The 114,892-nt window shown below is 36.4% G+C and carries 128 protein-coding genes, 1 pseudogene, 2 riboswitches and 1 other annotated feature (2 of these 132 running past the window's edge); of the genes and pseudogenes, 34 read left to right on the forward strand and 95 right to left on the reverse strand.

Features of this window, described 5'->3' with window-relative positions; all coding sequences use genetic code 11:
• On the reverse strand, window positions 1–241 hold the 5' end (the start) of the coding sequence (dacF, locus tag FOT98_RS03835) for a serine-type D-Ala-D-Ala carboxypeptidase DacF (protein WP_000831998.1). Its footprint begins 950 nt before the window's first position; 241 of the gene's 1,191 nt are visible here — the first part of the coding sequence; it begins with the start codon at window positions 239–241; its stop codon lies beyond the left edge, outside the window.
• Between the two features lie 166 nt (window positions 242–407).
• Here dacF and FOT98_RS03845 point away from each other — a divergent pair, with 166 nt between their 5' ends.
• From FOT98_RS03845 to FOT98_RS03860, 4 genes are read left to right on the forward strand one after another with little or no spacing between them, the layout of a single operon-like run.
• Complete coding sequence (locus FOT98_RS03845) at window positions 408–827, forward strand: GntR family transcriptional regulator (protein WP_063260891.1); 420 nt, start codon at window positions 408–410, stop codon at window positions 825–827.
• Window positions 793–1,674 carry an ABC transporter ATP-binding protein gene (locus FOT98_RS03850; RefSeq protein WP_063260890.1) on the forward strand — a complete coding sequence of 294 codons (882 nt, stop codon included), beginning with the start codon at window positions 793–795 and terminating at the stop codon, window positions 1,672–1,674. Before FOT98_RS03845 ends, FOT98_RS03850 begins: the two co-directional genes overlap by 35 nt.
• Entirely contained in the window at window positions 1,664–2,728 is a 1,065-nt protein-coding gene (locus tag FOT98_RS03855) for an ABC transporter permease subunit (RefSeq protein WP_063260889.1), read from the forward strand. The genes FOT98_RS03850 and FOT98_RS03855 overlap by 11 nt, the downstream gene beginning before the upstream one ends.
• Before the next feature lie 12 nt (window positions 2,729–2,740).
• Window positions 2,741–3,805 carry an ABC transporter permease subunit gene (locus FOT98_RS03860; RefSeq protein WP_063260888.1) on the forward strand — a complete coding sequence of 355 codons (1,065 nt, stop codon included), beginning with the start codon at window positions 2,741–2,743 and terminating at the stop codon, window positions 3,803–3,805.
• A gap of 24 nt (window positions 3,806–3,829) precedes the next feature.
• Here FOT98_RS03860 and FOT98_RS03865 read toward each other — a convergent pair whose 3' ends face one another.
• Complete coding sequence (locus FOT98_RS03865; RefSeq protein WP_063260887.1) at window positions 3,830–4,375, reverse strand: hypothetical protein; 546 nt, start codon at window positions 4,373–4,375, stop codon at window positions 3,830–3,832.
• Window positions 4,376–4,477: 102 nt separating this feature from the next.
• Window positions 4,478–4,897 carry a MarR family winged helix-turn-helix transcriptional regulator gene (locus tag FOT98_RS03870; protein WP_061679124.1) on the reverse strand — a complete coding sequence of 140 codons (420 nt, stop codon included), beginning with the start codon at window positions 4,895–4,897 and terminating at the stop codon, window positions 4,478–4,480.
• A gap of 313 nt (window positions 4,898–5,210) precedes the next feature.
• Here FOT98_RS03870 and FOT98_RS03875 point away from each other — a divergent pair, with 313 nt between their 5' ends.
• Both FOT98_RS03875 and FOT98_RS03880 read left to right on the forward strand, forming a co-directional pair.
• A complete protein-coding gene (locus tag FOT98_RS03875; RefSeq protein WP_063260886.1) occupies window positions 5,211–5,882 on the forward strand; it encodes an SIMPL domain-containing protein in 672 nt (223 codons plus the stop codon).
• 134 nt (window positions 5,883–6,016) lie between these two features.
• A complete protein-coding gene (locus tag FOT98_RS03880) occupies window positions 6,017–7,306 on the forward strand; it encodes an NCS2 family permease (protein ID WP_061679096.1) in 1,290 nt (429 codons plus the stop codon).
• A gap of 35 nt (window positions 7,307–7,341) precedes the next feature.
• Here the strand turns inward: FOT98_RS03880 and corA are convergent, their stop codons facing one another.
• From corA to spoIIM, 9 genes are all read right to left on the reverse strand, one after another.
• Window positions 7,342–8,304 carry a magnesium/cobalt transporter CorA gene (corA, locus tag FOT98_RS03885; protein WP_061679123.1) on the reverse strand — a complete coding sequence of 321 codons (963 nt, stop codon included), beginning with the start codon at window positions 8,302–8,304 and terminating at the stop codon, window positions 7,342–7,344.
• Between the two features lie 62 nt (window positions 8,305–8,366).
• Window positions 8,367–9,671 carry a pyrimidine-nucleoside phosphorylase gene (locus tag FOT98_RS03890; protein ID WP_061679095.1) on the reverse strand — a complete coding sequence of 435 codons (1,305 nt, stop codon included), beginning with the start codon at window positions 9,669–9,671 and terminating at the stop codon, window positions 8,367–8,369.
• 7 nt (window positions 9,672–9,678) lie between these two features.
• Complete coding sequence (locus FOT98_RS03895) at window positions 9,679–10,500, reverse strand: purine-nucleoside phosphorylase (RefSeq protein WP_001078444.1); 822 nt, start codon at window positions 10,498–10,500, stop codon at window positions 9,679–9,681.
• Window positions 10,501–10,512: 12 nt separating this feature from the next.
• Window positions 10,513–11,697, reverse strand: a complete 1,185-nt coding sequence (gene deoB / locus FOT98_RS03900) for a phosphopentomutase (RefSeq protein ID WP_061679094.1) — start codon at window positions 11,695–11,697, stop codon at window positions 10,513–10,515.
• A gap of 554 nt (window positions 11,698–12,251) precedes the next feature.
• Window positions 12,252–12,992: a FixH family protein gene (locus tag FOT98_RS03905; RefSeq protein WP_000733664.1), complete on the reverse strand. Its 741-nt coding sequence runs from the start codon at window positions 12,990–12,992 to the stop codon at window positions 12,252–12,254.
• Between the two features lie 147 nt (window positions 12,993–13,139).
• Window positions 13,140–14,030 (reverse strand): site-specific tyrosine recombinase XerD, encoded by an 891-nt coding sequence (gene xerD, locus FOT98_RS03910; RefSeq protein ID WP_000390083.1) that lies wholly within the window; start codon window positions 14,028–14,030, stop codon window positions 13,140–13,142.
• A gap of 6 nt (window positions 14,031–14,036) precedes the next feature.
• Window positions 14,037–14,267 (reverse strand): YqzK family protein, encoded by a 231-nt coding sequence (locus FOT98_RS03915; protein WP_001250433.1) that lies wholly within the window; start codon window positions 14,265–14,267, stop codon window positions 14,037–14,039.
• Between the two features lie 103 nt (window positions 14,268–14,370).
• The gene (fur, locus tag FOT98_RS03920) at window positions 14,371–14,826 is read right to left on the reverse strand and encodes a ferric iron uptake transcriptional regulator (RefSeq protein WP_000392657.1); all 456 of its coding nucleotides are present in this window, start codon (window positions 14,824–14,826) and stop codon (window positions 14,371–14,373) included.
• A gap of 106 nt (window positions 14,827–14,932) precedes the next feature.
• A complete protein-coding gene (gene spoIIM, locus FOT98_RS03925; RefSeq protein WP_226544967.1) occupies window positions 14,933–15,550 on the reverse strand; it encodes a stage II sporulation protein M in 618 nt (205 codons plus the stop codon).
• 155 nt (window positions 15,551–15,705) lie between these two features.
• Here spoIIM and FOT98_RS03930 point away from each other — a divergent pair, with 155 nt between their 5' ends.
• Window positions 15,706–16,257: a GNAT family N-acetyltransferase gene (locus FOT98_RS03930; RefSeq protein WP_061678131.1), complete on the forward strand. Its 552-nt coding sequence runs from the start codon at window positions 15,706–15,708 to the stop codon at window positions 16,255–16,257.
• Window positions 16,258–16,281: 24 nt separating this feature from the next.
• Here FOT98_RS03930 and FOT98_RS03935 read toward each other — a convergent pair whose 3' ends face one another.
• Entirely contained in the window at window positions 16,282–16,821 is a 540-nt protein-coding gene (locus FOT98_RS03935; protein ID WP_061678130.1) for an NUDIX hydrolase, read from the reverse strand.
• A 74-nt stretch (window positions 16,822–16,895) separates the two neighbouring features.
• On the opposite strand from FOT98_RS03935, the gene mciZ reads away from it, so the two are divergent.
• Window positions 16,896–17,030 carry a Z-ring formation inhibitor MciZ gene (gene mciZ / locus FOT98_RS03940; RefSeq protein WP_000870297.1) on the forward strand — a complete coding sequence of 45 codons (135 nt, stop codon included), beginning with the start codon at window positions 16,896–16,898 and terminating at the stop codon, window positions 17,028–17,030.
• Window positions 17,031–17,216: 186 nt separating this feature from the next.
• A complete protein-coding gene (gene lolS, locus FOT98_RS03945; RefSeq protein WP_063260885.1) occupies window positions 17,217–18,131 on the forward strand; it encodes an aldo/keto reductase in 915 nt (304 codons plus the stop codon).
• Between the two features lie 29 nt (window positions 18,132–18,160).
• Here the strand turns inward: lolS and FOT98_RS03950 are convergent, their stop codons facing one another.
• The 3 genes from FOT98_RS03950 to FOT98_RS03960 form a co-directional block, all read right to left on the reverse strand.
• On the reverse strand, window positions 18,161–18,988 hold the full coding sequence (locus FOT98_RS03950; protein ID WP_063260884.1) for an aldo/keto reductase: 828 nt from the start codon (window positions 18,986–18,988) through the stop codon (window positions 18,161–18,163).
• A gap of 121 nt (window positions 18,989–19,109) precedes the next feature.
• The gene (locus tag FOT98_RS03955; protein WP_063260883.1) at window positions 19,110–19,634 is read right to left on the reverse strand and encodes a GrpB family protein; all 525 of its coding nucleotides are present in this window, start codon (window positions 19,632–19,634) and stop codon (window positions 19,110–19,112) included.
• 70 nt (window positions 19,635–19,704) lie between these two features.
• The gene (locus tag FOT98_RS03960) at window positions 19,705–19,968 is read right to left on the reverse strand and encodes a YqkE family protein (protein ID WP_000727552.1); all 264 of its coding nucleotides are present in this window, start codon (window positions 19,966–19,968) and stop codon (window positions 19,705–19,707) included.
• Window positions 19,969–20,169: 201 nt separating this feature from the next.
• Between FOT98_RS03960 and FOT98_RS03965 the strand changes: the two genes are divergently transcribed.
• The gene (locus FOT98_RS03965; protein ID WP_061678127.1) at window positions 20,170–21,759 is read left to right on the forward strand and encodes a bifunctional metallophosphatase/5'-nucleotidase; all 1,590 of its coding nucleotides are present in this window, start codon (window positions 20,170–20,172) and stop codon (window positions 21,757–21,759) included.
• 124 nt (window positions 21,760–21,883) lie between these two features.
• Here FOT98_RS03965 and FOT98_RS03970 read toward each other — a convergent pair whose 3' ends face one another.
• Entirely contained in the window at window positions 21,884–22,360 is a 477-nt protein-coding gene (locus FOT98_RS03970; protein WP_061678126.1) for a ribbon-helix-helix domain-containing protein, read from the reverse strand.
• Between the two features lie 121 nt (window positions 22,361–22,481).
• On the opposite strand from FOT98_RS03970, the gene FOT98_RS03975 reads away from it, so the two are divergent.
• Together FOT98_RS03975 and FOT98_RS03980 are read left to right on the forward strand one after the other, a co-directional pair.
• Window positions 22,482–23,480 carry an alpha/beta fold hydrolase gene (locus FOT98_RS03975; protein WP_063260882.1) on the forward strand — a complete coding sequence of 333 codons (999 nt, stop codon included), beginning with the start codon at window positions 22,482–22,484 and terminating at the stop codon, window positions 23,478–23,480.
• A gap of 130 nt (window positions 23,481–23,610) precedes the next feature.
• On the forward strand, window positions 23,611–24,930 hold the full coding sequence (locus FOT98_RS03980) for a Na+/H+ antiporter family protein (RefSeq protein WP_061678124.1): 1,320 nt from the start codon (window positions 23,611–23,613) through the stop codon (window positions 24,928–24,930).
• 23 nt (window positions 24,931–24,953) lie between these two features.
• Here the strand turns inward: FOT98_RS03980 and FOT98_RS03985 are convergent, their stop codons facing one another.
• Complete coding sequence (locus FOT98_RS03985) at window positions 24,954–25,817, reverse strand: LacI family DNA-binding transcriptional regulator (protein WP_063260881.1); 864 nt, start codon at window positions 25,815–25,817, stop codon at window positions 24,954–24,956.
• 102 nt (window positions 25,818–25,919) lie between these two features.
• The gene (locus FOT98_RS03990; RefSeq protein WP_063260880.1) at window positions 25,920–26,399 is read right to left on the reverse strand and encodes a GNAT family N-acetyltransferase; all 480 of its coding nucleotides are present in this window, start codon (window positions 26,397–26,399) and stop codon (window positions 25,920–25,922) included.
• Between the two features lie 81 nt (window positions 26,400–26,480).
• Between FOT98_RS03990 and FOT98_RS03995 the strand changes: the two genes are divergently transcribed.
• On the forward strand, window positions 26,481–27,404 hold the full coding sequence (locus tag FOT98_RS03995) for an alpha/beta hydrolase (RefSeq protein ID WP_063260879.1): 924 nt from the start codon (window positions 26,481–26,483) through the stop codon (window positions 27,402–27,404).
• A gap of 10 nt (window positions 27,405–27,414) precedes the next feature.
• Here FOT98_RS03995 and FOT98_RS04000 read toward each other — a convergent pair whose 3' ends face one another.
• Window positions 27,415–27,660, reverse strand: coding sequence for a DUF2552 family protein (locus tag FOT98_RS04000; RefSeq protein ID WP_000360810.1), 246 nt, complete (start codon window positions 27,658–27,660; stop codon window positions 27,415–27,417).
• A gap of 139 nt (window positions 27,661–27,799) precedes the next feature.
• On the opposite strand from FOT98_RS04000, the gene FOT98_RS04005 reads away from it, so the two are divergent.
• From FOT98_RS04005 to ribH, 5 genes are all read left to right on the forward strand, one after another.
• A complete protein-coding gene (locus FOT98_RS04005; protein ID WP_001151580.1) occupies window positions 27,800–28,006 on the forward strand; it encodes a CDGSH iron-sulfur domain-containing protein in 207 nt (68 codons plus the stop codon).
• A 189-nt stretch (window positions 28,007–28,195) separates the two neighbouring features.
• A riboswitch (FMN riboswitch) is annotated at window positions 28,196–28,339 on the forward strand.
• Between the two features lie 309 nt (window positions 28,340–28,648).
• Window positions 28,649–29,761, forward strand: a complete 1,113-nt coding sequence (gene ribD, locus FOT98_RS04010; protein ID WP_063260878.1) for a bifunctional diaminohydroxyphosphoribosylaminopyrimidine deaminase/5-amino-6-(5-phosphoribosylamino)uracil reductase RibD — start codon at window positions 28,649–28,651, stop codon at window positions 29,759–29,761.
• Window positions 29,743–30,387, forward strand: a complete 645-nt coding sequence (ribE, locus tag FOT98_RS04015; RefSeq protein ID WP_063260877.1) for a riboflavin synthase — start codon at window positions 29,743–29,745, stop codon at window positions 30,385–30,387. The genes ribD and ribE overlap by 19 nt, the downstream gene beginning before the upstream one ends.
• Before the next feature lie 12 nt (window positions 30,388–30,399).
• On the forward strand, window positions 30,400–31,593 hold the full coding sequence (gene ribBA / locus FOT98_RS04020; RefSeq protein WP_063260876.1) for a bifunctional 3,4-dihydroxy-2-butanone 4-phosphate synthase/GTP cyclohydrolase II: 1,194 nt from the start codon (window positions 30,400–30,402) through the stop codon (window positions 31,591–31,593).
• 18 nt (window positions 31,594–31,611) lie between these two features.
• Window positions 31,612–32,073, forward strand: coding sequence for a 6,7-dimethyl-8-ribityllumazine synthase (gene ribH / locus FOT98_RS04025; protein ID WP_000230901.1), 462 nt, complete (start codon window positions 31,612–31,614; stop codon window positions 32,071–32,073).
• Window positions 32,074–32,103: 30 nt separating this feature from the next.
• Here the strand turns inward: ribH and FOT98_RS04030 are convergent, their stop codons facing one another.
• The 8 genes from FOT98_RS04030 to FOT98_RS04065 form a co-directional block, all read right to left on the reverse strand.
• Window positions 32,104–32,424, reverse strand: coding sequence for a hypothetical protein (locus FOT98_RS04030; protein WP_000549787.1), 321 nt, complete (start codon window positions 32,422–32,424; stop codon window positions 32,104–32,106).
• Window positions 32,425–32,605: 181 nt separating this feature from the next.
• Window positions 32,606–33,604: a biotin synthase gene (gene bioB / locus FOT98_RS04035; RefSeq protein WP_063260875.1), complete on the reverse strand. Its 999-nt coding sequence runs from the start codon at window positions 33,602–33,604 to the stop codon at window positions 32,606–32,608.
• 1 nt (window position 33,605) lies between these two features.
• Window positions 33,606–34,415 (reverse strand): malonyl-ACP O-methyltransferase BioC, encoded by an 810-nt coding sequence (gene bioC / locus FOT98_RS04040; protein ID WP_063260874.1) that lies wholly within the window; start codon window positions 34,413–34,415, stop codon window positions 33,606–33,608.
• Window positions 34,381–35,121 carry an alpha/beta fold hydrolase gene (locus FOT98_RS04045; protein ID WP_063260873.1) on the reverse strand — a complete coding sequence of 247 codons (741 nt, stop codon included), beginning with the start codon at window positions 35,119–35,121 and terminating at the stop codon, window positions 34,381–34,383. The genes bioC and FOT98_RS04045 overlap by 35 nt, the downstream gene beginning before the upstream one ends.
• The gene (bioF, locus tag FOT98_RS04050) at window positions 35,118–36,305 is read right to left on the reverse strand and encodes an 8-amino-7-oxononanoate synthase (RefSeq protein ID WP_063260872.1); all 1,188 of its coding nucleotides are present in this window, start codon (window positions 36,303–36,305) and stop codon (window positions 35,118–35,120) included. The genes FOT98_RS04045 and bioF overlap by 4 nt, the downstream gene beginning before the upstream one ends.
• Window positions 36,271–36,999 carry an ATP-dependent dethiobiotin synthetase BioD gene (gene bioD, locus FOT98_RS04055; RefSeq protein WP_063260871.1) on the reverse strand — a complete coding sequence of 243 codons (729 nt, stop codon included), beginning with the start codon at window positions 36,997–36,999 and terminating at the stop codon, window positions 36,271–36,273. The genes bioF and bioD overlap by 35 nt, the downstream gene beginning before the upstream one ends.
• Window positions 36,999–38,387 (reverse strand): adenosylmethionine--8-amino-7-oxononanoate transaminase, encoded by a 1,389-nt coding sequence (gene bioA, locus FOT98_RS04060; protein ID WP_063260870.1) that lies wholly within the window; start codon window positions 38,385–38,387, stop codon window positions 36,999–37,001. The genes bioD and bioA overlap by 1 nt, the downstream gene beginning before the upstream one ends.
• 122 nt (window positions 38,388–38,509) lie before the next feature.
• Window positions 38,510–38,866, reverse strand: a complete 357-nt coding sequence (locus FOT98_RS04065; RefSeq protein ID WP_063260869.1) for a hypothetical protein — start codon at window positions 38,864–38,866, stop codon at window positions 38,510–38,512.
• Between the two features lie 142 nt (window positions 38,867–39,008).
• Window positions 39,009–39,229 (forward strand) — a binding site (T-box leader).
• Between the two features lie 277 nt (window positions 39,230–39,506).
• On the opposite strand from FOT98_RS04065, the gene nhaC reads away from it, so the two are divergent.
• Window positions 39,507–40,880, forward strand: coding sequence for a Na+/H+ antiporter NhaC (nhaC, locus tag FOT98_RS04070; protein WP_063260867.1), 1,374 nt, complete (start codon window positions 39,507–39,509; stop codon window positions 40,878–40,880).
• A 49-nt stretch (window positions 40,881–40,929) separates the two neighbouring features.
• Here the strand turns inward: nhaC and cpdB are convergent, their stop codons facing one another.
• Window positions 40,930–43,314 carry a bifunctional 2',3'-cyclic-nucleotide 2'-phosphodiesterase/3'-nucleotidase gene (cpdB, locus tag FOT98_RS04075; RefSeq protein WP_144290968.1) on the reverse strand — a complete coding sequence of 795 codons (2,385 nt, stop codon included), beginning with the start codon at window positions 43,312–43,314 and terminating at the stop codon, window positions 40,930–40,932.
• 364 nt (window positions 43,315–43,678) lie between these two features.
• Here cpdB and FOT98_RS04080 point away from each other — a divergent pair, with 364 nt between their 5' ends.
• Both FOT98_RS04080 and FOT98_RS04085 read left to right on the forward strand, forming a co-directional pair.
• Window positions 43,679–44,458, forward strand: a complete 780-nt coding sequence (locus FOT98_RS04080) for a GDSL-type esterase/lipase family protein (RefSeq protein WP_063260865.1) — start codon at window positions 43,679–43,681, stop codon at window positions 44,456–44,458.
• A 74-nt stretch (window positions 44,459–44,532) separates the two neighbouring features.
• Window positions 44,533–44,979 (forward strand): MarR family winged helix-turn-helix transcriptional regulator, encoded by a 447-nt coding sequence (locus FOT98_RS04085; RefSeq protein WP_000445817.1) that lies wholly within the window; start codon window positions 44,533–44,535, stop codon window positions 44,977–44,979.
• Window positions 44,980–45,003: 24 nt separating this feature from the next.
• Here the strand turns inward: FOT98_RS04085 and FOT98_RS04090 are convergent, their stop codons facing one another.
• The 7 genes from FOT98_RS04090 to argC all read right to left on the reverse strand — a co-directional run bounded on the left by FOT98_RS04090 (window position 45,004) and on the right by argC (window position 51,198).
• Complete coding sequence (locus FOT98_RS04090; RefSeq protein ID WP_063260864.1) at window positions 45,004–45,210, reverse strand: hypothetical protein; 207 nt, start codon at window positions 45,208–45,210, stop codon at window positions 45,004–45,006.
• A gap of 58 nt (window positions 45,211–45,268) precedes the next feature.
• Complete coding sequence (locus FOT98_RS04095; RefSeq protein ID WP_061678133.1) at window positions 45,269–45,829, reverse strand: DUF2062 domain-containing protein; 561 nt, start codon at window positions 45,827–45,829, stop codon at window positions 45,269–45,271.
• A gap of 180 nt (window positions 45,830–46,009) precedes the next feature.
• Complete coding sequence (gene argF, locus FOT98_RS04100; RefSeq protein WP_063260863.1) at window positions 46,010–46,960, reverse strand: ornithine carbamoyltransferase; 951 nt, start codon at window positions 46,958–46,960, stop codon at window positions 46,010–46,012.
• A 12-nt stretch (window positions 46,961–46,972) separates the two neighbouring features.
• Window positions 46,973–48,133, reverse strand: a complete 1,161-nt coding sequence (locus FOT98_RS04105) for an acetylornithine transaminase (RefSeq protein ID WP_063260862.1) — start codon at window positions 48,131–48,133, stop codon at window positions 46,973–46,975.
• Entirely contained in the window at window positions 48,130–48,897 is a 768-nt protein-coding gene (argB, locus tag FOT98_RS04110; RefSeq protein ID WP_063260861.1) for an acetylglutamate kinase, read from the reverse strand. The genes FOT98_RS04105 and argB overlap by 4 nt, the downstream gene beginning before the upstream one ends.
• An 11-nt stretch (window positions 48,898–48,908) precedes the next feature.
• Window positions 48,909–50,132, reverse strand: a complete 1,224-nt coding sequence (argJ, locus tag FOT98_RS04115; RefSeq protein ID WP_063260860.1) for a bifunctional glutamate N-acetyltransferase/amino-acid acetyltransferase ArgJ — start codon at window positions 50,130–50,132, stop codon at window positions 48,909–48,911.
• A gap of 10 nt (window positions 50,133–50,142) precedes the next feature.
• Window positions 50,143–51,198 (reverse strand): N-acetyl-gamma-glutamyl-phosphate reductase, encoded by a 1,056-nt coding sequence (argC, locus tag FOT98_RS04120; protein WP_063260859.1) that lies wholly within the window; start codon window positions 51,196–51,198, stop codon window positions 50,143–50,145.
• A gap of 224 nt (window positions 51,199–51,422) precedes the next feature.
• On the opposite strand from argC, the gene FOT98_RS04125 reads away from it, so the two are divergent.
• Entirely contained in the window at window positions 51,423–51,608 is a 186-nt protein-coding gene (locus FOT98_RS04125) for a YqzH family protein (protein WP_063260858.1), read from the forward strand.
• 30 nt (window positions 51,609–51,638) lie between these two features.
• On the opposite strand, the gene FOT98_RS04130 is transcribed toward FOT98_RS04125, so the two are convergent.
• Together FOT98_RS04130 and FOT98_RS04135 are read right to left on the reverse strand one after the other, a co-directional pair.
• Window positions 51,639–52,433, reverse strand: a complete 795-nt coding sequence (locus FOT98_RS04130; protein ID WP_063260857.1) for an SDR family NAD(P)-dependent oxidoreductase — start codon at window positions 52,431–52,433, stop codon at window positions 51,639–51,641.
• 9 nt (window positions 52,434–52,442) lie between these two features.
• Window positions 52,443–53,396: an MBL fold metallo-hydrolase gene (locus FOT98_RS04135; RefSeq protein ID WP_001976451.1), complete on the reverse strand. Its 954-nt coding sequence runs from the start codon at window positions 53,394–53,396 to the stop codon at window positions 52,443–52,445.
• Window positions 53,397–53,561: 165 nt separating this feature from the next.
• On the opposite strand from FOT98_RS04135, the gene proI reads away from it, so the two are divergent.
• A complete protein-coding gene (gene proI / locus FOT98_RS04140; protein ID WP_000027261.1) occupies window positions 53,562–54,401 on the forward strand; it encodes a pyrroline-5-carboxylate reductase ProI in 840 nt (279 codons plus the stop codon).
• Window positions 54,402–54,454: 53 nt separating this feature from the next.
• On the opposite strand, the gene sdaAA is transcribed toward proI, so the two are convergent.
• The 4 genes and pseudogenes from sdaAA to rnz form a co-directional block, all read right to left on the reverse strand.
• Complete coding sequence (sdaAA, locus tag FOT98_RS04145) at window positions 54,455–55,333, reverse strand: L-serine ammonia-lyase, iron-sulfur-dependent, subunit alpha (RefSeq protein ID WP_063260856.1); 879 nt, start codon at window positions 55,331–55,333, stop codon at window positions 54,455–54,457.
• Between the two features lie 19 nt (window positions 55,334–55,352).
• Window positions 55,353–56,012, reverse strand: coding sequence for an L-serine ammonia-lyase, iron-sulfur-dependent subunit beta (sdaAB, locus tag FOT98_RS04150; protein WP_061678097.1), 660 nt, complete (start codon window positions 56,010–56,012; stop codon window positions 55,353–55,355).
• Window positions 56,013–56,091: 79 nt separating this feature from the next.
• Window positions 56,092–56,328 (reverse strand): annotated as a pseudogene (locus tag FOT98_RS33390) (hypothetical protein).
• A gap of 319 nt (window positions 56,329–56,647) precedes the next feature.
• On the reverse strand, window positions 56,648–57,571 hold the full coding sequence (gene rnz, locus FOT98_RS04155) for a ribonuclease Z (RefSeq protein WP_063260855.1): 924 nt from the start codon (window positions 57,569–57,571) through the stop codon (window positions 56,648–56,650).
• 189 nt (window positions 57,572–57,760) lie between these two features.
• On the opposite strand from rnz, the gene FOT98_RS04160 reads away from it, so the two are divergent.
• The 3 genes from FOT98_RS04160 to FOT98_RS04170 all read left to right on the forward strand — a co-directional run bounded on the left by FOT98_RS04160 (window position 57,761) and on the right by FOT98_RS04170 (window position 62,214).
• Window positions 57,761–58,012: a DUF3932 family protein gene (locus tag FOT98_RS04160; RefSeq protein WP_000656495.1), complete on the forward strand. Its 252-nt coding sequence runs from the start codon at window positions 57,761–57,763 to the stop codon at window positions 58,010–58,012.
• Window positions 58,013–58,200: 188 nt separating this feature from the next.
• Window positions 58,201–58,368: riboswitch (M-box (ykoK) riboswitch) on the forward strand.
• A gap of 328 nt (window positions 58,369–58,696) precedes the next feature.
• Window positions 58,697–61,402 (forward strand): magnesium-translocating P-type ATPase, encoded by a 2,706-nt coding sequence (mgtA, locus tag FOT98_RS04165; RefSeq protein WP_063260854.1) that lies wholly within the window; start codon window positions 58,697–58,699, stop codon window positions 61,400–61,402.
• 110 nt (window positions 61,403–61,512) lie between these two features.
• Window positions 61,513–62,214 carry an MgtC/SapB family protein gene (locus FOT98_RS04170; protein WP_061678092.1) on the forward strand — a complete coding sequence of 234 codons (702 nt, stop codon included), beginning with the start codon at window positions 61,513–61,515 and terminating at the stop codon, window positions 62,212–62,214.
• Window positions 62,215–62,255: 41 nt separating this feature from the next.
• On the opposite strand, the gene FOT98_RS04175 is transcribed toward FOT98_RS04170, so the two are convergent.
• Window positions 62,256–63,494, reverse strand: a complete 1,239-nt coding sequence (locus FOT98_RS04175) for a DNA polymerase IV (RefSeq protein ID WP_061678091.1) — start codon at window positions 63,492–63,494, stop codon at window positions 62,256–62,258.
• 141 nt (window positions 63,495–63,635) lie between these two features.
• Here FOT98_RS04175 and FOT98_RS04180 point away from each other — a divergent pair, with 141 nt between their 5' ends.
• Window positions 63,636–63,836: a hypothetical protein gene (locus tag FOT98_RS04180; RefSeq protein ID WP_061678090.1), complete on the forward strand. Its 201-nt coding sequence runs from the start codon at window positions 63,636–63,638 to the stop codon at window positions 63,834–63,836.
• A 44-nt stretch (window positions 63,837–63,880) separates the two neighbouring features.
• On the opposite strand, the gene FOT98_RS04185 is transcribed toward FOT98_RS04180, so the two are convergent.
• Complete coding sequence (locus FOT98_RS04185; protein WP_000609805.1) at window positions 63,881–64,999, reverse strand: tripeptidase T; 1,119 nt, start codon at window positions 64,997–64,999, stop codon at window positions 63,881–63,883.
• Between the two features lie 127 nt (window positions 65,000–65,126).
• The gene (locus FOT98_RS04190; RefSeq protein WP_033657628.1) at window positions 65,127–65,672 is read right to left on the reverse strand and encodes a GNAT family N-acetyltransferase; all 546 of its coding nucleotides are present in this window, start codon (window positions 65,670–65,672) and stop codon (window positions 65,127–65,129) included.
• A 189-nt stretch (window positions 65,673–65,861) separates the two neighbouring features.
• Between FOT98_RS04190 and prli42 the strand changes: the two genes are divergently transcribed.
• Window positions 65,862–65,954, forward strand: coding sequence for a stressosome-associated protein Prli42 (gene prli42, locus FOT98_RS32240; protein WP_000549040.1), 93 nt, complete (start codon window positions 65,862–65,864; stop codon window positions 65,952–65,954).
• A 72-nt stretch (window positions 65,955–66,026) separates the two neighbouring features.
• Here the strand turns inward: prli42 and FOT98_RS04195 are convergent, their stop codons facing one another.
• The 19 genes from FOT98_RS04195 to FOT98_RS04295 form a co-directional block, all read right to left on the reverse strand.
• On the reverse strand, window positions 66,027–66,266 hold the full coding sequence (locus FOT98_RS04195; protein WP_061678088.1) for a DUF3894 domain-containing protein: 240 nt from the start codon (window positions 66,264–66,266) through the stop codon (window positions 66,027–66,029).
• A gap of 131 nt (window positions 66,267–66,397) precedes the next feature.
• Entirely contained in the window at window positions 66,398–66,958 is a 561-nt protein-coding gene (locus FOT98_RS04200; RefSeq protein ID WP_063260853.1) for a L,D-transpeptidase, read from the reverse strand.
• Between the two features lie 16 nt (window positions 66,959–66,974).
• Window positions 66,975–67,943 (reverse strand): aromatic acid exporter family protein, encoded by a 969-nt coding sequence (locus FOT98_RS04205; RefSeq protein ID WP_000472675.1) that lies wholly within the window; start codon window positions 67,941–67,943, stop codon window positions 66,975–66,977.
• A 100-nt stretch (window positions 67,944–68,043) separates the two neighbouring features.
• Complete coding sequence (locus tag FOT98_RS04210) at window positions 68,044–68,766, reverse strand: amino acid ABC transporter ATP-binding protein (protein ID WP_063260852.1); 723 nt, start codon at window positions 68,764–68,766, stop codon at window positions 68,044–68,046.
• Complete coding sequence (locus FOT98_RS04215) at window positions 68,759–69,418, reverse strand: amino acid ABC transporter permease (RefSeq protein ID WP_063260851.1); 660 nt, start codon at window positions 69,416–69,418, stop codon at window positions 68,759–68,761. Before FOT98_RS04215 ends, FOT98_RS04210 begins: the two co-directional genes overlap by 8 nt.
• 36 nt (window positions 69,419–69,454) lie before the next feature.
• A complete protein-coding gene (locus FOT98_RS04220; RefSeq protein ID WP_063260850.1) occupies window positions 69,455–70,234 on the reverse strand; it encodes a transporter substrate-binding domain-containing protein in 780 nt (259 codons plus the stop codon).
• Between the two features lie 355 nt (window positions 70,235–70,589).
• A complete protein-coding gene (locus FOT98_RS04225; RefSeq protein ID WP_002008492.1) occupies window positions 70,590–71,003 on the reverse strand; it encodes a BrxA/BrxB family bacilliredoxin in 414 nt (137 codons plus the stop codon).
• Between the two features lie 143 nt (window positions 71,004–71,146).
• Window positions 71,147–71,554, reverse strand: a complete 408-nt coding sequence (locus FOT98_RS04230) for a YjdF family protein (protein ID WP_063260848.1) — start codon at window positions 71,552–71,554, stop codon at window positions 71,147–71,149.
• Window positions 71,555–71,675: 121 nt separating this feature from the next.
• Entirely contained in the window at window positions 71,676–72,140 is a 465-nt protein-coding gene (locus tag FOT98_RS04235) for an NUDIX hydrolase (RefSeq protein WP_063260847.1), read from the reverse strand.
• Between the two features lie 69 nt (window positions 72,141–72,209).
• On the reverse strand, window positions 72,210–72,914 hold the full coding sequence (locus FOT98_RS04240; RefSeq protein ID WP_061678081.1) for a DUF421 domain-containing protein: 705 nt from the start codon (window positions 72,912–72,914) through the stop codon (window positions 72,210–72,212).
• Window positions 72,915–73,019: 105 nt separating this feature from the next.
• Window positions 73,020–74,198, reverse strand: a complete 1,179-nt coding sequence (locus tag FOT98_RS04245) for an FtsW/RodA/SpoVE family cell cycle protein (RefSeq protein ID WP_061677489.1) — start codon at window positions 74,196–74,198, stop codon at window positions 73,020–73,022.
• Window positions 74,199–74,538: 340 nt separating this feature from the next.
• A complete protein-coding gene (locus FOT98_RS04255; protein ID WP_061677488.1) occupies window positions 74,539–75,855 on the reverse strand; it encodes a dihydrolipoamide acetyltransferase family protein in 1,317 nt (438 codons plus the stop codon).
• A gap of 15 nt (window positions 75,856–75,870) precedes the next feature.
• Complete coding sequence (bfmBAB, locus tag FOT98_RS04260; RefSeq protein ID WP_000290073.1) at window positions 75,871–76,854, reverse strand: 3-methyl-2-oxobutanoate dehydrogenase subunit beta; 984 nt, start codon at window positions 76,852–76,854, stop codon at window positions 75,871–75,873.
• A gap of 13 nt (window positions 76,855–76,867) precedes the next feature.
• Window positions 76,868–77,869 (reverse strand): 3-methyl-2-oxobutanoate dehydrogenase subunit alpha, encoded by a 1,002-nt coding sequence (gene bfmBAA, locus FOT98_RS04265; protein ID WP_000852551.1) that lies wholly within the window; start codon window positions 77,867–77,869, stop codon window positions 76,868–76,870.
• 27 nt (window positions 77,870–77,896) lie between these two features.
• On the reverse strand, window positions 77,897–79,318 hold the full coding sequence (gene lpdA / locus FOT98_RS04270; RefSeq protein ID WP_000090438.1) for a dihydrolipoyl dehydrogenase: 1,422 nt from the start codon (window positions 79,316–79,318) through the stop codon (window positions 77,897–77,899).
• 4 nt (window positions 79,319–79,322) lie between these two features.
• Window positions 79,323–80,426 (reverse strand): butyrate kinase, encoded by a 1,104-nt coding sequence (gene buk / locus FOT98_RS04275; protein ID WP_000056195.1) that lies wholly within the window; start codon window positions 80,424–80,426, stop codon window positions 79,323–79,325.
• A gap of 87 nt (window positions 80,427–80,513) precedes the next feature.
• Window positions 80,514–81,614, reverse strand: coding sequence for a leucine dehydrogenase (locus FOT98_RS04280; RefSeq protein ID WP_000171356.1), 1,101 nt, complete (start codon window positions 81,612–81,614; stop codon window positions 80,514–80,516).
• Between the two features lie 34 nt (window positions 81,615–81,648).
• Complete coding sequence (yqiS, locus tag FOT98_RS04285) at window positions 81,649–82,548, reverse strand: phosphate butyryltransferase (protein WP_063260846.1); 900 nt, start codon at window positions 82,546–82,548, stop codon at window positions 81,649–81,651.
• Window positions 82,549–82,743: 195 nt separating this feature from the next.
• Window positions 82,744–84,816 (reverse strand): sigma-54 interaction domain-containing protein, encoded by a 2,073-nt coding sequence (locus FOT98_RS04295; protein WP_063260845.1) that lies wholly within the window; start codon window positions 84,814–84,816, stop codon window positions 82,744–82,746.
• Window positions 84,817–84,952: 136 nt separating this feature from the next.
• Between FOT98_RS04295 and FOT98_RS04300 the strand changes: the two genes are divergently transcribed.
• A complete protein-coding gene (locus tag FOT98_RS04300; RefSeq protein WP_001190187.1) occupies window positions 84,953–85,186 on the forward strand; it encodes a DUF2627 domain-containing protein in 234 nt (77 codons plus the stop codon).
• A 154-nt stretch (window positions 85,187–85,340) separates the two neighbouring features.
• On the opposite strand, the gene FOT98_RS04305 is transcribed toward FOT98_RS04300, so the two are convergent.
• On the reverse strand, window positions 85,341–86,069 hold the full coding sequence (locus FOT98_RS04305; RefSeq protein WP_063260844.1) for a glycerophosphodiester phosphodiesterase: 729 nt from the start codon (window positions 86,067–86,069) through the stop codon (window positions 85,341–85,343).
• A gap of 50 nt (window positions 86,070–86,119) precedes the next feature.
• Here FOT98_RS04305 and FOT98_RS04310 point away from each other — a divergent pair, with 50 nt between their 5' ends.
• Entirely contained in the window at window positions 86,120–86,266 is a 147-nt protein-coding gene (locus FOT98_RS04310) for a YycC family protein (RefSeq protein WP_001247671.1), read from the forward strand.
• 186 nt (window positions 86,267–86,452) lie between these two features.
• On the opposite strand, the gene FOT98_RS04315 is transcribed toward FOT98_RS04310, so the two are convergent.
• The 15 genes from FOT98_RS04315 to accB all read right to left on the reverse strand — a co-directional run bounded on the left by FOT98_RS04315 (window position 86,453) and on the right by accB (window position 102,793).
• Window positions 86,453–87,979 (reverse strand): glycosyltransferase family protein, encoded by a 1,527-nt coding sequence (locus FOT98_RS04315; protein ID WP_061677476.1) that lies wholly within the window; start codon window positions 87,977–87,979, stop codon window positions 86,453–86,455.
• Between the two features lie 287 nt (window positions 87,980–88,266).
• On the reverse strand, window positions 88,267–89,061 hold the full coding sequence (gene spo0A / locus FOT98_RS04320; RefSeq protein ID WP_000411416.1) for a sporulation transcription factor Spo0A: 795 nt from the start codon (window positions 89,059–89,061) through the stop codon (window positions 88,267–88,269).
• 287 nt (window positions 89,062–89,348) lie between these two features.
• Entirely contained in the window at window positions 89,349–90,647 is a 1,299-nt protein-coding gene (gene spoIVB / locus FOT98_RS04330; protein ID WP_063260843.1) for a SpoIVB peptidase, read from the reverse strand.
• A 118-nt stretch (window positions 90,648–90,765) separates the two neighbouring features.
• Window positions 90,766–92,505 carry a DNA repair protein RecN gene (gene recN / locus FOT98_RS04335; protein ID WP_063260842.1) on the reverse strand — a complete coding sequence of 580 codons (1,740 nt, stop codon included), beginning with the start codon at window positions 92,503–92,505 and terminating at the stop codon, window positions 90,766–90,768.
• A gap of 267 nt (window positions 92,506–92,772) precedes the next feature.
• On the reverse strand, window positions 92,773–93,222 hold the full coding sequence (argR, locus tag FOT98_RS04340; protein WP_001032581.1) for an arginine repressor ArgR: 450 nt from the start codon (window positions 93,220–93,222) through the stop codon (window positions 92,773–92,775).
• A 142-nt stretch (window positions 93,223–93,364) separates the two neighbouring features.
• Entirely contained in the window at window positions 93,365–94,204 is an 840-nt protein-coding gene (locus tag FOT98_RS04345; protein ID WP_063260841.1) for a TlyA family RNA methyltransferase, read from the reverse strand.
• Between the two features lie 3 nt (window positions 94,205–94,207).
• Window positions 94,208–96,100: a 1-deoxy-D-xylulose-5-phosphate synthase gene (gene dxs, locus FOT98_RS04350; protein ID WP_063260840.1), complete on the reverse strand. Its 1,893-nt coding sequence runs from the start codon at window positions 96,098–96,100 to the stop codon at window positions 94,208–94,210.
• Window positions 96,101–96,401: 301 nt separating this feature from the next.
• Window positions 96,402–97,292, reverse strand: a complete 891-nt coding sequence (gene ispA / locus FOT98_RS04355; RefSeq protein WP_063260839.1) for a (2E,6E)-farnesyl diphosphate synthase — start codon at window positions 97,290–97,292, stop codon at window positions 96,402–96,404.
• Complete coding sequence (xseB, locus tag FOT98_RS04360; RefSeq protein ID WP_000428423.1) at window positions 97,292–97,522, reverse strand: exodeoxyribonuclease VII small subunit; 231 nt, start codon at window positions 97,520–97,522, stop codon at window positions 97,292–97,294. The genes ispA and xseB overlap by 1 nt, the downstream gene beginning before the upstream one ends.
• On the reverse strand, window positions 97,512–98,870 hold the full coding sequence (gene xseA / locus FOT98_RS04365) for an exodeoxyribonuclease VII large subunit (RefSeq protein WP_063260838.1): 1,359 nt from the start codon (window positions 98,868–98,870) through the stop codon (window positions 97,512–97,514). The genes xseB and xseA overlap by 11 nt, the downstream gene beginning before the upstream one ends.
• Before the next feature lie 26 nt (window positions 98,871–98,896).
• The gene (gene folD / locus FOT98_RS04370) at window positions 98,897–99,757 is read right to left on the reverse strand and encodes a bifunctional methylenetetrahydrofolate dehydrogenase/methenyltetrahydrofolate cyclohydrolase FolD (RefSeq protein ID WP_063260837.1); all 861 of its coding nucleotides are present in this window, start codon (window positions 99,755–99,757) and stop codon (window positions 98,897–98,899) included.
• Window positions 99,758–99,780: 23 nt separating this feature from the next.
• Window positions 99,781–100,173 (reverse strand): N utilization substance protein NusB, encoded by a 393-nt coding sequence (gene nusB / locus FOT98_RS04375; RefSeq protein WP_000830249.1) that lies wholly within the window; start codon window positions 100,171–100,173, stop codon window positions 99,781–99,783.
• Between the two features lie 347 nt (window positions 100,174–100,520).
• Complete coding sequence (locus FOT98_RS04380) at window positions 100,521–100,913, reverse strand: Asp23/Gls24 family envelope stress response protein (protein ID WP_000807630.1); 393 nt, start codon at window positions 100,911–100,913, stop codon at window positions 100,521–100,523.
• A 22-nt stretch (window positions 100,914–100,935) separates the two neighbouring features.
• Window positions 100,936–102,288 carry an acetyl-CoA carboxylase biotin carboxylase subunit gene (accC, locus tag FOT98_RS04385; RefSeq protein WP_061677463.1) on the reverse strand — a complete coding sequence of 451 codons (1,353 nt, stop codon included), beginning with the start codon at window positions 102,286–102,288 and terminating at the stop codon, window positions 100,936–100,938.
• A 16-nt stretch (window positions 102,289–102,304) separates the two neighbouring features.
• Entirely contained in the window at window positions 102,305–102,793 is a 489-nt protein-coding gene (accB, locus tag FOT98_RS04390) for an acetyl-CoA carboxylase biotin carboxyl carrier protein (protein WP_000472874.1), read from the reverse strand.
• A gap of 469 nt (window positions 102,794–103,262) precedes the next feature.
• Here accB and FOT98_RS04395 point away from each other — a divergent pair, with 469 nt between their 5' ends.
• Window positions 103,263–103,457 carry a hypothetical protein gene (locus FOT98_RS04395; RefSeq protein ID WP_033678013.1) on the forward strand — a complete coding sequence of 65 codons (195 nt, stop codon included), beginning with the start codon at window positions 103,263–103,265 and terminating at the stop codon, window positions 103,455–103,457.
• A 99-nt stretch (window positions 103,458–103,556) separates the two neighbouring features.
• On the opposite strand, the gene FOT98_RS04400 is transcribed toward FOT98_RS04395, so the two are convergent.
• The 9 genes from FOT98_RS04400 to FOT98_RS04440 are packed head-to-tail and all read right to left on the reverse strand — an operon-like array spanning window position 103,557 to window position 109,079.
• Window positions 103,557–104,213: a SpoIIIAH-like family protein gene (locus FOT98_RS04400; protein WP_061677457.1), complete on the reverse strand. Its 657-nt coding sequence runs from the start codon at window positions 104,211–104,213 to the stop codon at window positions 103,557–103,559.
• A gap of 15 nt (window positions 104,214–104,228) precedes the next feature.
• On the reverse strand, window positions 104,229–104,891 hold the full coding sequence (gene spoIIIAG / locus FOT98_RS04405; protein ID WP_063260836.1) for a stage III sporulation protein AG: 663 nt from the start codon (window positions 104,889–104,891) through the stop codon (window positions 104,229–104,231).
• Entirely contained in the window at window positions 104,881–105,513 is a 633-nt protein-coding gene (gene spoIIIAF, locus FOT98_RS04410; protein WP_001161039.1) for a stage III sporulation protein AF, read from the reverse strand. Before spoIIIAF ends, spoIIIAG begins: the two co-directional genes overlap by 11 nt.
• A gap of 12 nt (window positions 105,514–105,525) precedes the next feature.
• The gene (gene spoIIIAE / locus FOT98_RS04415) at window positions 105,526–106,698 is read right to left on the reverse strand and encodes a stage III sporulation protein AE (protein WP_000943696.1); all 1,173 of its coding nucleotides are present in this window, start codon (window positions 106,696–106,698) and stop codon (window positions 105,526–105,528) included.
• 10 nt (window positions 106,699–106,708) lie between these two features.
• A complete protein-coding gene (gene spoIIIAD, locus FOT98_RS04420) occupies window positions 106,709–107,092 on the reverse strand; it encodes a stage III sporulation protein AD (RefSeq protein WP_077393170.1) in 384 nt (127 codons plus the stop codon).
• Window positions 107,093–107,115: 23 nt separating this feature from the next.
• Window positions 107,116–107,319, reverse strand: coding sequence for a stage III sporulation protein AC (spoIIIAC, locus tag FOT98_RS04425; protein WP_000020914.1), 204 nt, complete (start codon window positions 107,317–107,319; stop codon window positions 107,116–107,118).
• A gap of 14 nt (window positions 107,320–107,333) precedes the next feature.
• Window positions 107,334–107,849, reverse strand: a complete 516-nt coding sequence (gene spoIIIAB, locus FOT98_RS04430) for a stage III sporulation protein SpoIIIAB (protein WP_063260835.1) — start codon at window positions 107,847–107,849, stop codon at window positions 107,334–107,336.
• Window positions 107,843–108,769: a stage III sporulation protein AA gene (gene spoIIIAA, locus FOT98_RS04435; protein ID WP_063260834.1), complete on the reverse strand. Its 927-nt coding sequence runs from the start codon at window positions 108,767–108,769 to the stop codon at window positions 107,843–107,845. Before spoIIIAA ends, spoIIIAB begins: the two co-directional genes overlap by 7 nt.
• A 28-nt stretch (window positions 108,770–108,797) precedes the next feature.
• Window positions 108,798–109,079: a YqhV family protein gene (locus FOT98_RS04440; RefSeq protein ID WP_000816054.1), complete on the reverse strand. Its 282-nt coding sequence runs from the start codon at window positions 109,077–109,079 to the stop codon at window positions 108,798–108,800.
• Between the two features lie 286 nt (window positions 109,080–109,365).
• Here FOT98_RS04440 and FOT98_RS04445 point away from each other — a divergent pair, with 286 nt between their 5' ends.
• The gene (locus tag FOT98_RS04445; protein ID WP_063260914.1) at window positions 109,366–109,686 is read left to right on the forward strand and encodes a hypothetical protein; all 321 of its coding nucleotides are present in this window, start codon (window positions 109,366–109,368) and stop codon (window positions 109,684–109,686) included.
• A gap of 35 nt (window positions 109,687–109,721) precedes the next feature.
• Here FOT98_RS04445 and efp read toward each other — a convergent pair whose 3' ends face one another.
• Genes efp through FOT98_RS04465 form a run of 4 tightly spaced genes read right to left on the reverse strand, consistent with a single transcriptional unit; the run spans window position 109,722 to window position 112,348 of the window.
• Window positions 109,722–110,279, reverse strand: a complete 558-nt coding sequence (gene efp, locus FOT98_RS04450) for an elongation factor P (protein ID WP_000626520.1) — start codon at window positions 110,277–110,279, stop codon at window positions 109,722–109,724.
• Between the two features lie 21 nt (window positions 110,280–110,300).
• Window positions 110,301–111,362 carry a Xaa-Pro dipeptidase gene (gene pepQ / locus FOT98_RS04455; RefSeq protein WP_061677445.1) on the reverse strand — a complete coding sequence of 354 codons (1,062 nt, stop codon included), beginning with the start codon at window positions 111,360–111,362 and terminating at the stop codon, window positions 110,301–110,303.
• 4 nt (window positions 111,363–111,366) lie between these two features.
• A complete protein-coding gene (gene aroQ, locus FOT98_RS04460) occupies window positions 111,367–111,807 on the reverse strand; it encodes a type II 3-dehydroquinate dehydratase (RefSeq protein ID WP_061677443.1) in 441 nt (146 codons plus the stop codon).
• A 52-nt stretch (window positions 111,808–111,859) separates the two neighbouring features.
• Window positions 111,860–112,348, reverse strand: coding sequence for a YqhR family membrane protein (locus FOT98_RS04465; RefSeq protein ID WP_061677441.1), 489 nt, complete (start codon window positions 112,346–112,348; stop codon window positions 111,860–111,862).
• A 244-nt stretch (window positions 112,349–112,592) separates the two neighbouring features.
• Between FOT98_RS04465 and FOT98_RS04470 the strand changes: the two genes are divergently transcribed.
• Both FOT98_RS04470 and FOT98_RS04475 read left to right on the forward strand, forming a co-directional pair.
• Window positions 112,593–113,513 carry a DUF1385 domain-containing protein gene (locus FOT98_RS04470; RefSeq protein WP_000807118.1) on the forward strand — a complete coding sequence of 307 codons (921 nt, stop codon included), beginning with the start codon at window positions 112,593–112,595 and terminating at the stop codon, window positions 113,511–113,513.
• A gap of 79 nt (window positions 113,514–113,592) precedes the next feature.
• Entirely contained in the window at window positions 113,593–113,994 is a 402-nt protein-coding gene (locus tag FOT98_RS04475; RefSeq protein WP_061677439.1) for an SA1362 family protein, read from the forward strand.
• On the opposite strand, the gene FOT98_RS04480 is transcribed toward FOT98_RS04475, so the two are convergent.
• Together FOT98_RS04480 and mntR are read right to left on the reverse strand one after the other, a co-directional pair.
• Window positions 113,991–114,653, reverse strand: coding sequence for an HAD family hydrolase (locus FOT98_RS04480; protein WP_063260833.1), 663 nt, complete (start codon window positions 114,651–114,653; stop codon window positions 113,991–113,993). The two genes, FOT98_RS04475 and FOT98_RS04480, sit on opposite strands and share 4 nt — an antisense overlap.
• A 53-nt stretch (window positions 114,654–114,706) precedes the next feature.
• On the reverse strand, window positions 114,707–114,892 hold the 3' end of the coding sequence (mntR, locus tag FOT98_RS04485) for a transcriptional regulator MntR (protein ID WP_001143071.1). The gene runs 243 nt beyond the window's last position; the window shows 186 of its 429 coding nt (coding positions 244–429); the start codon falls outside the window, past its right edge — the gene reads right to left on this strand; the stop codon is at window positions 114,707–114,709.

The following is a 114,892-nucleotide window of genomic DNA, read 5'->3' on the forward strand; positions in this document are numbered from 1 at the left end:
TTAATAGCATTGTCATAATCTTCGTCATACTAGCAGGTGGTAACTTCTCATTTGGATTTTTATCAAACAAAACTTTACCTGTATCTTGTTCAATTACAATTGCTGACGACGCTTGTTCCGCTAACTTCGGTGTTGTTTCTTCTGTTTTCTCCTGCTTCGTTTTCTCAGATTGTGCGAAACTAACTGAAGTACCAGAAAGCAATAACATGAAACAAACAAGTATTCCAAAAACTCGCTTCATGACTAACCCTCCATTCTATATCAGACCTATTTTTTCCAATTCCTCATTTTTTAATACCATATTTTTCTAACATTTTCAGTTGACAAATACATTCATCGCCTATATTGTATTAAGTGTATTACATGAAGTAGTACACTTAATACAAGTCAGAAAGGAGACATTGCTCTTGCATATTCAACTTGATCCAAGAAGCAACACTCCGATATGGGAACAAATTGTTCAAAATATAAAAGAACTCGTATTAAAGAACATGTTAGCTCCAAGTGACAAACTACCTTCTGTACGCGAACTCGCTTCTTTACTCGTTATAAATCCAAATACAGTAAGTAAAGCGTACCAAGAGTTAGAGCGACAAGGGATTATTGAAACATTACGAGGAAAAGGAACATTTGTATCCCAATCGATTACCCCAACATTAGACGAAAGGAAAATCGCTATGGTTGAAAAGCAATTTCATCAATTACTATTAGAAGCCTCTTATCTTGGTGTTACGAAAGATAAAATTCATGATTGGATAGATTCATACTATAAAGAGATTGGAGGAAATGCGGATGCTGAAAGTGACGAACGTGAAGAAAACAATTGATAATCAAACGATTTTAGATGATGTTTCTTTCACATTACAAAGAGGAAGTATCATCGGATTACTCGGAAGAAACGGCGCAGGGAAAACAACTTTATTACGAACGATGGTCGGCATTTTAGACCCTGATGCAGGGACTGTTACATATGAAGATACAAACATTCATCAGTGTCCTGAAATAAAGCAAAAAATCGTATATGTTCCGGATTCTACTAACATATTGAACGGATATACGGTAAAAGAAATTGTAAAGTTTTACAAGCAAGTTTATACCGCATTTGATGAAGCATATTTCTATGAACTGTTAGAACGTTTTAACTTACCAAACAAACGAATTCGTAGTTATTCAAAAGGAATGAAAGCACTGCTTGCCATCATTTTAGCCGTTTCTACAAAGGCAGAATATATCATTTTAGATGAACCGACAAACGGACTTGACCCTATTGTGAAAAGGCAAATTTTACAGTTTCTCGTTGGAGAAGTTGCAGAAAAAGAGATTACCATTTTTATCTCAACCCACCATTTAGATGAAGTGGAACAAATTGCAGATACAATTATTATATTAAAAGGCCATACTATCTCGTCTATTACATCACTAGACGATGCCAAATCACGATTTGCAAAAATACAAGTAGCTTATGAGCGGTCATTACCTCAAAAACTAGAAAACTTAAGCAATATTAAAATATTAAATCAAACAGGAAAAGTATTTACAATCTTAATTGAGGGAAATGTAGCTACAACACTGGAGAAGTTTTATAAAGAACAACCTATACTCATTGAAGAATTAACAATGTCACTTGAAGATGTCTTCGTTACGACACTGGAGGAGGATGGGTATGTTTCATAAGGCGTTGTGGATGTGGAATTGGAAACGCGGGAAATATGCTGTGTTACTATTCTTCTTTAGTTCGCTTTATCTTTTATCTTTCGAATACTATAGAAGTGCTCAGATGGAACTCGATAAATATTACGAATTACAAGAAAAAGGGAAACAGTATTATTATTTTTATACCTTTACTTCAGGAGAAGGTAATAGTTTTTGGTTAACTCTTCTTATCATTGCTTTAGCTTGCTTATTGATAGGTTGGGAACGTAGTAACCAATCTAATACACTACTTATGACGATGCCGTTTAAAAGAAAAGATGTTTTCTTATCGAAATGGGCTTTCGGTTCCTTTTGTATTGTAAGCTCATTACTTGTAAATTGGATTCTTATGTATGTTATTTATAGAACAACTATTCATTTTGATTATCAATCATTTAGTCCGTTTCATCGATACTTTCTTTATGCAATTGTTTCTTATGTTGCAGTATATACAGCTGCACTATGCATCGGTACTTTTACTGGAAGCGTTGTTTCGCAGGTTGTTTTTTGTATTCCGTGGTTACTAGCAGGGGTTACATTTATTACATTACTATACACTTTTACAACAAACCATTTATACGCTGCAAATATTAAAAATGAAAACTTATATCGACAACTTTATGAAATCAATCAAAAAACAAATACAGCTGCACCAATTAATCATTTTTCTATCAATTATTACTATGATCCGGAATCCCGTAAGATTGAGAACAATCCAACTGCTTTAAGAGATCCAGCATCTCATATATATTATTCAGCCAAATCAATGTTAGTCCCGATTTTTTATACAATATTTTACTTACTACTTGGAACATATTTATATACACGATCGCCAAATGAAAACACTCAGAAGATATTTATGTTCCAAAAGAGTTTACGAATATGGATATGGGGCTCAACCATTTACTTTGCATTACTAGGCGGCTATAAAATAAACCATTTTAATTTCTTACCTATTTACTATATCGGTTTGTTTCTAACTGGAATTATTACTTATGTTATATTATCACGCCTAACAAATTATAAAGTTTTTTAAAGGAGAGATCCTATGTTTCAAAAAGCACTATGGCTAAGAACGTATCACCAAAGTAAATATGTTGTATGGTTATTTTGGCTCGTCAGCTTCTATACTTTGTCATATAACTACTACATGACTTCTATTCAAGAGCAACAATTTCTAAATGACAATAAAAAGTGGCACTATATATATCATTACTCCTTTGATTTTACACTACTAGATCCTGTCATGATGTTAGGTAGTGTACTTATCGTGCTAGCTTGTACGTTAATTGGATGGGAAAGACAAGATAACTCTAGCGACTTGCTATGGTCTATGCCCTTTAAACGTTCGCACCTCTATATAACAAAGTGGTTGTTTGGAATCTGTAATATCGCCGCTGTTGTCGTTCTAAACTGGGGACTATTTGCTATTATGAAAAAGTTAACTTTTCATAATAAATATCAAGTATTCTCCCCCTTTCATAGTTACTTTATATACATGTTAATTGTATTAATTGCTATTTATACACTTGCCTTATGTATAGGAACAATCGCTGGAAATGTGATATCGCAAGGATTTCTTACTGCAGCTATATTAATCTTCCCAGCGTTACTTCCATCTCTAATATCAGGAGTCATTGCTGTTCACTCGAATGCCGACTTTCATGAGAACAATGGCATTATACATGATGTTATGGAAAACATACGTATTTCTAGTCCAGCAGAAGATTTTCATATTCGCTTTGATTACAATCCTCAAAATGCTTATACTGATGAAGCTGGAGTACGTCATAATGAACCAAACTTTACAAAGATTCCACCAGCAAAAACATTGCTTGGCCCTATCGCACATATCATTATTTTATTACCACTCGGTATATATTTATATGCCCGTTCAGTCAATGAGCGAAATGGTAACTACTTATTATATCCAAAACTACAAAAAGTAGTTTTAGCTTGTGCGATTTTCTTTGGCGGGATCGTTGGAGGTTTAATGCTAAGTCGAGCGCACTCATTGTCCAGCTTTTACATCGGATTTTTAGTAACTAGTTTCATTACGTATTTCCTCCTACCTAAAATATTAAAATGGAAAGTCTCTTGGAATTTTAAATAAAATAACCTCCTCTCGATGAGGAGGTTATTTCACATTCTCTCTTCTTTTCCCATACTCTTTTTCTTGCTTCGTTCCAAATCCATCACCATTTGCCACGATTTGATCTGTTGGAGCAACTATGCTCTCAGCAATTCGCCATTCCCCCCCTTGTTGAATAAACACTTGCATAAAATAATTCATTCCATTTAACTGATACGGATTTTCTTTTTTCACTTCATAACGAGCTGCAACATAATATACTTGCACATTCTCAGCCTCAAACTTAGAAATATATTGTGATAATCTCGGGATGTACTGCGATGCTTTTTGAAGTGGCAGTTGTTTTACTTTTACAAGAGAAGACTTTGTTACATTACTGATCGTGTCTTCATGCCGAATGTTATCACTATGATGAAATAAAATAGCATTCTGCATTGAACGAATCCATAGTTTTGAATATAAAACAGGTTGCTTATTTGAAATATGTTGTAATTCTTTTTGAACGACTTGAAGAGGCGTTGCGGCATCCGCGAATTGATAAAAGCAGAAAAAACTTCCAATCATAATAAGAAGCATAGAAAAATGTTTCATAATTTTTCACTCCGATTCTTTTTAATTAAAGTATTGGAGTTTCAAAATGTTTTTATTCAAAAGAAAAAGGATAGGAAAGCTTTCGCTTCCTATCCTCATTTATTATAATACGCGGCCAAATAGCTCTAATACCATTTCTATTTCTTGGTCGCTCCAACCTTTAAATCTATCTTTATAATATTCTTTACGCACAGCTTCAAGTTTTTCAGTTACTTCTCTTCCGTGTTCTGTAATTTCTAAGTACACGATACGACGGTCTGAATTTGAACGCTTTCTTTCTACAAACCCTTTTCGTACGAGACGATCAGTAACAGCTGTAATATGACTGGAGGTTACGTTTACTTCACTCGCAATTTGCGAAGCCATCTGTGGACTGTTTAAAAATAACGCGCGTAATACAGAAAATTCGTTGTATGGCATATGTTCTGCAAAACGTGTATTAATATCATTTTGTAATAAACGTATCATCTTTCGAAATGATCCGGATAATTCTAAAATCAGTGTTTCTCTTTTTTCGTTCACTAGCCTCGTCCCTTTTTTATCATATTTACACATATTATAATCTATAAATACCCTCGTTGTATATGCTTTCTTTCTGTAACATTCCCATTTATGTAACTTTTTCATACAAATTTCTTTTTTGTTCACACATATACATATAAAGTGAAACTTTAATCAGTGGGGGTTTTGTTCATCCCCTACTGATTATTAGTTGAACCAATCGGGCTTTTACAAGCAGTTGATCCCCCAACCTAACCTCTTTGCTTCCGCTGAATTTTAAGGTGGGGGGCTTACTGCCCGCAAATAGCGGGATAAATAAGGATGGTGATGGAAAATGCAAGGTGGAATGAACCCTTATTTACACAATGTACGTACAGCTAATACTGGAAAAGAAGCTACCATTACAGTGCAAGGTGAAGGTGTTGTAAAAGCAAAACCAAATGTTGTTATATTAACGATTGGTATTCGTACAGATCATAAAAATGTAAAGCAGGCACAAGAAGAGAATGCAGTGCAATCACAACAATTATTAGATGCACTAAAACAACTAGGTATTGCCGACAAAAATATAGAAACCATTTCATATACGATTACGCCCCAGTACGAATATGTAAATGATAAAGCATTACTACAAGGATACCGTGTGGAACATTTGTATGAAATTACCGTTTTAAATGTACAAAAAGCAGGGGAAGTATATGATATAGCCGTTTCAAATGGAGCAAACTTAGCAAAAGGTTTACGTTTTCGAATATCTCACCCAAATAAATATTATGAGCAAGCTCTCATTCAAGCTCTGCAACAAGCGGTAGAAAAAGCTCGTGCTATTGCGAGTACATACAATTTAAACATTAATCCTGTTCCCCTCTCATTCGTTGAAGAATCTGTCCAATTACCACGGGAAGTGACGTCCTTTGCTACTTTACATGCGCAAGCAGCTCCGCCCATTCAATCGGGAGAATTAGAAATCATTTCAACAATACGGGCGATTTTTACGTATTTATAAATAATTTCATTTATAAGTAAACGTTATCATTTTCCTTGTTGTAAAAACATGATGTTCTGATATAATAAAGGACGGTGAGCTCTTACAAAAGAGATATCACGGGTGGGAGAGGGATATGAAAAAGAAGGTTTAACATGAAAGGAATACTTGAAAGAACATTTAAATTAGGTTTACACGAAACATCACCAAAACAAGAAGTTTTAGCTGGAGTTACGTCATTCTTCACGATCGTATATATTATGATTGTAAATGCATCAATTTTATCCGATGCTGGCATTCCTCTTGAAGCTGGAATTTTAGCAACTGTTTTCAGTTCATTTGTCGGATGTCTGCTCATGGCATTTTGGGCAAATGCACCTGCTATTCTTGTCCCTGGTATGGGTGTAAATGCATTCTTCACGTACACTGCTGTGCATACGCTTGGATTAACTTGGCAGGAAGCATTAGCGGCTGTCTTCATCTCTGGTATTATTTTTGCAATTGCTGCGTTTACACCAATCGCTCGCGTGCTTTCAGTATCGATTCCAAAGTCATTAAAGGAAGCTATTACTGTCGGCATCGGATTATTTTTAGCATTTATCGGATTGCAAAAAGGTGGTTTAGTCGTTTCGAATCCAAATACTGCTGTTGCAATGGGTAAATTAAGTAGCCCTGTCGTTCTTGCGACAATACTTACTCTTATCATTGCACTTGTACTATTTATTCGTAACGTACGTGGAAGCTTTTTATGGACGATTGCAATAGGAACTGGTATTGCATGGCTATTTGGTCTTGTTGATACAAGTCAAATCGGAAATAGTTCATTCTCATTCGCGAGTTACGGCGATGTGTTTGGAGCTATGTCATTTGGCAAACTTTCTTCCTTACCGTTTTGGATTGCAACATTCTCCTTAAGCATGGTGCTTATTTTTGAGAACATGGGACTTCTGCACGGTTTATTAGAAGATGACCGTAAATTCCCACGTGCTTACCAAGCCAATGCAATTTCAGCAATGACATGTGGTCTATTTGGCACAAGCCCTACCGTATCAACAGTAGAGAGTGCCGCAGGTATTACTGCAGGCGGAAAGACAGGTCTGACGTCTATCGTTACAGGGTTGTTATTCTTTGCATCATTGTTTGCACTTCCGTTTGTCAAACTAATTCCTGATAGTGCCATTGCACCAATCTTAATTATTATTGGCGGCCTGATGATTACAAGCATTCAGCAAATTCCTCTGAACGATTTTTCAGAAGGATTTCCAGCGTTCTTAATTATCGTCATGATCCCGCTCACATATAGTATCGCTGATGGCATTGCGTTCGGATTTATTGCTTATCCTATCTTAAAAGTTGCTCTTGGAAAGCGTAAAGAAGTCGCACCGTCTATGTATATCGTTACATGCTTATTCTTAGCCATGTTTATATTACATGCTATTGGTTAAGTAAAAAACACCGAGGAATTTTCCTCGGTGTTTTTTTACTTAAACCATCCTTTTTTATAAAACCAAGCCATCATGCCACCGCCAATTAGTGCCATTAGAAGTAGACAAACAAAATAACTATATTGTCCACCAAGCTCTGGCATATGCGTAAAGTTCATTCCGTATACTCCCGCAATAAATGTTAATGGCATGAAAATAGTCGAGAATACAGTTAATGTTTTCATAATGTTATTCATATGATGTGAGTTTAATGAAAAATAGCTATCTCGAATATCTGCCGTTAACTCCCGGCTTGCCTCAATCATTTCTGTCAGTTTCAGTAAATGATCATGTATATCTTTAAAGTAAATTTCATGATCACTTATACCGTAAAAACGAGTCGAATTTAAAATACGATACAATAAATCACGCATCGGAATGATTGTACGTCTTAGTTTCGATAAATCTGCACGTATATCAAATACTTCTTCTAGTACACTTCCTGCTGTCTCACCCGTTAAATTATCATCAATGGCATTTAAATGATCCTCAATGTAATATACAGGCGCAAAATAGTCGTCCACAATTTGGTCGATAATGGTATGCGCTACGTGTAAAGGACTATTTTTAATACGCTTCTTTTCTCCAAGTGTTTTCCATACTCTTTCGATTGCATTATTATGAGAAAAGTGGAAAGAAACAATATAACGATCACTTATAAATAAATCAATCTCGTGCGGTTCTAATCCATCCTCACCAAATGCATGAAGAACTAAAAAGTTATATCCATCATAAAAATCAACTTTTGGCCTCTGTACATATTCTATACAGTCTTCAATCGCAAGAGGATGGAATTTAAAATGATCTTGTAAAATGTATGTATACTCTTCTTTCGTTGGCTTATATAAATCTAGCCAATACCATACAATATGGTCTTTCTTTGTTTCCTCTAGCGAAACATCATATAATACTTCATTTGTTTTTGTTATTGCACAAATTCTAATCATAATTTCACCCATTATTATTATAAACAAAAAATAGCAAAAAAAGCCAAGGAGAAATACTCCTTGGCCTTTTTTTATTACTTCGTTACAATACCATGCACTAAAGTTGGTGCATCTACGTGGTCTGTAGAGATCTTCATGTTCTCATAAATTTTTGCTTTTACATCTTCCACATTTTCACGGTTTGCGTAAATGGTAACAAGGGATTCACCTTTTTTCACGCTGTCCCCTACTTTTTTGCGAAGCATTAAGCCAACTGCTAAATCAATTTCAGATTCCTTCGTCGCACGTCCTGCTCCTAAAAGCATTGCTGCTGTTCCGATTTCATCTGCAACGATTTCTGATACATAACCGTCTTCCTTCGCTTCTACTTCAATTTTAAACTGTGCTTGTGGTAATTTAGAAGGATCATCAACAACAGATGCATCGCCGCCTTGCGCTGATAAGAACGTTTTAAATGATTCTAGCGCTTTACCGTTGTTCATGACTTCAATTAATTTCTCACGTGCATCTTCTAAAGATGAAGCTTGTCCAGCAAGGTATACCATTTGACTTCCAAGTGTTAAACATAACTCTTCTAAATCTTTCGGTCCTTTACCTTGTAACGTATCAATTGCTTCTTGTACTTCAAGTGCGTTACCAATCGCCTCACCAAGTGGTTGACTCATATCAGAAATAACAGCCATCGTATTACGACCAACGTTATTACCAATGCGCACCATTGCTTCTGCTAAACGTTTTGCATCTTCATCTGTTTTCATAAATGCACCTGCTCCAGTTTTTACATCAAGAACAATTGCATCTGCACCAGCAGCAATTTTTTTACTCATAATCGAGCTTGCAATAAGCGGAATTGAGTTTACTGTTGCCGTTACATCACGAAGTGCATACAATTTTTTATCCGCAGGTGTTAAGTTTCCACTTTGACCAATAACTGCGATTTTATTTTCATTTACAAGACGCATGAATTCATCATTTTCGATTTCAACATGGAATCCTGGAACTGCTTCTAATTTATCAATTGTACCACCAGTATGTCCTAGACCACGTCCAGACATTTTTGCAACCGGTACACCTAAAGCGGCTACTAATGGACCTAATACAAGTGTTGTTGTATCACCAACGCCACCTGTTGAGTGCTTATCTACTTTTACTCCTTCAATAGCTGATAAGTCGATTGTATCACCGCTATTTACCATTGCCATCGTTAAATCAGCACGCTCTTGATCGTTCATATCTTGGAAGAAAATTGCCATTGCAAGTGAACTTACTTGATAATCAGGAATATCACCATTCGTATATCCTTCAACAATAAAGTTAATTTCTTCTGTTGTTAATGCATGTCCGTCACGTTTTTTTGCAATTAGGTCCACCATTCTCATTGTGAGGTCACCCCTTCATTTGTTTTACAATTGCTTTTACTAATGCTAAGAAGTTAGCTTTAACACGTTCTGTCGTTTCGATTACTTCATCGTGGTGAAGTGGCTGATCTAAAATACCAGCTGCCATATTTGAAATACAAGAAATACCAAGTACTTTCATACCAGCATGACGCGCTACAATTACTTCAGGTACTGTTGACATACCAACTGCATCTCCGCCAAGTGTACGAAGCATACGAATTTCAGCAGGTGTTTCATATACAGGACCTGTCATTCCAACGTATACACCTTCTTGTACTTTAATATTTAAGTCTGCTGCGACTTGTTTCGCCATTTCACGAAGCTCTGTCGTATATGATGTAGACATATCAGGGAAACGTACACCCATCTCAGAATCATTTGGTCCGATTAATGGATTTGTACCCATGAAGTTAATATGATCTGAAATTAACATAAGATCGCCTGGCTCGAATGATGTATTTACACCACCAGCTGCATTTGTTACAACAACTGTTTCTACACCTAGTTCTTTCATAACACGAACTGGGAATGTTACTTTTTGCATGTCGTATCCTTCATAGAAGTGGAAACGTCCTTGCATTGCTACTACTGTTACACCTTGAAGTGTACCGAATACTAATTGACCTGCATGTCCTTCTACAGTTGATACTGGGAATTCAGGAATTTCACTGTAAGGTACTGTTACTGCGTTCTCGATTTCATCTGCTAATACACCTAGTCCTGATCCAAGGATTAGTCCTACTTGTGGCGTTTCTTGAAATTTCTCTTTTAAGTATGAAGCTGATTTTGTAATAAGTTCACGATTCATTTGTTTATCCCCCTATTTCTTTAGCTCGTTTAAGAAGCTTGTTCCGTGTTCTGGCATTTTCACACCGAAGTTTTCTGCTACCGTTGCACCAATATCAGCAAATGTTTGGCGAAGTGATAGTTCTTGTCCGCCATCTTTCATGCTTGGGCTATATGCTAATAACGGTACATATTCACGTGTATGATCAGTACCGTGGTGGACTGGATCATTACCATGGTCTGCTGTAATTAATAATAAGTCATCTTCTTTTAGTTTTTCGAATACTTCTGGAAGACGAGCATCATATTCTTGCAATGCTTCTCCGTATCCTTGTGGATCACGGCGGTGTCCAAATAATGCATCAAAGTCAACTAAGTTCAAGAAGCTAAGACCTGTAAAGTCCATATTTAATGTATCTACAAGCTTATCCATTCCATCCATATTAGACTTCGTACGAAGTGATTCAGTTACCCCTTCACCATCATAGATGTCAGAGATTTTACCGATAGCAATCACATCGTAGTCACTATCTTTTAATTCATTCATTACCGTACGGCCGAATGGTTTTAATGCATAATCATGACGGTTTGGTGTACGTGTAAAGTTTCCAGGCTCACCAACGAATGGACGAGCGATAACACGACCTACCATGTACTTCTCATCTAACGTTAATTCACGTGCAATTTTACAAATTTTATATAACTCATCAAGTGGCACTACTTCTTCGTGTGCTGCGATTTGTAATACGCTATCAGCAGAAGTGTAAACGATTAAAGAGCCTGTTTCCATTTGTTCTTGACCAAGTTCATCAAGAATCTCAGTTCCAGAAGCCGGTTTATTACCGATGATTTTACGACCTGTTTTTTCTTCTAATTCATCAAGTAATTCTTTCGGGAATCCTTCAGGGAACACTTGGAATGGTGTATCAATGTAAAGACCCATGATTTCCCAGTGTCCTGTCATTGTATCTTTACCAGTAGATTTTTCTTGCATTTTTGTATAATATCCAAGTGGCTTTTCTACTTTAGAGATACCTTTCATTTCACGAATGTTACCAAGACCTAATTTCACCATATTAGGCATTTGTAATCCATTCATATGTTCAGCAATGTGACCGATTGTGTCAGATCCTAAATCACCAAATTGTTCAGCATCTGGTGCTTCACCGATTCCAACAGAATCCATTACGACTAGGAATATACGTTTATATTTATTCATAACTGCGACCTCCTATAAGTTCAGTTCTACTTCTTGTAGTATGTTCAAAACGCTATAAAGTGAAACTGTTCTCCATAAGAATTATCTTTCGTTCTCATTGTCAAACAGTACTTCTTTAAATGATTCTCTAACCTATTTCGTTTTCTTTGAAACGACTCAAAAACATTTCTAGTTTTTTCTAAGTCAGATGTCAGACATCTGATACGGATATCATACCATGTTTACGCTTTCTTTTTAATACATTTTCGTAGATTTTCTCATTTTCTTCACACTTCTATTGTAATCCATTATGCAAAGAAGTGCTAATTATTTCATGATTTATTTCTTCATATAAAGTAAAAAATTAATTAGCTCACAAATAACGAGATAAAGTGAAACTTTAATCAGTGGGGGTTTTCTTCATCCCCCACTGATTATTAGTTGAACCAATCGGACTTTTATGGGCAGTTGATCCCCCACCTAACTTCTTTGCTTTCGTTGAATTTTGAGGTGGGGGTCTTACTGCCCATTAAAGCGGGATAAAAATAAAAAAAGCAGCTCTAAAGAGCTACTTTTTATTTTACTTCTACTGTTTCTTCTTTATGTTCATGCAGTTCGCCTTTTTTAACATGAACTTTCACTTTGTAAGAACCGTTTTCTTTGAAAGTATGTTTCGTTTCATACTCTCCTTTATTTCCTTCTTTCGCTGGAATAAATTCGTGTTTTTCAACACCATCTTTCCAAATCTCAAGTTGTACTTCAGCACCAGTTAACGCTTCTTCTTTTTGTTTTAAATGAACTTTCATAGTCGATTCAGCGTTTGCTTTTATGTCACCAGCCATAAGGTGGATCATTGTATCACTTTTATGATCGCCATGCCCTGCACCGTGATCACTATTTTCTTTTTTCGCATCTTCTACTTTCGCATTTCCTACAGCCACTTTTACTTCTGGCATAACATGCATTTCACGCGCATTTGTGTGAGCGATAATATGGTACACTCCATCCGTCTCGAACGTTTTCTCTACAGCATAAACACCTTTACCTTTATGCTTACCATCTAACATTTCGTGCTTTTCGTCGCCAGCTTTCCAAATTTCAAATTTTACATCATCAGCATCTGTTACTTTTTCTTTTCCTTGCGTAACAAGTGCTTGTACTTCTGTTTTTTCACCAGGTTTAATTTCTTTCGGATTTGTTTGAACTGCTACTTTTACAGCTTCTAGTTTCTGTTCTTTTTTCGGTTCTTCTTTGTTTGTATTACAGCCAGCCAATGCTAGCATCGCGATAAATAAAGTCATAATAAGTTTTTTCATCTGTATTTCCTCCTTCATACTTTCCTTAGTATAGAGGAAATACATTATAATATTCTAGTCTTCTGCTGAAAACAATGTACGAAATGTTTGTGAAGTTTTTGTGAAGTACTATAGCCTTTTGAATCTATGAAAAAAAGAGCATAGTCACTATGCTCTCGGATGAAACTGTTTATATACATCTTTTAATCTAGCTTTTGAAACATGCGTATAAATTTGCGTCGTTGAAATATCTGCATGTCCTAGCATTTCTTGCACAGCACGCAAGTCTGCTCCATTTTCTAATAAATGCGTAGCAAAAGAATGGCGCAACGTATGCGGCGTAAGCTCTTTTTCAATATTTGCTTCTTTCGCTAATCGTTTTAAAATTTTCCAAAATCCTTGTCTTGATAATCGATTCCCATGATGGTTTAAAAAGAGTGCATCTACTACTTTTTTACCCATCAATTCTCTTCTTCCCTTTTCAATATACTTTTGAATTGCTTCCGTCGCTAAACTTCCTAGTGGAATAATTCTTTCTTTATTCCCTTTCCCTATGCAACGAACAAATCCCATCGTTAAATGTACATCTTCTAAATTTAAGGCAATTAATTCCGAAACACGAAGCCCTGTCGCATACAATAACTCTAGCATCGCTTTATCACGAACCCCAAAAGCACTCGTCATTTTTGGTGTCTGAAGTAACGCTTCTACTTCATCGATTGATAGTACTTTCGGTAATTTCCGTTCTCCTTGCGGCGTTTCAATATGTACGGATGGATCGTGCTCTACCGCTCGTTCACGAAGTAAAAACTGGTGAAACGAGCGAATCGATGCAATATGACGCGCTAATGTTTTCGAAGATTTCCCGTTTTCTTTTAAGTGCTGCAGAAAATTAACAATGTGCAAGCGTGTCACTTCATGAAAGCTTTTCGCCTGTTCTACATTTTGCAAATACTTTACATAACTTTTTAAATCACGTTCATAAGATACTACTGTATTTTTCGCAAGCCCTTTTTCGACAACCATATAATGAATAAAATCTTTTAATTGATCTTCCAATCTACACTACTCCCCATTTTCATAGAAAAACATCATTCTATTTACGAAAGCATCCTTTGCCGGCTCTTCATTCCCTGATACTTTTTCTACAGTCTCTTCTTGTGGCTTTTCATAACGATGATAGCTTTCATATTCTTCATTTATCCATAGTATAGCGAAATAAAACAAAATCGTACAACTTGTAAATAATAAAAATACTTTTATTCCATCAAAAGTTAATTTTAAAGCTCGGCGCATTGTAAACTCCTCCAAAATATAAGTTATTACAACATATGCCAAGCTTTCACCAATTTATACCTTATTCAAATAAAAAACCTCTTCCTAGATAAATAGGAAAAGGTTATTTTTCATCCGTTTCATTTTCTTGACAATTTTTACAAATCCCATGGAATGTTAAACGATGATCTTTCACCTTAAAGCTCCAGTCACGTTCTACTTTCCTTTCCACTTCACCAAGTAAATCTTCTTGTATTTCTTGTACAGCACCACATTGTGTACAAATCAAATGATGGTGGAAACGCTGCGCACCTTCTTGGCGTAAGTCATAGCGTGAAACACCGTCTCCGAAGTTAATCTTATCGACAACTTTTAACTCAGATAATAGTTCTAAAGTTCGATAGACGGTTGCTAGTCCGATCTCTGGCGACTTTTCTTTTACAAGGAGGTAAACATCTTCTGCGCTTAAATGATCTTCTTCATTTTCTAGCAGCACACGAACTGTTGCTTCACGTTGCGGTGTTAACTTGTAGCTCGCTGCATGTAATTGCTTCTTAATTCGTTCAATTCTTTCTTCCATTCGGTACTACTCCCTCCTCGCCACTCTTACACCATTATATCAGAAGAAGGGCTTCTGTCAAAAGAAAAACAATAAAAACAAATTGATAATTATTCTCATAAAGTATTTATTGTTTATTAATAGCCTCAACGACTTCTTTCATTAAAACTGGTGATGCATAAGCTTCTACACTAGAAGCAAGAGCTAACACCGCTCCAATTACAAGAAAGAAGCATGTATAACGAATTAATAACGGTAATAGCGGCTCGGTTATTTTCCGAATAAATTGATGCCTAATCATGCGTAAGGAAAAGCTTGCGGCAATTGTTGTCATAACGAGAAATACTGGAATAATAATGAGGTTTTGTGGCAATACAGAAACGAATGCTAATAATAATCCATTCCATCCATGCTGACTGACTAAAAAACCTACTGTAAATCCGACAACTACTCCTTTTACAAACAATAAAATAAAAATAAGTGGCAATCCAATAATTGAAATCCCCAAAATCCAAATAAATCCAATGTATTTTAATTGCGAAAAGTAACTTTCTCGGAACATTTCGCTTGCAATAGCAAATTCCCCTTTAGAAACTTGTCCAAAAAAACGTTGTAAATAAAATGATAAATCTTGTTTTTGATTTAATTGTAGACTATTTACGAGAATGGCCCCAAATATTACTCCCATCAATAATAAAACAGCGTTAAATATATATAATGAAGAGTTTTCCTGTATGTGAGACATTACACGGTCTTGCCAAGTTTTTCTCCACATTTTTCTTCCCTCCGTTCACACTCTTACTAAAAATGTATGAAAGAAAGAAAAAAGTATGACGAATTAACATTGAAATTCCGCTCTACTTTGCTAAACTAAAAAGTAGAGAATAGGAGGGATTTCACTTGAAACCATTATTATTAGATTTTCCAACATTATTTCAAACTGAACGCTTACAAGTTCGTAAACCATTTCCAGGTGATGGTACAGAAGTGTATGAAGCAATCCAAGCTTCTCTAGAAGACTTAGTACCGTGGATGCCAATTAACGCTGAAACAGAAGAAAGTGCTGAAGAAATCGTTCGTAACGCTCACGGACAGTTTTTACTTCGTGAAACACTTGATTTTCACTTATACGATAAAGTATCTGGTACATTCATCGGGGCTATAACGCTTAAACCTGAAAACTGGGATATTCCAAAGTTTTCACTTCACTTCTGGCTGCATAGTACGTATACAAAACAAGGCTATATGACTGAAGCTATTAAAGGTGCCATTCAATTTGCCTTTGATAAGCTAAGTGCTAGAAGAATTGAAATTCGTATTGATGCAACAAATACAAATGCATGTAACCTAGCAGAACGTTTAGAATTTATTCTAGAAGGTACAATGGAAAATGATTTCATAGCACCAGATGGTAGCTTACGTGATGCACGCGTATACGCAAAAATCAATTAAAAAACACTCGCCTTTGGCGAGTGTTTATTTTTGTAGTTGTAAATATTGTACTGCAAACATCGTTTTCGCATCATGAATACGAAGATCTTTCATAAGAGTAGTCGCTTCTTCTAACGATACTTCCATCAATTCCACAAACTCATCTTCATCTAACTCGGCTTTATTTTCTTTTTTCGTCAAACCTGTCGCTTTATATACATATAAAATTTCATCTGCAAATCCTGGAGATGTATAGAAAGAAGTAATAAGCTCCATATTTTCACATACATATCCTGTTTCCTCTTCTAATTCACGAACTGCTGTCACCTCAGGTTTTTCACCAGGTTCTAACTTGCCGGCCGGAATTTCTATAATCGCCTTTTCAAGCGCTTTACGATACTGCTCAACAAGCACGATTTTCCCCTCATCAGTAATAGCAATAATAGCAACTGCACCAGGGTGATTTACAATTTCACGTTTACTCATTGCTCCATTTGGTAATACTACATCATCAACACGAACTTTTATAACTCTACCATCAAAAATCGGTTCAGTTTTTACTGTTCTCTCTGCAAGATTACTCATACTACTTCATCTCCCTGTTCTATTTCCTATTCTTTCCTCATACATTTTACCACATTGAAAGGAGCGTGATAGAAATGAAAGTTTATATTTTACCAAATCGCGTCACTTTAGTCGGAAAAGCATGGCAAATTCGCCATAAACTAAAACAATATGGCAAAGAGTATACAACTGTACAAGAGTGGATTACAGCAAATAAAGTGAAACTTTAATCAGAGGGGGTTTTGTTCACCCCCTCTGATTATTAGTTGAACGAATCGGGCTTTTACGGGCAGTTAATCTCCCACCTAACTTCCTCGTATGAGCTGAATTTTAAAGTGGGGGTCTTACTGCCCGAAAAAGGAAACGTTTGTCAACCTCTTTTCCCTTTCGTACAATAAAGGTAAGGAGGTTGACCTATGAAAAAACGTCAATTAGGAAACTCAGATTTGTTTGTTACAGAAATGGGCCTTGGCTGTATGTCCCTCGGTACATCTGAAACAGAAGCTATGCGTATTATCGATGAAGCAATCGATTTAGGAATCAATTTTTTTGATACAGCGGATTTATACGATTATGGATTAAACGAAGAATTTGTTGGAAAAGCATTAAAAGGGAAACGAGACCAAATTGTTCTTACAACGAAAGTTGGAAATCGATGGACAGAAGAAAAAAACGGCTGGTCTTGGGATCCTTCTAAGAATTACATCAAGGCTGAAGTGAAAGAAAGTTTACGTAGACTTCAAACTGATTATATTGATCTTTATCAACTTCACGGCGGGACGATTGAAGATCCAATAGATGAAACAATTGAAGCCTTTGAAGAATTAAAAAAAGAAGGTATCATTCGTCATTACGGTATTTCTTCTATACGTCCAAATGTCATCCGTGAGTATGCAAAACGTTCAAATATCGTTAGTGTGCTAATGGAATATAGCCTTTTAAATCGTCGCCCTGAAGAATGGTTCCCACTTTTCAGTGAACATCAAATTAGCATTATTGCTCGCGGACCACTTGCAAAAGGAATTCTAACTGACAATAATGCAAGAAAGATAGAAAGAGTAAAAGAAAAAGATTACCTTTCTTATTCTTACGATGAATTATATGCGACACTCGCAAGTGTAAAAGAAATAACCCAGGAAAGCTCTTTAACAGGAACAGCTATTCAATATTGCTTACATAACGAAACTGTTGCAGCAGTTATACCTGGTGCAAGCTCTATCAAACAGTTACAAGAAAATGTACAGGCTAGTAAACAAACACAGTTAACAACAGCAGAATATATACAACTTCAGCAAATTGCTAAATGTGATACTTACGCTTTACATCGTTAAAAAGACGCTACCATACTGGTAGCGTCTTTTTATAGAGTATCATATTTATCAGGATTCGTTCCTACATGTAAATTACGATTTAACGTATTAATTTGAGTCATCTCTTCTTCTGTTAGTGAAAAATCAAAGATAGTAAAATTCTCCTTAATACGAGATGATGTAACAGATTTAGGAATTGTCACGACTTCGCTTTGAATATCCCATCTTAATATAACTTGCGCAGGTGTTTTTTCATATTTAGTAGCAATGGCTTGAATAATCGGGTGCTCGAATACTTCCCCGCCTCTCATTAATGGGCTCCATGCTTCCATTTGAATTTGCTCACCTTGACAGAAATTACGCAATTCAAATTGCGCTAACATCGGATGAAGTTCTACTTGGTTTACCATCGGTTTTACTTTACAATTTGGTAATAATAGCTCTAAATGATGTTTATGAAAATTAGAAACACCAATCGCGCGCACTTTACCTTCTTCATACAGTTTTTCTAACGCTCTGTACGTATCAACATACTTCCCTCTTATTGGCCAATGTATTAAATATAAATCTACATAGTCCATTTGTAATTTCTTTAAGCTTTTTTCAAACGCCTCAAGTGTTTCTTCGTATCCTTGATCATCGTTCCAAACTTTTGTTGTAATAAATATTTCTTCTCTCGGAATTCCTGATTCACGAACCGCTTCTCCGACACCGCTTTCATTTTCATATACAGTCGCTGTATCAATCGAACGGTATCCAACTTCTAACGCTGTTTTTACTGCTTGTTTTACTTCGTCGCCTTCTTTCGCTTTATAAACGCCTAGACCAATCATCGGCATTTTCACGCCATTATGAAGTGTAGTTGTTGGAATGTGCACAGTCGTCTCCCTCTCATTCTTACATTTTTTATAAGCCACCACTTTATTTGAACAAGATTCAACCAAAAAGTCAAAACATATGTACAGTTTACATAATAATTTTATACACTAAAACGTGAACTCAATTATTCATATTTCCTTCTTTCCATTCTTTCGCTTTTTCATCAACATTACGTACAAATTCAGTTTTCCCTTCCGAATATAACGTGCCATCATATGTATACTTTTCAGCTAATTCTTTCTTTAAAGTTGCATATGCCTCAGCTTCTTCGCAATGGGCCATCATATAATCACGAAATGCTAAATGCCTTACTATCTCAGGATTTCCTTTTTCAAACACGTGTAAGTGATACGAGCGTTTTTCCTCCGTTCCATGAATAAAATAACGACGTCTTGAAATACCATTTTCCCCTTTTACGATGTAACCAAGCTCTTCAAAACGTTCATTCCAATCATCTACTCTGTCGATACTCTCTACTTCCATAATCATATCTATAATTGGTTTAGCTGCCAGTCCTGGCACTGACGTACTTCCAATATGATGAACTTTCACCATTTCTGGCATCGCCGATTTTAATCGTTCAGCCTCTATTTGAAATTTTTCGTTCCAATGATTTTCATGCGGAACGACTACAATTTTTCTCATTTTACACTCCCCTTTTCTTACAAGTTCGTCAAAAAAATGATCAGCGGTATGCACTGATCATTTTTTTATATTATTTAAAGTCTTTCCAAGTAAGGCTACTTTCACTTAGCAGTTCTTCAAATGATTTATTCTTTTCACGTTCTTTTTGTTCTTGGCGCTTTCTTTCCAGTTCAGCTGCCTCTTTTTTCTCTTCTCTCACTTGCAACTCTTTCTTCTTATTCTTTAATTGCTGCATGAGTGAATCATTTAATTGATCGCCTAATGTAAGCGACTCTTTCTCTGGTTTATTCACTTGTGATTGTCTTTGCATTTGTCTTTGTTTCTTTTTCTTCATGCTACTCACCTTTTACTTTTTTCTCCATTATAGTAGATACACAATGAACTCGACAATAAAAAAGGTTCTTTACTCTATTATTCAGCTTTTGTAAATATGTTAATTTTTCGAAAAAACTAAATTTTTATATAGATATAATCCTATGAATCTATTAAAATTATGTCGTATGATGTCAGATTATAAAAAAAGGAGAAATGAATTATGTGGAAAAAAATCATTCCTACTGTTGCCGTTTTAAGCACCATAACTTTTTCAACTGTATTTGCCGCTCCCCCATCCCAGACTCCAGCTGAACAAAACCGCTACGTAGACGTACAAATGCTTGGTATTAATGATTTCCATGGACAACTAGATACTGTTAAAAAAATTAATAACAAAGAAGCCGGTGGCGCTGATTACTTAGCTACTTATTTAAAAGAACGTAAAAAGCAAAACCCAAATACACTTCTCGTACATGCTGGCGATATTGTCGGAGCTAGTCCACCAGTTTCAGCATTGTTACAAGACGAACCAACGATTGAATTTTTGAATGACTTAAAATTCGATGTTGGTACAATCGGAAACCATGAATTTGATGAAGGTATCGATGAAATGAAACGCCTCATTTACGGTGGATATCACGAGAAAACGGGAAATTTCAAAGGTGCTAACTTCCCTTATGTCGCCGCTAACTTCTATAACAAATCAACTGGTCGTTTATTTTTACCACCATTTACTGTAAAAATGGTAGATGGTGTTCCTGTAGGATTCATTGGCGTTGTTACAACTGATACACCAAATGTCGTGATGCCTACTATGCTTAAAAATGTACAGATTACTGACGAAGTAGAAGCAATTAATAAATCAACGCAACAATTAAAGCGTCTCGGTGTTAAATCCATCGTCGTCCTTGCTCATGTCGGCGGAACAACTGATGAATCTGGCGTGACAAATGGAGACCTTACTCGCATTGCAAATGAAACAGATCCAGAAGTTGATGTTATTTTCGGTGGGCATAGTCACACGTATGTAAATGGTACTGTAAATAATAAACTAATCGTCCAAGCGAACTCTTATGGAACAGCTTTCTCAGACGTAGATGTAACAATTGATCGTAAAACAAAGGATATTGTAAAGAAAAAAGCTGAAGTGATCACAACATATCATGAAGGTGTGGAACCTGATAAACAAGTAAAACAAAAAATAGATCAATATAAAGAAAAGATTGCACCACTTGTAAATGAAGTTGTAGGAAAATCTACAGCAGCTATCGACCGTAAACAAAATGATGCTGGTGAATCTACTCTTGGGAATGTAATTGCCGACGCACAGCGTCAAACAATGCAAGCTCAAATCGCACTTATGAATCCAGGTGGTATTCGTAATGACTTAGATGCTGGCGATATTACTTGGGGCGAATTATATGGCATTCAACCTTTTGGAAACCAATTGATTAAAGTAGATTTAACAGGTCAAGATATTCGCGACATTTTAAATCAGCAATGGCAAAAAGGAACAACAAGAATGCTTCAAATTTCAGGCATTCAATATACGTGGGATGCAAATAAACCAAACGGTGAAAAGGTTACGAATATACGCTTAACAAATGGCGAGGAGTTATCTCCAACTAAAACGTATAGCGTAGTTGCGAATGCTTTCTTAGCTTCTGGCGGTGACGGATTCGTATCATTTAAAAATGGGAAGAATTCAGAAACTGGTCCAAACGACTTTGAAGCGCTAGTCGATTATGTAAAACAATTAAAAGAACCAATTCAGCCAATTATTGATGGTAGAATTCAAAAAATAAATTAAGTATTTCCCTAATATGCGATCCAGATTTTTATTGTAAAGGGTACACTTATACTTACTTAATCCACAATATTAGTAAAACCTAAAAAGGATACTCGTTCTTACAATGAACTTAGTATCCTTTTCTTTAGTCATCCAAACGTGCTGTTTTGTTAAAGTCATATTGCTGTAAAAATTGTTGTAACGCCTCTTCTACAAGTTTAGATTTTTGAATTCCTTTCGCTTCTGATATAACATCTAGTTTTGCTAATATTTCTTTATTAATAGAAAAAGTACGTTTCTTTTTTTCTGTACTTATACTCATAATGGGCGCGATTACTTCTTCTCTCTTTCTTAGTAATTCATAAATACTTTGTAATTGTTCATAAATTAATAATTGATAATCCGTTTTCGCATATTGAAGGGCTGTCGCTTCTTGGAGTTGTAAGTGACGAGGTTCTTCTCCATCTCCTACAAAAATACGTTTCTTCTGTTCTCCATCATATTCATATCCAATCAATCTTAACTTCTTTGATAATGTATACGGGCTTATTTCAAGACGTTTTGCTATAATAGCGATGGATTCACGTCTATTTAAGCAATCTATAATTTCTCCAATCGTCACAATTTCCCTCCTCCCGTGTTGAAATGACACTAGTATGATATGTTACAATGATTTTCTAACAGTATATGCAAAACAAATAGCCTGTGCGATTCATACGATTTCAGAAAAGGAGGTTTTCAATATGCTTTTTCGTAGCCATACCCCACAGTTTTATAATGAAAATAAACAACTCATTCCTAATAGTATTGCTACGATGGAAAGCGTTATGATTCATAATCGAAAACAAACTCTCCTTATTCGCGGGCAAAACATAGAGCAACCTATTTTATTATGCTGCCATGGTGGACCCGGCATGGCACAAATCGGATTTATTCGTCATTTTCAAAAGGAATTGGAGAAACACTTCATCGTTATTAATTGGGATCAGCGCGGGGCAGGTAAATCCTTTTCAATGAAAGATTTCGGAGCGAATTTTACAATTGAACACTTCGTTTCCGATGCAAAAGAAGTGATTCAATACGTACTTAAAAAGTTCAATAAACAGAAACTATTTCTCGCTGGTCATTCTTGGGGAAGTATTATTGGGCTTAACATAGCACATCAATATCCACAGTATATCGAGGCTTACATCGGTATTGGGCAGATTGTACATATGAAACAAAACGAAGAATTGCTATATCAGCATTTAATTCGTTCTGCAAAAAAACATGATCACAAAAAAGCATTAGCGTCCCTTTTAAAATTAGGCAAACCACCATTTTTAGATACGAGACGCCTTATTATTCAAAGAAAATGGCTTGGCACATTCGGAGGAGCAATCCAAAACGGATCTTCCTTTTCTTTCATACGAAAAGGCTTCTTTTCTCCTGAATATACACTATTAGATTGGTTCAAGTTTCTCGCAGGAAATTTAAAATCTGGTGTTTTATGGGAAGAAATGCTGACAATCGATTTCTTTTCTTCTATTTCAAGTTTATCTATTCCGGTTTATTTTTGTTCTGGTCGCTATGATTATCAAACTCCTTATGCACTCGTTCAGGAATATTGCGATGTGATAGCAGCACCCATAAAAAAAATGATTTGGTTCCCAAATTCAGCACATTCTCCTGATTTAGAAGAACCAGAATTATTCGCTAATTCTTTACAAGCAATTAAACAAGAGCTAGCTTTTCAGCATTAGTAACAAAGGCTCTTTTACATTTCATAGAAAACAATTTATAATAATATGTCGCAACTATGTATAAATATAGCAAAGTGCTTCATATTTACTTGCCTTAGCACAATAAAACTTTAGGGAGATTACATTTATTATGAATGCTGTACTCGTCGCAGTAGCAGTTATGCTATTGCTTAGTTTGTTACGTGTCCAGGTCATTGTCGCCATCATTGTTGGAGCTTTAACAGGCGGAATTATCGGCGGACTCGGTATTTCAGAAACGATTAACACTTTTACAACTGGCCTTGGAAACAGCGCCCCAATCGCTTTAAGTTATGCAATGCTTGGCGGTTTCGCTATTTCCCTTTCCAAAACCGGACTTCCAGATGCCATGATTCAAACTGCATTAAAATGGATTGGCAATGAACAAGACACGAAAAAACAAGTTTATTCTAAAATACTTATTTTATTCATCATTTTAACGATGGCTTGCTTCTCACAAAATGTGATTCCAGTTCATATCGCTTTCATCCCCATCTTAATTCCAGCACTATTAAAAGTACTAAATGAGCTGAAAGTGGATCGCAGACTTGTTACATGTATTATTACATTCGGATTGATTACTCCTTATATGTGGATTCCAGCGGGGTTCGGAAAAATTTATCATGACGTATTGCAAACAAATGCTGCGCAAAGCGGCCTTACATTTGATGTTACACTTATTCCAAAAGCAATGACTATTCCAGCAATCGGTATGATTATTGGATTATGTGTAGCGGTATTCATTACGTATCGGAAACCTCGTACGTATGAAACAGAACAAGTTCATACTACTGCAAATGAAATCGTTCCCTACACAAAACGTAGCATTACTTTCGGATTATTATCTATCATAGCTACATTAACTGTTCAATTAGCAACAGAATCAATGATTTTCGGTGCTTTAGCAGGGATTATCGTCTTATCAGTAAGTGGTAGTCTACCTCTTAAAGAAGCAGATGCAATATTAACAAGCGGCATGCGCATGATGTCCTTTATTGGTTTTGTTATGATCGCTGCCGCTGGATTTGGCGCTGTTCTTCGAAAAACAGGACATGTTGAATCTCTTGTGCAAACGAGTGCACATATAATTGGAAATAACAAACCACTCGCTGCATTTCTTATGCTTGTGATTGGACTTCTCGTTACGATGGGAATTGGTTCATCCTTTTCAACCATCCCTATCTTAACAACAATTTTTGTACCTCTTTGCATGCAGCTTGGATTTAGTCCAATGGCTACAATTGCAATTATCGGTACAGCCGGAGCGTTAGGGGATGCAGGATCACCAGCATCAGATAGTACACTTGGACCAACATCCGGTTTAAACGCTGATGGTCAACATCATCATATATGGGATACATGTGTACCAACATTTCTACACTATAATATACCGTTACTTATATTCGGCTTTATTGCCGCCATTACATTATAAAAGGTGCGTTTTATACGCACCTTTTACTTTTTTATTTTTCCTTTTAATTGTTGCAACGCTATTTTCCCATTTTCTTCGACACAACTCTCCATTTGCATGAATGACGGACCTGTCCACTCACTGTCTATACTCCCGTTCAGTCCAATAATTCTCAATTTATCTAGTATACGGATATTTAAATTTTTCGCTGCTCGCATTAACTCAAAAGTAATCTTATCACTTGAAGTTACAATGCCATCTATATACGGATAAGTTTGCAATAATGTAATAAACTGTTTATTCGTATACCCTTGTACACATTCTTCTCGATAAGAGATTCCTTCCTCCCAAACAGTATCTAAAAACCCTGATATGTGCTCTTCCATTTCTTCACTATCTTCTCCCTCACCGAAATAAGCAAGGAAGTGACAGCCTTTTTCTTTTAATAAAGAAACCGCTCTTTGTCCACTTTCATAATAATTTGTATGGGATTTTTTTTCGTCAATCACAACAAACGGAAATGGGATTTCTCCTATACTTTTAAAAACTGATTTTGTTAAAATAACACCTGCAACGTTATTTTCCTTCAACATATGTATGTATCTATCTTTATTCTCTATATTACAAACAATGATTTGATATCCTTCTTTATATGCTATTTCCTCAATACAATGTAGCAAAGTGATGTTTGATGGGTTATATAAATTATCTACAAGTAATGCAATTATCGTTGAATTCTCTTTAAACAATGGCTTTGCTGTACTATTTGGCCTATAACGTAATTCCTCAATTGCTTCCTTTACTTGTTTTACTGTGTCCTCATGAACGTATCCTTTTTCATTAATAACTCGTGAAACGGTTGCGACTGAAACACCTGCCAATTTTGCAACATCACGTATAGTTGCCACATCGTCACCCCTTAATATGGTAATAGATTACAATTTTACGGTAACCTAAATTACAATATTCGTCAAGGTTAATAACTTACATTTCTGAAAATTGTTACATCATCATACTAAACGATACTCTAACTGAATTTCATGTAAAATTGGGATATTATCATACCCATTACGCGGAATTTCTTTTTTTATTTTTCGTGCCTCTTCCACTGCATTCACATATAAATTTGTCATCACAAAATTACGTTTTTGGTAAAAACGTAACGCATTCATATTATCATTTGTTGTTATGAGCCAAACCCGCCCGCACCGTTCTTCTTCTGCAACCTGTAATACACTATCCACAAGTTTTGTCCCTATTCCTTTTCTTTCTTCAAAGCTATCTAACGACACAATTTCACACATATTTCCGATCACTTCATACGTTACAATTCCGATTATTCTGTCATCCAAGAGCGCAACAAATCCTGGCAACTCTTCTAACTGATGCCCCTTCCCACGTGAAACCATCAATGAACTCCCCCAGTTCTCACACATGAACATTCGGATTGTTTCTTTCATCGCTGGCGTAATTTTTTGTATATACACCATTTCCTATTTCTCCCCTTTTCTATCATTGTGATACAATATAAGTGTATCACATGTAACGGTATTTGGAGGATGAGGTAAAGTATGAAACGTTTTTTTGCAGCATTGTTTACTATACTAGGTGCGATAACTGCCCTTGGGATTTTCTTTACAAATAAAGTGATGTACTTAAAGAAAAAAACAGAGGAAGAAGTACTCGAAAGAGAAACGAAAAAACATTTTCGTATAGAGGATTTTGATGCTCTTCATAAAGAAGAAATTCACATTCCTTCGCAATTCGGATATGATCTTCACGGATATTACATTCCTGCTGGTCATTCCAATAAGTTTATGATTTTTTGTCACGGCGTAACTGTAAATAAAATGAACTCTGTAAAATATGCACGGTTATTTTTAAACAGAGGGTATAATGTCATTATTTATGATCATCGTCGTCATGGTAAAACTGGCGGAAAAACAACAAGCTATGGATACTATGAAAAACATGATTTAAAATCAGTAGTTGACTGGCTAAAAAATCGTTTTGGAACAAATATAACACTCGGTATTCATGGTGAATCTATGGGAGCTGCAACACTTCTTCAATACGCAGGACTTGTAGAAGATGGTGCTGATTTCTATATTGCAGATTGTCCTTTTTCTGATTTCTACGGGCAATTACAACACCGTTTAAAGGTTGAATTCCATTTACCTAAATGGCCTTTATTACCTTTAGCAAATGCTTTTTTAAAAGTGCGTGACGGTTATACGATTCGCGAAGTTTCACCAATCGATTGTATAAAAAATATTAACAATCCCATCCTCTTTATTCACAGTAAAGATGATGATTATATTTTAGCTGATATGACGAAAGCACTATATGAAGCAAAAGAAAACAATAAACAACTTTATATTGCAGAACGCGGCGCACACGCTTGCTCTTATAACGAGAATAAAGAAGAGTATGAAGCAGCCGTTGATCAATTTTTAAACTCATATGTAAAAGAAACAAAAAACAGGCTTGCATAAGCCTGTTTTTTTATTGCGCTAAAACGTCTGTAACTTGTTCCATATTTTCAGAAATCCATTGCATTGCATCATCTAACGTTGGAAATTCTGTCGTTTGAAATGTTACCTCATCTTGAAGTAACCAAACATCCTTTGACTCTTGTCCTACACCTGCAATGGACCAGTGTAACAAACTATATGGATGATTATCATTCAAAAATGATGCCCACGTGCGCTCATTTGCAATATTTCGTAATGTACGTAATTGTTTATCCATCTTTCGTCACCTTACTCTAGTCAGTTATAAAAAACATTATAACACTCTCTTCTCTCCCAAAGAAAGTGCTCATTTGATATTGTCAAGTACTTCTCTTGATTATATGATGAAATTAAGCGTTTGGGAAGGAGGGATAACGTTGGCTAAAGTACAAATTAAAGTAAATGATAATGGCTCTTTTCGCGTTACAGGGGACGTGGAATTAGTCGATTCACAAGGGAATATATTCCCAGCAAAACCAGCATTTTCTTTATGCCGTTGTGGTTTATCAAAAAATATGCCTTATTGCGATGCTTCGCATAAAGGTAAATTCGAATCTGTTGTTAGAGCACCAGAGGCAGAATAATTCCACATGTGACATGCACATTTTTTTGTGCATGTTTTTCTTTTTTACACCTCCGCTATATCCCTTCTCCTTACAACATTTCTCACACTTTTGTCTCCATGCTAGGCTACATGTATTTTCACACAATTCTTCACATTCGAATATTTTTCACTAGCCTTTTATCTTTTTTGTGCTATAATTTGAGCAAACAACATCCTTCGGGGTCGGGTGAAATTCCCAACCGGCGGTGATGAAGTGCAAACTTCTAAGTCCGTGACCCGTTTTCAACTCGAAAACGGTGGATCTAGTGAAACTCTAGGGCCGACAGTATAGTCTGGATGGGAGAAGGATATGTTTTCTAGTAATTTTATATAGCGAATACACTTTTATTTCAGTATGCATATTTTTAAAGTTTCATTTTGAATCTTTATATATGTTTTATTTTGTATACTTATGTTTCTATACTGGAATAAAAAGATACGACTAGCGTTTGAAAAATTCGATATTTTGCTAGGCTTTTTCCTTATGCAAAAATATCAATCATCGTTAGGTTTCTTTCCTATACTTTCGTATTCGAACTATATTTCTAGAAATCACGTCTCCCAAACCCCAAGGATATAAAATCCTTGGGGTTTTTTGATTTTTTCAGGAGAGGTGAAGAGAATGACAGATCAAGAATATATGAGGATCGCCCTGCAGTTAGCAGAAGGAACATCCGGACAAACAAGTCCAAATCCTATGGTTGGTGCTGTTGTTGTAAAAGATGGAAACATCGTCGGTATGGGCGCTCATTTACGTGCTGGTGAAGAACACGCAGAAGTTCATGCTCTTCATATGGCTGGTGAAAAAGCAAAAGGAGCTACCGTGTATGTAACACTTGAACCTTGTAGCCATTTCGGAAAAACACCACCTTGCTGTGAATCGCTCATCAAAAACGGAGTCAAACGGGTTGTAATTGCTACTCTTGATTGCAACCCTCTCGTTTCTGGTAATGGAAAAAAGAAATTAGAAAAAGCTGGCATCGACGTAACTACCGGTGTTCTTGAAGCAGAAGCCACCTTATTAAATCGTTTCTTTTTTCACTACATGAAAACGAAACGTCCATTTGTAACCATAAAAACAGCGATGAGCTTAGATGGGAAAACAGCAACTGTCACTGGTGAAAGTAAGTGGATTACAGGTGAAGAAGCACGTGCTGATGTTCACCAATATCGCCATACACATGATGCGATTCTCGTGGGAGTAAATACAGTTATAGCTGATAATCCGCATTTAACGACAAGAATTCCTAACGGGGGTAAACATTCTATACGCGTTATTTTAGATACCCATTTACGAACACCACCATCTTCTCATGTCATAACAGATGGTTTAGCACCGACATGGATTTTTGTCGGTAAGGATGTAAATAAAGAGAAAATAGCTTCTTATGAATCTGAAAATGTAGCTATATTCCAAATGAAAACGAAGCAAATTGAAATTGAGGACCTCCTTTTCTTTCTTGGAGAGAAGCAAATTCTTTCTATATACGTTGAAGGAGGCCAATCGATTCATGCAAGCTTCTTACAAGCAAAGCATTTCAATGAAATTATAACTTATATAAGCCCGATATTAATTGGTGGGAATGATGCCCCTACTTTATTTGGCGGAAATGGTTTCGCAGCATTACAAGATGCACTTTCCTTGGAGATTCAAGAGATGAAACAAATTGGCGATGATATAAAAATCGTTGCGAATGCCCGAAGCGAGGTGACGGAATGTTTACAGGAATTGTAGAAGAGTTAGGAACGATTGCAAACATGCAACAAAGCGGAGAAGCGATGAAGTTAACGATCCACGCAAATAAAATTTTATCAGATGCTCACTTAGGTGATAGTATCGCGGTTAACGGTATTTGCTTAACTGTAACGAGTTTCACAACAACTTCATTCACAGTGGACGCAATGCCTGAAACGATGCAATCCACATCACTTCGCATGCTTAAACCACACTCTAAAGTAAATTTAGAACGGGCGATGGCTGCAAACGGACGATTCGGTGGACATTTCGTTTCAGGACATATTGATGGCATCGGAACGATATTAAACAAAAAACAGCACTATAATGCCGTCTATTACAAAATAGCTATTGCTGATGAATTGCTACGCTATTGTTTGCATAAAGGATCCGTTGCTATTGATGGAACGAGTTTAACAATATTTGATATAGACGAAGCTTCCATCACAATCTCACTCATCCCACACACAGTAAGTGAATCTGTTATCGGAGAAAAGAATGCCGGTGACATCGTAAACATTGAGTGTGACATGATCGGTAAATATATCGAACGCTTTATTTCTAAACCTGTAAAACGAACAGGTTCAATGAGCGAAAGCTTTTTACAAGAAAACGGATTTCTATAAGGGGGAAGCATGATGTTTCATCGTATTGAAGAAGCTCTAGAAGATTTAAAACAAGGAAAAGTCGTTATCGTATGTGATGATGAAAACCGTGAAAATGAAGGAGATTTTATCGCATTAGCAGAGTATATTACGCCGGAAACGATTAACTTTATGATTACACATGGGCGTGGCCTCGTTTGTGTACCGATTACGGAAAGATATGCAGAACGTCTACAGTTAGAACCAATGGTAGCTCATAATACAGATTCGCATCATACTGCATTTACGGTAAGTATCGATCACGTTTCTACAACAACAGGAATTAGCGCTCACGAACGGGCAACTACGATACAAGAATTGTTAAACCCTGCATCAAAAGGTGCTGATTTCAATCGTCCTGGACATATCTTTCCATTAATCGCGAAAGAAGGTGGTGTCCTGCGCCGCGCTGGTCATACAGAAGCCGCTGTCGATTTAGCACAGCTTTGCGGAGCAGAACCAGCTGGAGTTATTTGTGAGATTATCAATGAGGACGGTACGATGGCACGCGTACCTGATTTACTACAGTGTGCAAAACAATTCGATATAAAAATGATTACAATAGAAGATTTAATTGCTTATCGCCGCCACCATGAAACATTAGTGACGAGAGAAGTAGAAATTACATTACCTACTGATTTCGGTACTTTCCATGCAATTGGCTATTCTAATTCATTAGATACGAAAGAACATATCGCACTCGTAAAAGGTGATATTTCATCAGGAGAGCCTGTACTTGTACGCGTTCATTCAGAGTGCTTAACAGGTGATGTATTTGGCTCATGCCGTTGTGATTGCGGACCACAACTCCATGCTGCACTTGCTCAAATTGAGCGTGAAGGAAAAGGCGTTCTTCTTTATATGAGACAAGAAGGACGAGGCATCGGCCTTCTTAATAAGCTTCGCGCTTATAAGTTACAAGAAGAAGGATTCGATACTGTAGAAGCAAATGAAAAACTTGGATTCCCAGCTGATTTGCGTGATTACGGTATTGGTGCTCAAATTTTAAAAGATTTAGGTTTACAACATTTACGATTATTAACAAATAACCCGCGAAAAATTGCTGGCTTACAAGGTTACGATTTAGAAGTAATCGAGCGTGTACCGTTGCAAATGCCAACAAAAGAAGAAAATAAAACGTATTTACAAACGAAAGTAAACAAATTAGGACATTTACTAAACTTATAATAAAGGGAGAGATTCATTATGGTATTCGAAGGTCATTTAGTTGGTACAGGATTAAAAGTTGGGGTTGTTGTTGGACGTTTTAATGAATTTATTACAAGTAAGTTACTCGGCGGAGCTTTAGATGGATTAAAGCGACACGGTGTAGAAGAAACTGATATCGATGTTGCTTGGGTTCCTGGCGCATTCGAAATTCCTTTAATCGCTAAAAAGATGGCTAGTAGCGGAAAATATGACGCTGTTATTACGCTAGGTACTGTAATTCGCGGTGCTACAACACATTACGATTACGTTTGTAATGAAGTAGCAAAAGGGGTTGCATCTTTATCACTACAAACAGACATCCCAGTTATATTCGGTGTATTAACGACTGAAACGATTGAACAAGCAATTGAGCGTGCAGGCACGAAAGCTGGTAATAAAGGCTATGAATCTGCCGTTGCTGCGATTGAAATGGCTCACTTATCAAAACAATGGGCATAAAAAAATAAAAAAGAGGCTGCGGCCTCTTTTTTATTTTTTTACTTTTTTCCGTACATCTTTTATTAATTCATCCATTGTTTTTCCTTCTGTTTGTATACGAAGCGTTTGTGCGGTTCTCCATACATTCTCTCTTTTCTTCGCTTCTTCTATAATAGTAATTTCTTTTCGTACTTCCTTTAAGTCTTTACCTTCTGTTTTCAATCCAAAATGTTCAGCTTTCGTTCGAAAATGTTGTTCAATTCGTTGTTGCATCTCTTTTTGTTCAGGATTTTCGGCGGCCTTAACTGGATCAGTACTTATTGCTTTTAGCAAAATTAGACAAGTCATAATCGCTAATATATATTTGTGCATGTAAAATCCTCCAACCCAATATAAATTACATATTTACTATGTACAATTGGCGCTTGGAAAATTCGTCCACCAAAATTCTTTTTTTCGCTCAAAAACCAATAGTATCAAGCGTTTACAACTATTTATTACATTTTATTTACAAAAAAAGCAAACTTTTTTACAAGTTTGCTTTTTTTCTATCTTATAGTGCACATTCTTCAATCTCAAATCCTAAATCTTCAATCATCCCCCAGTCTGCAGTCGGCTCTTGCCCAGCTGTTGTTAAATAATCCCCGACAAAGATAGAGTTTGCTGCAAATAAACCGATTGGTTGTACAGAACGTAAATTGATTTCACGTCCCCCTGAAATGCGAATTTCTTTCGTTGGGTTTACAAAACGCATCATCGCCAGCACTTTTAAACATTCTACCGGCGTTAATTCTTTTTGTCCTTCAAGCGGCGTACCCTTTACAGCAACAAGGAAATTACATGGAATTGAATCTGCATCTATACGTTGTAATTCAAATGCAATTTCAGTACGTTCTTCTATTGTCTCGCCCATTCCAAAAATCGCCCCTGAGCATGGTGAAATACCCGCTTGTTTCGCTTTTTGAACTGTATCAACACGATCGTCATACGTATGAGTGGAGCAAATACTTTCGTAATTATTCGCATGTGTATTTAAGTTGTGGTTATAACGATGTACACCCGCTTCTGCTAAACGTCCTGCTTGATCTTCGTTTAAGAAACCTAAACAACAACAAATCTTCAAATCTGTCGTTTCACGAATCTCCTTAACAGCTCCAATTACGTGATTCACCTCTTTATCCGTCGGACGACGACCAGATGCTACAATACAATATGTACCCGCTTTACGGCGAATTGCTTCGTGTGCCCCTTCTACAATCTTTTCCTGCGTTAGCCATGCATATTTATCAATTGGTGCCTCTGAAATAATAGACTGTGAACAATATCCGCAATCTTCAGGACATAATCCAGATTTCGTATTAATAATCATATTTAATTTTACTTTCTTACCAAAGTGATGATGGCGAATGATGTAAGCAGCATTCATAATTTCTAAAACTTCTGTCTCATCAGCTTCTAGTATCGCTATTGCATCCTCTTTCGTAATCATTTTCTCTTCTACTACGTCATATGCAAGTTTTTTCCAATCCCTTTTTGTTTGTACTTGTTTCATTTCATCTCTTCCCCTCTTTTGTTATATGCATAAATAAAGCGTGATACGTCGCCATTATCCCTTCATTTTCCGTGAAGTCTCTTTCGTATATGCGAAGCATCGCACGAAAGAGTGAGGGACTTTGACAATAGGATTCTTCATTACTATTGGTCGCTCCTACTTTTCGAATAGAATGTAGAAACTCCCTAACTTCTGTAAATCTCTCTATGTAACATGTTTCAGAAACATGCACATCCCCTGTTTCTATTTCACATATATGGCGCAACTGATTTTTCGAATAAAAACGTTGTCCAATCGATGTTTCATTTTGTATATTTTTTTCTTCTTTCGCCCGCTGGAACGAAGCATGCAATTCTTGAAATGTTTCGTGTCCAAACGTCGAAAAGAGTAATATCCCATCTATAGACAAATGATAAAATAAATTTCTTACCACTTGTTTTAAATCATTTAGCCATTGAAATGTGGCATTCGAAATAATGACATCATACGTTTCTTCTAGTCGTAATCTTTCGATATCCTCACAGTAAAACATTACATTTTTCACATTTCGTCTAGTTTTCGCAACCTCAATCATACTTTCAGCAAAATCAATGGCTGTAATATGTGCTTTCGGAAATAAGTTTGATAATTGCTCTGTAACATATCCTGTCCCGCATCCCAGTTCTAAAATGCGTATCGTTGAATTTTCACTATATCGCCGATTCAATGTAGAAAGTAATGAATGTGCCATCTTTTTTTGTACATTTGCATATTGATCGTAGGATACAGCTGCCACGTTAAACCGTTTTTGTAGTAACGTTTTGTTGATCATGTCGTATCCCCTCTACAAATTGAATTATCTCACTTACGCAATATTCAAAATTCGTTACACATAATGCGTGTCCAGCCTCACTTACTACCTTGAGCGTGGCAGTCTCATTCTCAGCCATACTACGCGCTGCAGATAATGGGCATATGACATCCTGCTCTCCGTGAATAAGTAGTATAGGTACTTTAACTTCTTTCAGTTCTTCCCTCATATCTGCTTCTATTAAATACTCCAAACCTAATTGCAAAGACTGAATAGAATCACCTTTAAAGCGTTTTATCATATCTTCAAACCTGTTATTCTCTTTCAACTCATTTTTTGTAAACATATTTTCATAAAACCGCTTGAGCGTATCTTCTTTCTTTCTCGCTACATTCTTTTTCAGCCGTTCTACATGCAAAGCATTCCATCCACTCGTATAGTCGCTCGTATTTGTAAATTTAGCAGTGCCACCAATTAGTACGATACCTTTTGCCTTAACCTTTTTATGAGCTTGAACTGCCGCTAACGCTCCTAGTGACCATCCAACTAAAATCACATTTTCATCTTTTGCTGCATCTATTATTCGTCCCGCAAATTCACTTTGTTCTTTCACATTACGCCAATTGATACATTGAACAGAATATCCTTTAAAATACGGCAGAACTAAAGTCCAAACACATTCTTCCATTCCCCACCCAGGAATAAAAATAATCTTTAGCTCTTTCATACTAAAAACCCCTCTTCTTTACCAATGCGTATAATATGCTGAATAGCCCAGTTCAAATCAGCAATTGTATGTTGGGACGTAACTGCAAAACGGACCCGTGAACTATTAACTGGAACCGTTGGTGGACGAATTGCAATTGCTGCAATACCTACTTCTTGCAACCTTTTACTAAACCGTAAAGCTGTTTCATTTGAACCGACTACAATCGGTACAATATGAGTTGAGCTATTCCCAATATCAAAACCAGCTTCTTGCAAATGTGTCCTAAAATAGGCTCCATTCTCTATAAGTCTCTCTCTTCTTTCATTATCTTCTTTCACAATTTCAATTGCCTTTTGTACCGCCCCTAACGTTCCTGGTGGTAAAGAAGTAGTAAAAATAAAGCTTCTCATCATATTTTGTAAATACTCTATATAAATTGCATCGCCTGTCAAATACGCACCATAACACCCTAAAGCCTTACTAAACGTCCCCATATGTATATCAATGTTTTGAGCAACATCTTTTTCTATATGAGACAATCCTGCTCCATTCATTCCATATATTCCACTCGCATGTGCTTCATCAACTATAATCATTGCTCCGTATTTCTCTTTTATGTGCACTAACTCTCGTAAATATGCAATATCACCATCCATACTAAAAACAGTATCCGTTACGATTAATTTCTTCTTTTTTGGCGGCGCTACTTGCAACAGCTTCTCTAAATGATCTAAGTCATTATGACGATATCTTTTATGCTCTGCTCCGCTTAATATAATTCCATCAACGATACTTGCATGATTTAATTTATCACTAAACACAATATCGTGACGACAGACTAATGAAGAAATCACTCCAATATTTGCCGTATATCCACTATTTACAACTAAGGCTTTTTCAGTGCCTTTCCAATCGCATATATTTCTCTCAACCTCTTCATACAGTGAATAATTTCCTACAACGAGCCTTGATGCTGTCGCCCCAGTTCCATATTTTCTTGTGCATGCTATAGCAGCTTCTTTTAACCTCTCATCTCCAGCTAACCCTAAATAATTATTTGATGCTAAATTTAGCATCCTTTTTTCATCTCGAATAAGCCATGTCTCTTCTGCTCGTTCTGTTACATGCAAATTGCGATACTGCCCTTGCTCATTTAATTGTTGCAATTTAGATTGAAGATGTGTGCGCCACGTTTGATTCATTTCGGATAAACTCCTCTAATTTTGAAATCATTATATACTCTTTGGCAGATTCCAAGACTTCTTCTTTTGTAAACGCACCTTCAAAGAATGGTAATAAACCTAAAACCGGTACCCCACTTAGTTCTTCAATCATTTCTTTATTTTCTTGTACTCTTTCCATTTCACATTCTTTGCAGCCAGATAAAATTACACCTGCTACCGTTAAGCCCTGTGCCTTCGCATAAGCAATCGTTAAAACGGTATGATTTACTGTTCCTAATGTAGGACGTGCTACTACAATAAGAGGAAGCTGTAATTCTTTTGCGAAATCAATTACTAAAGCATCTTCTGTATACGGAACAGCCAGTCCGCCTGCTCCTTCTACAAGTAGACTATTAAACTCTTTCAAACGTTCTTTATAGTGATCCATAATGTCTTTTAAATGTACTACTCTTCCAGCCCTTTTCATGGCAAGTCTCGGAGCAAGCGGTTCTTCAATAGAATAAGGGCAAATTTCATCTTCTTTTGTCGGTACACCCGATAATGCTTTTAGCCTTGCTGCATCTCCCTCTGGATTTGATGCAACATGTCCACTTTGCAACGGTTTGTATACCCCTATGTTATATCCCAATTCTCTAAATACACCCGCTAATGCACCTGCAACTACAGTTTTTCCCACTTCAGTATCCGTTGCTGTTACAAAAAAACCACTCATTATGCTCCCTCCGTAACATCCGAGATTGCTTTATATAAAATACGTAACATATCATCAATCTCATCAATTGTAGAAGCAAGAGGAGGCATAAATACAATCGTATTACCGAGCGGTCGCAAGATCATGCCTAGCTCTCTTGAGCGTTTACACACTTGAACACCGACTCTCTCTGTCCATTCAAACGCTTCTTTCGTTTCCTTATTCTTCACAAGTTCAATTCCAACCATTAACCCGCACTGACGAATATCCCCTACATGTTTATATGCAAAGAGCGATTCTAATTGCGTCGCCACATATTCTGTTTTACGTGCCACTTCTTCTATTAAATTTGTTTTCTCATATAGTTCTAAATTTGCAATTGCTACCGCACACCCTAACGGATTCCCTGTATAACTATGACCGTGGAAAAACGTTTTTTGTTCTTCATAGTCGCCTAAAAAGGCATTATAAATTTCATCTGTCGTTACGGTGATTGCAACTGGTAAATATCCGCCCGTTAAACCTTTTCCGGCTGTTAAAATGTCCGGCGTTACATTTTCATGTTCACATGCAAACATTTTCCCGGTACGCCCAAATCCAGTCGCTACCTCATCTGTAATAAATAAAACATTATATTTTTTACATAAATTACGTAGCCCTTTTAAGTATCCTTTTGGCATTGTAATCATACCGCCAGCACCTTGCATTAAAGGTTCTACAATAATCGCCGCAATTTCTTCATGTTTGTCTTTCAGCAACTCTTCCATTTCTTCTAAATGTTTTTTTACAATTTCCTCCTTATTATTTCCATAAGGAGAACGATATGTATATGGATAAGGCATTTTAATTGCTTCAAATAAAAGTGAACTATACACTTGGTGAAACAAGTCTATTGCTCCTACTGAAACAGCTCCAATTGTATCACCGTGATACGCTTCTTTTAATGTAACAAATCTTTGTTTCTTCGGTTTTCCTTTATGCTGCCAATATTGAAAGGCCATCTTAATTGCAATTTCAACGGCACTAGAACCAGAGTCTGAATAAAATACTTTCTTCAAACCTTCTGGTACAACTTCAATTATTTTTTCTGCTAATAAAATAGATGGAACGTTAGCAAGTCCTAGCATAGTAGAATGGGAAATTTTATTTAATTGCTCACGAATTGCTTCATCTAACTCTGGTACTTGATGTCCGTGAACATTTAACCAAATAGATGAAACACCGTCCCAATATTCATTTCCATTTACATCGTATAGCTTTCTTCCCTCTCCACGTTCAATAATGACAGGATCTTCTTCTAAATAATCTTTCATTTGTGTAAACGGATGCCATACATAAGCTTTATTTTTCTCCGATAATTCTTCATATGTATAAGACGATTTTTCAGTCGTATTACTATTAACAGTCACAATTGCCACCCCTAATGTTAACTAGTTTATAAATATAGTTAACATTAAATTCAAATGACTGTCAATTATTTTTAAATCAAATAGTTCTTAAAAAAGAACAACTTATCATACGATAAGTTGTTCTACTTTCCGTGTTGTATCTTTCCGATTTCTAAAATAATCTCTTCATCTTTTTTTCCTTCTGTATCAATTCCAAGTTGTTTTGCATGTTCAATTAATAAATCATGGCGCTGCTCAAATCTAGCCTTATCTACTTCTTTCGTAACTTCTTCTTTTGTTTTCCCTGCAGTAGAAACTCCTAGTTTCTCAGCTGCTTTTTCCATCGACTTCTTCTCTTCCGTTTCTTTCACTTTCTTCACTTCTGACTGCTGTATTTGCTTTTGCTTCGCCTGCTCTGATTCAGCTGCAAAAGCTGTGTAAATTCCAGCACTTCCGCCAATGACTAGTAAGGTGGTAAAAAGAATTATTTTTTTCTTCACTCTTTCCTCCCCTTTCAAATTCATTATAACGCACAAATTTAGAACATTAAAAACATTTAACCTTTATTTCCCTAAAAAAATATTGCGCATTTTTATTGACATATAAGTTGAAAATGTGATAAAAATTTAACTAACATCATATGAATCGGCATTGATAGGATTTAGTAGTATTTCGATTTCTGATTTCAGAGAGCTGGTGGTCGGTGCGAACCAGTACAGAGCGAATTATGAATTACCCCCTGGAGCTTCTTTTGCGAAACGTAAGGAGTAGTGAAAGACGGTTATAGACCGTTATATCTAAAGAGTGGTGAAACGAAACTGTTTCACAATTTAGGGTGGTACCGCGAATTTTTCGTCCCTGCATATATTGCAGGGGCGTTTTTATTTTATTAGCGCATATCATACGACCCTTTATTTTGTGATACATTCATTTCACAAGCTAGGGTGGTACCGCGATTTCTTCGTCCCTGCATAATTATATGCAGGGACGTTTTTTTATCCAATCATTTCCGTATCATATTGAAGGATCAACAATTACCGGTAATTTGTCAAAAAATTCTAAATTTAAGAAGGAAATAAACAATATTGGCGAATTTTATATAAAAAAGAGCTATTTTAGATTACTTAGGAGGGGAAAACAATGGTTTCAAAAATTGAATCTGTTCTTTTAACATTATTTATCTTTTTCTGTATTGGCTTTAGTGTTATTCAATTAGAAGTTTCACCACACATCCCAATTTTATTTGGTATCGTTCTTTTATTAGCATTTGGATTTATGAAAAAAATCTCTTGGTCTACTATGGAAAAAGGGATGATCAGTAGTATTTCAGCTGGTATTCCATCTATTTTTATTTTCTTACTTGTAGGCGTATTAATCAGTGTTTGGATCGCTGCTGGAACAATTCCAACTTTAATGGTGTACGGCTTCCAGCTTGTATCTCCAAAGATTTTCATTCCGACTGTTTTTGTTGTTTGTGCAATTGTTGGAACAAGTATCGGTAGTGCCTTTACAACTGCCGCAACTGTAGGACTTGCCTTTATGGGCATGGGTAGTGCTCTCGGATACGATCCGGCTCTAATCGCTGGTGCAATTATTTCTGGTGCATTCTTTGGAGATAAAATGTCTCCTTTATCTGATACAACTAACTTAGCTCCTGCTGTTACGGGTGTAGATTTATTTGAGCATATTCGTAACATGCTTTGGACAACAGTTCCAGCATTCATTATTGCTTTTATCGCCTTTTTCATTTTAGGAGGCGGCACTAGTGGAGACGTTGACTTCACAAACTTTATTAGCACGTTAGAGAAAAACACAACGATTTCTATCGTTACACTTATTCCTATTTTATTACTATTCCTATTCGCATTTAAAAAAGTTCCAGCCGTTCCAACATTGCTTGCAGGAATTGTGATAGGAATTATTATTCTCTTTATCTTTAAACCTAGCACTTCTTTAGCTGATTTAATGAAAATTATGCAAGACGGCTACGTTTCTAAAACTGGTATTAAAGACATTGATAGCTTACTATCTCGCGGTGGCCTGCAAAGCATGATGATGTCGATTGCACTTATTTTCCTAGCTCTTTGTATGGGAGGATTATTACAAGGAATGGGTATTATCACGCAGCTAATGAATATTATCTCTAGCTTCGTAAAAAATAGCACACGTTTAATTATTTCTACTGCTTCAACTGCAATTGGTGTAAACTTCTTACTTGGTGAGCAGTACTTATCCATCGTTTTAACAGGACAAGCATTTGCTAATAAATACGATGAAGTCGGTTTAGAGCGTCGTAATTTATCACGCGTATTAGAAGATGCAGGTACAGTTATTAACCCGCTCGTACCATGGGGAGTAAGTGGTGTATTCTTATCGAACGTCCTTGGCGTTCCGACATTTGATTACCTTCCATTCGCAATTTTCTGTTTAGCTTGCCCAGTCTTAACAATTATCGTTGGCTTTACTGGATTTGGCCTTTCATGGAAGAAAGAAAAAGCCGTTACAATCTCATAATATACTAAAAAGGATTACCTGAATCGGTAATCCTTTTTATATTTCTCGACTATCTATTTGCTTTCTTTCTTCTAAATAACAGAAGTAATCCCGCTCCAACAAACGCCAAGCCTGCTCCAATTGTAGAAGCAACACTTGTACCTGTTTTCGGTAAATCACGTTCTTCTTTATTTTCACTTACAGTTGTTGTTTCTTTTGAGTTTTGATTATCCGTTGTAGTTTGTCCAGATCCTGTATTATTTCCTTCATCTGTTGGTGGTGTCGTTGGATTCTCTCCATTATTTCCTTCACCTGTTGGCGGTGTCGTTGGATTTTCTCCATTATTTCCTTCACCTGTTGGTGGTGTCGTTGGATTTCCTCCATTATTTCCTTCACCTGTTGGTGGTGTCGTTGGATTTCCTCCATTATTTCCTTCACCTGTTGGCGGTGTTGTTGGATTCTCTCCACCAGTTTCCTTATCATCATCGTTCTTCTTCGTTATATCAATTGCATATTTAGCAAATTCATTTTCAGATGGCCCAACATATGATATTTTCCCATCTTTCTTTATATACTTTTGTGCATTTGGTGAAGAATCGAATGTTGTATTTAATTTATCTGCAACAATCGGTTTAAACGTCCAATTTTTATCTGCTGCTGGATCAATAACTGGTGTTTCTTGCATATACTTCACAATGATTTGACGTGTTTCATCTTGTGATTGGTATACAACTTCCCCTTTACTTACACCCGGGAACGTTTGGCTACTTCCACGATAGTTATTTGTAGCAACGATAAACTCTTGATTGTCAGCTACTGGCTTACCTTCATATGTCATATTTATAATACGATTCGTATTTGCATTTACAACTTTTCCATCTTTATCGTATTTCGCTGGTTGTGTTACATCAATTTCGTATTTTACGCCATCTAAAATATCGAAGTTATATGTAGGATAGCCTATATTTACTAATGGTTGTTCTTCTGTTTTCTTTGGATCGATTTGATTAAACTGACCTGCAGACATTTCAAGCCATTCTTTCACTTGTGCCCCATTTACTTTTACAGCATATAACGTATTTGGATATACATATAAATCTGCAACGTTTTTAATTGCTAACGTTCCAGCTGGAATATCCGTATAATATGTAGCACCGTTTCGGCCACCTGCTTTAAATGGTGCGCCTGCAGATAAAACTGGAATTCCTTTATATTTGCTGTACTGTCCATTTTCCGTAAATAACTTTTCTACATACCATTTTTGTGCATTTGTTACAAGTTGTACAGAAGGATCATCTTGTACTAATGAGAAATAACTATTAATTGGCGCTGTCGTTTTTCCTACAGCTGTATTCACATAATCAATTGTCGCTTGGTGATCATCTTTAATTTCATTAACTAATTTTTCATCAGATTGTACTAATGGGTTCCCTTTACTATCAGCAATCGGACGAAGTTGCGGCTTCGATTGCTCTTTTTGTATTTCCCATTTTCCGTTTACCTTTTTCAACTGCATATCAATAATACCTAAGTTACTTCCAAAGACACCAGGCATTACAACTGGAACACCATTAAATACATCCTTCACTTCAGTATGTGAATGTCCCATTAATACTGCATCTACACCAGGAACTTCTGTTAAATAATACGAAGCGTTTTCCATGCCAACGTTGTATCCACTCTTATCAACACCAGAATGCGCTAGTGCTACGATAACATCTGCACCTTCTGCTTGCATTTTTGGCACCATTTTCTTCGCTGTTTCAACTATATCTTTTGCTTTCACTTTTCCTTCTAAATTCGCTTTATCCCAGTTCATAACTTGAGGTGGAACAAATCCCATTACACCAATTTTCACCTTTTGTTTTTGACCTGATTCATCTTCTACTTCTTTTTCAAAGACATGATATGGTTTAAAGTAATTTTGATCGTTCTCTTCATTATTATCTTTATCATCTTTATAGACGTTCGAGTTAATAACTGGGAACTCTGTTTTACTAATTACTTTGTTTAAATAGTCTAAACCGTAGTTAAATTCATGATTCCCAAGAGAGATGACGTCATACTTCATTAAATTCATTAAACGATATAACGGATGTGTATAACTAGGATCCACAGGCTTCTTCGGATCATTTATTTTATTCGCTACGTAATCTCCAAGCGGTGTCCCTTGTAATGCATCCCCATCATCAAATAGGACAGAGTTCTTCGCTTCTTCACGTGCTTTATTAACAAGTGTTGCCGTTTGTACGAGACCTACTTTATTATCTGTTTTCGTTTGATAATAATCGTAATTCATTAAGTTAACGTGAATATCTGATGTTTCTAGAATTCGTAAGTTAACCGTACTCTCCCCATTGTTCTCTTCCGCATAAGCTGTTGTTGGCAACACTTGTGGTGCTATTACACCAATAGCAAGAGTTGCTCCAGCTAGCATTTTTTTTGACTTTTTCACAAAAAATCCCCCTTATACAATTACCCAAAATAATGAAATGAATCTCTATTTGTCTCTAACCACATACCTTTTTTTCTTTTATTAGAGACAAGATTTCCATTTCATCCTGCGCTAATGAGTAGTCCCCCTTTAACGCCCGATTGTTGAAATTTTAATTAGAAGGAAATAAAGTCCTACTCATTAAAATTTCACCTTATCTGACATTATCATATATAATGTACTTTCATATCGTCAATATTTTTTGACATACTTCTACAAATTTTCTGTAAAGTTATTGTAAACTTTTCATAAATATATAATATGCCCTTACATTGTTAATACTGCTGAATATGATACAATTACCAATTACAAGGAGGATGAATTTATGAAAAAAGTCATCTTAACAATTGTTTGTCTCCTCCTTCTAATCATTTCTTATTCTTATTTTGAGAAGAACGATGAGACAAAACAAAATGAACCTGAAGAAAAAACAGAAAAAACATCTACTCCAAGTTGGATTGATAAACAAACAAACGATTCCTTCTATCATCTCGTACTAGGTGATTCACTCGCCAAAGGATATGGGTCGACACAAGGGGGATTTGCTGAATTAGCTTCTAGACAAATAGAAGCACAAATTCATAAACCAATTACCGTAGAAAACCTTGGAATAAACGGTCTTACAACAGATCGTCTCGCAAAAAAAGTTCAATCAGAAGATGTAAAACAAAAGATTAGAGCAGCAAATATCATTACGATTAATATTGGAGGAAATAATTTATTTCGCTTAAATCGTGATGTCGGTGTTATAGACGGTATTAAAATGTTAAATAAAGAAAAAGCTCATTTTGAAGCGGATATAAAAACTATTGTAAAGACAGTTCGCGATCAAAACCCGGACGCTTTACTCATTCTCTCAGAGCTCTATAACCCGTTACAACTCGATGACTCCATCGCCAGTTATGCAGATATGTTTTTAGATGGCTGGAATGAATCCGTTTATTCCATTTCAAAAGCAAATCAACCATCTATCGTTTTACCAATTCGTAAATTAATATCAAATGATAAAAAAGATTTACTCTTTGACCAAGTACACCCAAATGATAACGGCTACGCGATTATTGCTAATACGTTTATAAAGCAAGTGTTATCCTACAAATATTAAAGCGGTCATGAAACAATTCTATTTTTATACCCTGTCTTTTTTGTTACAATGATAGTGTGGAAGGGGGCCTTTATATGGAATCACGCGAGTGGGAACGTATTGTTGATCATCTTCTTTCGCTAGTGCCTCTTTTTTATCGCAAATTTATGCTTCCTGGAGAATTTTCTTCTCAAAGACATATGCCGCCATCACATACACAAGTATTACTACTTCTGCATGAAAATGGCACATTAGCAGTTTCCGAAATCGGCAAACGGCTAGCGATTTCAAGGCCTAACATGACACCTCTATTAAACAAACTAATTCAAGAAGAACTAATAGAGCGTCATTATAGCGAAAAAGATCGACGGGTCATTTTAATTTCCCTAACAGCTGAAGGGAAATTGTTAGTAAATCAATATCAACAATTCATTTTAGACAAATTAAAAGAAAATTTCCAAACTTTATCTGAGGAAGAACGTGAAAAACTCATTCACTCTCTTCAAACCATTCAAAATTTAATTTTGAAAACAAACGCATAAAGCTGCTTCTAAATAGAAGCAGCTTTATGATTCGTAATAATTACCATAGTATACATTTGAATATGGCCATGTTGTTAAATATGGTTTTTGTTCTTGAGTAGATTGTTGTGGCGGTATTTGTGGTAATTGCTGTAATGGCTGTTGTCGATATAATTCGTATTGTCTATTCATATCATAAACCGGATAATAATTTACATATGGATATACTTGCGGTACGTAATAATAATACATTCGTTCTCTCCTCCTTTTTCTTAAACATATTCCGAGGAGAAAATGAATGTGACACTCTTTATATTTGCACGAGCGGTTCTCTCACTCGTTTCTTTCTATTCTTCAAACGTAACTTACGGTTCTTTTCATATAAATAATGCACAACGAAATATGAAATTACCCCAAACACAACTCCTATTATCGTCATACCAATTAATACATACACTTCACTCTGTAATAAGCTCTTTAACATTGTGAAAATATGGCTTGAAAACAAGTCAGATATCGTAAATGGTTCATGATGTATTTTTTTCACATGAAATGGATAAATCATTTTTCCTAACGCATAAGCAACTGGAAATAAAAATACCGGTAAAAACGATATTTTCCCAATAATATTGCCAATAACCGCAGCAGGAAAAGATCCCTTTGCTAATCGAACGATCGGATAAAATATGACATATACGAGCGATGCCGTATATATGACCAGCATCTCTAAACCAAACCCAATCGCAAAACCTAACGATACTTTCTTTGCTCCTTCTGGTGATCGAAGCAACTTATAATATTGAAACTTTAATATTCTCCACATCCGCTGAAAAAACGAATATGTTTTCTTAGGTGCTTTCAAATTCATCATCTCTTTAACTATATTTTTTCTATCTAGTATGTCCTTACATGATATGAAAAACAAATGTAGTTTACTCCTTTTATTATAAATGATATAGAGATGATTAACCAAATATACATACGACATTTCAATGTAAAAAAGTACACATCCAATTGTTATTCATGTCTAACAACTGGAGATGCACCTCATTTAAGAAAGTTCTTCTACATTTTTAAATAAACTTACTAATAATGCTTTTTGCGCGTGCAATCGATTACCAGCTTGCTCAAACACGATAGACTGTGGTCCATCTATAATTTCTCCTGTTACTTCTTCTTCACGATGGGCGGGTAAACAGTGTAAGAAACGATATGTTTGCTTCGCATGCATAACAAGTTCTTTATTAATTTGGTAAGGTTGAAATAAAGTATATTTCTCTTCTTCTCCTTCTTGCCCCATGCTCATCCAAACGTCAGTATAAATGAAATCTGCTTCACTCACCGCTAATTCAGGATTATGCAAAATTTCAATTTCAGCTCCTGTTTCTTCAGCAATCATTAACGCTTTTTTTACAATTTCCTCATTCGGTTCATATCCTATAGGCGTCGCTACAGTCATATTCATTCCGACTTTCGCACTCGCTAACAACAATGAATGACATACGTTATTCCCATCACCTACATAAGCTAATTTAATTCCTTTAAATGTCTTCACTTCTTCATAAATCGTCATTAAATCTGCCAACGCTTGACAAGGGTGGTGATCGTCCGTTAATCCATTAATAACAGGTATGCTCGATTCTTTTGCAAGCTCTTCTACATCGGCATGTGAGAATGTACGTATCATGATCCCGTCAATATAATGAGATAATACTTTCGCAGTATCTGAAACGCTCTCCCCTCTTCCAATTTGCATCTCTTTCCCACTTAAAAACATGCCATGTCCTCCAAGCTGTACCATTCCTGCTTCAAAAGATACGCGAGTACGAGTTGAATGTTTATCAAAGATAAGCCCTAATATTTTTCCTTGTAATAAAGGCTCTTGCTTATTCTTTTTTAAATAGATAGCGAACTCAATTAAAGAAATGATTTCTTCTTGCGTCAATTCTTCTAATGTTAAAAGATCTTTCGTATTTAATTTCGGTACTTGTACAGTTGACATGGAATTTCCCCCTTATATGATTGATACGTTTTTTGTACAAACTACTTTTTTTATCATATATACTGCCTGTTCTAGCTCTTCATTCGTTACAATAAGTGGTGGTAATAGTCTTATCACATTAGGTCCTGCTTGTAATACGAGAAGTCCTTCTTTCTCTAGTTGTTCTATAAAACTTGCAACTTCATGCTTACACTCGATCCCGATCATAAGCCCCTTACCACGTATATTTTGAATACATTCAACATGTCGTAATTCCTCTCGCAACTTCTCTAATACGTATTCGCTCTTTTCCTTTACTTCTTTTAAAAACGATGGTTTCTTACTTACTTGCAATACTTCTTTCGCTGCAGCCATTGCAATATAATTTCCACCAAACGTTGAACCATGTGATCCTGCAGTAAACGATGCTCCAAGTTCTTTCCGGCCAATCATCGCTCCAACGGGTATGCCATTTCCAAGCGCCTTAGCGGCAGTAACAATATGAGGATCTATTCCCATTTGTTCGTAAGCAAATAATGTCCCTGTTCTTCCAATCCCTGTTTGTACTTCGTCTATAATAAATAAGGAACCGAACTTATTACATAATGTTTCAATTGCTTTCAAAAAAGATAGATCAGCAGGAATGACTCCTCCCTCTCCTTGAACAACTTCTACCATTACCGCCGCTACTTCTTCATTCATTACTTCCTCTAACGCCTTTATATCGTTAAACGGGGTATGTAAAAAAGACGGAAGGAGCGGACCAAATCCTTCTTTCACTTTATTTTGCCCCGTCGCACTCATCGTTCCGAATGTTCTACCGTGAAAAGACTGCTGACATGTGATGACGAGAGATTTTCCAGTATGCTTACGAGCTAGCTTCAAAGCAGCTTCATTCGCCTCTGCCCCGCTATTACAGAAAAAAACAGAATCTAACGCTGTATTTTCTGTTAATAATGACGCTACTTCTTCTTGTAAGCTGTTTGTAAACAGGTTAGATATATGCCACATATCATGAAGTTGCTCTTGAACAGCTTTCATAACCGTAGGATGACAATGCCCTAAATTACATACGCCAATTCCTGATGTGAAGTCTAAATATTGCTTACCATTTTCATCAATAACTTTCGTTCCACTTCCCTTTACAAGCTCAATATTTCTTCTCCCATACGTTTGAAAAAGATGACTTGTCATACGATACTTACTCCTTTCGTTACCGTCGTTCCAATACACTCGCCCGTAACTTCAGTAAAATCTTTTGTACCGTTCACAATACTTATCTTTTGCACTCCCATTTTTAATGACGTTAGTGCCGCCTGTACTTTCGGGATCATCCCGCCTGTAATAACTCCTTTTTCTATTAAAGTAATAATTTCCGATTCATCCGTTTTCTTTACTAATTTCCCTTCATGTAATATCCCATCTACATCCGTAATAAAAATGAGTTCTTTTGCGGATAATGCGGCCGCAATTCCAGCTGCAGCTGTATCCGCATTTATGTTATAAATCTCATTATCATTTATCCCGACCGGAGCAATAACAGGAATATAGTTCAAATTTATCAATCCTTTTAGTAAGGATGTTTCAACATAACTTACTTCTCCCACATATCCTATTTCTTCGCTGACAGGTTGAACTTGAAGTAATTTGCCGTCACACCCTGAACAACCTACCGCAAGTAAATTATGCCTTTGCAACTTCATCACAAATTTTTTATTCGTACTTCCGCATAGCACCATTTGAACAATATCCATAACTTCTTTTGGTGTTACTCGTAACCCATCTCTTTTTTCTACTTTGATGTTACAATCTTTTAATTGCGCATCAATTTCTGGGCCGCCACCATGGACAATCACTACTTTATACTTCTGTTGCAATTTCTTTATACAATCAAAAAACACATCATTTAATTGATCCAACATACTACCGCCGCATTTCACTACAATATAATCGCTCATCTTCCCTCTCCTTATGTACGATAACAAGCGTTTATTTTCACATATTCATAGCTTAAGTCACAGCCCCAAGCTGATCCGTTCTCTTCTCCTAAATGTAAATGCACATCAATCATAATTTCATGTTCTTTTAATTTCTTTTTCATTTCCTCTTCAGAAAACATTTGAGGTTCACTATTTTTTAGCACTGCGATAGATTGAAGAGTAATATCAATTGTATTTGGATGAATCGCTACTTCACTTTGTCCCATACTGCTTATAATTCGGCCCCAATTTGGGTCTTCACCATGTATTGCTGTTTTCACAAGACTCGAACCGACTATTTGCTTTGCAATTTTCTTTGCCTCTTCATTCGTTCGGGCTCCTAGCACATTTACTTCTATTAACTTCGTAGCGCCTTCACCATCTTGTGCAATTTTTTTTGCTAAATCTTCACACACCTTCTGTAAAGCGAATACGAAAGTTTCCCAATCTGCATGTTCCATATTGATTGGTTTCGTTTCTGATAATCCACTTGCCATAACGATGACCATATCATTCGTAGAAGTATCTCCATCTACCGTAATTTGATTAAATGTATGATTCGTTATTTGTGATAATGCTGTTTGCAATACGTCATGCTCTATATGAGCATCTGTCGTAATAAAACTTAGCATCGTTGCCATATTTGGATGAATCATCCCTGAACCTTTCGCAACACCAGCAATCGTCACTTTTTTTCCATCAATAATCATCTCATAGCACGTTTCTTTCGTTATAAGATCCGTCGTTAAAATTGCTTCAGAAAAAGAACGTGCTTCACTTACTTCCTTCGTCGGGATAAGAGTTACAATTCCCTTTCGAATTATATCCATCGGGAGCTGAACACCAATTACACCTGTTGAAGCTACTGCAACGTAATGTTCTTTCACTCCAAAATGTTCCGCCCCTAATGCACGCATCTCGTAAGCATCTTGTAAGCCTTTCATTCCTGTACAAGCGTTTGCATTTCCACTATTGACGATAATAGCTTGTAATTTCCCCTCAGCCGCTATACTTTCTTTCGTTACTTGCAACGGGGCTGCTTGTATTTGATTCGTTGTATAAACAGCGGCACATGATGCTGGCACTTCACAAATGATTACACCTAAATCCTTTTTTTCTTTTTTCAAACCATTTGCAGTACCGATTGCCGAAAATCCTTTTGGTGCTACAATGGAACCATTTTCTAATTTTGTAATAGACTCTACTTTAATCATCATGTCCCCCTTATAGATAAAGCGGCATATGTTGTAAGCCTGTTGTTTCTTCTAGTCCCGCTACTATATTTGCATTTTGAACCGCTTGCCCAGCAGCACCTTTCATCATATTGTCTATAACAGAAACGACTGTCACTCTTCCTGTTCTTTTATCGTAAGCTATACCCATATCACAATAATTTGAGCCCCTCACTTCTTTCGGACTTGGAAACTCTCCTTGTGTGCGAATTCGAATGAAAGGCGATTGTTCATACGTTTCTTCATATAACTTTTGAAGCTGTTCTATTTCTATTTCTATTTCTATTTCTATTTCTCGTTTTACTTTCGCATAAAGTGTAATCATAATCCCTCGTGATATCGGTATTAAATGTGTACTAAACGTAATTGGCTTCGTTTCCCTATTCCACTCTGCAAGCATTTGCTCAATCTCAGGAACGTGTTGATGCTCATTTACTTTATAAATACGTAAGTTATCGTATAACTCAGGAAAGTGAGTCATCGTTGTTGGCGTTTTTCCTGCTCCAGATACGCCTGATTTCGCATCAATAATAATGGAATCTTCTTCAATTATGCCGCTACTTACTAACGGTAATATCGCTAATAATGCAGCTGTAGCAAAGCATCCTGGGTTTGCAATTAAATTTGCATTTTGAATTTCGGACCTTTTCCATTCGCTTAACCCATATATAGCTTCCCTAAGAACTTCTTTTTTTGCAGCTGTCCTTTTATACCACTGTTCATATGTCGAAGGATCTTTCATACGAAAGTCTCCAGATAGGTCAATTACTTTTAAACCTACTGCTAATAATTTCGGAGTTAACTCTGCTGATACTCCTGCTGGGGTTGCTAAAAATACAATTTCTGCTTTCTTCTTTATTTCCTCCGCATCAATTTCTTGTAACGTATGAACAAGAACATTTTGAAAATGTGGATATACATTTGTTATACACTCGCCAACTTGCGAAAAAGAATGAAGAGATGCTATCGAAAAATATGGATGTTGCTCTAATAACCGAATTAACTCAATACCTCCATACCCAGTTGCTCCAATAATTGCGACTTTCATATGCTCCTCCTCATATCAATTCTTTAAATTAAGTATGATTATAATATTGTATATTTATAGAGTCAATTAAATATTTATAAATTTTACAAACTTAAAAAACTTAATTTTACTAGAAAAACAATATACACATTCGAATTTTTATACATAAATATTGCATAGTAGTTTTTTTGTTTCACTTCAAGTACAATAAAACAATACATACGTACATACAGGCGGGGAAAAACATGAATGAGAAATTCATTGAGAAAATGATTATAAAAAGTTTTCAACAATATCAATGTAATCCTATGTCAAATGAGGATCAGGAAATGCTAATTAAACATATTCAAACGATAATTCATACAAATACTGAAATTGATGTATACGAGGCAGTTGAGGATATCGTTTACGATTATGTGACTGGAAAATAAAAAAATAGGAGATTTCCATATGGAAATCTCCTATTTTTTACTTAATGATTTGCCTGCAAAACGCTCAAATAAACCTGGGAAGAGAGCATAAAGTTTTGGACCCATGCCCATCCACTTCGGTAAGTTTACTTCACGCTTTTTCGTTTGCATCGATTTTACGATTTGCTCTGCAACATATGTTGGTTTTAACATGTATCGTCCCATATTTTTCACATATGTACCGGATTGATCAGCTATTTCAAAAAAGTTCGTATCTATCGGACCTGGATTAATCGCTGTTACGAAAAGATTTGTACTAGATAACTCCATGCGTAAACTATTCGTAAACCCTAATACTGCATGTTTCGTCGCAGCATACGCACTCGATTTCGGAGTTGCAATTTTCCCAGCAAGTGAAGCAATATTAATAATATGCCCTTCGTTTCTTTTCACCATATAAGGTAGTACCGCTTTCGTACAAGCTACTAATCCAAATACATTTACTTGGAACATATCTTTCACTTCATCCATTGACGCCTCTTCAAACGTTTTAAAAATACCAAATCCCGCATTGTTTACTAATATATCAATACGTCCTACTTCTTGTAATACCTTTGAAAAAACAGATTGTACTTCCGTCTCTTCACTTACATCTAATACATAGTAATAGCAAGGCGTATTATACGTTTCTTTAATTTTCTCTGCTAACGCTTTTAATTTTTCTTCTGTTCTAGCCATTAATACTGGAGTCGCCCCCAGCTCTGCAACTTGCATTGCAACTTGCTCTCCAATTCCACTAGAAGCACCTGTAATGACGATTACTTTATTTTGTAAACGTCCTGTCATTGCTGTCACCTACTTTGCATAATAAATCAATTGTTGTGAAGATTCATCAATCATCACTTGTTGATTATATGCTAAAAAGTCTAATTGTCCAACAGTTTCTGAAATAGTAAGTGGCAATTGTTCCTTATATAATACTGGAAATAGTTTTACACATACTTCAAATGCTGTCATTGGTTTTTCCTTTAATAACTCAAGCACTTTAAACGCACGTGTTTCTTGCTTTTGTAATCTCGTTTCAATAAGTTGTTTCACATTTAGAACATCTTCTCCATGTCCTGATAAAATGCGTGAAATATTCATTTCACTTAAACGTTTTAACGTTTGATTATATTGTAATAATGGGCGTGCCCTTTCTGTTTGTCCTTCATATGGTGGTTCTAATATGGGATTCGAAGAAATATGACTAATGAGAGCATCCCCGCCAATTAATATTCCATCAGATTCTCTATATAATGAAATATGAGTGGAAGCATGACCTGGTGTTTCAATAACTGTAAACCCAGGTAAAGAATCAATACGATCTCCCTCTCTCACAGTATGCGTTAACGATCTATTACAAGAATACTTCAGTGTCTTTGACGTCAATAACGCCTCGTCTTTCAAAAATGCTGCTGGCACACCAAATTGCAAAGCAGTCTCTCTAAAAAACTCATGATAGCGCTTTAGAAATTCTGGATTTTGCGTGATCCAAGGCTCATTCCAAGGGTGCCCAATAATGTTCGTCTTCTCAGAAAATATATTTAAAAGCCCACAATGATCCGCATGATGGTGCGTAATGACTACTGTTTCAATATCTTCTATCGTATATCCTAATGCACCTAATTGACTTTCTAACGCACTTCTTGCCCCTTCTGTCTTCGTCCCTGTATCGATTAATGTTAATGTCTCCCCCTCAACTAAAAACACATTCACAGTTTCAACTGCAAATGGCACAGGAATCTCCATTCGGTGAATCGCCGTCATGCTTAGCCCCCCTGTCTCTTTCCGGTTCAAAAATGAATACTTCTTCAGTTTACATCTTCTACATATATTTGTCATTATTTTCAGATAAAAAGAGGTGTTTCCTATAAAAAAACGAATGTATGTACATTTATAAGAATTTCTAACCAAATTTAAAGGAGGAACATCATGTCTATTCAAAACATTTCCTTTCTCGGTGCAGGCTCTATTGCTGAAGCTATTATTGGTGGCTTGTTACATGCAAATGTTGTGAAAGGCGAACAAATTACTGTAAGTAATCGTTCTAACGAGACAAGGTTGCAGGAGCTACATAAAAAATACGGCGTCAAAGGTACACATAATAAAAAAGAGCTACTTACTGATACAACTATTCTTTTTCTAGCAATGAAGCCGAAGGATGTTGCAGAAGCACTGACTCCTTTTAAAGAAGATATACATAATAACCTGCTTATTATTTCGTTATTAGCAGGTGTTTCTACTCACTCAATTAGAAACCTACTTCAAAAAGATGTTCCGATTATTCGTGCGATGCCAAATACATCTGCAGCTATTTTAAAGTCAGCCACTGCTATCTCGCCTTCAAAGCATGCAACAGCGGAACATATTCAGACTGCCATAGCCTTATTTGAAACGATCGGTCTCGTCTCTGTTGTAGAGGAAGAAGATATGCATGCTGTCACTGCATTATCTGGAAGTGGACCTGCTTATATTTATTACGTAGTGGAAGCGATGGAAGAAGCCGCAAAAACAATTGGTTTAAAAGAAGATGTTGCAAAGTCACTTATTCTTCAGACGATGATTGGTGCTGCTGAAATGCTAAAAGCAAGTGAAAAACACCCTTCTGTTTTGCGAAAGGAAATTACTTCTCCTGGCGGAACGACCGAAGCAGGCATTGAAGTATTACAAGAACATAAATTTCAACAAGCACTTATTTCTTGTATTACACAGGCTACACAACGATCACATAATCTTGGAAAAACATTAGAACAACTAACAAAAGAGAAATAAAAAAATGGAGCTCAATCTTACTTGAGCTCCATTTTTTTATAAATATATATTGTTTAGTTATTAGTTTTCCCGAAAATCTCTTCTTGCAGACGACGGCCAGTTGGTGTTGCTGCAAGTCCACCTTCCGCTGTTTCACGAAGTGCTACTGGCATCGTTTGTCCGATTCTAAACATTGCCTCAATTACTTCATCACATGGAATTGTACTCGTTACACCAGCTAATGCTAAATCAGCTGAAATCATCGCATTCGCAGCTCCTGCTGCATTACGTTTTACACAAGGTACTTCTACAAGCCCTGCAACAGGATCACATACTAAACCAAGCATATTCTTTAATGAAATCGCCATCGCTGTAGCTGCTTGATCTTGTGTTCCACCAGCCATCTCAACTGCAGCTGCAGCTGCCATGCCACTTGCTGAACCAACCTCAGCTTGGCATCCTCCCGCTGCACCAGAAATACAAGCGTTATTTGCAACAACCATGCCGAAAGCTCCTGCTGTAAATAAGAATTCAATCATTTCTTCACGTGTAGGCTGCAATTTTTCTCTTAGTGCAAATAGTACACCTGGCACTGTTCCAGCAGACCCTGCTGTTGGCGTTGCACAAATAATTCCCATCGCTGCGTTTACTTCATTTGTTGCAACAGCTTTACTCACTGCGTCCAAAATCGTATCTCCAGATAAGCCTTTTCCGCTATTCATATACGTCTGAACTTTTACAGCATCTCCACCAGTTAAACCAGTTGGTGATTTCACTCCGCGAATACCACGTTCTACTGCTTGCTCCATTACGACTAAGTTCTTTTCCATACCAGCAATTACTTCTTCACGTGAAATATTTCTTGTTTCCATTTCACATTTAATCATAATTTCTGCGATTTTTACATTTTGTTCTTTAGCTTGCGCCACTAGTTCCGCTGCGTTCCGAAACATGGTGTGTCCCCCCCTGCAATTATTCCATAATAGTTACTTGACAAATATTTTGTTGCGCGTTTATCTCTTCAATCACTTCATCTGCTAATAATTCATCTGTTTCGATAACCATAAGCGCTCTTCTTCCTTTTTCTTTACGAGAAACACTCATTGTACTAATGTTAATCTCGTGTTTCGCAAGGATTGAAGCTACTGCTGCAATAGCACCAAAGCGATCGTTATTTACAATAAGTAGTGCTGGACTCGTGCCTGTTAATTGAAGATCGAACCCGTTTAATTCTACAACTTCAATTTTACCGCCACCAATTGAGCAAGCAACAACTTCAATTTCTTCTTCACCTTTATACAAACGAATTCTCGCTGTATTTGGGTGAGGTGCATTTGCATCTTCTTCAATAAATTCTACTTCAATTCCGCGCTCTTTTGCTATGTCTAGCGCCTCTGGAATACGTAAGTCATCTGTTTCAAACCCTAATATCCCACCGATCAGTGCTACATCTGTACCATGCCCACGATACGTCTTTGCAAATGATCCATATAATGAAATGCTTACTCTTTCTGGTTCATGACGAAACAGCTGGCGAGCAACTTGCCCCATTCTTGCTGCGCCTGCTGTATGTGAACTTGATGGACCAATCATAACTGGACCAATAATATCAAATACTGAGCGATACTTCATCATAACTCCCCCTAAACCTCTATGAAAAAATTTTTTACTATTCTATTAAGCTACCAAATCGGTTGCTTTTCCAGTTGTACTACGAACTTATTCCGCTATACGAATTGGATTGTTTTTGAGTAACAGTGAAACAATATATCCTGAAATAATACTAGTGACCATAATAAATAAGAAACTTCGCATTACCTTCATTTAAAAATAATATAAGCTAATCCAGAATAAAGTCTGGTAGCAATCCAAAGTTTAACACAGAACCACTTACAAGGATAGCATAAACAAGTGAAACTTTAATCGGTAGAGATCTTATCCATCCCACTGATTATTAGCCCACAAATAGCGGATAAATTATAATCTGCCCTCATTATAGCTTGTTTTTAATAAAACGCTTACTTTTAATGAATTTTAAAAGTTCTGAATAACAATCCGTTTTTGGTATTTGTACCACTCGTATGTCGTCTGACTTATATAACAGTTTCTCTAAATAATCGGTACTATGTATTTTTATCCTATATCTTCACATCATAAAAATTTTCTGTTTCATCCCATATAAGTATAAAATGATAACAGATTTATTTTAATTTTTTTTTAGAAATAAAAAAATGGCGACCTTTTGTCACCATTTTTTTACACCATTATTATCTATCCACTGGAAATGATTTCAAATCCGTAGCTATTTCCGTATTAGAAAATAGCTCTCTTGCCTCTTTCCATAATTCCTTATATGTATCTCCTTGATAACGAGAACTAATATGAGTCAATATTAATCGTTTTGCATTTGCCTGAAGTGCAATACTCGCAGCTTGCTTAGATGTAGAATGAAAATAATCATACGCTTGTTGTTCATCTTCTGCCGCAAAAGTTGCCTCATGGACAAGTACGTCAGCGTCTTGTGCCAGCTCTCTACTCGCTTCACAATATCTTGTATCACCTAAAATGGTAATAATTCTTCCCTTTTGAGGCGGACCAATAAAGTCTTTTCCATTTAGTATCGTACCATTTTCTAATTCAACTACTTCTCCATCTTTTAAACGTTTAAAGAGCGGGCCTGGTTTCACACCCATCTCCAGCAATTTATCGACTAAAAGAGCACCTTGTATATCTTTCTCTACGATTCGATACCCAAAACATTCAATGCCGTGTGACAATCTTTTCGTTTCCACGTGAAATTCATTATCTTCAAATACAGTACCTTCTTCTGTTATCTCAATAATTTTAAGTGGATATTTTACATGTGTCGTACTTACTGATAATGCCACTTCAATAAATTGTTTAATTCCTTTTGGTCCATACACTGTTAAAGGTGTAGTCCCTCCTTGAAATGAACGGCTTCCTAATAAACCAGGTAAGCCAAAAATATGATCACCATGTAAATGCGTAATAAATATTTTTTCAATGCGGCGTGGGCGTACTGATGTATGTAGTATTTGATGTTGCGTCGCCTCGCCACAATCAAATAACCAAGTCTGTCCTCGTTCTTCTAACAATTGCAAAGCAATTGCCGAAACGTTCCTTCCTTTCGAAGGAACACCTGCACCAGTTCCTAAAAATACAAATTCCACTTTCTTTCCTCCAGCTCTTTATATAATCTACCTTTTATCTTACGGAATGTTATTTCAAATGGCAAATCGAATTTACATAACCAATCATCTAGACAACTATATATCACGAACGTTATACTTAAAAAACTTAGTAATCGTTCGTGTTTTATGTTAAAATGATTATACTACATTTTAAGGGAGCGTTTTATTATGAAAGAAGCATTTCGTTTACAAACTGATTTTTCATCTTCATTTGACCGCTGGGTAAGTTCTTTCGTGTCTGATCACCCAGCACAATTAGAATGGACGACTTTGAAAGAATTAATCCATGAATATACAACAACACATACAAATGATTCGTTACCAACATATATTTCTTCAGCTTTAACATATTACGCACAACGCGTTTCAACAACAAACAGTTCAGAAATTGTTATTTTTGAAAATGCTACAATCTCATAATCTATAAATAAAAAGCACTGTAATCAGTGCTTTTTATTTATGTTCATTACAGTATTTATTTTCCAATCCTATTTCAAAAATACTCCGCTTATTTCCTACTATATAGCCATCATAAACCTATTTGATTTTTCAAAAAAAATATATTGACACTATAAATTTACAGTGCTAACATTCAAATTGTAATTGAATATGGTCTCTGTTAGGTGAGGCTCCTGTATAGAGAAACGCTGCTGCCCAAAAATGTCGAGAGACGCCAATGGGTCAACAGGAAAGGTCGGAATGAAGGCCTTTCTTAACGTAGCTGGTTTCAGTACCTATGCTATACAGTGCTAAAACTCAACGAGGGAGAGGTGCATGTATTTTTGTCATACACAAAAACTGTTTTTATCTATGTTTACTAACAGTCTTTGTTGTGGACTCTTTTAACTGCGAATTCAGACCTTTACTCGTTTTGAGTAAAGGTCTTTTTATATATGCACCTTACTATGAAACAAACATAGCATATTCAGAAACTACTAAATTGTACGGAGGTGAGGAACAGTTGGCAATTGATGATTCGGCCCAGATACCCATATGTATTACATTAATATTTCATCATGTAGGTAGGAAAGAAGCTGTTCCTCCTAATTTTAAATAGTCGAGTAACAGATTGTTTCCTCCTTCATGAAAAAGGAGGAACTACCGATGTTAAATTTACAAAGACAAGAAACAAAACATTCATACGATCAAGATCGCATGAAAACAAATAACGAATTATTGGTGGAAGTCGCAACACAAGGTGCAAACAAGGCGTTACAACTTTTAGAAACAACAGAAGATGGACTCTCTAAACAAGAAGCGGCTCGTAGACTTACTTTATATGGCCCGAATGAAATCGCTCATAATAAAACATCACCGTGGTACATTCAATTTCTACTGGCATTTAAAAATCCATTTATTTTTGTTTTATTAGCTCTCGGCGCACTCTCTTTTTTCACAGATGACATACAAGGAACCATTGTCGTATCTGTAATGGTAATGCTAAGTGCAACGATTCGCTTTCTACAAGAATTTCGTTCTCAAAAAGCTGCGGATCAGTTAAAAGCTATGGTTCGAACAACGGCAAGCGTCTTTAGAATAGATGGATTTGTACACGAAACAAAAAACGTAATGAATTTGAAGCAAAATGATTCAACCGAAATTCCAATTGAAGAACTTGTACCTGGCGATATTATTTCACTTTCAGCCGGTGATATCGTTCCGGCTGATGTGCGTATTCTATCAGCTAAAGATTTATTTGTGAATCAGTCTTCTTTAACTGGGGAAGCACTTCCTGTGGAAAAGTATGAAAACTGCTACCATACAGAGAATAAACATATGTTACCGAAAAACATGAAAAAAAATTACAATCCACTCGATATGGAAAACCTTTGTTTTATGGGTACAAATATTGTAAGTGGTAGTGCAAAAGCTGTTGTCATCTCCACAAGTACCGATACGTATTTCGGCTCTTTAGCAAAAAAGGTAATCGGCAAACGAGTAGAAACAAGCTTTGATAAAGGTGTAAACAAAGTAAGCTGGCTCTTAATTACATTCATGCTTATTATGGCGCCTATCGTTCTTCTCATTAACGGATTCACAAAAGGGGATTGGCAAGAGGCTTTCTTCTTCGCTATCGCAATTGCTGTTGGCCTCACACCTGAAATGTTACCAATGATTGTAACTGCTAATTTAGCAAAAGGTGCCGTTAACATGTCTAAACAGAAAGTAATTGTAAAACAACTGAATTCTATTCAAAACTTAGGTGCTATGAACATTCTTTGTACCGATAAAACAGGTACTTTAACAGAAGATAAAGTCGTACTTGTCCGGCATTTAGATCCAAACGGTAATACATGTAATCGTGTATTACACTTCGCCTATTTAAATAGCTTCTATCAAACAGGATTGAAAAATTTAATAGATAAAGCTGTTATGAAACATACAGAAGAAAACCAGAAGTTTAATCCATCCATTTTTCAAAAACTAGATGAAATTCCATTTGATTTTGCACGCCGGCGTATGTCTGTCATCGTGAAAGATATTTCAGGTGAACATACAATGGTTTGTAAAGGGGCAGTAGAAGAAATTTTATCTATTTGTAACTACACTGAAGTAGATGGAAAAGTTGATTCTCTTACCGATGACATGCGCTCACATGTAAAACAACTAAGTGAGACATTAAATAGTGAAGGTATGCGTGTTATTGCTGTAGCTTATAAAAAAGATAGACCAATACATGATACAGAGTACACGGTACAAGATGAAAATGATATGATTCTCGCTGGATATATCGGCTTTTTAGATCCACCGAAACCATCTGCAGCTACTGCCATTCAAGCATTACAGAAACATGGAGTACAAGTAAAAATTTTAACTGGCGATAACGAAATCGTGACAAGAAAAGTTTGCAAAGAAGTTGGATTAAATATCGGTGAGCCTGTCCTTGGTTACGAAATCGATTCTTTACCTGATAAAGCATTAGCAAAATTGGCCGAAGAAACAACTGTATTTGCTAAACTAAATCCAATGCAAAAATCTCGCATTATACGAGTATTACAAGGAAACGGACACACTGTAGGTTATATGGGAGATGGCATTAACGATGCCGTAGCATTACGTGAAGCTGATGTTGGCATATCTGTTGATACTGCTACCGATATTGCAAAAGAGTCTTCCGACATTATTTTACTCGAAAAAAGTTTAACCATATTAGAAGCAGGTATTTTAGAAGGACGCACTACATTTGGAAACATTTTAAAATATATTAAAATGACAGCTAGCTCTAACTTTGGAAATGTATTTAGTGTGTTAGTAGCAAGTGCTTTCATCCCCTTCTTGCCGATGCTTGCCATTCACCTTTTAATTCAAAACTTGCTTTATGATATTTCACAACTGTCTATTCCATGGGACAAAATGGATAAAGAGTTTTTAGAAAAACCAAGAAAATGGGATACTGCGAATTTACGGAACTTCATTATTTGTATCGGTCCAATTAGTTCCATATTTGATATGATCACATATGTAGTCATGTGGAACGTCTTCGGCGCAAATACAGCTAGCGAACAATCATTATTCCAATCTGGTTGGTTTGTCGTTGGATTACTAACACAAACTTTAATTGTTCACATGATAAGAACACAGAAGATTCCGTTCATTCAAAGTACTGCATCAATACCAGTTCTTTTATTAACCGCTTGTATTATGGCAATCGGAATTTATATTCCATTCTCGCCACTTGGAGCAGCTGTTGGATTACAAGCATTACCACTTAGCTACTTCCCTTGGTTAATAGGAATACTATTAGGCTATGCTTTCTTAACACAGTTCCTAAAAAAAGTTTATATTAAAAAGTTTCATAGCTGGTTATAAAGTGAAGCTTTCATCAGCCCGCAAATAGCGGGATAGAAATGAGAATGAGTGGGAGTACCCACTCATTCTCAAAAACATAACATGGACTTATATGTATGGAGGTGACCATGATGGTATGGTATGACATTGTATTAAGATTATTTATCGCAATTATTGTAGGTGCTTGCATCGGAATGGAACGGCAATGGAGACACAGGATGGCTGGATTACGGACAAATGCTCTCGTATCACTTGGTGCCTGTATATTTGTTTTATTATCCGTCATGCTTGATCACGATGCTAGCCCCTCACGTATTGCCGCTCAAGTCGTTAGTGGGATTGGTTTTTTAGGAGGCGGCGTTATTATCCGCGATGGTTTTAGTATTAGAGGGCTTAATACTGCGGCTACTCTATGGTGCGCAGCTGCTGTTGGTACTCTTACAGGCGCTGGTTTCCTCGTTGCAGCTATATTAGGTGCAACCGGCGTTTTACTGGCAAATATACTACTCCGTCCAATCGCTCTCTTTATGAATCAAAAATCAAAAGAAGAATCACCTGAACAAACGAACTACTTCCTTTCTCTTACTTGTTCAGAAGAACACGAAGCCCATATTCGGTTTTTACTTATGCATATGGTCAGTTCTGAAGGCATTGGTTTAAAAGAATTGTATAGTGAAGACGTAGATTCTAAGCAAAAAGTGTGTATACAAGCTACATTACATTGCAATACAAATGCAGCAGTCTTAATTGAAAAAATAGTGAGTAGAATGCTATTAGAAGCTGGCGTTACTGCAGCTGGTTGGAAAACTTCATTAGATTTAGAAGCAAGTTAAAAATAAAAGGTGTCATGATATGTACAGCTTCATGACACCTTCTACATAAACTTATTTTCTAATTTTTGCTGAAAAGACTTTTCTTGCTTACGTAACAATTGACTACCTCGTTGTAAAAGGGGCATTCCATATTTATCATTAATTTGATCGATGACAGCAAGTAGTGGCTCTTCTTTCGCATCTTCTTCAAATGAAAACAAATCTAATTGTTTCACCGATTCTGTCTTCCACTCTATTTCAGTAGCTGTAACACCTAGTAAACGGACGGAATCACCGTCCCAATGTTGCTTCCATAAGCGAGATGCTGCCTGAAAAATATCTCGTTCTTCCCAAATCGCATTTTTCAATTGCTTACTCCGCGTTACTGTCCGCCTATCATGATATTTAATCATAATTTGAATATTATAGCTGACAAGAGTTCGCTTTTGTAATCTTTTACTCACTGATTTTGATAGCCGTTCTAACATATCAAGTAATTCTTTCTCTTCATCCATATCCTTTGAAAAGGTCATCGAATTACCAACACTTTTATGCTGTCCCATTTGACTCGGATCAACTTCCCTATCATCCATACCGTTTGCCCGCCGCTTTAAATCAACACCATGCTTTCCAATTTTAGCGCGAATGATATGTTCGTTTCCTTTTGCTAACTGCTCAATTGTTTGTATATGAATATCATTTAATTTTTCAGCTGTTTTTTCTCCAATTCCATGCATTGCTCCAACTGGAAGTGGCCAAATTATTTCTGGAATATCTCGTTTTCGAAGCACAGTAATACCGAGAGGCTTTTTCATATCAGAAGCTGTTTTTGCTAGGAAAAGGTTTGGAGCAATTCCGATGCTACACGGCAGCTGTAACTCTGTTAATAATGCTTGTTGAATCATCTTTGCTATTTCAAGAGGCGAACCGAGTGCGTAACAATCTGTAATATCTAAATACCCTTCATCTATTGAGACTGGTTGTATTTTTTCCGTAAAACGGGAAAGGATTTGAAACATTTGAAATGAAGCTTCACGATATAATGTAAAATTAGGACGCCTTACAACTAATTGCGGGCATAACCTTTTCGCTTCCCAAAGAGGCATCGTTGTACGTATTCCATAGTCTCTCGCCTCATAACTACATGTTATGATAATTCCTTTTCTTTCTTTTTCATTTCCAGCAACCGCTAACGGCTTTCCTTGTAATGATGGGTCATGAGCAATTTCAACAGATGCGAAAAAACAATTCATATCTACATGTAAAATAACACGACCCTTTTTCGGATACATTTCTCGCATAGTACTCACCCCTTCAAAGAACATTTGTTCCTTCATTATATCAAATTCATGCACAATATAATAATTACTTATTCTTTTTATCCCTATTTTTGCTATACTTAATACGAGTGATGGATATTATTGTAAAAGGAGTGATTTGTTATGAAATCACACAGTAAACTCAACTATACATTTCTCATTATTATATTAATCATTTTAATTAATTATTTATTACTCCCTATTTTTAATATAAACGTAGCAGGGATTCTTCCAAGTCTACTGGGCATTATAACAAATGATATACTGCCATGGATTTTCTTATATTGGCTGATCCGCCTTGTAAAAGCAATCGAATCAAAATAAAAAGCGTGTAAATCAATTATGATTTACACGCTTTTTCTATTACATTACTTCGCTACTTCTTCAATAATTGCAACAACTAATTCTGCTGTTTTCGCTAATTCTTCAACAGGAATCTTTTCGTTTGTTGTATGAATTTCTTCATAACCAACCGCTAAGTTAACTGTTGGAATACCGTGTCCTGCAATTACGTTTGCATCACTTCCGCCACCACTTTGGTGAAGAGAAGGTGTACGGCCAATGTTTTCAGCTGCACGTTTTGCAACTTCTACAACGTGATCGCCATCAGCAAATTTAAATCCTGGGTACATAACGTTTACTTCAACGTCTGCATGACCACCCATTTCTTTTGCAGTTGTTTCAAATGCTTCTTTCATTTTCGCAACTTGTACTTCCATTTTTTCATTGATTAAAGAACGCGCCTCTGCAAAGATTTGTACATGATCGCAAACGATATTTGTTTGTGTACCACCTTCAAAACGTCCAATATTTGCAGTTGTTTCAGAATCAATACGACCAAGTGGCATCTTCGCAATTGCCTTTGCTGCAATAGTAATTGCAGATACACCTTTTTCTGGTGCTACACCAGCATGAGCTGTTTTCCCGCGAATAATTGCATTCACTTTCGCTTGTGTTGGAGCTGCAACAACGATTTCACCAACTTTTCCATCGCTATCTAATGCGTAACCGTATTTCGCTGTAATGCGCTCACGATCTAATGCTTTTGCACCAACAAGACCAGATTCTTCTCCAACTGTAATAATAAATTCAATTTTACCATGCGGGATATTTTTCTCTTTTAAAACACGAATTGCTTCGAACATTGATGCTAATCCTGCTTTATCATCCGCACCTAAAATCGTAGTACCATCTGATACGATATATCCATCTTTAATAGAGGGCTTAATTCCATTACCAGGAACTACTGTATCCATATGAGAAGTAAAGTAAATTGTATCAACACCATCTTTTGTTGCTGGTAAAGTACAAATTAAGTTACCTGCACCATGACCAGTAACAGCCATTGTGTCATCTTCAAATACTTCTACACCTAAATCTGTAAATTTCTTTGTTAATACTTTACAAATTTCTGCTTCAAATTTCGTTTCAGAATCTACTTGTACTAATTCCATAAATTCATTTACTAAACGTTCTTGATTAATCATAATACTGCGCCTCCTGCACTACCATTATGTATGTAACACTATTAATTATAACAGAATTTCGCAAAAGTTTCGAAATACAAGACAAAAAACAGACGGTTTATATGTCTAGATAACCATCTGCTTTCTATTACTCATTTAACAATACCCAGCGCATATGATCTTCCCATACTCCATTTACCATTAACATCTTCCTAGACACGCCCTCATATTGAAAACCTATCTTCGTCACTACTTGTATAGATGCTAAATTTCGTGGCATAATCGGTGCTTCTATACGATGTAACTGAAATTCTTCGAAAGTAACTTGAATAGCTTTCCTAAGCGCTTCTGTCGTATAGCCTTTATTCAATTCTGCCTTATCTAATTTATAGCCGAGCACACAAGATTGATAAATGCCGCGAACAATTAAATTAAATGAAATACACCCAATAATTTTTGTATCATCACCCTTTTTAAAAATCCAAAGTCTGATGATTTTACCTTCTGCAAACTCTTTTCTATCCTTTTGTAACTTTTTCTTCTGATAATCTAACGTAAAAAAATCATCCGGTCTATACTCTTCCCAAGCTTTTAAAAATTCACGATTTCTGTCGTAATATTGAAGAACTTTTTCAGCATACGACTCATCAATTTCCCTTAAATGTAAACGATTTGTTTCGTATATTTTCATCATCGTATCTCCATTCTTCAGCTTGCATAACAAAAAACTTATACTCTATCATTATTATATATTCTCTACATACATACAAATTTCCTGTTATACTTTACACACACTTCTCGAATTTTGTCACTTCTCTCCCCTTGTCCACAATATCATTTCTCGTTACAATGATATTGTACTGATTTGCAAGGAGGTTTAACGATGCATAAAAAAGCTCAAAAAGTTATGGTTTATGTCATGCTAATTTCTATGCTTGTAACAACATTACTTGCTGGCGCAAGTATGTTTTGGTAAAAAGGACGATGTTTTCGTCCTTTTTTTACTCTTTATACATAACAAAATAAACCATCTCGATATCGAGATGGTTTATTTTATATAAAGCACAATCGCTACAATACTAAAGGAAAATGACATTATAAGTGCTGTTATAAAACTTGTATATTGTTTCTGCTGAAATGCTCCAATAACAAAAGTAAGATTGAGTAATGCCATACATACAATTGCTACGAGATAAGAACATATATTAAAAGTTGCCAATATGAATGTAATAACAAATAGAAATCCCATAAAAAATTGCATATACGAAATTTTTGGATTCAAGTACATATGAGCAACCCCTTTATCTAATTTTTACCCCGATTGGTGCGGGCTGATAGTCAGCGGGTAAAAACCTTCCACTGATTAAAGTTTTACTTTATCTTTCTATACTCTCATTAACTCATGGTTATGTACACATGTCAATACAACTTATTACAATAGAAAAAGCCAACCTTTTCGTTGGCTTTTTCATATGCAATGGCTCCTTTTTGTTTTGCCAATTGCTGAAATGATTGTTTTGACTTCACAATCCATACTTTCGTTCCAATTGGAATGCGATCAAATAAATACTCCACATCGTTTTTCTTCATCCTTATACATCCTTGTGAAATATACTTTCCAATCGAACTAGGTTGGTTTGTTCCATGTATTCCATATTTACTTCCATCAGTTCCTCTTGCATTAAATCCAATCCACCTTGACCCAAGCGGATTTTTCGGTGATCCCCCGGGAATATTCTTTGCAATATAATACGGATCCTTCGCTTTCATTACAACATCAAAAGTTCCCTCTGGAGTTAATTCATTTGTTTTCCCTGTCGCTACTGGAAAAACCTTTTGAATCTTTCCATCGTCAATATAAGCTAGTTTATTCGTCGCTTTATTTACAATAATGAAAGGATCTCCGGCACGTGGATTATCACCAAGAGGCCAAATAGGCGATAAAGAAAAACATAATATGAAAGAGAGAAGATACGGCATAAGTAATTCCTACCTTCTATATAAGTTCTTTTATATTATCCTTTCCCTTAAAACGACTTTTAATGAGTAAATATTGCTCCATTTCATACACAAGTTGAACAAGCTTCGCACGTATCTCAAACTCTTCACGTGTAACGGGCAATGGCATGTCTCTAAATAATTCTCTCATTTCTTGCAGCTGTCTTAAGGAAATAACCCCAGTACTCTCAGGGCTAATAGCATTCCCAATGTTTTCAACCACATCCGCAATCATGTCAGCTTGTTCATATGTCCATGATAAAGAAGCTGCTAATGGTATCATCCGCTCTAAAATTTCGAATTGCTGCATACGCATATTAAAGTAACGATAGTAATAGCCATCTTCTCGCATAAATGCATTCTCAAGTTTCTTAAACGATAAATCCCTTGCTTCATTTAGCATATTTTCAGTTTCAATAAGTTCTGCCCCGCTCCAACTACTTTCTCTGTTTCGTAAATAAACGACCATTTCAAACAAAATTGTTTTAAAATTACTTTCTATTGTATCCTGATACTCTTTTAGCTTATTTTCACTACTTGGCATATACATATTCACTAATAAAGCCACGCTAATTCCTATCGTTAATATCGCAATTTCATTTCCAACAATAAGCCATGTAATTTGTTTCAATGAATATAGATGCATCACAATAACTGAACTCGTGACAATACCTTCTTGAATTTTAAGCATAACTGCAGTCGGAATAAATGTAAGTAATAATATACTAATTGCTAGCGGTGTATATCCAATTGTTTCAAAAATACAAAACGCGAATACCATTGATAATACACAAGCTAAAAAACGATGTAACGATACTTGAAGTGATTTACGTTTCGTATTTTGTACACATAATATAACTAAAATGCCCGCTGAACTATAAAATTCTAATCCTAATAACTGAGCAATAAAAACTGCTGCGCCTGTCCCTATTGCTGTTTTTACTGTACGGTATCCAATTTTGAACATAGCACTGCTCCTATATGTATAAACGTATTTACAGTTAGTATAAAAAAAGGATGACACAATGTCATCCTTTTCTACTTATTATTCACGTAACCGTTACATATTACAATATTTTTTGTAAAAATTGTTGCGCACGTTCACTTTTCGGTGCTGCAAAAAATTCTGCTGGCGCACTATCTTCTACAAGCTTTCCACCATCTAAAAAGAGAACACGATCTGCCACTTCTTTTGCGAATCCCATTTCATGTGTAACAATCGCCATTGTCATTCCTGTCGTAACTAATGATTTCATAACTTCTAACACTTCTTTTACCATCTCTGGATCTAGTGCTGATGTTGGTTCATCAAATAACATAACTTCTGGTTCCATCGCCAACGCTCTCGCAATTGCTACACGTTGCTTTTGTCCTCCCGAAAGACGGTTTGGATACGTATCTTTTTTATCTAATAAACCGACCTTTTCTAAAAGTTTCTCGGCTTTCTTATCAGCTTCTTGTTTCGTTACTCCTTTTACATTGATAGGAGCATACGTAATATTTTCTAATACAGTCATATGAGGAAATAGGTGGAAATGCTGAAATACCATTCCGACATTTTCACGAACGTGCATAATATTCGTTTTCGGATTCGTTACTTCTTCCGTTCCAATCCAAATTTGACCATTTGTCGGTGCTTCTAACACATTCATACAACGTAAAAATGTTGATTTCCCTGATCCAGACGGTCCAATAATTGCTACTACTTCCCCTTTTTCAATCGTTGTTGTAATTCCTTTTAATACTTCGTTTTTTCCAAATGATTTATGAAGGTTTTCAATTTTAATCACTTTTCTTCATTCTCCCTTCAATTGCCTTCCCGACTAATGTAAGAATAATGACTAGCATATAATAAATTAGTCCAACAAAAAGTAATGGTTCAAGATATTTAAACGTCTCACCGCCTACAATGTAAGCACGGCGCATTAAATCTGTCGCTCCTATTACTGTTACTACAGCCGATTCTTTCGTAAGTGTCGCAAACTCGTTCACAAGCGCTGGTAATATATTTTTTAATGCTTGAGGGAAAATAATATTTCGCATCATTTTTCCGTAAGGTATCCCTAAAGCCATCGCTGCTTCTGTTTGTCCATTATCAACCGCTTGAATGCCGGCACGAATTACCTCTGACATATATGCACCTGAATTTAAGCTAAATGCTAATACAGCTGCTACGAATGCTGGTATATCATAACCAATTATTTGCGGGACACCGAAATAAATAATCATTAATTGTAATACAAGTGGTGTACCACGGAAAATTGATGTATAAAAATCTGCCGCTATATTTAATGCTCGTATTCTAGCAATTTTGCAAAGCGCTAATAACGTTCCTAAAATAAATCCTACTAGCGCTGATACTGCTACAATTTTCAAAGTAACTTCTAGGCCTTTTAGTATATATGGTATCGAAGGCGTAATCGCCGAAAAATCTAAGTTCATTCTATTCATTCCCCTCACAGAAAAGTGAAAGGCAGCTTATTTTTCGCTGCCAAACCATTTCTTCACTAATTTATCCATTTCTCCATTTTCTTGCATCTTTTTAATTACTTTATTAAATTCTGCTGTTTTATCACTGTTTTTCGGAAGGGCAATTGCTGCTCCTACTTCTTCTGGTGCTTCTTGAATTTCAATTCCTTGTAAATCTTTCATTTTCTCTACATAATTTTTAGCAACTGTGTCTTCTATAATTGCAGCGTCAAAACGACCAGCTTTAATTTCTTGTACGATTTCTGGTATACGGTCACGTCCCTCAACTTTGAAATCTACTTGTTTTTTAAATTCTGCCGCTTTCTCTTCTTGAATAGATCCTGTTTGTACCCCTACTTTTTTCCCTTTTAAATCCTCTACAGATTGAATGTTAGAATCCTTTTTAGAAACGACCATGTTTTTCGCAACAAAATAAATATCTGTGAAATCAACATTATTTTTACGCTCTGCAGTAGGCGTCATACCTGCCATTACGAAATCAACTTTTCCTGAGCTAAGCGATGCTAATAAACCACCAAAATCCATATCTTTCACTTTCACTTCATAACCAAGTTCTTTTCCGATATATTTAGCAACATCAACATCAAAGCCGATAATTTCATCACTTTTTGAAGCTTCCACGTATTCATATGGTTTATAATCTGCTGAAGTCCCCATAACCAGTACTTTTTTATTTTTTCCACTAGCCTTTTCGTCCCCATTACTACAAGCGCTGAACATACTTACAATTAAAATAAGTGCAAACGATATCGATAATAACTTCTTCATCTTTCTTCCCCCTAATAATGTATATTTAAAAGTTTAATAGAATATTTATTCGATGTTTGTATTGTATCAGCACTTTCATTTTTATGCAATATATAAAATAAAAATAAATAAAATAACAATATTAATAACGTTTATCATGTATAAAATATTGCATAAAACAACATAACTATGCATGTCCCATAAAGTGAAACTTTAATCAGTGGGGGTTTTCTTCATCCCCCACCTAACTTCTTTGCTTTCACTGCATTTTGAGGTGGGGGTCTTACTGCTCATTAAAGCGGGATAAATTTTAATACTAAATAAAAAAAGGCGGTACATCCACTTCATTGTGGACGTACCGCCTTTTCACTTATATTTATAGTTCTTCACAATTCTCTTCGAAATAAGATTGTAGCTTTGCAATAACTTGCATTGGTTCATGACCTTCAATTTCATGACGTTCTACCATCGTTACAATTTTTCCATCTTTTAATAAAGCGAATGATGGAGAAGAAGGTGGATATCCTTCAAAATATTCACGAGCTGTTGCTGTTGCTTCCTTATCTTGACCTGCAAACACCGTTACAAGATGGTTAGGACGTTTATCATAATGTACGGAATGCGCAGCAGCAGGACGAGCAATACCACCTGCACAACCACATACAGAGTTTACCATTACAAGTGTTGTTCCATTTCTTTTAAACGCTTCTTCTACTGCTTCCGGCGTCGTCAATTCTGTATATCCAGCAGAGACAATCTCTTCACGCGCTTGGCGGACAACATCATTCATAAAAAAGTTAAAATTAATCAATCTTTTCCCTCCTCTAAAACTACCTATTTGTATCTTACCAGTTAATGTTTATGAAATACAAGTAAGTTTACTTGTATTTGGGTATAGAAAAGGTGTTAGAGCTCTTGCTCTAACACCTTTTCTTAATGGCCACGATGCTTTTGCTTTGCTTTTTGTACTTTGATTAAACGTCTTCTTTGTTTTTCAGCTTCTCGCATCTCTTTAGACCGCACTTTCTTTTCTTGTTTATGCAGTTCATAAGATAAGCCAATTGCCTCTTGTGCCTTAGTAAAACGTTTTACATTTACTTCTTTTGCCGCTTGTCGTATGATACGTTTTATATTTTTTGGACGTTGTTTTTCTTTCACTTCCACACCGCATTTTGCAACGTGCTGGAAATACGCTAACATTGGACCATTCACAAATATAAGTACTTCTTCATCTGAAGGTTCCATTCCAAAAATATACCGTGCTCCATACAATTTTCCTTTTTCTTTATGTGTAATAATTCCTACGAAAAATTGACCATCGTGATATACTGTCAAATCCATTGACAGCCCCTCCTTTAAAAAAATTAGAAATACTGGACATCCCGGAGGGGAAGGTTACTGACATGTAATCATGCGTCTGGACTACCGACCAGAACTGTGTTTTTGTATCTCTTTCATTGTATTATATCTTATTTCCCATAATTTTTATATATTCCATAATCATTTTTTTATGCGATCCTACAATATAGTCAGGTAGTTCTGTTAGTGGAAAGAATGTAAGCTGAACCGCTTCTTCTTTATTCATAACAAACTCCCCTTCGTATTCCTCGGTATAATAGGCTGTCGTTACGGATTGAAATTCATCACCATTTGCTAGTTTTGTAAAATAATTCGCTCCTGAAAATACATTAATTAATCGAAGGTTCTTCACTTCTATTCCTGTCTCTTCATATACTTCACGGCAAGCTGTTTCTTCTGGTGATTCGCCAAGCTCCATTAGCCCGCCAGGCAATCCCCATTTTCCGTAAGGCTCTGTTCTTTGCTGTAATAATACATATCCATGTTCATTTATAACGAGTACAACAGCACCAACTAAAATTAAAGGGCGATGACCAACTACTTTTCGTAACTCCTCTACATATCCCATCGTATCCCTCCTTTTTCGTTGTCCACACTATTGTATCATATGTATGAAACGACAAAATGCGTATATTTTTCATTTTTTTAACAAAATATTGATTTTATGAGCTTCATCTACTGTAGCTAACATAATGGATTCAACTTCTGCGCTCTTCTCTAAAAATTCTCTCGCCCACTCTTCTGTTTTTCCTACTAAAGCTAGAACATCTTGCTGAATGCTCCCATCCTTTACTAATACAAAAGAAACTGGAGACCTTCTTCCCGCCACTTTCAGATCAAGTCGTGAAGCTGCTTCATATTGGGGATACTGAAATATAGAAACAACACCGCTTGCTTCCCATAATGCTAATTTAACCGTTTGAATATCGCTCACATTTCGCATACGAAGTTCCGAAAATAAATATTCCACCGTAATTCTCGCTTTTTTCAAATTGCTAAAATCAATGGAACCATTATGTATAAGAATAATAGGTGCCGGCTCTAAAAAGCGTCTCCATCTATCCCATTTCAACATTAAGACTGAGCTTATAATGTGAAGTACAACGAGTATGAACGTTGTAATCATCGAACCGAGTAATCCCACTTTTTCATCAGATAATGCGTTAGAAATATTCCCACCAAGCAATAACACTAATACGACATCTAAAAAACGAAGTTGTGCGATGGACCTTTGTCCCATCGCTTTCGCAACTAATATTAAGAATATGTATGCTATAATAGCCCGAATAACCCACTCACTATTAGAAAGATGCCGTGCCCCTTCAAAAATATGCATATGCATCACTTTGCACTCCTTACCCGTCTCAAACTGCTATTCTGTTTTAGTTTGCAACGTTTAAGAGCATATATGTAAAAAAGCTGGTTCGTATTTAAACGAACCAGCTTTTTACTTAACAGAAAACATATACTTTTTATACGTTTTCCGTACCGATAATATGAGACCCATCATAATCATATTTGAGAACAAGGAACTTCCCCCGTATGATAAGAAAGGTAATGCAATCCCTTTTACAGGCATTAATCCAACGATCATACCGATGTTTTGGAATATTTGAACCGTTAATATCCCAATTGATCCAGCACATAATAATGTACCGAATAAATTATCAGCAGAATAACCAATAATAATTGTTCTATATAGTAGTAATAGGAACAAGAATACAACTAAAGCTGCTACGATAAATCCACCTTCTTCGGCAATTGTAGCAAAAATAAAGTCAGTATGCTTCTCAGGGATATAAACGTTCCCTTCACCAAACCCTTTCCCTTCCATACCACCACTACCTACAGCTAAAATCGATTGCTGTGTTTGATAACCTTGATCTGCATTTTCAAATGGATTTAACCAACCTACAATACGTGATTGTTGGTGAGGTTTTAGTAACGTAACTAAATTATTAAAGAAGAAATCCTCATACCTTACGTAAATAAATATTAACGCAGATAAAACGGTCACCGGAATAACTGTACATAACGCTATCAATTTCTTCTGAATACCTGACATAAATAAAATACATGCAATAGCAGCAGCATATAAGAACACCATCCCTGTATCCGGTTGGCTATATACAACAGCCATAGGCGGGAGAGATACTAGCATAATTTTACCTACTAATTGTAAATCTGTTTGGAATGTTCTTGCCATATACTGTGCATTATGTTTTACTGCTATACTTGCTACTACGAGAAGCAAGGAAATTTTGAAAAACTCAGATGGCTGAATTTGTCCAACTAATGGAAATACAAACCATCTTTTTGCACCTAATTTTTCAGGTGTAAAAGTGGAAACCGGTAGTATTTTCAAAAGAATAAGTGAAGCAAATCCAACGATATAAAGTGGCCAAGACAATTTTTGTAATTGATCTAAGTCAATGCTTGCAACAAGCAGTAACAATACAACTCCAATTATGTAGTTCAAACCCTGTTTCATCGCAAAGTTTGCCTCTCCATATTGGCCAGTTTGCTGACTGCTATATATAGCAGCTATACTCGTAACACATAATGCAAACAAAATTAATATTAATTTTACATCTAAACTTTTTAGAAACTCGGTACTTCTTTTCATGACATCCTCCTGAAACATTGTTACAGCAAAATAAAAAACCAGGAGTCAACATTCTTCATGTTTTGACGACTGATTACACATTATCTATAAAACACTTATATAGAATAACTCTCTTTTTCATACAATACAATATATTATACTACAGTTTCGTCAGTAAGATTTGCCAAAAAAATTATTCTTTTCTTATTTTATATCTATATACCATATATCAGCAATGTATTTTCGTAAATTTCTAATACATACTCGTTCATTGTAAGATTGCCGTGAAAAGTGTTGTACATATAGTAGGATGCAAATGAAGAAATAAGATGATAAAAAGCTCGCATAAGCGAGCTTTTTATTAATATACAGATGTATTATTTTCTGACGTATTTTCTAGAATTTCTTTTACACGTCCTAAGAACTTGCCACAAATTAGGCCATCTAGTACACGGTGATCAAGTGATAAACATAAGTTAACCATGTCGCGAGCACCGAACATACCGTTATCCATAATAACTGGGCGTTTTACAATTGATTCAACTTGTAAAATAGCCGCTTGTGGGTAATTAATAATACCCATAGATTGAACAGAACCGAATGATCCTGTGTTATTAATTGTAAATGTTCCACCTTGCATTTCGTCCGCTTTTAACGATTTCGTACGTACTTTTCCTGCAAGCTCTGTAATTTCACGAGCGATACCTTTAATCGTCTTCTCGTCCGCGTGTTTAATTACTGGTACAAATAGTTCGTCCTCTGTTGCAACAGCGATAGAAAGGTTAATATCTTTCTTCTGAACAATCTTATCACCAGCCCACATTGAATTGATTTGAGGATACTCTTTTAACGCTTGTGCTACTGCTTTTACGAAGAAAGCAAAGAACGTTAAGTTAAAGCCTTCGCGTTTTTTGAAATCACCTTTAATTGAATTACGGTATGACACAAGGTTTGTCACATCTACTTCAATCATCATCCAAGCGTGTGGTGCTTCGTGTTTACTACGCAACATGTTCGCTGCAATTGCTTTACGCACACCTGTTACTGGAATTTCGATATCGCCAGGCATTGTTGGTACAGAAACTGGTTTTGCCGCTTCTACTTTTTGTGCGACTGGCGCAGCTTTTGGTGCTTCTGGACGAGCTTCTACTACTGCTGCTACCGCTTCCTCTTTCTTCGCACCTGCTTGCGGAATATTTCCAGATTCCACTAGTGTTAAAATATCTTTACGAGTGATACGGCCATTTGCTCCCGTACCTTCTACTAGATCTAAATCAACGTTATGCTCACCCGCAAGTTTTAAAACAGCTGGTGAAAAACGTGGTTTTCCATCAGTTGGTTGTTTTGCTTTCGGTGCTTTTGCAGACGTAGCTACTTCTGCCTTTGGTTCTTCTTTTGTTTTTTCTTCAACAGCTGTCGCTGCTACTTCATCTGCGCCTTCTACTTGAATAACACAAACTACTTCGCCTACAGCTAACGTCTCACCTTCACCAGCGATTAACTCTTTCACAATACCAGTGAAAGAAGATGGTACTTCAGCATTTACTTTATCAGTCATTACTTCTGCAAGCGGATCATACTTATTTACGTGATCGCCAACATTAACGAGCCATTTACTAATTGTACCCTCTGTAACGCTCTCCCCGAGCTGAGGCATTGTAATATTTTCTACAGCCATGTATAGTCCCCCCGATTAAAATTCCGCAAGTTCACGCATTGCTTTTTCAACTTTATCTGGATTTACCATAAAGAATTTTTCCATTGTTGGTGCATATGGCATCGCTGGAACGTCTGGACCTGCAAGACGTGCGATTGGCGCATCTAAATCAAACAGACAGTTTTCCGCAATAATTGCTGCCACTTCACTGATAATACTTCCTTCTTTATTGTCTTCTGTTACAAGAAGAACTTTACCTGTTTTAGAAGCTGCTTCAATAATTGCTTCTTTATCTAATGGATATACAGTACGTAAATCAAGAACATGTGCAGAGATGCCATCTTGTGCTAACTTTTCAGCTGCTTGAAGAGCAAAATGAACACATAATCCGTATGTGATAACAGTAATATCATCACCTTCACGTTTTACATCTGCTTTTCCGATTGGTAATACGTAATCATCTTCTGGCACTTCACCTTTAATTAAGCGATATGCACGTTTATGTTCGAAGAATAATACTGGATCTTCATCACGAATTGCTGCTTTTAATAAACCTTTTGCATCATATGGTGTAGAAGGGATAACAATTTTTAAACCTGGTTGGTTTGCAAACATCGCTTCCACAGATTGTGAATGATACAATGCACCGTGGACACCCCCACCAAATGGTGCACGAATTGTAACTGGACAAGTCCAATCGTTATTAGAACGATAACGAATTTTTGCTGCCTCAGAAACAATTTGGTTTACTGCTGGCATGATGAAATCAGCAAACTGCATTTCAGCGATTGGACGCATACCATACATTGCCGCACCAATTGCTACCCCAGCAATTGCAGATTCCGCAAGCGGTGCATCAAGCGCACGATCTTCACCAAATTGATCATACAAACCATGTGTCGCTTTAAATACGCCACCTTTTTTACCAACATCTTCACCTAAAACGAATACTTTCTCATCGCGTTCCATTTCTTCGCGCATTGCTAATGTAATAGCATCAATATAAGACATTACAGCCATGAAACGTTCCCCCCTATTCTGCGTATACGTGCTTCAATGCATCTTCAGGTGCTGCATACGGAGCATTTTCTGCATATTCTGTTGCTTCATTTACGATATGCATAATTTCGTCTAACATTTGTTTTTCAGATTCCTCAGTTAACACGCCAGCTTCTTTTAAATAAGCAGCAAATGTTATAATTGAATCTTTTTTCTTTGCTTCTTCTACTTCTTCTTTATCACGATAAACACGATCATCGTCGTCACTAGAATGTGCTGTTAAACGATATGATACTGTTTCAATTAAAGTTGGGCCTTCACCACGACGGCCGCGGTCTGCAGCTTCTTTTACAGCTTTATATACTGCAAGTGGATCGTTTCCGTCTATTGTATATCCAGGCATACCGTAACCAATTGCACGATCTGATACATTTTTACATGCTAATTGTTTTTCAACTGGAATAGAGATTGCGTATTTATTATTTTCACACATGAAAATAACAGGTAGTTTGTGTACGCCAGCAAAGTTTGCGCCTTCATGGAAGTCACCTTGGTTTGAAGAACCTTCTCCAAATGTAACAAACGTTACTAAATCTTTCTTTTCCATTTTTCCAGCTAATGCAATACCAACTGCATGTGGTACTTGCGTTGTTACTGGAGATGATCCTGTCACAATACGATTTTTCTTTTGACCGAAGTGACCAGGCATTTGACGACCACCAGAGTTTGGATCTCCAGCTTTCGCGAAAGCAGACAACATAAGTTCTTTAGCTGTCATACCAAACGCTAGTACAACACCCATATCACGGTAGTATGGTAATGCATAATCTTTCTCTCTATCAAGAGCGAATGCTGCTCCAACTTGTGCCGCCTCTTGTCCTTGACAAGAAATTACGAATGGAATTTTACCAGCGCGGTTTAATAACCACATACGTTCGTCGATTTTACGCGCAAGTAACATCGTACGGAACATCTCTAATACTTGCTCATCACTTAAGCCAAGCTCTTCATGGCGCTTTTCTTTTACTTCTGCCATTTTTCATAACCTCCTAAATCCACATTTTTATGCGTGTAACGCTTTTCCATCTACAGCTAATGCTGCTTCACCAATCGCCTCAGATAATGATGGATGCGGATGAATTGTATGTGCTACTTCCCACGGTGTTGCATCAAGTACTCTTGCAAGACCAGCTTCAGAAATCATATCTGTTACATGTGGTCCAATCATGTGAACACCAAGAATGTCATTTGTTTCTTCATCAACTACAAGTTTTACGAAACCATCTGATTCGCCGTATACAAGTGCTTTTCCGATTGCACGGAATGAGAACTTACCTACTTTTAACTTATAGCCTTTTTCTTTCGCTTCTTGTTCTGTTAAACCGACAGAAGCAACTTCCGGACTGCTATATACGCATTTTGATACCATAGAATAATCAATTGGTGTAACTTCTTTACCTGCAATATGTTCTACTGCAACAATTCCTTCATGAGAAGCAACGTGAGCAAGTTGTAAGCCACCGATTACATCTCCAATTGCGTAAATATGAGATTCTTTCGTTTGATAAAACTCATTTGTTTGAATGTATCCTTTTTCCACAACGATATCCGTATTCTCTAAACCAATATTTTGCGTATTGGCCTGTCTTCCTACAGATACAAGCATTTTTTCTGCTTTAAATTCTTTATTCTCACCGTTATGTTCAGCTTGAATTGTTACTCCATTATCTTTTACCAATGTTTCTGGTAATACTTTTGCACCAGTTACCACTTTAATACCTTTTTTCTTGAATAGACGTTGCATTTCTTTTGAAACGTCCTGATCTTCAAGTGGTAGTATCGTTTTCGCATACTCTAATACTGTAACTTCTACACCGAAGTCAGCAAGCATAGATGCCCACTCAATACCGATTACACCGCCACCAACGATAATAATCGAACTAGGAAGCGTTTCCATTTTTAGAGCATGATCGGAAGACATTACATACTCTCCGTCTAATTCTAAACCTGGTAATGAATTCGGACGAGAACCTGTTGCAACAAGTACATTTTTTGGAATTAACATTTCATTCTCTTCTCCACTTGCAAGTTCAACTGAAATTGTCCCTGGCATTGGAGAGAAAATAGATGGGCCAAGAATACGGCCAATACCTTCAAACACATCAATTTTACCTTGTTTCATTAGGTGTTGAACACCTTTATGAAGTTGCGTTACAATCTTCTCTTTACGCTCTTGTACTTTCGCAAAGTTTAGTTCTACATTACTTGCAATAACCCCGAACTCTTCGCTTTTTTTAGCAGTTGCGTATACTTCCGCACTACGTAAAAGAGCTTTACTAGGAATACATCCTTTGTGCAAACAAGTACCACCAAGATTTTCTTTTTCAACAAGTGCAGTTTTTAAACCTAGTTGCGATGCTCGAATAGCAGCAACATAACCACCAGTACCGCCGCCAACGATGACTAAATCATATTCTCTTGCCATTATCTCAACCCCTAGCTACTGTTTGTTTTTCTCGTACAACATACTCTTTCGGCGCTTCTTCTTCACGTAATACACGAAGTGCTCCTTCTGCTAATGCTTGTAATTCATCTTCCCCTGGATGTACGATAACATCAGCAATCCAGTCCACACGCTCTTTTATTTCATCGACAAGAATTTTACTGTACGCAAGTCCACCAGTTAGAACGATTGCATCAATTTTCCCGTGAAGTACAGCGCTAGCTCCGCCAATCTCTTTCGCAACTTGATATGCCATTGCTTTATAAATAAGAGTTGCTTCCGGATCACCTTTTTCAACCATTTGTTCTACTTTGATTGCATCATTTGTACCGATTAGACTTACAAGTCCACCTTGTCCAACAAGCTTTTTAACCATTTCGTCACGGTAATACTCCCCAGAGAAACACATCTCAACTAATTGTCCTACCGGTACTGTACCAGCACGCTCTGGACTAAATGGTCCTTCACCGTTTAAGCCGTTATTCACATCGATAACTTTTCCTTTTTTATGAGCACCAACTGTAATACCGCCGCCCATATGTGTAACTAATAAATTTAAATCCTCGTATTTGTGATTTAATTCTTCAGCTACTTTACGAGCAACTGCTTTTTGGTTTAATGCATGGAAAATGCTTTTACGTTCCATACCAGCAATACCGCTTATACGAGCAATCGGCTCCATTTCATCTACAACGACAGGATCTACTATGAATGCCGGAATATTTAATCCAGAAGCGATTTCATATGCTAAAATGCCTCCAAGATTTGAAGCATGATGACCGCTAAAGCCATTTTTTAAATCTTCTAACATCGAATCGTTCACTGTGTATGTTCCGCCTTCGATTGGACGAAGTAATCCCCCGCGCCCACAAACTGCGTTTAACTTTGAAATGTTAATACCGTGAGAATGTAGAACTTCTAAGATCGTTTCTTTACGAAATTCATATTGGTCGATAATTCTCTTATATTTTCCAATTTGTTCTTCGTCATGACGAATAGTCTCTTCTAAAACGGGTCTTTCATTATCAAAAACACCAATTTTTGTGGATGTACTACCCGGATTAATAACAAGAATTCGATTTAAGGACACTGTTGCTACCTCCACTAATAAATTCAAAAGGAAGTGGAAACCTCGTAAGAGGTAACCACACCTTTTGTAAAAGTAATATATGAATGATTAGCGACGGCTAATAATGTCGTGACCGTTGCGTAAGTATGTGCTACGAGAGTTTTTCAAGCTTGCAATGCGCTCTTCAGCTAAACGATCTGCTGCTACATAAGTTGCAATGCCATCACGTTTTGAAATTTCGATTACTTTTGCAATTGTGTCATAAATTGACTCAACACGTTTTAGTGCACGTTCTCTATTGTATCCATATAACTCGTCTGCTACGTTAATTACACCACCAGCATTGATAACATAGTCTGGTGCGTATACAATACCCATTTCATGAATCACGTCGCCATGACGATCTTCTTTTAATTGGTTATTTGCAGAACCTGCGATTACTTTTGCTTTAAGTTGTGGAATAGTTTCGTCATTAACTGTTGCGCCTAATGCACATGGTGCGTAAATATCACATTCAACACCGTAAATTTCATTTGGTTCAACTGCTGATGCACCGAATTCTTCTACCGCGCGTTGTACAGCTTCTTTATTAATATCTGTAACGATTAGTTTTGCTCCTTCAGCGTGTAAATGTTTGCATAGGTGATATGCTACGTTACCAACGCCTTGAACAGCAATTACTTTTCCTTCTAAATTATCAGTACCGAAAGCCTCTTTCGCAGCTGCTTTCATCCCACGGTAAACACCGTATGCAGTTACTGGAGATGGGTTACCAGAAGAACCGAATGATGGTGAAATACCTGTTACAAAGTCAGTTTCTTCGTGGATAATATCCATATCATCTACTGTTGTACCAACATCTTCAGCTGTAATGTAACGTCCGTTTAGTCCTTGAATGTAACGTCCTAATGCGCGGAACATCGCTTCGCTCTTATCTTTACGTGGATCACCGATAATTACTGTTTTCGCACCACCTAAGTTTAAGCCAGCTGCTGCGTTTTTGTATGTCATCCCTTTTGCAAGACGCAATGCATCTTCAATCGCCGCTTCTTCAGAATCATATGTCCACATTCTTGTTCCACCAAGAGCTGGTCCAAGTGTTGTATCATGAATTGCAATAATTGCTTTTAAACCAGATTCTTTATCTTGACAAAATACTACTTGCTCATAATCATATTTTTCTAAGTATTCGAAGATTTCTAATGTCATTGTCGTTTCCCCCTAGTGTTTTACCCTTTTTGGTTTATTTTGAAGCAGTCGCAACTGCCAATGCTAATGAATATACTTTTGTTTCTGCTGAATCAGCACGAGATGTTAAAACAATCGGTGCTTTTGCGCCAGCAATCATAGCTCCTACTTTTGCATCCGCAAAGTATACGAGTGATTTGTATAGCACATTTCCAGCTTCAATCGTTGGGACGAGTAAAATGTCTGCCTTACCTGCTACATCACTTACTATGCCTTTATGTTCTGCTGCAATTTGTGATACTGCATTATCTAAAGCAAGTGGTCCATCAACGACACAATTTTTAATTTGTCCGCGGCGATTCATTTGAGTTAACATCGCTGCATCAATTGTCGCTTGCATCGCAGGATTCACAACCTCTACCGCTGCAATTGGCGCTACCTTTGGCAGATCTATTCCTATTGCCCGGGCAACTTCTACAGTATTCTGTATAATAGCAGCTTTCTGTGTTACATCAGGTGCAATATTCATCGCTGCATCTGTAACAAAAATTAGACGATCGTAATTTGGAACTTCAAATGCTGCAACGTGTGAAAGTACGCTCCCTTTACGAAGTCCCCACTCCTTATTTAATACAGCTTTCAAAATATTTGCTGTTGGGATGTTTCCCTTCATAAGCACATCTGCTTCGCCATTTCTTACAGCTTTAACAGAAAGTTCTGCAGCCTCAGCACTTGATGCTGCTGCAATCACTTCAATATGTTCTGAAGTTTGCAAACCATGTTCTTGTAACATCACCATTATTTTTTCTTGATTTCCATATAGACGAAATTGAGCTAGCTGTAATGTAATTGCTTTCGCTACAGCTTCAATTACTTCATGATCTTCAGCTACTGCTACAGCCACAGTTTTTTTAGGCTGGCCTGCTGCTTGATCAATTAAGTGTTCTAACTTCATATTTTGTAATCAACCCTTTCCGTCGTCCCTCGTCTTTTTATAAAGCAAATACCGTGCCAACTTTTCAAAGTGGTCTTACCAATAATGAAAACGCATTCAAAATGCAGTAAAATCAATACTTTGGAAAATAACAAAATATTCTGTCTTGATTTGTCGTATTTTGTATACCATGCAATAAATTGCATGGTACGCAATTTATTGCATGCTATTTTTTGCACACTCATACTTTTCTAGCTTGTAATATAAATTTCGGACCGAAATTCCTAACGCTCTTGCCGTTTGTGTTTTATTTCCGCCAAACCTCTCTAAATATTCATGAATGATATTCCCTTCAAACTCTGTCACTAAATGTTCAAGTGGCTTTTCCTCTAACTCGGGTAATAAATGAGTTTGCTTTGACTCCACCTGCTCTTCATTATGTAATGGCGGTAAATGGTGTACATCAATATAGGTCTCGTTATAATTCATAAAGATAATAGCTCTCCCCAAAATATTTTCAAGCTCCCTCACATTTCCTGGCCATTCATATGATTGTAAATATAAAATAGCTGGATCAGTGAGCCCCTCTATATTTCGGCCATAATCTTGATTAATTTTTTGAATTAATCTTTCTGCAATTGCCGGTATGTCCCCTTTACGCTGACGAAGAGATGGAATTTGAATTGGAATTTTATTTAATCGATAATATAAGTCCTCCCTAAACTCTCCTTCTAGAATGCCTTTTTCTAAATTCACATGTGTCGCTGCAATTACTCGAACATTGATAGGAATCGCTTTCGTTCCACCAACTTTTACAATCTCTTTTTCTTGCAACACGCGAAGGAGTTTCGCCTGCGTATTTGCAGATAGTTCTCCTATTTCATCTAAAAAGATACTACCGTTATTCGCTTCCTCAAAGAATCCACGTTTTCCGCCTCTTTTCGCGCCAGAAAATGCCCCTTCCTCATAACCGAATAATTCACTTTCTAGCAAAGTCTCCGAAATAGCTGCACAGTTTACACGAACGAACTTATTATATTTTCGATTACTTCCATTATGGATAGCATGCGCAAACAATTCTTTACCTGTCCCTGACTCTCCGCGTAGTAATACTGTCGCTGGTGTATTCGCCCCAAGTTTTGCCTGCTCGATAGCCGCCGTTGTTTCATCAGAATTTCCGACAATGTCATCAAATGAATATTTCGCTTCTAACGTTCGAATAATTTGCCTTGCCCTATTCAATTCATTTGTTAACTTTTGAATTTCTGATACGTCACGAATTACACCAACGCTCCCTTTCAATATCCCATCCACAATGACTGGCGCTACGTTTACAATTACATCTCGCTTTTTTTGCCCAATCTTCATATGTATTCCTCGTACCGCCCTACGCGTTCGAAGTACTTTCATATGCATACTTTCACCTTCTACAATATCAGTTGTAGCTGGCTTTCCAATAATGTCCTCTTCTGTTAAACCTGTTAATTTCGTATAGGCAGGGTTAATTACTAACCCTCTTCCTTTTTCATCCACGACTGAAATCGCTTCTTCAGATGAGTTAATAATTGCCTCAAGTAACGTTTGAATCTCTTTTAAATCTGTAACTTCTTCCGCAAGATCTACAACTTCTGTTATATCTTTAAAAATCGCAAATGCCCCTTGTACCTCTCCTCCTTCTTTTAATATCGGAATACGGGTTGTAATAATTTTCTTTTCATTCTCTAATGTCAGTTCATAATTTACTTCTATTTGTTTCGTACGTATAATACGAAGCAATTTACTAGTCGGAATAACTTCTAAAATATATTTTCCTACCGCATCTTCTTTTTTATATCCGATAATACGCTCTGCACTTTTATTAAACAGGCGAACTTGTCCCTCTCGATCAATCACAATCATACCGTCATGTGTAGAATTTAAAATTAAATCCCCTTGCTGCGTTTGTTCTTCTAACTTTCCAATTAAATCTTCCTTCTCATGTGCTAATCTCGTAACAATTTTCGCAATATCGCCTGGTATAAGCAGCGTATCTTTATGCTTCTTCTTTAATAAAACTTTATGTAAATCAGCGTCACCTGTCATATCAAACATTACATCAATGTGCATAGTAAGAAACTGCGTTACACTCTCTCCAATCGTAACCCCATATTCCGTAGCCATTTGTAATCCTTTCGCTAACGGATTTATATCAATAATCCCTATAATTTGAAATATATTTGAACTTTGTAACAGATTGAGCAGTGTACTGCCACCTTCACCGGCACCAACAATTAACACTTTTTGTTTCATATATTACACTTCCTCTCGAAGTATCTCTGCAAAATTTTTCACACCCTTATCTTACTCGTTCAGCCCCCTCTTGACAAACCCCCTTTCCATATAACATCATTAAAATAAACAAAATAATCTGAAAAGGAGCGTTTATATGCAGCGTTACCTTGCTCTATTATTAGCACTCATTCCTATTTCATTAGCTGTGTTTGGCATTAAGTTAATGAGAGATACTGTATTTGGGATTCTATTTCCTCCACTTTCTATACTGTGGTTACAATTTTTAATTGGCGCTCTTTGCTTCGCGCTCGGGTTTTATATTTTTGGTGGCTTCGTCTTACACCGAGACCGTAAACGAAATAAAGTACAAGCTCGCTTTAGAAGATAAGAAAGCCCTACTGATTATCAGCCCTCACCAATCGGGCTTTTACGGGCGGTTGATCTCCCACCTAACTTCTTTGCTTTCACTGAATTTTGAGGCGGGGGTCTTACTGCCCGCAAATAGCGGGATAAATAAAAAAACGAGACCGTTACACGCGGTCTCATTTTTTTATTGGTAATAAGATTCTTGCCGTTTCAGGGTAATCAGTAATAATCGCCGAAATATTCATATCAAAATATTTTCGCATAAGCGTTTCTTCATTAATTGTATAAGGACGAACCTCTACACCACTCTCCATCGTTAATTCAGCAACAGCATCTTGCAGATAACGATAATTCGGGTGTACTGCTGTAGCACCCATTTTTTTTGCATACGCCCATGGACTATGCAAACCTTCGCGATATAAAATCGCTGTTTGAATATCAGGAGCCATCATATGACACTTTTTCATACTGTAGTGATTAAATGAAGAAAATATAACACGATCTTCTAGATTATATTTCCGCACAAGCGTTATAACTTCTTCTTCTAAACCTCTGTATGGAATTTTATTATTTTTAAGTTCAATATTAAGTAGCAACTCTGTTTTTTCAATCCATTCTAACACCTCTTCTAAAAGAGGGATTTTACAAAATCCTACTTTATCACTGAATGTGTAGCTCGCATCTAATTTACATAAATCCTCATATACAAAATTTCGAACCGCACCTTTTCCATTTGTTGTCCTGTTCACTGTTTCATCATGAATGACGACAACCTTTCCGTCTTTCGTTAATTGAACATCAAGTTCAATTCCATCTGCTCTAAAAGATTCAGCTGCTTCAAATGAAATCATTGTATTTTCTGGGTACGTTCCCGCTGCACCACGATGTGCAAATATAAGAGTCATCCTCACTCCCCCAATCTTATGCTATACTATACGAAAAAGGAGGTACTTCTATGAGACCATTACAAATTTCTCCAGACACTGCAGTCCGCCTATCAAAGGCATTAGGTGTTCCACTCGAACAACTTATGCATATGCCGCAGCACATTTTAATTCAAAAGTTAGTTGAATTAGAAAAACAAAATAAAGACGAAGAATAATACAGTCCTGTTTTGCAGGGCTTTTTATTATTTTCTATTATATCACGGATGACTTCCCCGCTAAAATCCTTTAACAGATATACTCTGATTCCGTTTAATCTTTTCTTCAAACATTTATAATCAATAAATGAAACCCCCTCTTTTAATAAAAGAGGGGGTTCTTACTACTCGTTTCAGTTACTCAAATTATGCAGTTTTCTTTTCTTTGTTAAAAATCATAAACAATTTATATAATCCTAAAGAAGCTGGAATATTCATAAATGCAAATGCCTCATAAGTATAATGAGGCGCTGTTTCCCATAGTAATAAGAAAGTAAACACACCTAACGTACTAATCATCGCAATACGTATAACTTCCGATTCATTTTCATCTTTCTTTTTATAAAGTATAACAGCCGCCAGAACAGCTACATAAACGAATAATTTGATAACATACGAATATATAGTAACGATTTCATAATTCTTTGTACTATAGTTCGATACGTAATTAGTTATCGTATCATTCTTCTGCTCAAACCATTCTCCAATACGGTACATGGAGAACTGACTTGATACCCATTCTCTAGTTATTTTTTCATTTAAATGTTGTACATAACCCGTTACACCAAGTTCACTGAAACGTTGCACTATAACTTCTTTATTGTGTTCATTCAAATCCTTTGTATTCTTTATGTTTTCATCATCAATATAATCTGCATCTGCCTGATTCCACACACCATACGTATCTTTGTTCAGCCCCATTTTCACCCAATGAGTGAATGGAATTTTTTCAATTTCATTATCGGTACTAAGATTTAGCTTTGTCGTTATACCTTTAAAACTTATAATAAGGATTAAACAAAATAAAACACTACTTAATACCTTTACGGAATACTCCTTACGAAACTTAAAAATATTTTCAATTAAAATCGCTAACGCTACCGCCAATGCTGTCGGTCTTATAATATAAGTACAAGCTGCGAAACCCCCTAATAAAATCCATAAAATAATCTTCATTCTTTTTGTTTCTGCCGTTTTCAAACACAAATATGTATACATCGTTGCTGAAATAAAAAATATTACTAATGTATGTGTATAGAAAACTGGCGCCTGCCAATATATAAAAATGTTTAGCACAGATAACACGATTGATATGTGAGCAACTTTAAAGTTTGTAATTTTCCTTACAATCAATACATTTAAAATAATACTACCTGTTATACACACTATCGGTAATATTTTCATCGCTACATCTACGCTTCCTATCAATTTCGCAAAATATCCTCCTAATAATACAATATGTGTATTATATGGATAAAATAGAAGCTGTCCCATTTCTAAAAATTGATTATCTCCATTAAACACAGAAACAATTCCTTGTTTAAGGATGGCATAATCTCCTATAACAGGGTTAAATGCGATGGAAGTAATCATTATTTCCGTCGTCAAAATGATTACGATACCTAAAGCAATCATAATATTTGTGTGCGTTCTTTTCATTTTATTAATAACCCTTTTATAATACATAAAGAAGAGCGCAAATAAAAGCAACGTTGCCGCTATAACAGCACCGACTTTTTGGGGAGTATACTCCTCAGTGGGATAAGGAAATTCACCACTCATTAATATTATTTTCGGGATAAAAAATTTACTTACTATCATTGAAAATATAGATAAAAACACCGTCATAACAATGATTGGGTAAGCTCGATTCACTATTTTTTTTAAAGTCATTCATCCATTCTCCTATATCTCTTAACTTTCCCAATCAATGATACGTTATAGGAATTATGATGTCAAACCCACGTATTTCCTATACATATCCTTATGTTCATTGCATTTTTCTATTTAAATATGTATACCTTCAAAATCCTAAAATCGAAGTAAATAAAAAGACCAACGAATTCTAGCATTCATTGGTCATTAAATAAAAAGTTCATTGATTTTAAATTTAATATCGAGTATAAGTTTCAAGAATGTTTAAGCTTTACTCAAGCTTAAACTCCTTACCGATTCTACTCTCAGCTAGCCTTATGCTCAAGTCTCAGCTTATCCGCAACCATTGCGATGAATTCAGAATTCGTAGGTTTTGCTTTTGACATGGATACTGTATAACCGAATAAGGACGAAATAGAATCAATATTTCCTCGACTCCATGCTACTTCAATTGCATGACGGATTGCACGCTCGACGCGGCTTGCTGTTGTATTATATTTCTTCGCAATATCTGGATACAATACTTTCGTAATAGATCCCAGTAATTCGATATCATTGTACACCATAGAGATTGCTTCCCTTAAATACATATACCCTTTAATATGAGCAGGCACACCAATTTCATGAATGATACTCGTAATACTTGCATCTAAGTTTTTCGGTTTTCCATCTATTGTCGTTGCTGAACGGAAAGATGGAAGTGGACGTTTAATGGTAGCGTTCGCCTTACCGCTCACTTGACGAATATGACTCGTTAAATTCTCCATATCAAATGGTTTTAATATGAAATATGAAGCACCTAAGTCAACTGCTTTTTTCGTCACATCTTCTTGTCCGAATGCTGTCAACATAATTACGCTAGGCTGTCTTAGCCTTTCAATATGTCGCATTTTCTCTAGTACAGCTAAACCATCTAAATGTGGCATAATAATGTCTAAAACAAGTACATCCGGCTGCTTATCAGTTAATAAATTTAAACACTCTTGACCATTATAAGCAGTACCGATTACTTCCATATCATCTTGAGCAGCTACATAACTCTCTAGCATTGATACTAATTCTTTATTATCATCCACAAGACATACTTTAATTTTCTCCACAGCTTTTCCTCCCTTACCGAATCGATTCTCCGACATGTGTATCCTTCTAGGCTACATGAATTGTTCGACAATTGTGTGAAAATTCCCTTTTAAAGTTTGTTACTTTCCGATAAAATCACAAAAAAATATGTTTATCGCTCATTTATTCCCTTTCGCAACACATTCCATCATAGAAATACAACGAAACGTTCAACCCTTTTCTTTTATTTTACAACAAAAAACACCTCTTGCGGAGCTTTTACAAAATTTCAACGAATTTTTCAACAGAAAAGCGAGCTAATTAATAATTAGCTCGCTTTTCTTTCTTGTTCATAAATGTTAATTCCAGCCTCATGTAACATCCATTCAATATGAACACCATATCCTGATGTTGGATCATTTACAAATACATGTGTAACAGCACCAATTACTTTTCCGTTTTGTACAATTGGACTTCCGCTCATGCCTTGTACGATACCACCCGTTTTCGCTAATAAACGTTTGTCTGTGACTTTTATTACCATGCCTTTTGTAGCCGGAAACTTTTGCGGTACTGTACTAACAACTTCAATGTCAAACGCTTCCACTTTATCTTTATCAATAACTGTTAATATTTTTGCTGGCCCCTCTTTTACTTGATGAGATAGTGCAATAGGCATTGCTTTATCCATTACGCCATTTGGTATATTTGTATTTAGTTTCCCGAATATACCAAACGGACTATTTATTGTAATATTACCAATCACTTCACGATCTGGTGAGAACCTCGCTAATTTCTCTCCTGGATTCCCATGACTACCTCTTTCAATTGATGTAACCGTCGAACGCATAATTTGTCCATCTTCGACTTGAATCGGCTTTTTCGTATCGTTATCAGAAATGACATGACCAAGTGCCCCATATTTCATAGAATCAGGATGAACAAATGTCATTGTTCCGATTCCAGCTGCCGAATCACGAATATATAAACCAATGCGATAAGACGATTCTCCACTATCTTTTTGTGGTGTTAACTTAGTGCGGATGTGTTTTCCATCTCTTAACAAAACAAGATTAAGCGGTTCACCTGTTTCACCACTATTATGAATAAATGGTGCTACATCACTCATTCTTTCAATTGTTTTACCATTAATTTCAGTAATCATATCTCCAATTTGCACACCAGCTGTCTCACCAGGAGATACTTTCCCTTTTTCAGTTTGAATTAAATGATGGCCTACAACAAGTACCCCTTTTGTATTTAACTTCACACCAATTGATTGTCCACCTGGAATAACTTTAAAATCTTTCAATACTTTCACATTTACTTTTTTCACTGGAAAACCAGCAAGCTGAAACACCATATCTGCTTCACCATTTTGATGAGAATTTACCATAAGTCCTTGTTTTTGTTCATTTGAACTTACTGTAAACACATGACGATCTGTAGATGAAGCTTTAAAAACTGGTAATGACGCTATTTCTGATTGTTGTCCTTCAAAAACAACAAGTTGCTTCGGAGATGAAATAAACGTCCGAAGCGGTTTAAAACACCCAATAAAAACTAAAGAAACAAGGAGACAAATACCTATTATTTTGCGAAATCTTTCTAATTTCAATTTGTTCACTCTCCTCGCTCCTACCCCACATTCAGCCTTTTGGCTTCACTTTTTAATCTCTCCTTGCAGTGCTTTATTTATAACCGGAAGAATTAAGAAATCATTATTTGAGAAAAAAAGCTATCCATTACTGGATAGCCTCTGCTGTCTGTTTAAAATGATGCGCTTGCGTAAGTAATTCTTTCGCATGTTCTGTCGTTAAATCTGTAATTTCCACACCAGAAATCATTCGAGCGATTTCCGTTACTTTATCCTCCATAGTTAAAACGGTAACTGATGTAATTGTTCGATCATTCGCTACTTGTTTTCTAATAAATAAATGCGAATCCGCCATTGAAGCCACTTGAGGTAAGTGCGTAATACAAAGCACTTGCGAGTTTACTGATACTCGATAAATTTTTTCCGCAATAGCCTGTGCAACTCGACCACTTACACCAGTATCCACTTCATCAAAGATAACTGATGCAACACCTTGATGCTTAGAAAAAATGCTTTTTAAAGCTAAAATAATACGAGATAACTCTCCGCCAGAAGCGACCTTTGAAAGTGGTTTTAGCGGCTCACCTGGATTTGTTGAAATATAAAATTCCACATGATCGTAGCCATCCGCCGTAAGTCTTACCGGTGCTCCCTCTACAAGAGGCTCTTCAGCATTTCCTACTCGCTTCATAATTCTTACTTCAAATTTTGTTTTTTCCATATACAATTCTTTTAATTCCTGATGAATGGCATTTGTAAGATGCTCTGCAAGTTCATGACGCATATTACTTAACGACATTGCTTCTTTCAGAATAACACTTTCTAATTCCTTTAATTGCTTCTTCGTCGTTTCAATATGAACGTCTTTATTTTCAATCGTAAAAATTTCTTGTTCAATTTTATCAGCATACGCTAAAATCTCTTCTACAGTATTTCCATATTTTCTCTTTAGCATACGAATTTCATTTAAACGCGTTTCAATTTCGTCTAAACGATTCGGATCATATTCCATCATATCGAGCTTTTCTCTAAGTTGATATGCAACTTCTTCTAATAAGTAGTAGCTATTTGCAATTGAATCATGGTTTTCTTGATATACTTCATCTAAATGTGTAATACTCTCCATTTGTCCCATTGCGCTTCGTATATTATCTAACCCTTGTCCGTCAGCGCTTAATGAGCGATATGCATCGCCTAATGCTTTGTAAATTTTTTCGAAATTAGAAATTTGCAATCGTTCTTCAGTTAATTCATTTTCTTCATCCATCTTTAAATCCGCCTTACGGATTTCTTCATGCTGGAATTGAATTAAATCTAAACGATGCGCCATTTGTTGTTCATTTTCACTTAACGATTTTAACTGTTTTTTTAACTTCTCATAGTCAGCGTATACATTTTGATATATACCCAATTGTTTAACAATGCGATCTCCATCAAAATGATCAAGCATAAACATATGACGCTCTTCATTCATTAAATCTTGTGTTTCGTGCTGCCCATGAATATCAACAAGTGTTTTTCCAATTTCCTTTAATATACTAAGGGTAACCAGTTTCCCATTTACACGACATACACTTTTTCCGTTTGCAGCGATATCACGCTTCAAAATAATCATGCCGTCTTCTATTTCTATATCCAATTCTTCTGCCTTTTCAATACACGGATGCTTATCATCTTCTACATAAAATAACCCTTCTATCTCAGCTTTTTCTGTTCCGTATCGAACAAATTCCGCTGAACCACGGCCACCTACAAGTAAACTAATCGCATCAATAATAATCGATTTTCCGGCCCCTGTTTCACCACTTAAAACCGTTAATCCTTTTTGAAAAGAAATATTTAATGCCTCAATAATAGCAAAGTTTCTAATCGATAATTCCGATAACAATGCCCCATTCACCTCGTTATAAACTAATCCCCTATTAAGGGCTTTTCTCAGTTCTTCATTCAAATAGTCATACTATATGTTTGTATGTATAAATTACTTTTCTAACCGCTCCATTGTACCAAACATTTGTTTTACGGGTCAATCCACCTATTTTCTAATTTTATTCAAAGAAAATATTATATTACAATTAAGAATTCACATTTTTAACCAATAAAAATATCCTGTTCACTTTCCACTTTACAGAGGAAAGCAAACAAGATTTTTTTGTTACAACATATTTAAGAAACGATCAGAGACAACACCTGTATCTTCAGGTGTACGGCAAATAATTAAGCAAGTATCATCACCACAGATGGTTCCGATGATCTCATCCCACTCTAAATGATCAATAAGTGCCCCAAGTGAATGAGCGTTACCAGGCAATGTTTTTAGCACAAGCATATGTCCTGCCGTGTCTAATTTTACAAATGAATCCACTAGATTGCGTTTTAATTTTTGTAACGGGTTAAATCGTTGATCTGCTGGCAAGCTATATTTATAGCGCCCATCATGTAATGGCACTTTCACTAAGTGCAGTTCTTTAATATCGCGCGATACTGTTGCTTGCGTTACATTAAATCCCTCATTACGTAAAATATCAACTAATTCATCTTGTGTTTCAATTTCTTTGTTCGCAATAATTTCCCTGATTTTAATATGGCGCTGACCTTTATTCATACATTTGCACCTCACACTATCTCTTACCATAGTTTAAACATTGGTATACTTCACTTATTTATGTTAACTTATAATTCGTTGCTTGTACACAATTGTTTTTACAATCATTATACAATTACAACAAAAAGAGGAACAACATATGTTATTCCCCTTTTCCTTTTTGTTTTAGGACATTATGCGCCTCTGTAACTACTTGCTCAACAGAAACTGGAGAATGATTTTCGCCATTCTCGCGTTCACCATGCCATTTCAGATGAATTAAAAATTCAATATTACCATCCCCGCCCGTAATTGGTGAGAATGTTAAACCTTCTACGTCGTATCCTTCTTTTATAGCAAAGTCGACAATCATTTCCACGACAGCCTCATGTACTTTTCGATCACGAACGATACCTTTTTTCCCAACTTGCTCTCTTCCAGCTTCAAACTGTGGTTTAATTAACGCCGCTACATCCCCATTAGGCATAAGCATTGTTTTTAAAACCGGCAGTATAAGCTTTAATGATATAAATGAAACATCGATACTAGCAAATTGCGGTAAACCACGGTCTAAGTCTGCTGGTGTCACGTAACGGAAGTTTGTCCGTTCCATTACGACAACACGCTCATCTTGACGCAATTTCCATGCAAGTTGATTGTATCCTACATCTAATGCATAAGATAATTTCGCTCCGTTTTGAAGCGCACAATCTGTAAAGCCACCAGTTGATGAACCAATATCTATCATAACTTTATCTTGTAAATCAAGATGAAATGTCTCTAATGCCTTTTCAAGTTTATAACCACCACGGCTTACATACGGCATAACTTGTCCCTTCACCGTAATCTCCGTATCTTGTGGGATCTTCTCTCCTGGCTTATCAAGTCTCATCTCATTCGCATATACAAGTCCGGCCATAACGGCGCGTTTTGCTTTCTCACGTGTTTCTATAAGTCCTCGCTCTACTAATAGTACATCTACTCTTTCTTTTTTTGCACTCATTTGTTACGCCCTTTTTTGTTTTGATGGAATCATTGTATGAATACGGTCTACAACAGCATCTGTCGTTAAACCTATTTCTTCTAATAATTTTGTTACACTACCGTGCTCTATGAAACGGTCTGGAATACCCATTCTTTCAACTAACGCACTATGGTACCCGTTCTCAGATGCAAATTCAACTACTCCCGTTCCAAAACCGCCGATTAAGCAAGCTTCTTCAATCGTTAAAATCGGTATATTTTTTCCTAAGAGGTCATGTAAATATGCTTCATCCATCGGTTTAATAAAGCGAGCGTTCACTACTTTCACTGAAATTCCAGCCTTTTCAAGACGCTCAGCTGCTTCCATTGCCATTGGTATTGTCGTACCAAATGTTAAAATAGCCGCTTGTGTACCTTCTTTTAACGTTTCCCATGAACCGATTGGAATCGCCTTTAATTCTTCATCCATATGAACACCAAGTCCATTACCGCGTGCATAACGTAATGCGATTGGTCCATCTTCATATTGCATCGCCGTATATACTAAATGTTGCCCTTCATTTTCATCTTTCGGCATCATAAGTACCATATTCGGCAAATGACGTAAGAATGAAATGTCAAACACACCTTGATGCGTTTCACCATCTGCTCCTACTAAACCAGAGCGATCGATTCCGATAAAGACATTTAAATTTTGGCGGCATATATCATGAACAACTTGGTCATATGCTCTTTGTAAAAATGTTGAATAAATCGCTAAGAATGGCTTCATACCTTGCGTTGCCATACCCGCTGCCATTGTTGTAGCATGCTGTTCTGCAATACCAACATCAATCATACGATCCGGGAATTCTTTTTGGAATTTCTCAAGTTTCGATCCAACAGGCATTGCAGGTGTAATTGCAACGATACGCTCATCCGTTCTCGCTAGCTTAAGTACTGTATCACTAACAACAGCACTCCATGCTGGTGCAACTTCTTTCGGTTTAACGAAGTCACCTGATTCAATTTTATAAGGCCCTGTTCCATGCCAAGTTCCAATAACATCACTCTCAGCTGGTTTATAACCTTTTCCTTTTTTCGTAATAACATGAACAAGCACTGGGCCTTTTGTTTTCTTTGCATATTGCAACGTTTCGAATAACTTTTCATAATCGTGCCCATCAACTGGACCTAAATATGTAAAGCCTAATTCTTCGAAAAAGACACCGGATACTAGTAAATATTTAAGACTATCTTTTATTTTCTCTGCTGTCGCAGCAACTTTCCCACCGACTGCTGGGATTTTCTTTAATATATACTCTAGTTCATCTTTTACCCAATGGTATTTCCCTGCGGTACGTAGACGCCCAAGCACATTATGAAGCGCACCAACGTTTGGTGCAATTGACATTTCATTATCATTCAAAATAACAATCATGTCTGTTTTTTCATGTCCAATATGGTTCAATGCCTCTAAAGCCATTCCGCCTGTTAGAGCACCATCTCCAATGATTGGTATAACATATTCTTTCGTTTTCTTTAAATCACGTGCTAGAGCCATTCCCATTGCAGCAGATAATGATGTCGAGCTATGGCCAGTTTCCCATACATCGTGCTCACTCTCGCAACGTTTTGGGAAACCACATAGGCCCTGATATTGCCTTAATGTACCGAATTCCTTTGCACGTCCTGTTAAAATTTTATGTACATAGGATTGATGTCCTACGTCCCATAAAAATTTATCTTTCGGACTATCAAATAATTTATGCAGAGCAATTGTGAGTTCTACTACACCTAAATTAGGTGCAATATGTCCACCTGTTTGAGAGAGCTCTTCAATTAAAAATTTACGAATATCCTCACTCAATCCCTCTAGTTCACCGATAGACATATCTTTCAAAAAACTAGGGTTTTGAATTTGCGTTAGATCCACATGGATCACTCACTTTCATTTCATAATCTGTCAACATGTCAAATATTATAAAAAACATTTACACAAAACAAGAAATTATCTTTTTTATTTTTCACCTTGTCCTGCAATTAACCAGTCTATTGCGCCCTAATCCTATTATAAACCATATTTCTTTAGGCGATGAAAAAAATAGCCGCTAACACGAAGTGATAACGGCAATGTAATCTACATATATTTTTGCCAATAACAAGAAAAGAAAAACCTTTTCCTACATTTATATCATAAAATGATGAATGACTCAACAAATGGAAACGCTGTTATATTAGTTATTACGTTTTGCAATCAAATCGCAAATAGATAGTAAATATTCATCTTGTAATTGCAAGGAACCAATAGCATCTTTTGCTTTTGCAATTGTATCTTCTAAAATATCCTTTGCTCTATCTAGAGTAAATAACGTCGTATATGTGCTCTTTTCGTTGGAAACATCACTACCAATCGGTTTTCCAATCTCTTCTTCGGTTCCTTCCACATCTAGAATATCATCTCGAATTTGGAACGCTAGGCCAATATATTTCGCAAACGCAAGTAATTTTTCTTCTTGTTCTTCTGTGGCATCAGAAAGTATCGATCCGGCAAGTACAGCGAATTCAAGTAGTTTCCCAGTCTTATGCTTATGAATATACTCCAACTCATCAATCGTAAGCTGTTTCCCTTCAGCTTCCATATCTGCCACTTGTCCGCCAACCATTCCTTCTGGTCCTGCCGCTTTTGCAAGTTCAAGTACAAGTCTTACTTTTTTTTCTGCAGAGATTTCCTTTTGTTCATATGCCATAATAACTTGAAAAGCATACGTCAACAAACCATCGCCTGCTAAAACTGCCATCGCTTCACCAAATACTTTATGATTTGTGGGCTTCCCTCTTCTTAAATCATCATCATCCATACAAGGTAAATCATCATGAACTAACGAGTATGTATGTATCATTTCAAGAGCACAAGCCGCACCTACTCCAAGATTTCTTTCTTTACCAAACGCTTGTAATGTCGCAAATAAAAGTAACGGGCGGAGACGCTTTCCACCCGCTTCCAAAGAATATGCCATCGCTTCACGAAGTACATTTGGACATTGTAATTCATTTGCATAGCTTACAAGCTTCTCTTCTACGAAAGTTTTACTTTCTTTCAAAAAAGTATCAAAAGCAATAGTCACTATGCTTCATCTCCTAAAGCAGTAAACGGTTCAAGCTCTCCATCTTCCCCAAGAATAACTGCCATTTGTTCTTGTACGTTCTTCAACTTCTCATCACAAAGCTTAGATAATTCCATACCCTCTTTAAAATAAGAGATTGCTTCTTCTAAAGGTACGTCACCTTGCTCTAGCTTAGAAACGAGATGCTCAAGTTGCGAAATTGCCTCTTCAAAGCTTAATTTATTTTCCATTATTCAATTCACGCTCCTCTATGCCTGATACGCTACAATCTAGTATTCCATCTTGTAATTGAACTGAAACAGCATCTCCAAGGCTGACATCTTTCACACTTTTTAACACTTGCTTCTCTTCATCATATACAAGCCCGTACCCTCTCATCATTACTTTAAGCGGACTTAACGCTTCAAGTTTTTGAGCTGCTCTTACAAAGGCAAATTCTTTCGTTTGAAGTAATGTTTGCATTTCACGTTGCAATTGCTTTTGCAATGTTTCAACCGCTACCTTTGTTTGCATAATTTTTTGAGCTGGGTGGTGCTTCTCTAAATAAAATGAAAGTTGTTTTAACTGATTTAACTTTTTATCAATATAGCGCTCTTTCGCTAAAACAAGCTGTTCTAACGCTCTATCTAATTGCTCTTCTTTTTGCTCATATACTTGTCTTGGATAACGGAACGCATAAGATTTTTGCAATACTTGTAGTTTTTCTTCTTTTTTATGTACTAACTCTCTCATTGCTCTTTGCAATCTTAGAGTTCTTTGTAATACCTTTTCTTGTAACTCTATAATGTTAGGCGCTGCCAGCTCAGCTGCTGCAGTCGGTGTTGGCGCACGCAAATCGGCAACAAAATCCGCAATTGTAAAGTCCGTTTCATGGCCTACTGCCGAAATAATAGGGATCTCACTCTTAAAGATTGCCCTTGCAACCATTTCTTCATTAAACGCCCATAATTCCTCAATAGAGCCTCCCCCTCGCCCAACGATTAGGACATCTATCTCTCCCATTTCATTCGCTGTACGAATCGCTTGTACAATTGAGGGAGCCGCTGACTCCCCTTGTACAAGTACTGGAAACACAATAATATTTCCAATTGGATAACGACGTTTAATCGTTGTTATAATATCACGAATCGCAGCTCCTGTTGGCGACGTAATCACACCTATTGTTTTAGCATAAGGAGGAATTGTTTTTTTATAAACTTGAGAAAATAAACCTTCTTCCTCTAAACGAACCTTTAATTGTTCGTAAGCTAAATGCAGGTTTCCGATTCCATCCGGCTGCATGTCTTGAATATAAATTTGATAAGAACCGCTCGCCTCGTAAACGGAAATTTTCCCTTTCACAAGTACCTTCATCCCATTTTCAGGTCTGAATTTAATATTACGATTATGACCCGCAAACATAACCGCTGCGATTCTTGCATTTTCATCTTTCAATGTAAAATACATATGACCACGACTATGATTTTTAAAATTGGAAATTTCACCTTTTAACCAAACAGACTGCAAATGCGGATCATATTCTATTTTTGTTTTTATATAGCGTGTTAACGCTGTAACGGTTAAATATTGTTTCTCCATTTCTCTCTCCTCATAGCCGACTCAAATTATTTACAAACGACACCTGCACGTTTAGCAGATTCAACAGTATTATGAAGAAGCATTGTGATCGTCATTGGACCAACACCCTTTGGCACAGGTGTAATGTAACCAGCAACATCTAACACGTTGTCAAAATCAACATCACCACAAAGTTTGCCTGTTTCTAAACGGTTTACACCAACGTCGATTACAACCGCTCCTTCTTTCATATAATCAGCTGTTATCATCTTAGGTCGTCCAACTGCTACGATTAAAATATCAGCTAACTTCGTTAACTCTTTCATATTTTGCGTCTTAGAATGACAGTATGTGACAGTTGCATCTTCATTTAAGAACAATTGTCCCACTGGCTTGCCGACAATATTACTTCTTCCAATTACTACAACATGTTTTCCTGAAATATCAAGGTTTGTTTCTTTTACTAATTCTACAATACCGTGCGGTGTACATGGAAGGAATGTATCTTGTCCCGTCATCATACGTCCCACACTGATTGGGTGAAATCCATCTACATCTTTTTCTGGTGAAATTCTTTCAATGATAGCTTTTTCTTCAATATGTTTTGGTAAAGGTAATTGCACTAATATGCCGTTAATACGGTCATCGCTATTTAAGCGATCGATTTCAGCAAGCAAACGCTCCTCAGTAATTGTTTCAGGAAGTTCAATTAGCTCTGAATAGATTCCTACTTGTTCACAGCCCTTTTCTTTTCCTTTTACATAAGAACGAGATGCTGGATCTTCTCCAACTAGAATAACTGCTAATCCTGGTACAATCCCTTGCTTTTTCAACTTCACAACTTCTTCTGTTAATTGTGCTCGTTTTTTCTCCGCAACTTCATTTCCTTTGATGATTACTGCTACCATTTTAAGATTCCCCCTTAAAGAAATTACAGTGTATCTTTTATATTAGATAAAACGCCGTTAATAAAACGACGAGATTCCTCATCCCCAAATGTTTTAGCAATTTCAATTGCTTCGTTAATTGTTACGTTGTGTGGAATTTCTTCCATGTATTTCATTTCATACACAGCTACACGTAAAATACTGCGATCAACAATACTAATACGCTCAAGCTTCCATTTTTTTAAGTTTTGACGAATCGCTTCATCAATTACTTCTTTATTTTCTACAAAACCTACTACAAGTGATTCTAGAAATTCATTTGTTTCTTCACCTTCATCTAGCGTGTTTTCCACAGCTACTTTCGGTTCTAATTCACCTGTAATATCCATTTGATATAATGCTTGCATCGCTCTTTCTCTAGCCGTCCTACGTTTCATTGTAACTCTCCTTTATGCTTCAAGTCTTTCCTTATGCTTTGTTATATTATTATAATTTATAAGCCGTCAATTCACTTACTCTTACAGTTTTCATTGATTTTCCAACCTTATAATACAATGATAATAACACAATTTATCGTTTCACACACGGGTTACAAGGCTGAAAAATAATAAAAAGATTAACTTCAAGTTCCATATCTTATCACAATGTACGTTTTTTGGAAAAACGAAACATTTCCTTTTTGATTTCTTATTTTTTGAAATAGTATAATAATTAGAGGGTTTTAATTTGTGAAGAAATGAAACGATAAAAAAGGTGCCTATGTTACTAGGCACCTTTTTCATTCTTACACTGGTTCGATTTCTGTTTTTTGTGTTTCGAATGTTACGCCAACGATGTGAACATTCACTTCTTTTGGCTCAAGCCCTGTCATTGTAAAGAGTGCCTGGCGAATGTTGTCTTGAATCTTTTGTGCAACAACTGGAATTGCTACGCCAAAGTACATCACAACATAAAGGTCAACGATAATATCTTCGTTTGCTAATTCAACCTTTACACCTTTACCATGATTTTTCTTACCTAACTTCTCAACAACATCTGTAGCAAAATTACCACGCATTGCCGCTACACCTTCTACCTCAGCAGCTGCAATACCTGCGATTACTTCAATTACTTCTGGTGCAATTTCTACTTTACCAAGAGTTGTATCTTGACCCATATCTAACATATGTTCAGCCATGAAAAAAACCTCCTTTAATGTATCACTGCGTCACAAGTTCATGCTCTTCCAAAAATTTCGTATTAAACTCACCTTTTACAAAATCAGGATGATCTAGCAATTGCAAATGGAACGGGATTGTTGTATGTACGCCTTCAATGACAAACTCACTGAGTGCACGCTTCATTTTTGCAATTGCCTCTTCACGTGTTTTTCCGTGAACAATTAATTTAGCAACCATCGAATCATAGAAAGGTGGGATTGAATATCCCGGATATACAGCTGAATCGACGCGAATACCAAATCCGCCTGGTGGCAAGTACATTTCTACTTTACCTGGAGATGGCATAAATTTTTTGGCAGGGTTTTCCGCATTAATTCGGCATTCAATTGCCCAACCATTAAATTGTACTTCTTCTTGCTGTAACGATAACTTTTCTCCAGAAGCAACACGAATTTGTTCTTTAATTAAATCCATCCCTGTTACCATTTCAGTAACCGGATGCTCAACTTGAATTCTCGTATTCATCTCCATGAAATAAAAGCTTTTCGTTCTATATTCATAAATAAACTCAACCGTACCAGCACCTGTATAATCAACCGCTACCGCTGCTTTAACTGCCGCCTCACCCATCTGCTTGCGAACATTTTCATCAAGTGCAGGTGATGGACTTTCTTCTAGTAGTTTTTGCAAGCGGCGCTGAATTGTACAATCACGCTCTCCTAAATGAATGGCATTTCCGTGTGTATCTGCCATTATTTGAATCTCAACATGGCGGAAATCTTCAACGTACTTTTCTAAGTATACACCAGGGTTCCCAAAAGCGGTACTAGCTTCTTGCTGTGTAATTTGAATTCCTTTTACAAGCTCTTCTTCATGGCGTGCGACACGAATACCTTTTCCGCCGCCACCTGCAGTCGCTTTAATAATAACTGGATATCCAATTTGATTAGCAAGCTCGATCGCTTCTTCGGTATTTTTAATAATCCCTTGTGAACCTGGTACAATCGGAACCCCTGCTTCTTTCATTGTATCACGAGCAACGTCTTTTGTGCCCATCTTTGAAATAGCTTCTGGACTTGGACCGATAAAAATCAAGTTACATTCACGGCATAGCTCTGCAAAATCTGCATTCTCTGCTAAAAATCCGTATCCCGGATGAATAGCATCACAGCCTGTTAACTTCGCAACACTAATAATGTTCGTCAAATTTAAATAGCTTTCTTTCGAAATCGTTGGCCCTACACAATACGCCTCATCAGCAATTTGTACGTGAAGTGACTCTTTATCTGCTTCTGAATAAATTGCGACTGTTTCAATATCCATTTCTTTACAAGCACGAATAATTCGTACAGCAATTTCCCCACGATTGGCTATTAATACTTTTTTTATCATCACAAAGACTCCCTTATTACGCTTTTACAAGAAATAGCGGTTGTCCATACTCCACAAGCTGGCCATTATTAACAAGAATCTCAACAATTTCACCATCTACATCAGCATCGATTTCGTTAAATAATTTCATAGCCTCGACAATGCATACGATAGAATCTTTCGATACTCTATCCCCTACACTTACATATGCAGGTGTATCAGGCGAAGAAGAAGAATAGAATGTACCTACCATTGGTGATGTAATTTTATGTAGGTTTTCATTTTGAACAGCTTTTTTCTCTTCTTGTTTTGGTACTTCCACTTGTGCTGCCGCTACTGTTGTTTCAACTTCAACAGGTGCTACTGGTTGCACGACTTGTTTTGCTACAGGTGCTTGCACAGCAACAACTTCATTACCACGCTTTTTCATTTTGATTGTCGTACCATCTTTTTTGTATTCAAATTCATCAATATTAGAGCTATCAATTAATTTAATTAATTCACGAACTTCTTGAATTTTAAACATGCAAAATCCACTCCCATACTCTTGTTTGTCCCGTTTTTACAGATTCTCGTCACTAAAACTAGATTGACTGTAAAAATACGATGTACTCTATTAGAAAATGCATTTCATTTACTAATAGAAATAATTGCTATTTCCATCTTACGATAAATTTTTTAAACATTCCAATTTATATTTCTTTATAATAAATCGAAACTCCTGTAAAAATATTATTTCAATAAAAATTTATTACCTAGTAATAATACCAAGTTTCATGCGAAATTGGCAAGACCACTTCCTAAAAAACATTCCTTACTTTTTCAAAATGACACAAGGTAAACGTATCATTACCGCTCTACTCTTCACCTCATCTATAGTCAACAACATATTTTTACCAAATATTATTTTTTTGTTTACACGTCGTTCATCATTCCTTCATATAAGAATAGTATGTTCAAAGTGTAGAAAATATATTGTATCGAGGTGTGGACACATGATATGGCTCATTCTCTTCTTACCTGCCGTAATGGTCTGGGCATTCGTTCTCTTCATCCACGTCAAATCTGGAAAAAGTAATCATCGTTACCATGAACCGCTAATCTTTTACTCACAACGTATTTCTCCGTTCCGAGTTGAACATAGTAAAAACAACTACAAAGACGAAACAGAAAAAAGCTATCGAAAATGATAGCTTTTTTCTATTATTATTTTTATCTAACTATTTTCAAACAATCCGATTCGTAAAAACTAATAATCCGCGGAGGATTTCCCCGCGGATTATTAGTTTTTATTTTGCTGGTGGATCAAATTTCACACCTACATCTTTTGATCCGCCTTCACTTCTTACAAGCTGTATAATTTTATTCGCTTCTTTTTGTGAATGCTTTGCTGCTTTCACAGTTACTCTAATGTCAGTTCCATCAGCTCTTACAAGAGCATCTTTATATCCACCTTGAGACTTAATTACTGTCTCAAGTAGTTCTTGCTTCGTTTCCATTGTAGTAATTGCATCAAAATTATCTTTTGCTTTACTCTTTTCTGTTGCTGAAGATTTCGCTGAATTCATCACTTCTTGTAATCTTGATTTTTCTTCACTTCGCTGATCTTCCATTTGCATACGTAACGCTGTGAAATTTTCATCGCTTGATTGAACTGTTACGTTAGCATCTTTTTTACTTGTTTCTTTGTTAGCACTCTCTTTTTTGTCTGTTTCTTTATTTGTTTCTTTATTTGATGTTTCTTTGCTTGTAGTTTCTTTTTTTGGCGTTTCTTTCGGTGCTTCATTTGTTACTGCTTTATCAGTACCTTGTTTTTCTTGTCCAATCTTTTCACCTGTTGCCGGTGATGCAGTATTCATTTTGTCAGGAGTTGTTACGTAATAAACAGATAGTACAACAACTAAACTTAACATCGTTAATAGCCAAACCGTTTGTTTTTTTAACACTTTATTTCCTCCCTATCAATTTTTCGGTGATACTGAAACGCGATGAGCTGGTACATCTAGCAGCCGTATTACAGCTTCCTTTACAATCGCTTTAACTTGTATATTATCCACTCCCTTTGCTACAACAAGAACACCTCGCACTTTCGGTTTCTCTGTTCGTAAAACAACGGGAGTTTCTTTATCACCTTCACGTATAATAACTGTCTTTTCATCAAGGGACTCATCCTCTACTTCCCTCTTACCGCCTGTCTTATCTGTTTCACCTGTCGTTTGTGAACGTTTCACTGTATTTTTTTCTAATATTTTTTCTTCAGATGAATCTAAATTCACTTTAATCGTTACATCTTTTACTCCTGCTATTTCTTCTAAAGCTGCTTTTAATTCTTGTTCATACGCTTTTTCATACTTTTCTACATTTGACATACTATCGTTATTTTTTTGTCCAAAAGTTGGTACGTCTTTTTCTTGGTTTTGCGTTTTTTGTTCTTTAAATACAGGTATTTCTTCTTTTTTACTTGAAAATAAACTACTAGAAAACATAAGCAAAATTCCAAGTATGAGTAGGACAAGTAAAAACTTAGGTGTCACCTTTTTTCCCTTCTCATTGCTTTCCTTTTCATCCCCATTCAATAAGTTTCGAAAAAATGAGAACTTCGAATTTTTATCTTTATTGTCCATTTACTCTACCTGTCCTCCCTTCCATTTGAACTTGGATTTGTTTATTCTCTAGTTGCCACCTGCTTGAAAAGAAGTCTTTCATTTCTACATTCGTTTCTTCTACTTTTTTCGGTGGTTCTTTCGTGTTAATTTCAACTGGTTTTACTGTTTCGATTGCATCATTTTTACTACGTTCTTTTTCTTTCAGCGTCACAACAACAGTTTGAATATCTTTCGCTGACTTTACTTCCGCTGTACTTTCCGCTGCGACTATTTGTATTTCAGAGACTGTCATACCATACTTTTTCTCGAATTCTTTTCCTACTTCTTTTTTCATTTTGGTAGCCATCTCTTCTAAACTATATGCACGTGTTAGAGCTTGTATTTCTTTTTTCTTCGAATCTATTGAATTTTTTACAGATCCTTCTGCTACATACTTCTCTTCATTAAAATTTGCGATTACTTCATTCACATCTGTTTGCAATAGTTTAAAAAGAGGCGTTAAAATTAAAACAACTAATAATAAACTTACAACGAATTTGACGTACTTCTGCAAATTAGAATTTGGAAGAATAAGATGCAGCATTGTCGCTAAGAGTAAAAAAACGATAATATTTCTAATCCACTCTGTAACAAATTGCATACCCTTCACCTCCTACCGCATCATAAGTGTAATGTTCCCCGCAGCAATAATAATTGTGATACTTAAAAAGAACATAAATGATACGATAGCTAAGCAAGCAAATACATAAATGATGCTTCGCCCGATAATATCTAAACATTGAATAATTGCTCCGCTGCCAACTGGCTGTAATACTGCTGCTGCGAATTTATAAATAAACGCGATACAAAAAATTTGAATCGCTGGAAAAGCAACAATTAAGCATAGAATGACGAGCCCGATAATTCCGACTGTGTTTTTTAATAATCCGGATGCACTAATAACAGTGTCCGCCGCCTCTGTAAACATTCTTCCTACTACAGGAATAAAGTTCCCTGTTACAAATTTAGCAGTTTTCACAGCGATTCCATCAGCAACCGCTGTCGCTGTTCCTTGTACAGATAATACCCCTAAAAAAATCGTTAAAAAAATACCGATAATCCCAACGCTAACGTTTTGCAGAAGCTTGGACAATTTCGTAACTTTATATTGATCACTCATCGTACTTACAATACTTAATATCGTTGCAAGTAATAAAAGTGGTAGAACGATATAATTCATCAAAAGCCCGCTCGTGTTCATTAAGAAGATGATAATCGGATGAAAAAACGATACAGATACAACACCACCTCCAGTTGCTATGAGTGCAAGCAAGATTGGCAATAGCGCTAATATGAAATCTACCATTGTTTGTATCGTTTCTCTTGCATATGTCATGACGACATAAAAACTATTTAATGCGAAAATAATCAGTACCATATATACAACAGCATCCGCAATTTTACTTACACTACTCTTTGAAAATGCAGATTGCAGTGATTGCAACAATGCACTAAAAATTGTAAGCATAATAAGCGTTCCAAGTAGCTTCCCATTTGCAACAAGCTCGTGAAATAAATACTTTAATAAACCTAGCATCCACTCTTTTATAGAAATTTCTTTTTCTCCCTTTACGAACTCCATAAAGCTACCTTTTTGACTCTCTGGTAAATAACCTCCATATTTTGTAACAAGCCCGTCCCAAAATTGCTTCACATCTTCAATTCCGAGCTTATCCAATTGTTGATCAACGACGTTTGTTTCTACAGGAGAAGCTTGTACAACAACCGGTAAAGAAAAGAAAAGGAAGCAAGCAAATAGCAGCTTAGCTCCAAACCCCCTCAACATTCACTCCCCCTTATCCCGTCGGTAAAAATCCGAGAATAGTCTCAATTACAACCGTCAAAATAGGAATTGCCATTACTAGAATTAAGATTTTTCCAGCCAATTCAATTTTCGAAGCGATTGCACCCTGCCCTGCATCTTTTGTAATTTGCGCTCCAAACTCAGCAATATAAGCAATCCCAATAATTTTTAGCAACGTTTCTACATATACGTTGCTAACTTTCGCTTCACTCGCTACTCTCTCAATCATTTGTAAAATAGAGTGAATTTGATCAATTAAAATAAGAAACATCACGCTACCTACGAACACAATAAATAACGACGTAATGCTAGATTTATGCTGATTCAATACAGCGGCTAAAAACGTAGCAACGAGGCCTAATCCGACAATTTGTATAATTTCGATTCGAACCGCCTCCTTTACTGGAAGAGAAAGACACTCTTAATCTTGTCGAATAGCGTATTAATTAAAAATGCCACATGAAATAAAATAACGACAAAACCGACAAGGATAACCCAATTTGCAATATCCTCTCGCTTTAATTCTTTTAGTACGGTATGAATAAAAGCTAAAACAATGCCGATTCCGGCGATTTGAAATATTAATCCAACATCAATGGACATCGCCTTTCTCCCTCCTATAGCAGTAAAATTACGATAAGTAGCCCCGCTAGTACCCCTAAGCTCTTGATCATTTTTTCATATTGCAGTTGTAACGCTTTCGCTTCTTCTTCTTCTCTCTCTAAATGTGTAATGCATAAGCGTATATGTTTTTGTTGTGATTCACGATCATGTTGTCCGAGCGTTTCGCCAAATTGCTGCAAAATCTCGTACTCAGTTTGTTGAAATGCTGTTAGCTTCCAATTTTCTTTCAAACTATCTATCCAAGCTTCTCTTACTGTTTGTTCTCCACTTCCTAGCCTTCTAGCGAAACTTTGAAATATCCAATTTAACGGCTTCGGCATTTGTTTCACTAATCGCTCGGCGGCTTCAGACAAAGGTGTATGCCCATACATAATTTCTGCCTCTAATGATTGAAGTGCCGCTTTTAATAATCTAAGTTGCCGTGGCCTCTCGCTATATCTTTTTGCGTATGAAAATCCGAAAAAGGTGCTGACCGCAACGATTAACACTGCACCAAATATTTTTACCATACGCCCTCAGCCTTTCTATGAGGCAATACCGATTTTCCATATTTATCTTTCACTTGCATAACTGTTCCTGGCCCTCTTGCTTTTGATAGCTCCACAAACCTATCAAATATACCGAGCTCCAGCACCGCTTTTAGTGATGGACGTTTCACAACATCATCATAAGAAAATCCATGTGCACTTATAAAAAGCTGAACTCCTGCATGCACCGCCTCCATAATTGCTTCACTATCTTCTTTACGTCCGATTTCATCTACAATCAAAACATCTGGACTCATAGAACGAATCATCATCATCATTCCTTCAGCTTTTGGACATGCGTCTAACACATCTACTCGCGTGCCAAAGTCATATTGCGGAATACCTTTCACGCAGCCTGCAATTTCTGACCGTTCATCTACAATCCCGACTTTACAAGAAGGAATTTTTGAAGCACTTACACCTTGACTCATGCAGCGTGCTACATCTCTTAAAAGTGTTGTTTTCCCCGTTTGCGGCGGGCCAATAACCATCGTATTTAACCATCGTGATTCATACAAATACGGCAAAAGTGGTTCAGCAATTCCTATTTTTTGACGAGCGATACGAATATTAAAGGAAGAGACATCTCGAATCATTTTCACTGCGCTTTTTTCTGTAATGACTTTTCCCGCCAAGCCGATTCTATGTCCTCCTCGAAGTGTCACATACCCTCGTTTTAATTCCTCTTCCATCGTATAAATTGAGAATTGACTTAACTTATTCAATAAATAAATAGCATCCTCTGCTGTAACGACATAGTCATAAAAAAACACTTCGCCATGAGCAATACACTCTAGCGGTCTTCCAATTCGAACACGAATTTCCTCTAGAGCATCGTACTGCTTACAACTTTCCACTAACTGCTTCATCGTTTTCGGTAAAACTTCTAATACTTCTTTCATCAGCTTCTCCCCACTATACTCGACTTACTTATTTCAACAACGCGATAAAAATGCAGCCAATTCCAAGCGCTAGAAAAAAGAGTTTCAAGAAAGAAATCTCACTTGCCACACTCGCTATACCTATTGTCATTGTTAAAATTAATACGGTCGGTCCAACAAACGCCAACATACCATTTATAAACAATGCTTTCTTCGCATCATTCACATAAAGCATAAGCAAAGCGGCGAATATTTCCGCGCTACCTGAAAACAACCGAAGTAACCCCATTACAAGCACGGATGTTTCCATTGCCGCTAGCCACTGTTTCATTCTCCCACCTTCTCCCATAACGGTTACTAATGCTGTCTGCTACAAAAGAGTATATTTGTACAACCATATGCAAAGGTTGTCTATTTCAGAAGTAAAAACATAATTTTTATCTAACGTCTTTTAAAAATCAGAATATTTGTATTATTTAATGGTATATTATGGTACATTTAATTTAAAAGGGGTATAGACGATGCAGCATGAGAGACAGAACTACAGTCATCTCGCGTACGATCGTATCGCGCCATTTTTTCAAATTAGCTATATGTACAAAATAAGGGGGAAAAATATGAAGGTATTAAAAATTAGTTTAACGATTGTAGTAGAATTAGCTCTTATTTATCTTTTTTCATTATTGGTCAGTTGGTCATTTATGGAGGCCTTTTTCCTTGGTAGTTTAGCAATATTTGCAATTACGTGGCTAATTATTATGAGTAATCATAGAAACAACATTACAGATCATGCCATCAGTAAAACACTGACTGGCGTTGAGACTGGCGAGATAAAACCATTTCAAATTGTTTTGACTCCGTACATTATGGGTACCCTTTCACTTGTCTTAGTTAGTTTTGTTATAACCACGATTTATTATCTGCCCTATTTCCTATAAAAAAAGCACTCGTGATAATCACGAGTGCTTTTCTACTATGCACGAGAAACGTATTTACCTTCACCAGTGTTGATGATAAGCATTTCGCCTTCGTTAATGAAGATTGGTACTTGTACAACAAGACCAGTTTCTAATGTAGCTGGTTTTGTTACGTTAGAAGCTGTATCTCCTTTAATACCTGGCTCTGTTTCTGTAACTTGTAATTCAACTGTGTTTGGAAGTTCAACACCAAGTACTTCATCTTGGTATGTCATAATAGATACTTCCATGTTTTCTTTTAGGAATTTAAGTTCGCGCTCGATTTGTTTTTCACCAAGTTCGATTTGCTCATAAGTTCCGTTATCCATAAATACGTGAGACTCACCGCTCGCGTATAAGTATTGCATACGACGGTTTTCGATGTGTGCTTTTTCTACTTTTTCACCTGCACGGAATGTTTTCTCTTGAACAGATCCTGTGCGAAGGTTACGTAGTTTAGAACGAACGAATGCAGCACCTTTACCTGGCTTTACGTGTTGGAAATCCATTACTTGCCATAGGGCATTGTCCACTGAAATTGTTAAACCTGTACGAAAATCGTTTACTGAAATCATGTAAAAAAATCCTCCTGTATATTACAAAATAATAAGTTCTTTTGGTGATTTCGTAATTACTTCATTACCTTCACTTGTTACAATGATATCATCTTCAATACGTACGCCGCCAATACCTGGAATATAAATACCTGGTTCTACTGTTACAGCCATACCTGGTTCAAGAACTGTATCAGAACGGAACGCTAAACCTGGTGCTTCATGGATTTCAAGACCGATTCCATGACCAGTAGAGTGTCCGAAGTATTCACCATATCCTTTTTCCGTTATGTAATCGCGCGTTAACGCATCCGCTTCACGGCCTGTTAAACCAGCTTTAATACCGTTCACACCACATAGTTGTGCTTCTAAAACGATATTATAAATTTCTTTCAATTTATCAGATGGTTCACCAACTGCAATCGTACGAGTAATATCAGAGCAATATCCTTTGTAATAAGCGCCGAAGTCTAATGTAACGAAATCTCCTGTTTCTATCACTTTTTCAGATGCCACGCCGTGCGGTAATGCCGAACGAAGACCTGAAGCAACGATAATATCAAACGAAGAAGATGTTGCTCCTTGTTTTCTCATGAAAAATTCAAGTTCATTTGACACTTCAATTTCAGATACTCCCGGACGAATGAATGATAGAATATGTTCAAAGGCAGCATCTGCAATCTGTGCAGCTTCCTTTAATATCTTAATCTCTGAATCAGTCTTTATCAAGCGTAACTTTTCTACAAGCCCAGAAGTTGGGATAAATTCAGCATCGATCGCTTCTTTATGCGCTGAATAAGAACTATATGTAAGAGTATCTTGCTCAAAGCCAAGCTTTTGAATTCCTAGTTCCTTCACTTGCTTTGCAACTTCATCAATGATTAATCCTGCATGCTGTACAATCTCGTATCCAACTGCTTGTTTACTAGCCTGCTCTACATAACGGAAATCTGTAATAAATTGAGCACGATTTTTCGAAATCAGTACAACACCAGCTGTTCCTGTGAAGTTAGCCATATATCTACGACTATGTTCATTTGTTAACAAAATACCGTCAATACCAGCCTCATCAAATGCACTTCTTACTCTTTCGATTTTCCCCATTACTTTATGCCTCCCTCAATTTCTCCATTACTGCAAATAACGCTAACTTATAGCCATAAAAACCAAATCCAACAATTTGTCCCGCACAAACAGCTGCCGTCACAGATTCATGACGGAACGACTCACGCTGGTGAATGTTAGAAATATGTACTTCAATAACAGGAATCGAAATGCTCGCAATCGCATCTCGAATCGCATAGCTATAATGCGTAAATGCTCCAGGATTTAAAATGATCCCTTCATATATATCTTCCGCCTCATGAATACGATCGATAATCGCACCTTCATGATTCGATTGGAAACATTCTAACTCCACTCCCATCGTTTCTGCTTCTTGCTTCATGTCTGCTTCAAGTGTCGCTAGCGTGCCCTTACCATATACATTTACCTCCCTGACACCGAGGCGATTTAGGTTAGGACCGTTTACGAGGAGTACCTTTTTCATATGCTTAAAACTCCTTAATATTAAATATCTATACAACATTTTAACATAGGAGTTACTTATTTGAATAGTTCGTCTTCTCTTCTCCTTCTCGCTCAGCTTTATTGGTATTTACTGCGTAGGAAACAGAGTATGCTATAAACACACCATACAATATAAAAATGCATATCGTCGTCACAATTGTTTCTTTCGGTAAATGAAGTGCGCTTTTAATAGCAGGCGCTATTAACCCCATTCCGAAAAATAGTAACGCCCACCAAAATAGGCCATAAATCATCCCTGGAAGAATTCCTTCAAACTTTGCCAAAAACGCTTTATACAAAAAGGCAATTAAAATCGAAAGTAGTCCCATACAAACAATTCCTGACACATTGCCCCATACCCCTTCTTTCCAGCTTCCAAAGGCAAATGGTAAAAGTAAATAGTTCGGTCCCGCTTCCGTAAATGAAAATATATGAAGGAAATACCATATCCCTCCCCAAAAGATTCCACCAAATAAACCAATTTGTACAAAATTTCTTGTTCCTAATTGTTCTTGACTCACATCGACACCTCCGCTCAATAGTATGCCCGAAACTATTTTGAACCATGTTTAAATACTGCGAAATTTGTCTATAAAAAGAATAAGAAATGTCCGACTCTCGTAACATTTTTCCTTGTCATATACTTGTATTTGTCGATAAAATAAAGGAAACTCGGTGATTGTCTTATTTCAAAATGACAGAACCCAGTATGACAATTGCCTCTTTTTCTACATAAGAGAGAAACAAATACAGGTTGGTGTTAACATGGCAGAAGAGTCAAAACAAATATATGGCGGGCAAGCAGTCATAGAAGGAGTTATGTTTGGCGGTAGAGAATATACTGTTACAGCGGTTCGTCGTAAAGATAAATCGATTGAATTTTATCGATTACCACGCGTTCGTAATAAAGCATTATCTATGCTGAAGAAAATTCCATTTTTACGAGGTATTGCCGCTATTGTGGATGCAAGTGCGAACGGAGCAAAACATTTAAACTTTGCTTCAGAACGATTTGATGTTCACCCAGAAGAAGACGAACAAATTGCAAATAACAAAGAAGAACAATCGAAATTAACGATGGTATTAGGAGTTGCAGCAGTTGGTGTTTTATCTTTCATATTTGGTAAAGTCATTTTCACAGCAGTTCCTGCACTACTAGCTGAATTAACGAGACCGATTTTCCCCTCTCATACAGGGCAAATCATTGTCGAAAGTGTCATTAAGCTCATGCTATTATTGAGCTATATATACTTTATTTCTTTAACCCCACTTATTAAGCGGGTATTTCAGTACCATGGTGCGGAGCATAAAGTAATTAATGCCTATGAGAATAACCTTCCAATGACTGTGGAAAATGTACAAAAACAAACTCGCCTTCATTATCGCTGTGGCAGTAGCTTTATTATATTTACAGTCATTATTGGAATGTTTGTTTATTTCCTTGTCCCTACAGATCCACTTTGGGCCAGAGTCGTAAACCGAATTTTATTAATTCCAGTCGTTCTCGGCATTTCTTTCGAAGTGTTACAATTTACAAATCGATTACGCGATATTCCAGTATTACGCATACTTGGATATCCCGGATTATGGCTGCAACTGTTAACAACGAAAGAACCAACAGATGATCAAGTGGAAGTAGCCATTGCATCGTTTGAAGAATTATTACGTTTAGAAAACAAACAATAATTATTTAAAAATGGTGTTCAACTCCTTTCCTCATCGTTAATATACTATTTTTAATATATGTTTTTAGGAGGTGTCCCTTATGAACGGTCGTTCGTTTACTTTCGCTATATTTGTGCTTATTATCGGATTAGCAATATTCGGCCTTGTTTCATCTGTCATTACAGACCCAATGGGAGTGTTAAGAAATATTGGTATCATGTTGGCTGTCGTTGGTATCTTTTATTTACTCTACAAAATGTTTACAAACTCTAGTGGTTCTGCAAATTCGCAAAGCTCTTATAAGCGTGCTGCAAAACAATCGAACCGCAAACATGGGAAACAAAATGTAGCACCCCTAAGCAATTCATTATTTAAATCAAACGCTTCTAATGAAAAAGGAAAAAAAGGCACTCCTTCCACTTTGAAGCGAAAAAGAAAACAATCTCATTTAACTGTCATTGAAGGTAAAAAAACAAAAAAGAAAGACCGTGCTTCCTTTTAGGAAATACGGTCTTTTTTTATATTTTGCAGTACTTCTTTCAAACTTTTATCTTTCATACTTTCAATTCGAAGGTGATGATTTTCAAAGGGTAAGTTCCGTGTCACATCATTAGGTACTACGACACACTTTAATCCTGCTGCAATTGCTGCCTTCAATCCGTTTAACGAATCTTCAAATACAACAGCTTCAGACGGATCAATCCCTAAATCTTCTATCGCAATTCGATAAAGTGCTGGATCCGGTTTTACCTTTTCAACATCGTCTCTCGTTTTAATGACTTCAAAATAATCTCGAATTTGTAGCTCTTCCAAAAAAGGAATAATCCATTCTCTAGATGAACTGGAAGCTAATGCGATTTTCAATCCCATTTCTTTCGCTTCCTCTAAATATTCTTTTACCCCGTCACGAGCTTCTGGTATTTTCATTTTCTCTTTATGTAAAGTTTTCACTTTTTCTTTTAATGTATGCTTATTAAATTTCTCTTTTAATTGCTCATTTAAATATGCATATAGTACATCATCTGTCGTTCCAATACATTTTGCAAATTCCTCTAAAGGTAACTCCCCGCCATACTCACGAACGGCGTCTCTGAAAGAGTGAAACCATATTGTTTCTGTGTCCACAATTAATCCATCAAAATCAAAAATAATTGCTTTCATAATTCTCCCATCCTTTTCGATTGAAATAAAAAAGGAAACGACATACGTTCCCCTTAATTACTTTTCTCTTCATTTGCTTTTTGAACACCACGAAGTGTTTCCACTCGAACCTCATCTTGTTCAAAGTATTGCACTAAATCACCGATGCGGTCAATTGCTTCCCAACTTAAATGATGTTCAATTCCTTCTACATCATTGTAAATCTTGCTTTCATCCAAACCGATAATACGCATAAATTG

The organism is Bacillus sp. HY001 (assembly GCF_007558965.1).
Classification (GTDB): domain Bacteria; phylum Bacillota; class Bacilli; order Bacillales; family Bacillaceae_G; genus Bacillus_A; species Bacillus_A mobilis.

What these genes read in the sequence shown, in the direction of transcription:
- FOT98_RS03850 (WP_063260890.1), top strand. Translation starts at nt 793, where the DNA reads ATGCTGAAAGTGACGAACGTGAAGAAAACAATTGATAATCAAACGATT.
- FOT98_RS03855 (WP_063260889.1), top strand. Translation starts at nt 1,664, where the DNA reads ATGTTTCATAAGGCGTTGTGGATGTGGAATTGGAAACGCGGGAAATAT.
- FOT98_RS03860 (WP_063260888.1), top strand. Translation starts at nt 2,741, where the DNA reads ATGTTTCAAAAAGCACTATGGCTAAGAACGTATCACCAAAGTAAATAT.
- FOT98_RS03865 (WP_063260887.1), bottom strand. Translation starts at nt 4,375, where the DNA reads ATGAAACATTTTTCTATGCTTCTTATTATGATTGGAAGTTTTTTCTGC.
- FOT98_RS03875 (WP_063260886.1), top strand. Translation starts at nt 5,211, where the DNA reads ATGCAAGGTGGAATGAACCCTTATTTACACAATGTACGTACAGCTAAT.
- FOT98_RS03880 (WP_061679096.1), top strand. Translation starts at nt 6,017, where the DNA reads ATGAAAGGAATACTTGAAAGAACATTTAAATTAGGTTTACACGAAACA.
- corA (WP_061679123.1), bottom strand. Translation starts at nt 8,304, where the DNA reads ATGGGTGAAATTATGATTAGAATTTGTGCAATAACAAAAACAAATGAA.
- FOT98_RS03890 (WP_061679095.1), bottom strand. Translation starts at nt 9,671, where the DNA reads ATGAGAATGGTGGACCTAATTGCAAAAAAACGTGACGGACATGCATTA.
- FOT98_RS03895 (WP_001078444.1), bottom strand. Translation starts at nt 10,500, where the DNA reads ATGAATCGTGAACTTATTACAAAATCAGCTTCATACTTAAAAGAGAAA.
- deoB (WP_061679094.1), bottom strand. Translation starts at nt 11,697, where the DNA reads ATGAATAAATATAAACGTATATTCCTAGTCGTAATGGATTCTGTTGGA.
- FOT98_RS03905 (WP_000733664.1), bottom strand. Translation starts at nt 12,992, where the DNA reads ATGAAAAAACTTATTATGACTTTATTTATCGCGATGCTAGCATTGGCT.
- FOT98_RS03915 (WP_001250433.1), bottom strand. Translation starts at nt 14,267, where the DNA reads ATGCGCCGAGCTTTAAAATTAACTTTTGATGGAATAAAAGTATTTTTA.
- fur (WP_000392657.1), bottom strand. Translation starts at nt 14,826, where the DNA reads ATGGAAGAAAGAATTGAACGAATTAAGAAGCAATTACATGCAGCGAGC.
- spoIIM (WP_226544967.1), bottom strand. Translation starts at nt 15,550, where the DNA reads ATGTCTCACATACAGGAAAACTCTTCATTATATATATTTAACGCTGTT.
- FOT98_RS03935 (WP_061678130.1), bottom strand. Translation starts at nt 16,821, where the DNA reads ATGAGTAATCTTGCAGAGAGAACAGTAAAAACTGAACCGATTTTTGAT.
- mciZ (WP_000870297.1), top strand. Translation starts at nt 16,896, where the DNA reads ATGAAAGTTTATATTTTACCAAATCGCGTCACTTTAGTCGGAAAAGCA.
- lolS (WP_063260885.1), top strand. Translation starts at nt 17,217, where the DNA reads ATGAAAAAACGTCAATTAGGAAACTCAGATTTGTTTGTTACAGAAATG.
- FOT98_RS03955 (WP_063260883.1), bottom strand. Translation starts at nt 19,634, where the DNA reads ATGAGAAAAATTGTAGTCGTTCCGCATGAAAATCATTGGAACGAAAAA.
- FOT98_RS03960 (WP_000727552.1), bottom strand. Translation starts at nt 19,968, where the DNA reads ATGAAGAAAAAGAAACAAAGACAAATGCAAAGACAATCACAAGTGAAT.
- FOT98_RS03965 (WP_061678127.1), top strand. Translation starts at nt 20,170, where the DNA reads ATGTGGAAAAAAATCATTCCTACTGTTGCCGTTTTAAGCACCATAACT.
- FOT98_RS03975 (WP_063260882.1), top strand. Translation starts at nt 22,482, where the DNA reads ATGCTTTTTCGTAGCCATACCCCACAGTTTTATAATGAAAATAAACAA.
- FOT98_RS03980 (WP_061678124.1), top strand. Translation starts at nt 23,611, where the DNA reads ATGAATGCTGTACTCGTCGCAGTAGCAGTTATGCTATTGCTTAGTTTG.
- FOT98_RS03990 (WP_063260880.1), bottom strand. Translation starts at nt 26,399, where the DNA reads ATGGTGTATATACAAAAAATTACGCCAGCGATGAAAGAAACAATCCGA.
- FOT98_RS03995 (WP_063260879.1), top strand. Translation starts at nt 26,481, where the DNA reads ATGAAACGTTTTTTTGCAGCATTGTTTACTATACTAGGTGCGATAACT.
- FOT98_RS04000 (WP_000360810.1), bottom strand. Translation starts at nt 27,660, where the DNA reads ATGGATAAACAATTACGTACATTACGAAATATTGCAAATGAGCGCACG.
- ribD (WP_063260878.1), top strand. Translation starts at nt 28,649, where the DNA reads ATGACAGATCAAGAATATATGAGGATCGCCCTGCAGTTAGCAGAAGGA.
- ribE (WP_063260877.1), top strand. Translation starts at nt 29,743, where the DNA reads ATGTTTACAGGAATTGTAGAAGAGTTAGGAACGATTGCAAACATGCAA.
- ribBA (WP_063260876.1), top strand. Translation starts at nt 30,400, where the DNA reads ATGTTTCATCGTATTGAAGAAGCTCTAGAAGATTTAAAACAAGGAAAA.
- ribH (WP_000230901.1), top strand. Translation starts at nt 31,612, where the DNA reads ATGGTATTCGAAGGTCATTTAGTTGGTACAGGATTAAAAGTTGGGGTT.
- FOT98_RS04030 (WP_000549787.1), bottom strand. Translation starts at nt 32,424, where the DNA reads ATGCACAAATATATATTAGCGATTATGACTTGTCTAATTTTGCTAAAA.
- bioB (WP_063260875.1), bottom strand. Translation starts at nt 33,604, where the DNA reads ATGAAACAAGTACAAACAAAAAGGGATTGGAAAAAACTTGCATATGAC.
- bioC (WP_063260874.1), bottom strand. Translation starts at nt 34,415, where the DNA reads ATGATCAACAAAACGTTACTACAAAAACGGTTTAACGTGGCAGCTGTA.
- FOT98_RS04045 (WP_063260873.1), bottom strand. Translation starts at nt 35,121, where the DNA reads ATGAAAGAGCTAAAGATTATTTTTATTCCTGGGTGGGGAATGGAAGAA.
- bioF (WP_063260872.1), bottom strand. Translation starts at nt 36,305, where the DNA reads ATGAATCAAACGTGGCGCACACATCTTCAATCTAAATTGCAACAATTA.
- bioD (WP_063260871.1), bottom strand. Translation starts at nt 36,999, where the DNA reads ATGAGTGGTTTTTTTGTAACAGCAACGGATACTGAAGTGGGAAAAACT.
- nhaC (WP_063260867.1), top strand. Translation starts at nt 39,507, where the DNA reads ATGGTTTCAAAAATTGAATCTGTTCTTTTAACATTATTTATCTTTTTC.
- FOT98_RS04080 (WP_063260865.1), top strand. Translation starts at nt 43,679, where the DNA reads ATGAAAAAAGTCATCTTAACAATTGTTTGTCTCCTCCTTCTAATCATT.
- FOT98_RS04085 (WP_000445817.1), top strand. Translation starts at nt 44,533, where the DNA reads ATGGAATCACGCGAGTGGGAACGTATTGTTGATCATCTTCTTTCGCTA.
- FOT98_RS04090 (WP_063260864.1), bottom strand. Translation starts at nt 45,210, where the DNA reads ATGTATTATTATTACGTACCGCAAGTATATCCATATGTAAATTATTAT.
- FOT98_RS04095 (WP_061678133.1), bottom strand. Translation starts at nt 45,829, where the DNA reads ATGATGAATTTGAAAGCACCTAAGAAAACATATTCGTTTTTTCAGCGG.
- argF (WP_063260863.1), bottom strand. Translation starts at nt 46,960, where the DNA reads ATGTCAACTGTACAAGTACCGAAATTAAATACGAAAGATCTTTTAACA.
- FOT98_RS04105 (WP_063260862.1), bottom strand. Translation starts at nt 48,133, where the DNA reads ATGACAAGTCATCTTTTTCAAACGTATGGGAGAAGAAATATTGAGCTT.
- argB (WP_063260861.1), bottom strand. Translation starts at nt 48,897, where the DNA reads ATGAGCGATTATATTGTAGTGAAATGCGGCGGTAGTATGTTGGATCAA.
- argJ (WP_063260860.1), bottom strand. Translation starts at nt 50,132, where the DNA reads ATGATTAAAGTAGAGTCTATTACAAAATTAGAAAATGGTTCCATTGTA.
- argC (WP_063260859.1), bottom strand. Translation starts at nt 51,198, where the DNA reads ATGAAAGTCGCAATTATTGGAGCAACTGGGTATGGAGGTATTGAGTTA.
- FOT98_RS04125 (WP_063260858.1), top strand. Translation starts at nt 51,423, where the DNA reads ATGAATGAGAAATTCATTGAGAAAATGATTATAAAAAGTTTTCAACAA.
- FOT98_RS04130 (WP_063260857.1), bottom strand. Translation starts at nt 52,433, where the DNA reads ATGACAGGACGTTTACAAAATAAAGTAATCGTCATTACAGGTGCTTCT.
- FOT98_RS04135 (WP_001976451.1), bottom strand. Translation starts at nt 53,396, where the DNA reads ATGACGGCGATTCACCGAATGGAGATTCCTGTGCCATTTGCAGTTGAA.
- proI (WP_000027261.1), top strand. Translation starts at nt 53,562, where the DNA reads ATGTCTATTCAAAACATTTCCTTTCTCGGTGCAGGCTCTATTGCTGAA.
- sdaAA (WP_063260856.1), bottom strand. Translation starts at nt 55,333, where the DNA reads ATGTTTCGGAACGCAGCGGAACTAGTGGCGCAAGCTAAAGAACAAAAT.
- sdaAB (WP_061678097.1), bottom strand. Translation starts at nt 56,012, where the DNA reads ATGAAGTATCGCTCAGTATTTGATATTATTGGTCCAGTTATGATTGGT.
- FOT98_RS04160 (WP_000656495.1), top strand. Translation starts at nt 57,761, where the DNA reads ATGAAAGAAGCATTTCGTTTACAAACTGATTTTTCATCTTCATTTGAC.
- mgtA (WP_063260854.1), top strand. Translation starts at nt 58,697, where the DNA reads ATGTTAAATTTACAAAGACAAGAAACAAAACATTCATACGATCAAGAT.
- FOT98_RS04170 (WP_061678092.1), top strand. Translation starts at nt 61,513, where the DNA reads ATGGTATGGTATGACATTGTATTAAGATTATTTATCGCAATTATTGTA.
- FOT98_RS04175 (WP_061678091.1), bottom strand. Translation starts at nt 63,494, where the DNA reads ATGCGAGAAATGTATCCGAAAAAGGGTCGTGTTATTTTACATGTAGAT.
- FOT98_RS04180 (WP_061678090.1), top strand. Translation starts at nt 63,636, where the DNA reads ATGAAATCACACAGTAAACTCAACTATACATTTCTCATTATTATATTA.
- FOT98_RS04185 (WP_000609805.1), bottom strand. Translation starts at nt 64,999, where the DNA reads ATGATTAATCAAGAACGTTTAGTAAATGAATTTATGGAATTAGTACAA.
- FOT98_RS04190 (WP_033657628.1), bottom strand. Translation starts at nt 65,672, where the DNA reads ATGATGAAAATATACGAAACAAATCGTTTACATTTAAGGGAAATTGAT.
- prli42 (WP_000549040.1), top strand. Translation starts at nt 65,862, where the DNA reads ATGCATAAAAAAGCTCAAAAAGTTATGGTTTATGTCATGCTAATTTCT.
- FOT98_RS04195 (WP_061678088.1), bottom strand. Translation starts at nt 66,266, where the DNA reads ATGTACTTGAATCCAAAAATTTCGTATATGCAATTTTTTATGGGATTT.
- FOT98_RS04200 (WP_063260853.1), bottom strand. Translation starts at nt 66,958, where the DNA reads ATGCCGTATCTTCTCTCTTTCATATTATGTTTTTCTTTATCGCCTATT.
- FOT98_RS04205 (WP_000472675.1), bottom strand. Translation starts at nt 67,943, where the DNA reads ATGTTCAAAATTGGATACCGTACAGTAAAAACAGCAATAGGGACAGGC.
- FOT98_RS04215 (WP_063260851.1), bottom strand. Translation starts at nt 69,418, where the DNA reads ATGAACTTAGATTTTTCGGCGATTACGCCTTCGATACCATATATACTA.
- FOT98_RS04220 (WP_063260850.1), bottom strand. Translation starts at nt 70,234, where the DNA reads ATGAAGAAGTTATTATCGATATCGTTTGCACTTATTTTAATTGTAAGT.
- FOT98_RS04225 (WP_002008492.1), bottom strand. Translation starts at nt 71,003, where the DNA reads ATGAATGATGTTGTCCGCCAAGCGCGTGAAGAGATTGTCTCTGCTGGA.
- FOT98_RS04230 (WP_063260848.1), bottom strand. Translation starts at nt 71,554, where the DNA reads ATGGATTTGACAGTATATCACGATGGTCAATTTTTCGTAGGAATTATT.
- FOT98_RS04235 (WP_063260847.1), bottom strand. Translation starts at nt 72,140, where the DNA reads ATGGGATATGTAGAGGAGTTACGAAAAGTAGTTGGTCATCGCCCTTTA.
- FOT98_RS04240 (WP_061678081.1), bottom strand. Translation starts at nt 72,914, where the DNA reads ATGCATATGCATATTTTTGAAGGGGCACGGCATCTTTCTAATAGTGAG.
- FOT98_RS04245 (WP_061677489.1), bottom strand. Translation starts at nt 74,198, where the DNA reads ATGAAAAGAAGTACCGAGTTTCTAAAAAGTTTAGATGTAAAATTAATA.
- FOT98_RS04255 (WP_061677488.1), bottom strand. Translation starts at nt 75,855, where the DNA reads ATGGCTGTAGAAAATATTACAATGCCTCAGCTCGGGGAGAGCGTTACA.
- bfmBAB (WP_000290073.1), bottom strand. Translation starts at nt 76,854, where the DNA reads ATGGCTGTAATGTCTTATATTGATGCTATTACATTAGCAATGCGCGAA.
- bfmBAA (WP_000852551.1), bottom strand. Translation starts at nt 77,869, where the DNA reads ATGGCAGAAGTAAAAGAAAAGCGCCATGAAGAGCTTGGCTTAAGTGAT.
- lpdA (WP_000090438.1), bottom strand. Translation starts at nt 79,318, where the DNA reads ATGGCAAGAGAATATGATTTAGTCATCGTTGGCGGCGGTACTGGTGGT.
- FOT98_RS04280 (WP_000171356.1), bottom strand. Translation starts at nt 81,614, where the DNA reads ATGACATTAGAAATCTTCGAATACTTAGAAAAATATGATTATGAGCAA.
- yqiS (WP_063260846.1), bottom strand. Translation starts at nt 82,548, where the DNA reads ATGAAGTTAGAACACTTAATTGATCAAGCAGCAGGCCAGCCTAAAAAA.
- FOT98_RS04295 (WP_063260845.1), bottom strand. Translation starts at nt 84,816, where the DNA reads ATGAAACAAAAAGTGTTAATTGTTGGTGCCGGTGAAGGTGGCAGTACA.
- FOT98_RS04300 (WP_001190187.1), top strand. Translation starts at nt 84,953, where the DNA reads ATGCAGCGTTACCTTGCTCTATTATTAGCACTCATTCCTATTTCATTA.
- FOT98_RS04305 (WP_063260844.1), bottom strand. Translation starts at nt 86,069, where the DNA reads ATGACTCTTATATTTGCACATCGTGGTGCAGCGGGAACGTACCCAGAA.
- FOT98_RS04310 (WP_001247671.1), top strand. Translation starts at nt 86,120, where the DNA reads ATGAGACCATTACAAATTTCTCCAGACACTGCAGTCCGCCTATCAAAG.
- FOT98_RS04315 (WP_061677476.1), bottom strand. Translation starts at nt 87,979, where the DNA reads ATGACTTTAAAAAAAATAGTGAATCGAGCTTACCCAATCATTGTTATG.
- argR (WP_001032581.1), bottom strand. Translation starts at nt 93,222, where the DNA reads ATGAATAAAGGTCAGCGCCATATTAAAATCAGGGAAATTATTGCGAAC.
- FOT98_RS04345 (WP_063260841.1), bottom strand. Translation starts at nt 94,204, where the DNA reads ATGAGTGCAAAAAAAGAAAGAGTAGATGTACTATTAGTAGAGCGAGGA.
- xseB (WP_000428423.1), bottom strand. Translation starts at nt 97,522, where the DNA reads ATGGAAAATAAATTAAGCTTTGAAGAGGCAATTTCGCAACTTGAGCAT.
- xseA (WP_063260838.1), bottom strand. Translation starts at nt 98,870, where the DNA reads ATGGAGAAACAATATTTAACCGTTACAGCGTTAACACGCTATATAAAA.
- folD (WP_063260837.1), bottom strand. Translation starts at nt 99,757, where the DNA reads ATGGTAGCAGTAATCATCAAAGGAAATGAAGTTGCGGAGAAAAAACGA.
- nusB (WP_000830249.1), bottom strand. Translation starts at nt 100,173, where the DNA reads ATGAAACGTAGGACGGCTAGAGAAAGAGCGATGCAAGCATTATATCAA.
- FOT98_RS04380 (WP_000807630.1), bottom strand. Translation starts at nt 100,913, where the DNA reads ATGGCTGAACATATGTTAGATATGGGTCAAGATACAACTCTTGGTAAA.
- accC (WP_061677463.1), bottom strand. Translation starts at nt 102,288, where the DNA reads ATGATAAAAAAAGTATTAATAGCCAATCGTGGGGAAATTGCTGTACGA.
- accB (WP_000472874.1), bottom strand. Translation starts at nt 102,793, where the DNA reads ATGTTTAAAATTCAAGAAGTTCGTGAATTAATTAAATTAATTGATAGC.
- FOT98_RS04395 (WP_033678013.1), top strand. Translation starts at nt 103,263, where the DNA reads ATGATATGGCTCATTCTCTTCTTACCTGCCGTAATGGTCTGGGCATTC.
- spoIIIAG (WP_063260836.1), bottom strand. Translation starts at nt 104,891, where the DNA reads ATGGACAATAAAGATAAAAATTCGAAGTTCTCATTTTTTCGAAACTTA.
- spoIIIAF (WP_001161039.1), bottom strand. Translation starts at nt 105,513, where the DNA reads ATGCAATTTGTTACAGAGTGGATTAGAAATATTATCGTTTTTTTACTC.
- spoIIIAE (WP_000943696.1), bottom strand. Translation starts at nt 106,698, where the DNA reads ATGTTGAGGGGGTTTGGAGCTAAGCTGCTATTTGCTTGCTTCCTTTTC.
- spoIIIAC (WP_000020914.1), bottom strand. Translation starts at nt 107,319, where the DNA reads ATGTCCATTGATGTTGGATTAATATTTCAAATCGCCGGAATCGGCATT.
- spoIIIAB (WP_063260835.1), bottom strand. Translation starts at nt 107,849, where the DNA reads ATGGTAAAAATATTTGGTGCAGTGTTAATCGTTGCGGTCAGCACCTTT.
- spoIIIAA (WP_063260834.1), bottom strand. Translation starts at nt 108,769, where the DNA reads ATGAAAGAAGTATTAGAAGTTTTACCGAAAACGATGAAGCAGTTAGTG.
- FOT98_RS04440 (WP_000816054.1), bottom strand. Translation starts at nt 109,079, where the DNA reads ATGAAACAGTGGCTAGCGGCAATGGAAACATCCGTGCTTGTAATGGGG.
- FOT98_RS04445 (WP_063260914.1), top strand. Translation starts at nt 109,366, where the DNA reads ATGAAGGTATTAAAAATTAGTTTAACGATTGTAGTAGAATTAGCTCTT.
- efp (WP_000626520.1), bottom strand. Translation starts at nt 110,279, where the DNA reads ATGATTTCAGTAAACGATTTTCGTACAGGTTTAACAATTTCAGTGGAC.
- pepQ (WP_061677445.1), bottom strand. Translation starts at nt 111,362, where the DNA reads ATGGGGAAAATCGAAAGAGTAAGAAGTGCATTTGATGAGGCTGGTATT.
- aroQ (WP_061677443.1), bottom strand. Translation starts at nt 111,807, where the DNA reads ATGAAAAAGGTACTCCTCGTAAACGGTCCTAACCTAAATCGCCTCGGT.
- FOT98_RS04470 (WP_000807118.1), top strand. Translation starts at nt 112,593, where the DNA reads ATGGCAGAAGAGTCAAAACAAATATATGGCGGGCAAGCAGTCATAGAA.
- FOT98_RS04475 (WP_061677439.1), top strand. Translation starts at nt 113,593, where the DNA reads ATGAACGGTCGTTCGTTTACTTTCGCTATATTTGTGCTTATTATCGGA.
- FOT98_RS04480 (WP_063260833.1), bottom strand. Translation starts at nt 114,653, where the DNA reads ATGAAAGCAATTATTTTTGATTTTGATGGATTAATTGTGGACACAGAA.